94 protein-coding genes and 2 pseudogenes (1 of these 96 only partly in view) are annotated in these 115,343 nt (G+C 61.9%); 32 read left to right on the plus strand and 64 right to left on the minus strand.

All coding sequences use genetic code 11. The features are described from left to right. From AO692_RS33575 to ettA, 4 genes and pseudogenes are all read right to left on the minus strand, one after another. A pseudogene (locus tag AO692_RS33575) lies at nucleotides 1-153 on the minus strand (molybdenum cofactor sulfurase); the annotation flags it as partial. Nucleotides 154-262: 109 nt separating this feature from the next. Further along, entirely contained in the window at nucleotides 263-1,384 is a 1,122-nt protein-coding gene (locus AO692_RS01660) for a beta-ketoacyl-ACP synthase III (RefSeq protein WP_054308446.1), read from the minus strand. Between the two features lie 214 nt (nucleotides 1,385-1,598). Continuing rightward, a complete protein-coding gene (tam, locus tag AO692_RS01665) occupies nucleotides 1,599-2,363 on the minus strand; it encodes a trans-aconitate 2-methyltransferase (RefSeq protein WP_054308280.1) in 765 nt (254 codons plus the stop codon). 159 nt (nucleotides 2,364-2,522) lie between these two features. Continuing rightward, nucleotides 2,523-4,172, minus strand: a complete 1,650-nt coding sequence (gene ettA, locus AO692_RS01670) for an energy-dependent translational throttle protein EttA (RefSeq protein ID WP_054308281.1) — start codon at nucleotides 4,170-4,172, stop codon at nucleotides 2,523-2,525. Nucleotides 4,173-4,453: 281 nt separating this feature from the next. Between ettA and AO692_RS01675 the strand changes: the two genes are divergently transcribed. The 4 genes from AO692_RS01675 (at nucleotide 4,454) to AO692_RS01690 (ending at nucleotide 8,974) form a co-directional block, all read left to right on the plus strand. Then, nucleotides 4,454-4,900, plus strand: coding sequence for a spore coat U domain-containing protein (locus AO692_RS01675; protein ID WP_244483228.1), 447 nt, complete (start codon nucleotides 4,454-4,456; stop codon nucleotides 4,898-4,900). Nucleotides 4,901-4,975: 75 nt separating this feature from the next. Further along, entirely contained in the window at nucleotides 4,976-5,641 is a 666-nt protein-coding gene (locus AO692_RS01680; protein WP_244483229.1) for a molecular chaperone, read from the plus strand. A 34-nt stretch (nucleotides 5,642-5,675) separates the two neighbouring features. Continuing rightward, the gene (locus AO692_RS01685) at nucleotides 5,676-8,024 is read left to right on the plus strand and encodes a fimbria/pilus outer membrane usher protein (RefSeq protein ID WP_244483222.1); all 2,349 of its coding nucleotides are present in this window, start codon (nucleotides 5,676-5,678) and stop codon (nucleotides 8,022-8,024) included. Next, on the plus strand, nucleotides 8,021-8,974 hold the full coding sequence (locus AO692_RS01690) for a spore coat protein U domain-containing protein (RefSeq protein ID WP_348271437.1): 954 nt from the start codon (nucleotides 8,021-8,023) through the stop codon (nucleotides 8,972-8,974). Before AO692_RS01685 ends, AO692_RS01690 begins: the two co-directional genes overlap by 4 nt. A 127-nt stretch (nucleotides 8,975-9,101) precedes the next feature. On the opposite strand, the gene AO692_RS01695 is transcribed toward AO692_RS01690, so the two are convergent. Continuing rightward, nucleotides 9,102-10,031 carry a DMT family transporter gene (locus AO692_RS01695; protein ID WP_054308286.1) on the minus strand — a complete coding sequence of 310 codons (930 nt, stop codon included), beginning with the start codon at nucleotides 10,029-10,031 and terminating at the stop codon, nucleotides 9,102-9,104. 302 nt (nucleotides 10,032-10,333) lie between these two features. Between AO692_RS01695 and AO692_RS01700 the strand changes: the two genes are divergently transcribed. After that, on the plus strand, nucleotides 10,334-11,929 hold the full coding sequence (locus AO692_RS01700; protein WP_054308287.1) for an ABC-F family ATP-binding cassette domain-containing protein: 1,596 nt from the start codon (nucleotides 10,334-10,336) through the stop codon (nucleotides 11,927-11,929). A gap of 31 nt (nucleotides 11,930-11,960) precedes the next feature. Here the strand turns inward: AO692_RS01700 and AO692_RS01705 are convergent, their stop codons facing one another. Then, on the minus strand, nucleotides 11,961-12,899 hold the full coding sequence (locus AO692_RS01705) for a GNAT family N-acetyltransferase (RefSeq protein WP_054308288.1): 939 nt from the start codon (nucleotides 12,897-12,899) through the stop codon (nucleotides 11,961-11,963). A 135-nt stretch (nucleotides 12,900-13,034) separates the two neighbouring features. Continuing rightward, nucleotides 13,035-14,015, minus strand: coding sequence for a transcriptional regulator FtrA (gene ftrA / locus AO692_RS01710; RefSeq protein ID WP_054308447.1), 981 nt, complete (start codon nucleotides 14,013-14,015; stop codon nucleotides 13,035-13,037). An 82-nt stretch (nucleotides 14,016-14,097) separates the two neighbouring features. Here ftrA and AO692_RS01715 point away from each other — a divergent pair, with 82 nt between their 5' ends. Beyond that, nucleotides 14,098-14,493 (plus strand): rhodanese-like domain-containing protein, encoded by a 396-nt coding sequence (locus AO692_RS01715; protein WP_054308289.1) that lies wholly within the window; start codon nucleotides 14,098-14,100, stop codon nucleotides 14,491-14,493. 22 nt (nucleotides 14,494-14,515) lie between these two features. Here AO692_RS01715 and AO692_RS01720 read toward each other — a convergent pair whose 3' ends face one another. From AO692_RS01720 to AO692_RS01745, 6 genes are all read right to left on the minus strand, one after another. Further along, complete coding sequence (locus AO692_RS01720) at nucleotides 14,516-15,166, minus strand: glutathione S-transferase family protein (protein WP_054308290.1); 651 nt, start codon at nucleotides 15,164-15,166, stop codon at nucleotides 14,516-14,518. Nucleotides 15,167-15,306: 140 nt separating this feature from the next. After that, nucleotides 15,307-15,990: an SDR family oxidoreductase gene (locus AO692_RS01725; protein ID WP_054308291.1), complete on the minus strand. Its 684-nt coding sequence runs from the start codon at nucleotides 15,988-15,990 to the stop codon at nucleotides 15,307-15,309. Further along, nucleotides 15,980-17,392 (minus strand): GH1 family beta-glucosidase, encoded by a 1,413-nt coding sequence (locus AO692_RS01730; protein ID WP_054308292.1) that lies wholly within the window; start codon nucleotides 17,390-17,392, stop codon nucleotides 15,980-15,982. Before AO692_RS01730 ends, AO692_RS01725 begins: the two co-directional genes overlap by 11 nt. After that, nucleotides 17,373-19,013, minus strand: a complete 1,641-nt coding sequence (locus AO692_RS01735; RefSeq protein WP_054308293.1) for an amino acid ABC transporter permease — start codon at nucleotides 19,011-19,013, stop codon at nucleotides 17,373-17,375. Before AO692_RS01735 ends, AO692_RS01730 begins: the two co-directional genes overlap by 20 nt. 69 nt (nucleotides 19,014-19,082) lie before the next feature. After that, nucleotides 19,083-19,829, minus strand: coding sequence for a transporter substrate-binding domain-containing protein (locus AO692_RS01740; protein ID WP_054308294.1), 747 nt, complete (start codon nucleotides 19,827-19,829; stop codon nucleotides 19,083-19,085). A gap of 36 nt (nucleotides 19,830-19,865) precedes the next feature. Further along, nucleotides 19,866-20,936 carry a LacI family DNA-binding transcriptional regulator gene (locus AO692_RS01745; protein WP_200911690.1) on the minus strand — a complete coding sequence of 357 codons (1,071 nt, stop codon included), beginning with the start codon at nucleotides 20,934-20,936 and terminating at the stop codon, nucleotides 19,866-19,868. 348 nt (nucleotides 20,937-21,284) lie between these two features. Between AO692_RS01745 and AO692_RS01750 the strand changes: the two genes are divergently transcribed. Next, nucleotides 21,285-21,920, plus strand: a complete 636-nt coding sequence (locus AO692_RS01750) for a TetR/AcrR family transcriptional regulator (protein WP_054308295.1) — start codon at nucleotides 21,285-21,287, stop codon at nucleotides 21,918-21,920. A gap of 59 nt (nucleotides 21,921-21,979) precedes the next feature. Here the strand turns inward: AO692_RS01750 and AO692_RS01755 are convergent, their stop codons facing one another. Continuing rightward, nucleotides 21,980-22,990, minus strand: a complete 1,011-nt coding sequence (locus AO692_RS01755; protein ID WP_054308296.1) for a ribonuclease — start codon at nucleotides 22,988-22,990, stop codon at nucleotides 21,980-21,982. Between the two features lie 185 nt (nucleotides 22,991-23,175). On the opposite strand from AO692_RS01755, the gene AO692_RS01760 reads away from it, so the two are divergent. The 3 genes from AO692_RS01760 to AO692_RS01770 all read left to right on the plus strand — a co-directional run bounded on the left by AO692_RS01760 (nucleotide 23,176) and on the right by AO692_RS01770 (nucleotide 27,026). Further along, on the plus strand, nucleotides 23,176-24,111 hold the full coding sequence (locus tag AO692_RS01760) for an alpha/beta hydrolase (protein WP_054308297.1): 936 nt from the start codon (nucleotides 23,176-23,178) through the stop codon (nucleotides 24,109-24,111). A gap of 96 nt (nucleotides 24,112-24,207) precedes the next feature. After that, nucleotides 24,208-25,368, plus strand: coding sequence for a CaiB/BaiF CoA-transferase family protein (locus AO692_RS01765; RefSeq protein ID WP_054308298.1), 1,161 nt, complete (start codon nucleotides 24,208-24,210; stop codon nucleotides 25,366-25,368). Between the two features lie 8 nt (nucleotides 25,369-25,376). After that, a complete protein-coding gene (locus AO692_RS01770; protein WP_054308299.1) occupies nucleotides 25,377-27,026 on the plus strand; it encodes a thiamine pyrophosphate-binding protein in 1,650 nt (549 codons plus the stop codon). 86 nt (nucleotides 27,027-27,112) lie between these two features. Here AO692_RS01770 and AO692_RS01775 read toward each other — a convergent pair whose 3' ends face one another. The 8 genes from AO692_RS01775 to AO692_RS01810 all read right to left on the minus strand — a co-directional run bounded on the left by AO692_RS01775 (nucleotide 27,113) and on the right by AO692_RS01810 (nucleotide 35,565). Continuing rightward, nucleotides 27,113-28,084: an ABC transporter substrate-binding protein gene (locus AO692_RS01775; protein ID WP_054308300.1), complete on the minus strand. Its 972-nt coding sequence runs from the start codon at nucleotides 28,082-28,084 to the stop codon at nucleotides 27,113-27,115. Between the two features lie 48 nt (nucleotides 28,085-28,132). Next, the gene (locus tag AO692_RS01780; RefSeq protein ID WP_054308301.1) at nucleotides 28,133-29,287 is read right to left on the minus strand and encodes an ABC transporter permease; all 1,155 of its coding nucleotides are present in this window, start codon (nucleotides 29,285-29,287) and stop codon (nucleotides 28,133-28,135) included. Continuing rightward, nucleotides 29,284-30,162: an ABC transporter permease gene (locus AO692_RS01785; protein ID WP_054308302.1), complete on the minus strand. Its 879-nt coding sequence runs from the start codon at nucleotides 30,160-30,162 to the stop codon at nucleotides 29,284-29,286. Before AO692_RS01785 ends, AO692_RS01780 begins: the two co-directional genes overlap by 4 nt. A 6-nt stretch (nucleotides 30,163-30,168) precedes the next feature. Next, entirely contained in the window at nucleotides 30,169-30,960 is a 792-nt protein-coding gene (locus AO692_RS01790; RefSeq protein ID WP_054308303.1) for an ABC transporter ATP-binding protein, read from the minus strand. Next, nucleotides 30,957-31,190, minus strand: a complete 234-nt coding sequence (locus tag AO692_RS33580) for a hypothetical protein (protein ID WP_244483223.1) — start codon at nucleotides 31,188-31,190, stop codon at nucleotides 30,957-30,959. The genes AO692_RS01790 and AO692_RS33580 overlap by 4 nt, the downstream gene beginning before the upstream one ends. A 143-nt stretch (nucleotides 31,191-31,333) precedes the next feature. Continuing rightward, on the minus strand, nucleotides 31,334-32,785 hold the full coding sequence (gene hydA, locus AO692_RS01800) for a dihydropyrimidinase (protein WP_054308304.1): 1,452 nt from the start codon (nucleotides 32,783-32,785) through the stop codon (nucleotides 31,334-31,336). Nucleotides 32,786-32,912: 127 nt separating this feature from the next. Continuing rightward, nucleotides 32,913-34,163, minus strand: coding sequence for a Zn-dependent hydrolase (locus AO692_RS01805; protein WP_152979666.1), 1,251 nt, complete (start codon nucleotides 34,161-34,163; stop codon nucleotides 32,913-32,915). Between the two features lie 73 nt (nucleotides 34,164-34,236). Then, the gene (locus AO692_RS01810; RefSeq protein WP_054308306.1) at nucleotides 34,237-35,565 is read right to left on the minus strand and encodes an aspartate aminotransferase family protein; all 1,329 of its coding nucleotides are present in this window, start codon (nucleotides 35,563-35,565) and stop codon (nucleotides 34,237-34,239) included. Between the two features lie 240 nt (nucleotides 35,566-35,805). Here AO692_RS01810 and AO692_RS01815 point away from each other — a divergent pair, with 240 nt between their 5' ends. From AO692_RS01815 to AO692_RS33585, 4 genes are all read left to right on the plus strand, one after another. After that, nucleotides 35,806-36,444, plus strand: a complete 639-nt coding sequence (locus AO692_RS01815) for a TetR family transcriptional regulator C-terminal domain-containing protein (RefSeq protein WP_054308307.1) — start codon at nucleotides 35,806-35,808, stop codon at nucleotides 36,442-36,444. Nucleotides 36,445-36,558: 114 nt separating this feature from the next. Continuing rightward, a complete protein-coding gene (locus tag AO692_RS01820; protein ID WP_054308308.1) occupies nucleotides 36,559-37,908 on the plus strand; it encodes a gluconate:H+ symporter in 1,350 nt (449 codons plus the stop codon). Further along, on the plus strand, nucleotides 37,905-38,417 hold the full coding sequence (locus AO692_RS01825) for a gluconokinase (protein ID WP_200911691.1): 513 nt from the start codon (nucleotides 37,905-37,907) through the stop codon (nucleotides 38,415-38,417). Before AO692_RS01820 ends, AO692_RS01825 begins: the two co-directional genes overlap by 4 nt. A gap of 71 nt (nucleotides 38,418-38,488) precedes the next feature. Continuing rightward, nucleotides 38,489-39,187 carry a DUF4087 domain-containing protein gene (locus AO692_RS33585; protein WP_244483224.1) on the plus strand — a complete coding sequence of 233 codons (699 nt, stop codon included), beginning with the start codon at nucleotides 38,489-38,491 and terminating at the stop codon, nucleotides 39,185-39,187. 3 nt (nucleotides 39,188-39,190) lie between these two features. Here the strand turns inward: AO692_RS33585 and AO692_RS01835 are convergent, their stop codons facing one another. The 7 genes from AO692_RS01835 to AO692_RS01865 form a co-directional block, all read right to left on the minus strand. Continuing rightward, a complete protein-coding gene (locus AO692_RS01835; protein WP_082407168.1) occupies nucleotides 39,191-39,553 on the minus strand; it encodes a DoxX family membrane protein in 363 nt (120 codons plus the stop codon). Nucleotides 39,554-39,628: 75 nt separating this feature from the next. Continuing rightward, nucleotides 39,629-40,015: a DoxX family protein gene (locus AO692_RS01840; protein WP_054308452.1), complete on the minus strand. Its 387-nt coding sequence runs from the start codon at nucleotides 40,013-40,015 to the stop codon at nucleotides 39,629-39,631. Between the two features lie 65 nt (nucleotides 40,016-40,080). Then, entirely contained in the window at nucleotides 40,081-40,539 is a 459-nt protein-coding gene (locus AO692_RS01845; RefSeq protein ID WP_054308310.1) for a carboxymuconolactone decarboxylase family protein, read from the minus strand. A gap of 27 nt (nucleotides 40,540-40,566) precedes the next feature. Then, the gene (locus AO692_RS01850; RefSeq protein WP_054308311.1) at nucleotides 40,567-41,079 is read right to left on the minus strand and encodes an Rrf2 family transcriptional regulator; all 513 of its coding nucleotides are present in this window, start codon (nucleotides 41,077-41,079) and stop codon (nucleotides 40,567-40,569) included. A 112-nt stretch (nucleotides 41,080-41,191) separates the two neighbouring features. Continuing rightward, a complete protein-coding gene (gene preA / locus AO692_RS01855) occupies nucleotides 41,192-42,505 on the minus strand; it encodes an NAD-dependent dihydropyrimidine dehydrogenase subunit PreA (protein WP_054308312.1) in 1,314 nt (437 codons plus the stop codon). Nucleotides 42,506-42,511: 6 nt separating this feature from the next. Next, nucleotides 42,512-42,751, minus strand: coding sequence for a hypothetical protein (locus AO692_RS01860; RefSeq protein WP_152979667.1), 240 nt, complete (start codon nucleotides 42,749-42,751; stop codon nucleotides 42,512-42,514). Nucleotides 42,752-42,819: 68 nt separating this feature from the next. Next, nucleotides 42,820-44,175, minus strand: coding sequence for an NAD(P)-dependent oxidoreductase (locus tag AO692_RS01865; RefSeq protein ID WP_054308314.1), 1,356 nt, complete (start codon nucleotides 44,173-44,175; stop codon nucleotides 42,820-42,822). A gap of 261 nt (nucleotides 44,176-44,436) precedes the next feature. Between AO692_RS01865 and AO692_RS01870 the strand changes: the two genes are divergently transcribed. Beyond that, nucleotides 44,437-45,213: a VOC family protein gene (locus AO692_RS01870; RefSeq protein WP_054308315.1), complete on the plus strand. Its 777-nt coding sequence runs from the start codon at nucleotides 44,437-44,439 to the stop codon at nucleotides 45,211-45,213. A 48-nt stretch (nucleotides 45,214-45,261) separates the two neighbouring features. Here the strand turns inward: AO692_RS01870 and AO692_RS01875 are convergent, their stop codons facing one another. Together AO692_RS01875 and AO692_RS01880 are read right to left on the minus strand one after the other, a co-directional pair. Continuing rightward, nucleotides 45,262-47,703 carry an FAD-dependent oxidoreductase gene (locus AO692_RS01875; protein ID WP_054308316.1) on the minus strand — a complete coding sequence of 814 codons (2,442 nt, stop codon included), beginning with the start codon at nucleotides 47,701-47,703 and terminating at the stop codon, nucleotides 45,262-45,264. A 90-nt stretch (nucleotides 47,704-47,793) separates the two neighbouring features. Continuing rightward, nucleotides 47,794-49,332: a trimethylamine methyltransferase family protein gene (locus AO692_RS01880; protein ID WP_054308317.1), complete on the minus strand. Its 1,539-nt coding sequence runs from the start codon at nucleotides 49,330-49,332 to the stop codon at nucleotides 47,794-47,796. 214 nt (nucleotides 49,333-49,546) lie between these two features. On the opposite strand from AO692_RS01880, the gene AO692_RS01885 reads away from it, so the two are divergent. Continuing rightward, a complete protein-coding gene (locus AO692_RS01885; RefSeq protein WP_054308318.1) occupies nucleotides 49,547-50,137 on the plus strand; it encodes a transglycosylase SLT domain-containing protein in 591 nt (196 codons plus the stop codon). A gap of 704 nt (nucleotides 50,138-50,841) precedes the next feature. Here AO692_RS01885 and AO692_RS01890 read toward each other — a convergent pair. The 6 genes and pseudogenes from AO692_RS01890 to AO692_RS01915 form a co-directional block, all read right to left on the minus strand. Beyond that, a pseudogene (locus AO692_RS01890) lies at nucleotides 50,842-52,977 on the minus strand (ABC transporter ATP-binding protein); the annotation flags it as partial. Nucleotides 52,978-52,991: 14 nt separating this feature from the next. Then, nucleotides 52,992-54,149: an ABC transporter permease gene (locus tag AO692_RS01895; protein ID WP_054308319.1), complete on the minus strand. Its 1,158-nt coding sequence runs from the start codon at nucleotides 54,147-54,149 to the stop codon at nucleotides 52,992-52,994. Nucleotides 54,150-54,161: 12 nt separating this feature from the next. Continuing rightward, nucleotides 54,162-55,196, minus strand: a complete 1,035-nt coding sequence (locus tag AO692_RS01900) for an ABC transporter permease (protein ID WP_054308320.1) — start codon at nucleotides 55,194-55,196, stop codon at nucleotides 54,162-54,164. Between the two features lie 151 nt (nucleotides 55,197-55,347). Continuing rightward, the gene (locus AO692_RS01905) at nucleotides 55,348-57,003 is read right to left on the minus strand and encodes an ABC transporter substrate-binding protein (protein ID WP_054308321.1); all 1,656 of its coding nucleotides are present in this window, start codon (nucleotides 57,001-57,003) and stop codon (nucleotides 55,348-55,350) included. Between the two features lie 290 nt (nucleotides 57,004-57,293). Beyond that, on the minus strand, nucleotides 57,294-61,478 hold the full coding sequence (locus tag AO692_RS01910) for a translocation/assembly module TamB domain-containing protein (protein ID WP_082407182.1): 4,185 nt from the start codon (nucleotides 61,476-61,478) through the stop codon (nucleotides 57,294-57,296). Between the two features lie 4 nt (nucleotides 61,479-61,482). Then, complete coding sequence (locus AO692_RS01915; protein ID WP_244483230.1) at nucleotides 61,483-63,315, minus strand: autotransporter assembly complex family protein; 1,833 nt, start codon at nucleotides 63,313-63,315, stop codon at nucleotides 61,483-61,485. Nucleotides 63,316-63,720: 405 nt separating this feature from the next. Here AO692_RS01915 and AO692_RS01920 point away from each other — a divergent pair, with 405 nt between their 5' ends. The 8 genes from AO692_RS01920 to AO692_RS01955 all read left to right on the plus strand — a co-directional run bounded on the left by AO692_RS01920 (nucleotide 63,721) and on the right by AO692_RS01955 (nucleotide 77,294). Next, the gene (locus AO692_RS01920; protein WP_054308324.1) at nucleotides 63,721-69,195 is read left to right on the plus strand and encodes an alpha-2-macroglobulin family protein; all 5,475 of its coding nucleotides are present in this window, start codon (nucleotides 63,721-63,723) and stop codon (nucleotides 69,193-69,195) included. 21 nt (nucleotides 69,196-69,216) lie between these two features. After that, entirely contained in the window at nucleotides 69,217-71,328 is a 2,112-nt protein-coding gene (gene pbpC, locus AO692_RS01925) for a penicillin-binding protein 1C (protein ID WP_054308325.1), read from the plus strand. Between the two features lie 205 nt (nucleotides 71,329-71,533). Continuing rightward, nucleotides 71,534-72,562: a sulfate ABC transporter substrate-binding protein gene (locus tag AO692_RS01930; RefSeq protein WP_054308454.1), complete on the plus strand. Its 1,029-nt coding sequence runs from the start codon at nucleotides 71,534-71,536 to the stop codon at nucleotides 72,560-72,562. Nucleotides 72,563-72,636: 74 nt separating this feature from the next. Further along, nucleotides 72,637-73,488 (plus strand): sulfate ABC transporter permease subunit CysT, encoded by an 852-nt coding sequence (cysT, locus tag AO692_RS01935; RefSeq protein ID WP_054308326.1) that lies wholly within the window; start codon nucleotides 72,637-72,639, stop codon nucleotides 73,486-73,488. Further along, complete coding sequence (gene cysW / locus AO692_RS01940) at nucleotides 73,481-74,365, plus strand: sulfate ABC transporter permease subunit CysW (protein ID WP_054308327.1); 885 nt, start codon at nucleotides 73,481-73,483, stop codon at nucleotides 74,363-74,365. The genes cysT and cysW overlap by 8 nt, the downstream gene beginning before the upstream one ends. A gap of 13 nt (nucleotides 74,366-74,378) precedes the next feature. After that, nucleotides 74,379-75,431, plus strand: coding sequence for a sulfate/molybdate ABC transporter ATP-binding protein (locus tag AO692_RS01945; protein ID WP_054308328.1), 1,053 nt, complete (start codon nucleotides 74,379-74,381; stop codon nucleotides 75,429-75,431). A 170-nt stretch (nucleotides 75,432-75,601) separates the two neighbouring features. After that, a complete protein-coding gene (locus AO692_RS01950; RefSeq protein ID WP_054308329.1) occupies nucleotides 75,602-76,588 on the plus strand; it encodes a sulfate ABC transporter substrate-binding protein in 987 nt (328 codons plus the stop codon). A 253-nt stretch (nucleotides 76,589-76,841) separates the two neighbouring features. Further along, entirely contained in the window at nucleotides 76,842-77,294 is a 453-nt protein-coding gene (locus AO692_RS01955) for an Rrf2 family transcriptional regulator (protein ID WP_054308330.1), read from the plus strand. A 26-nt stretch (nucleotides 77,295-77,320) separates the two neighbouring features. On the opposite strand, the gene AO692_RS01960 is transcribed toward AO692_RS01955, so the two are convergent. From AO692_RS01960 to AO692_RS01995, 8 genes are all read right to left on the minus strand, one after another. After that, nucleotides 77,321-78,562, minus strand: a complete 1,242-nt coding sequence (locus tag AO692_RS01960; RefSeq protein WP_054308331.1) for an MFS transporter — start codon at nucleotides 78,560-78,562, stop codon at nucleotides 77,321-77,323. 101 nt (nucleotides 78,563-78,663) lie between these two features. Then, a complete protein-coding gene (locus AO692_RS01965) occupies nucleotides 78,664-80,232 on the minus strand; it encodes an alkaline phosphatase family protein (RefSeq protein WP_244483225.1) in 1,569 nt (522 codons plus the stop codon). After that, nucleotides 80,229-80,984, minus strand: coding sequence for a FadR/GntR family transcriptional regulator (locus tag AO692_RS01970; protein ID WP_054308332.1), 756 nt, complete (start codon nucleotides 80,982-80,984; stop codon nucleotides 80,229-80,231). Before AO692_RS01970 ends, AO692_RS01965 begins: the two co-directional genes overlap by 4 nt. A 99-nt stretch (nucleotides 80,985-81,083) precedes the next feature. After that, a complete protein-coding gene (locus AO692_RS01975; RefSeq protein WP_054308333.1) occupies nucleotides 81,084-82,031 on the minus strand; it encodes a carbohydrate kinase family protein in 948 nt (315 codons plus the stop codon). After that, nucleotides 82,021-83,049 (minus strand): hypothetical protein, encoded by a 1,029-nt coding sequence (locus AO692_RS01980; protein ID WP_054308334.1) that lies wholly within the window; start codon nucleotides 83,047-83,049, stop codon nucleotides 82,021-82,023. The genes AO692_RS01975 and AO692_RS01980 overlap by 11 nt, the downstream gene beginning before the upstream one ends. A gap of 2 nt (nucleotides 83,050-83,051) precedes the next feature. Beyond that, nucleotides 83,052-83,894, minus strand: coding sequence for a carbohydrate ABC transporter permease (locus tag AO692_RS01985; protein ID WP_054308335.1), 843 nt, complete (start codon nucleotides 83,892-83,894; stop codon nucleotides 83,052-83,054). Continuing rightward, nucleotides 83,891-84,778: a sugar ABC transporter permease gene (locus AO692_RS01990; protein WP_054308336.1), complete on the minus strand. Its 888-nt coding sequence runs from the start codon at nucleotides 84,776-84,778 to the stop codon at nucleotides 83,891-83,893. Before AO692_RS01990 ends, AO692_RS01985 begins: the two co-directional genes overlap by 4 nt. 32 nt (nucleotides 84,779-84,810) lie before the next feature. Further along, nucleotides 84,811-86,058 (minus strand): extracellular solute-binding protein, encoded by a 1,248-nt coding sequence (locus tag AO692_RS01995; protein ID WP_054308337.1) that lies wholly within the window; start codon nucleotides 86,056-86,058, stop codon nucleotides 84,811-84,813. 139 nt (nucleotides 86,059-86,197) lie between these two features. Between AO692_RS01995 and AO692_RS02000 the strand changes: the two genes are divergently transcribed. Both AO692_RS02000 and AO692_RS02005 read left to right on the plus strand, forming a co-directional pair. Further along, nucleotides 86,198-87,403, plus strand: a complete 1,206-nt coding sequence (locus AO692_RS02000; RefSeq protein ID WP_054308338.1) for an ROK family transcriptional regulator — start codon at nucleotides 86,198-86,200, stop codon at nucleotides 87,401-87,403. A 140-nt stretch (nucleotides 87,404-87,543) separates the two neighbouring features. Next, complete coding sequence (locus AO692_RS02005; protein WP_244483231.1) at nucleotides 87,544-88,470, plus strand: cyclase family protein; 927 nt, start codon at nucleotides 87,544-87,546, stop codon at nucleotides 88,468-88,470. A gap of 61 nt (nucleotides 88,471-88,531) precedes the next feature. On the opposite strand, the gene AO692_RS02010 is transcribed toward AO692_RS02005, so the two are convergent. The 14 genes from AO692_RS02010 to AO692_RS02075 all read right to left on the minus strand — a co-directional run bounded on the left by AO692_RS02010 (nucleotide 88,532) and on the right by AO692_RS02075 (nucleotide 104,869). Continuing rightward, nucleotides 88,532-90,556, minus strand: coding sequence for a beta-N-acetylhexosaminidase (locus tag AO692_RS02010; RefSeq protein ID WP_054308340.1), 2,025 nt, complete (start codon nucleotides 90,554-90,556; stop codon nucleotides 88,532-88,534). 135 nt (nucleotides 90,557-90,691) lie between these two features. After that, complete coding sequence (locus AO692_RS02015) at nucleotides 90,692-91,177, minus strand: GNAT family N-acetyltransferase (RefSeq protein WP_054308341.1); 486 nt, start codon at nucleotides 91,175-91,177, stop codon at nucleotides 90,692-90,694. An 11-nt stretch (nucleotides 91,178-91,188) separates the two neighbouring features. Then, a complete protein-coding gene (locus tag AO692_RS02020) occupies nucleotides 91,189-92,127 on the minus strand; it encodes an ABC transporter ATP-binding protein (RefSeq protein WP_054308342.1) in 939 nt (312 codons plus the stop codon). Beyond that, nucleotides 92,124-92,927: an ABC transporter ATP-binding protein gene (locus AO692_RS02025; RefSeq protein WP_054308343.1), complete on the minus strand. Its 804-nt coding sequence runs from the start codon at nucleotides 92,925-92,927 to the stop codon at nucleotides 92,124-92,126. The genes AO692_RS02020 and AO692_RS02025 overlap by 4 nt, the downstream gene beginning before the upstream one ends. Beyond that, nucleotides 92,924-93,826: an ABC transporter permease gene (locus tag AO692_RS02030; protein WP_054308344.1), complete on the minus strand. Its 903-nt coding sequence runs from the start codon at nucleotides 93,824-93,826 to the stop codon at nucleotides 92,924-92,926. Before AO692_RS02030 ends, AO692_RS02025 begins: the two co-directional genes overlap by 4 nt. After that, nucleotides 93,823-94,806 carry an ABC transporter permease gene (locus AO692_RS02035; RefSeq protein WP_054308345.1) on the minus strand — a complete coding sequence of 328 codons (984 nt, stop codon included), beginning with the start codon at nucleotides 94,804-94,806 and terminating at the stop codon, nucleotides 93,823-93,825. Before AO692_RS02035 ends, AO692_RS02030 begins: the two co-directional genes overlap by 4 nt. Before the next feature lie 30 nt (nucleotides 94,807-94,836). Continuing rightward, on the minus strand, nucleotides 94,837-96,552 hold the full coding sequence (locus AO692_RS02040) for an ABC transporter substrate-binding protein (protein WP_082407169.1): 1,716 nt from the start codon (nucleotides 96,550-96,552) through the stop codon (nucleotides 94,837-94,839). 468 nt (nucleotides 96,553-97,020) lie between these two features. Next, nucleotides 97,021-97,803, minus strand: a complete 783-nt coding sequence (locus tag AO692_RS02045; RefSeq protein WP_152979668.1) for a SapC family protein — start codon at nucleotides 97,801-97,803, stop codon at nucleotides 97,021-97,023. Nucleotides 97,804-97,968: 165 nt separating this feature from the next. Further along, nucleotides 97,969-99,579 (minus strand): FGGY-family carbohydrate kinase, encoded by a 1,611-nt coding sequence (locus AO692_RS02050; protein ID WP_054308346.1) that lies wholly within the window; start codon nucleotides 99,577-99,579, stop codon nucleotides 97,969-97,971. 55 nt (nucleotides 99,580-99,634) lie between these two features. Next, nucleotides 99,635-100,363, minus strand: a complete 729-nt coding sequence (locus tag AO692_RS02055; RefSeq protein WP_054308347.1) for an SDR family oxidoreductase — start codon at nucleotides 100,361-100,363, stop codon at nucleotides 99,635-99,637. 132 nt (nucleotides 100,364-100,495) lie between these two features. Beyond that, nucleotides 100,496-101,755, minus strand: a complete 1,260-nt coding sequence (locus AO692_RS02060; RefSeq protein ID WP_054308348.1) for an ABC transporter permease — start codon at nucleotides 101,753-101,755, stop codon at nucleotides 100,496-100,498. After that, nucleotides 101,752-102,573: an ATP-binding cassette domain-containing protein gene (locus AO692_RS02065; RefSeq protein WP_054308349.1), complete on the minus strand. Its 822-nt coding sequence runs from the start codon at nucleotides 102,571-102,573 to the stop codon at nucleotides 101,752-101,754. The genes AO692_RS02060 and AO692_RS02065 overlap by 4 nt, the downstream gene beginning before the upstream one ends. An 86-nt stretch (nucleotides 102,574-102,659) precedes the next feature. After that, on the minus strand, nucleotides 102,660-103,721 hold the full coding sequence (locus AO692_RS02070) for a sugar ABC transporter substrate-binding protein (protein ID WP_054308350.1): 1,062 nt from the start codon (nucleotides 103,719-103,721) through the stop codon (nucleotides 102,660-102,662). A 263-nt stretch (nucleotides 103,722-103,984) separates the two neighbouring features. Further along, nucleotides 103,985-104,869, minus strand: a complete 885-nt coding sequence (locus tag AO692_RS02075; protein WP_054308351.1) for an AraC family transcriptional regulator — start codon at nucleotides 104,867-104,869, stop codon at nucleotides 103,985-103,987. A gap of 567 nt (nucleotides 104,870-105,436) precedes the next feature. Here AO692_RS02075 and pobA point away from each other — a divergent pair. Further along, nucleotides 105,437-106,606: a 4-hydroxybenzoate 3-monooxygenase gene (pobA, locus tag AO692_RS02080; RefSeq protein WP_054308352.1), complete on the plus strand. Its 1,170-nt coding sequence runs from the start codon at nucleotides 105,437-105,439 to the stop codon at nucleotides 106,604-106,606. 13 nt (nucleotides 106,607-106,619) lie between these two features. Here pobA and AO692_RS02085 read toward each other — a convergent pair whose 3' ends face one another. Together AO692_RS02085 and pcaQ are read right to left on the minus strand one after the other, a co-directional pair. Continuing rightward, nucleotides 106,620-107,366: a LysE family translocator gene (locus AO692_RS02085; protein ID WP_348271438.1), complete on the minus strand. Its 747-nt coding sequence runs from the start codon at nucleotides 107,364-107,366 to the stop codon at nucleotides 106,620-106,622. A gap of 11 nt (nucleotides 107,367-107,377) precedes the next feature. Then, nucleotides 107,378-108,298 carry a pca operon transcription factor PcaQ gene (gene pcaQ, locus AO692_RS02090; RefSeq protein WP_054308458.1) on the minus strand — a complete coding sequence of 307 codons (921 nt, stop codon included), beginning with the start codon at nucleotides 108,296-108,298 and terminating at the stop codon, nucleotides 107,378-107,380. A gap of 89 nt (nucleotides 108,299-108,387) precedes the next feature. On the opposite strand from pcaQ, the gene pcaD reads away from it, so the two are divergent. The 5 genes from pcaD to AO692_RS02115 are packed head-to-tail and all read left to right on the plus strand — an operon-like array spanning nucleotide 108,388 to nucleotide 112,077. Next, a complete protein-coding gene (gene pcaD / locus AO692_RS02095) occupies nucleotides 108,388-109,188 on the plus strand; it encodes a 3-oxoadipate enol-lactonase (protein WP_054308354.1) in 801 nt (266 codons plus the stop codon). Between the two features lies 1 nt (nucleotide 109,189). Continuing rightward, nucleotides 109,190-109,600 (plus strand): 4-carboxymuconolactone decarboxylase, encoded by a 411-nt coding sequence (gene pcaC, locus AO692_RS02100; protein ID WP_054308355.1) that lies wholly within the window; start codon nucleotides 109,190-109,192, stop codon nucleotides 109,598-109,600. Beyond that, nucleotides 109,597-110,337 (plus strand): protocatechuate 3,4-dioxygenase subunit beta, encoded by a 741-nt coding sequence (gene pcaH, locus AO692_RS02105; RefSeq protein ID WP_054308356.1) that lies wholly within the window; start codon nucleotides 109,597-109,599, stop codon nucleotides 110,335-110,337. Before pcaC ends, pcaH begins: the two co-directional genes overlap by 4 nt. A 58-nt stretch (nucleotides 110,338-110,395) precedes the next feature. Further along, on the plus strand, nucleotides 110,396-111,013 hold the full coding sequence (gene pcaG, locus AO692_RS02110) for a protocatechuate 3,4-dioxygenase subunit alpha (protein ID WP_054308357.1): 618 nt from the start codon (nucleotides 110,396-110,398) through the stop codon (nucleotides 111,011-111,013). A 5-nt stretch (nucleotides 111,014-111,018) separates the two neighbouring features. Next, nucleotides 111,019-112,077 carry a 3-carboxy-cis,cis-muconate cycloisomerase gene (locus AO692_RS02115; protein WP_054308358.1) on the plus strand — a complete coding sequence of 353 codons (1,059 nt, stop codon included), beginning with the start codon at nucleotides 111,019-111,021 and terminating at the stop codon, nucleotides 112,075-112,077. Nucleotides 112,078-112,121: 44 nt separating this feature from the next. On the opposite strand, the gene AO692_RS02120 is transcribed toward AO692_RS02115, so the two are convergent. The 3 genes in view from AO692_RS02120 to AO692_RS02130 are tightly spaced (each overlapping or abutting the next) and all read right to left on the minus strand, a layout consistent with a single transcriptional unit that may run on beyond the window. Continuing rightward, entirely contained in the window at nucleotides 112,122-112,811 is a 690-nt protein-coding gene (locus tag AO692_RS02120; RefSeq protein ID WP_054308359.1) for an ATP-binding cassette domain-containing protein, read from the minus strand. After that, a complete protein-coding gene (locus AO692_RS02125) occupies nucleotides 112,808-114,535 on the minus strand; it encodes an ATP-binding cassette domain-containing protein (protein ID WP_054308360.1) in 1,728 nt (575 codons plus the stop codon). The genes AO692_RS02120 and AO692_RS02125 overlap by 4 nt, the downstream gene beginning before the upstream one ends. After that, nucleotides 114,528-115,343, minus strand: partial view of a branched-chain amino acid ABC transporter permease gene (locus tag AO692_RS02130; RefSeq protein WP_054308361.1) — the 3' portion only. It continues 39 nt past the right edge of the window; only the last 816 of its 855 coding nucleotides appear in the window; the start codon falls outside the window, past its right edge; it ends in the stop codon at nucleotides 114,528-114,530. Before AO692_RS02130 ends, AO692_RS02125 begins: the two co-directional genes overlap by 8 nt.

The raw sequence follows: 115,343 nt of genomic DNA on the forward strand, positions 1-115,343 counted from the left end.
CCCGCCATGGAAATCGCCGGGAATTCCGTCGAACCCAAGCTCCAGCCGCTCCACTGCCCGCGTCTGGAAATCGTCGGACGGCGCGGCATAGAGGCCGGCGACTTTCGCGCTGAGCTTCTTTGCCGGCACGATTTCAGGCTGTGTGTCGAGCATGGCTTACCTGTCCGCAGTCCACATTGTCGGGCGCAACCTACTGTAACGCCGTGGCCGGTCCAGTCGAAAGCGTTGATGCATCGATGAAGGATGTTGATGCGCGGCGAGCCTATTGCATCTTCAAAAGCGCGCCGCCGATGGAATAACCCGCACCGAACGCGCACAGCAGACCGAAATCGCCCGGCTTCATATCGGCATGGTTTTCGCTGAGCGCGATGATGGAGCCGGCACCGGCCGTGTTGCCCAGACGCTCCAGCACCATTGGCGCACGATCGTGCCCCACCTCATGGCCGAAGGCGAGCTTCAGGATCATGGCGTTCATGCGCGCATTGGCCTGGTGCAGCCAGAACCGGCGGATGCCGTGCGGAGTCAGCCCATGCTCGGCCAGGAATTCGACGATGAACTTGTGGCCGGCAACGGTGACTTCCTTGAACACCTTGTTGCCGACCTGCTTGATCATATTGCCTTCAAGGTCGATCATATAGGGATCGTCCTGCGCGGTGCGGGTGAGGTAGCCGAGATTGGTGCGGATGTTCGACGACATCTGCGTCCACAGCCTGGTATCGAGCACCTCGAAACGACCAGACCGCGTCTCCCCTTCCCCGGCCGCTTCCACCACCATCGAGACCGAAGCGTCGCCGAAGATGAAATGCGTCTGGCGGTCACGGAAATTGAGATGACCGGTGATGATTTCCGGTGTCGTCACCAGCACTTTCTTCTGCGCGCCTGAACGTACCAGATTGACCGCCACATGCAGCGCCGCTGCGGCGGAAGAACAGCCAAGCCCCATGTCGAAGCCGGCGCCTCTGGTGCCGAGCGCCTCCTGCATTTCGATGGCGATCGCCGGATAGGGTCGCTGCAGATGCGAGGACGAGACGATCACCAGATCGATCTCACCCGGTTCCGTTCCGGCATGCGCCAGCGCCTTGCGCGCCGAGGCGATGCCGAACTCGGCCTGCAGGGAGAGTGCATCGTCCGGCCGAGCCGGCAGGCGCGGCGCCATGCGCGCCGGGTCGAGGATGCCCGCGCGTTCGACGACATGGCGCTTCTTGATACCGGAGGCATGCACGATGAAATCGGCATCGGATTTCTGCAGCGGCTCCGCATCCGTTCCCGCGCGCTTGGCGTTCTCGGCGTCGACCCAGGCGTTGAAGCTTTCGACCAATTCTTCGTTGGTGATCGACGCTTCCGGGATTTCGACGCCGATGCCGCTGATGATGACGCGATGCATGTCCAACTCGTTTTCCTGGCGGCGGGGAGCCGCGCTGCCAACGGCATCCTGGGAGATGATGCAGCCGGCTTTTCTATGCGGTTTACGCTACCTTCCGTTGCGAAGCGAGCCTTTCCTCGTCCGGCGCAATGCATAGCTGTTGACGTTGCGTCCGCCCCACAAACGGCGAAACAATGACGATTGCGGCGAAGATATCAACCGCCCGACTACAATGTCAGCGCGTGGCGACGATGAACAGCCTCGGGAAGCGCAGCAGCACCTTGCCGTCCACAGTCGGCGGATAGGCTTGCGCGATCTTCGCCGTATAGTGCGCGAGAAACTGGCTCTTTTCCACCTCATCCAGCGGATCGAGGAAGGGTTTCAGGCCCGTCGACTTCACCCATTCGACGATGGCGGCCGCATCGGCCAGCGGATGGTTGTAGATCGTGTGCCAGATGTCCAGCCTGGCCGCATGGGGCTTCAGCCTGTCGTAGTAGAACGATACCGACGGCAGCGGCGCGCGCGCCGCCTTCGAGAGCTTCGCGGCGAAGGGCATCGCCGCCGCCGTCTCTCGCATCAGCCGGTGTGACGGTTCATCCATGTTGTCGGGCATCTGGATGGCAAGCGCGCCGCCAGGCACGAGCAGGCCCAGCAGCCTTTGCAGCACGGCCGGATGCTCCGGCAGCCACTGAAAGACCGCATTGGCGAAGATGACGTCGACCGGATCAGCCGGCGCCCAGCTAGCTGCATCGGCGAGTTCGAAGGAAAGCTTCGGCAATCGCGCCCTCGCCTTCTCGATCATATCGGGCGATGTGTCGAAGCCGGTCACTTGCGCGTCCGGCCAGCGTGCGGCCAGGAGTTCGGTCGAATTGCCCGGCCCGCAGCCGATATCGACGACACGGCGTGGGCTCGCGACCGGTACCTGTGCGAGCAGATCCCGCGCCGGCCGCGTCCGCTCGTCCTCGAATTTCAGATAGAGCGAAGCGGACCAGTCTTTCATCGTGCGAACTCCAATCAGGAGCAATTCCAGCAAAAATGTGTAGCGGTTTTGCGTCCGGAATTGCGGAAAACAAGGAAGCGAGCATTGGAGGCAATCCTGTTTTGCCGGAAATGCTCTGAGAAATGAAAACGCCCCGCTTTGGGCGGGGCGTCGGTATTCTTAGCGCGTCAATCTCTTGTACGTCATCCGGTGCGGGTTGACCGCCTCCGGGCCGAGACGACGGATCTTGTCCTTCTCGTAGTCCTCGAAGTTGCCCTCGAACCATTCGACATGGCTGTCGCCTTCGAAGGCCAGAATGTGCGTGGCGAGACGATCGAGGAACATGCGATCGTGGCTGATGATGACCGCGCAGCCGGCATAGCTTTCCAGCGCGTCTTCAAGCGCGGCAAGCGTTTCGGTGTCGAGGTCGTTGGTCGGTTCGTCGAGCAGCAGCACGTTGCCACCCGTGCGCAGCATCTTGGCCAGGTGGACGCGATTGCGCTGACCACCGGACAGGTTGCCGACCTTCTGCTGCTGGTCGCCACCGCGGAAATTGAACGACGAACAATAGGCGCGGGTGTTGGCTTCGAACTTGCCGAGCTTGACCACTTCGGCACCGCCGGAAATCTCTTCCCAGACGGTCTTGTTCGGGTCGAGCGCGTCACGGCTCTGGTCGACATAACCAAGCTTGACCGTTTCGCCGACGCGGATCGTGCCCGCGTCAGGCTTTTCCTGGCCGGTGATCATCTTGAACAGCGTGGTCTTGCCGGCGCCATTCGGACCGATGATGCCGACGATGCCGCCGGGCGGCAGCTTGAAGGTCAGGTTCTCGATCAGCAGTTGCTCGCCGAACCCCTTGTCGAGATCGGCGACTTCGATGACCACGTTGCCGAGGCGCTCGCCATGCGGGATGACGATCTGCGTGTCGGTCGGACGACGGTTGTTGGCCTGTTCGAGCAGATTTTCGAACGCCTGGATACGCGCCTTGGACTTGGTCTGGCGCGCCTTGGGCGAAGACTGGATCCACTCGCGCTCGCGGCCGATGGCGCGCTGGCGGGCATCGTCCTCGCGACCTTCCTGCTTGAGGCGTTTGGCCTTGGCTTCCAGATAGGCGGTGTAGTTGCCCTCATAAGGAATGCTGCGGCCGCGATCCAGCTCGAGGATCCAGCCGGTGACGTTGTCGAGGAAGTAACGGTCGTGGGTAATGAGCAGCACCGCACCCTTGTAGGCGCGCAGGTGCTTTTCGAGCCAGGCCGTGGTCTCGGCGTCGAGATGGTTGGTCGGTTCGTCGAGCAGCAAAAGGTCGGGCTCGGAGAGCAGCAACTTGCACAGCGCCACGCGGCGGCGCTCGCCGCCCGAAAGCTTGGTCACATCGGCGTCCTTGGGCGCGCAGGCCAGCGCTTCCATCGCCATCTCGACCTGCTGCTCGAGATCCCACAGGTTGAGCCGGTCCATGTCATCCTGGAGCTTGGCCGATTCATCGGCCGTCTCGTCGGAATAGTTCATCATCAGCTCGTTGTAGCGCTCGATGATGGCCGTCTTCTTGGAGACGCCTTCCATGATGTTCTCGAACACCGTCTTGTTCGGGTCGAGCTGCGGCTCCTGCGCTAGGTAGCCGACGGTCGCACCCTCGGCCAGCCAGGCCTCGCCGGTGAACTCCTTGTCGAGCCCGGCCATGATCTTGAGGATGGTCGACTTACCGGCGCCGTTGGGGCCGAGAATGCCGATCTTGGCATCGGGATAGAAGGAGAGATGAACGTTCTCCAGCACCTTCTTGGTGCCGTAGGCCTTCGAAAGGCCGGACATGTGATAAATGAATTGGCGTGCCACGCGCGCTTTCCTTGGATCGAACGGATTGGAAGCCGAATTGAACGGAGGTTGCGCGCTATGTAGGCGATGGCGACCGAAACGGCAATCGTTAAGGGCACGAAATCGCCGACCATCAAATGCATTGCGGGCTTCTATTGATCCACGCCCGATGCAATGGCATACAACCTACAGGCAGGGGTGCTTCGCCAGTGTTTCCGTTTGCAGCGGGAACCTAAACAGGGAGCATCTTTATGAGGTTGCTGAACTGCTCAATTGCCGTTGTTTGCGCGGCATCGTCAGTAATGCCTACTTGTGCTTTCGCCGCTACGGCAACCGGCAATCTTAATGTTCGAATCAACATTCAGGGCGAGTGCAAGGTCGTCAGCGCCGCTGATCTGGACTTCGGCAGCAAGGGTGTCATCGACGCCAATCTAGATCAGACGACAACACTCTCGGTCCAGTGCACGAACACCACGCCCTATACGGTAGGGCTGAATGCCGGCAATGGTGCAGGTGCAACCGTTGCCGTACGCAAGATGACCGGACCTGCTTCGGCCACCATCAACTACACGATCTATCGGGATGCTGCCCGTACCCAGCTCTGGGGCAATACAGCCGGAACCGACACCGTTGCAGGGACAGGTAACGGCGCTGCCCAGAGCATCACCGCCTACGGCCGTGTGCCAGCTCAGAACACACCTGCTCCAGGCATCTACTCCGATGTTGTTGCAATTACCGTGACGTACTGATCGGCGAGGGAGGGAAACAACATGCATCCTTTGCTGAAGGGACTTGGCGGGGCTGTCGCGTTTATTTTGTCGGGCATGCCCTTGGCGCATGCCGCTTCACTTCGCGTGGCACCGACAACGGTGGAACTTATTGGGCCCGACAGCGCGGCCACTCTTAATTTGCGGAACGAAGCGCGGGGGCCGCTCAACGTGCAGGTGCGTGTTTTCCGGTGGACTCAGCAAGGCGGTTCGGAGCAACTCGAGCCCACATCCGAAGTCGTGGCCAGCCCACCATCCATGAAGCTCAAACCCAATGAAGACTACACGATCCGCGTCGTGCGCGTCGACAAAACACCGGTCGGCAGCGAGGAGAGCTACCGTGTGGTGGTCGATGAACTTCCCGACCCTTCGCGCAAGAAAGCTGGCACCGTCAATCTGGTGGTTCGCCACATGGTCCCGGTGTTCTTTCGAAACGCGGACGCCGGCGGCCCGGAAGTGACGTGGAAGCTCACCCGTTCGGGCCGCGGCTTGACGCTGATCGGCGAGAACAAAGGCGGCAGCAGGCTGCGCCTGGCCGATCTTACCTTGACGCAGGGCGGAAAAGCGATCGCCAGCCGCAAAGGTCTTGTCGGCTACGTGCTCGGGGGTTCTGTCATGCAATGGCCGCTGGGGGCAGCGGGGCGGCTTGGCGCAGGGGCGGTGAAACTCTCGGCGCAAAGCGGTGCCGGTCCCATAACGGCAAGTGTCGCGACCAGCCGCTAGGCTGTCATTCTGTGTGCTGGCTTCGGTTTTCGTCTTGTCCTCCGCATCGTCGGAACCTCAGGCAACCGACATAACGAATCCGCAGCCGGCAACGACGGCGACACGGGACCTCTATCTGGAGGTCTTCATCAACGATGCATCGACCAATCTGATTGGCAATTTCAAACAATTGCCGGACGGCCAGCTTGCCGTGGCCTCACAGGAACTGTCCGAAGTGGGTCTGAAGCCGGTCGACAGTGCAAAGGCGGATGATGGACTCATCATCCTCGATCGGCTGCCGTCGGTTTCCTTCCGTGTCGATGAAGCCGCTCAGCGGATATTCATCGCTACCACCAACGATGCACGGCAAGCGAAAGTGGTTGATATCGACACGCAGGACAAGCGCGACCGCCTTGAACCGCGCTCCAGTTACGGCGGCGTTCTCAACTACTCGCTCTTTGCCAGCTCGAACACGCTGTTCGAGAAGGATGCCGACCTCTTCCAGGGGATTTCAGGAAGTTTCGACGCGCGCCTGTTCAGCCCCTATGGAACGCTGAGCCAGTCGTTTATCGCGGGCTATTCGGACAACGAGTTCGACAAGTTTCGCAGGCTCAAGACGACATGGTCTTATTCCGATCCGAAAAGGATGGTGACCTATCGGGCCGGAGACTTCATCTCTGGTGGCCTCGCCTGGACACGACCGGTCTATCTCGGCGGCATGCAGATCGAGCGCAATTTTGCCTTGCGTCCGGATCTGGTGACTTTGCCGCTGCCTTCCTTCTCCGGCACCGCCGCTGTGCCCTCCACGCTGGAAATCTATACCCAGAACACAAGGAGCTATGCCGGAGAGGTTGCCGCCGGTCCTTTCGAGGTCGTCAATATCCCCGCCTTCACCGGACAAGGCCAGGCACGGGTTGTGATCAGGGACAGTCTCGGTCGGGAAACCGCGACGACGCTGCCTTACTATTCCTCGAGCATGCTTTTGCGCCGTGGCCTGCTCGATTTTTCAGCCGATCTTGGTTTCCCTCGTCGCAATTTCGGTATCGAGTCGAACAACTATGACCAAAGGCTCATGGGCTCGATCAGCGCCCGCTACGGGCTCACCGACTGGCTGACGCTGGAAGGCCATGCCGAAGGCGGCGCGGACCTCGTCAATGGCGGCGCGGGCATCGCCTTTCCCCTCGCGGGTTACGGCGCGGCGTCAATGGCGGTTGCCGGCAGCTATCACGACGGTCGTTCCGGCTCGCTGGTGAATGCCACGGTGGAGCTCGGCTACGAGGGATGGACTTTCTACGGACGCGTCCAGCGCGTCTTCGGGGACTACCAGGACATCGCGGCGGTTACCGCAGAACCTGCCTTTGGGCGGGATGGCCTGCCGCTCTTCAGCGCTGGAGTGCCGCGCGCCATCGACCAGGCGACGCTGAGCATCCCGATGCCGCTCGACCTCTCCAGCCTGACCCTTTCCTTCACCAATTTCGAAGATGCCGACGGAGAACGAAGCCGGATCGTCGGCCTCTCCTACAGCCAGCAGATTTTCGAGCGCGGCACCATCTATGCCACCGCCTTCAAGGACATCGAAAATGAGGACAGCTTTGGCATATTCGCCGGCCTCTCCGTTCCCTTCAACGACGACATCACCGCCTCCACCGGTGTCGAAAACGGCCCGGATGGGACGCGTGGCTTTGCCGACCTCACCAAATCGGAACAGTTCGAGAATGGAAGCGTCGGCTGGCGGCTGAGAACATCGGAAGGAAAAACGCCGCATCGGTCGGCAGCGGTCAGTTATCGCTCTTCCGTCGGACGGGCGGAAGCCGCCATCGAACAATTCGATAAGGATATCCGCGCCACGGCGCAGTTGGAGGGCGCGGTTGCCGTCGCAGGCGGCGGCATCTTCGCGACAAACCGCATCGACGATGCCTTCGCCGTCGTCGACGCCGGTGCGCCTGACGTCGAAGTGCAATACCAGAACCGGCCGGTGGGCAAAACGGACAGCCGCGGCAAGATCATCGTTCCCGACCTGCGCTCCTACGAAGACAACACGGTTTCGATCGACCCCGGCAATCTTCCCGTCGATGCCGACATTCCCACAACGAAGGAGATCGTCGTGCCTGCCGACCGTAGCGGCGTCGTCGTCGATTTCGGCGTCACCGATAAGCCCGCGGCGGCGCTGGTTTCCTTCGTCGATGCCAGCGGCACCCCCCTGCCCGTCAGTTCAACGGGCACATTTCCGGGCAATCCGGAACCCTTCGTCATCGGCTATGACGGCGAAGCCTACATACGCGCGCTCAAGGCCGACAACAGCGTCGTCATCGAGCTTGGTGACGGCAATTCCTGCGAGGCTCGGTTTCCGTACCGCGTAACACCCGGCAAGCAGGTCGTGATCAGAAAGGTGGTGTGCCAGTGAGGCTGTTTTTGGGAACAATTGCCGGCTTCTTCGTAGCTATGGCACTTCCCTCGGCGACATGGGCGCAAAGCTGCACCTTCGGCATCTCGGCCATGAATTTCGGCCAGGTCGACACGCTGTCGGGCGCACAGACAAACACCAGCGCCAATATGAGCGTGAGTTGTACAGGCGTGCTGTTGTCCAGAATTCTGATCTGTCCCAATCTGGGCGATGGCTCCGGCGGTGCTACTGCATCCAGCAGGCAGATGCTGAGCGGCACCAATGCACTGAATTTCCAGATCTATTCGGATGCGAGCCGGAGCACCGTCTGGGGTTCCTATCTTTGGCCCTATCCGAGCCGGCCTCCGGTCTATTCCGTGACACTCAGCGCTTTGGGTTCGGCGACGGGAAGCAGCGTGCTCTACGGCGCGGTGCCCGGCGGACAGGGCACCATCCCGCCGGGCAGTTACATTTCCACCTTTTCAGGTGGTCATGTGGAGTTCCGCTACCGTTACGCCCCCGTCAGCAACGATTGCACCGTCACCACCGGCGTCGTCGTTGCCCGACCATCCTTCAACGTGTCCGCAACAGTGGCCGCGAACTGCCTCATTTCCACGCAAACCGTCGACTTCGGCACGACTGGCGTGTTGACCGGCAATGTCGACGCAACCGGGCAGGTCTCCGTCAGTTGCACACCTGGAACGACCTATTCGATTGGCCTTGGCAACGGGCAGACAGGTACGGGTCCGACCAGTCGGCGCATGGCATTGGGCTCCCAGGGTGTAACCTATGGGCTCTACAGGGATACGGCTCGCAGCCTGCCTTGGGGAAATAGCATCGGGACGAATACGGTCGCCGGCACAGGCACGGGCACTGCGCAGGGCATTCCCGTCTATGGACGCGTGCCCCCGCAGACCACGCCGGCGCCAGGCACCTATACGGATACGGTTGTGGTCACGGTGACATATTGAGGAGCTGTCAGAGCCGCCAGCCTCTTCCAAGATCGGTCCGATCCACGATTCCGATTTCAAGCCGGAAAAATGACCGCCCACAACCATGGGACGAAGGTCGTCCACGCTCAAATCGGAGCGAACAATTTCATCCGCGCCCTTTGCGGCTCGGTAAGAAGCCCGACGCAGCCAATGCTCCCGCTACGACCAGCACGGCACCAGCGACAACACCGACCGACACTGTCCCGATACCCAGGAGCGCAAGCAGGACCAGAGAAGCCAGCGGCGTCAGATAGGCGATGCCTGAGATCATCGCCATGTAGCCTGTCCTGACGGCGCGATCCCACAAGGCGTTGGAAAGAGTGAGTGGCGCAACGCCGATGCCAGCGATGGCAAGCCATTGGGTCGATGTCAGGCTTGCAGATGGTTCGAAGATCGCATGGAAGCCCAGTGCTAGCATGGCAAGCAGTCCCATCGAAGGACCTATCACGTCACGCATCTCACGTCCGTATGAACGGATGGCCGCGTAGACGGCAAAGGACAGTCCACTGAAAAAGGCGAGCAGGATACCGCCCCCATCGAAGCCGCGGTCGAATGCAGGCCCGATCGCGAAAACCGCCCCGACGAAGGCTGTAGCAATTCCGAGCATACGGATCTGTCCGAGCCGTTCCTTTCGAAGCCTCGCCATGATCGCGACCAGCAGGACCGGCCAGAGATAGGAAATCACATTGGCCTCGGCCGGCCCGATCCTGCGCATGGCGAGCAGGTAGAGGATGTTGTTGGTCAGCAGGCCGATCGTCACGACGGCAAGAGTTCGAGGCGGCGTGGAGAGGAAGCTCGCCGACTGGCCCTGGATCGCCGAAAGACCGAGCGAGACGACGAAGCCGACCGCCGACGCCAGGCCGAAGATCAGAAATGGCGGAGCCGGGCTCGCGACAGTGGCAAGGGCCGGCCACGTCGCCCAGAGCAGCACCGCGCCGAGTGCGAGACAGGCGGCTCTTGTCTGCGGGCCAAGTGGCGGCAGTCGCTCAGTCAGCGCGCTGAAGCCAAGGAACAGAGGGGGCGACGCGATCTTCATTGCCAAATCCCAACATGGCATTGCGGCCTCGATGTCACGGCCGGGTTGCATTCTCGAACGCCAACGCTGTGGTCGATGTTCCCGGATGGTAGGCGCGGCAATGACCTCGACTTTGGCGGTTTGGGTCGCTTCGTCAAGACAGTCGGCAGACGACCTCGCTCCATTTCCTCGCAGCGAAGACCTTGTTCTTTTCGCGACCTTCCCTAAATTGCCACCGGACAACGCGAATTGGAGTTTCCCGGACATGTGACTGATCCTCGCTGCCTTCACCGCTTCGGTTACGCAACGAGTAGTCCTGTCTCATGTCTTCATCCATTACGCTTGCCTGTCTCGGCTGGTCCACGCCTGACGGTACCCCTCTTTTCACCAACCTGAACCTGAGCTTCGGGCCCGAGCGCTCGGGCCTTGTCGGACGCAACGGCACCGGCAAGACCACTTTGCTGCGCTTGATCACGGCAGCGCTTCCCTTGCAGACGGGAACGATCCAGGTTCGCGGCACCTTGGGCTGGATGCGGCAGGAGCTGCAGCTTCTTCCCGGGCAGACCATCGGTGATCTGTTCGGTGTTTCGCCCGCGCTGGCGATCCTCGATCGCGCGGAAGCTGGAGAGGCCAGCACCGAGGAATTGGCCGATGCCGACTGGACCTTGCAAACCAGGATCGAAACAGCGCTTTTGCGCTGCGGCCTGGATGTCGGCCCGAAGACCCCCCTTTCCGCATTGTCGGGCGGGCAGCGCACCCGTGCGGGCCTTGCCGCGCTGATCTTCCAGGAACCGGATTTCCTGTTGCTCGATGAACCCACGAACAATCTCGACCGTGCTGGACGCCAGGCCGTGATAGATCTTCTCAAAGACTGGCGGGCCGGCGCAATCGTGGTCAGCCATGACCGCGAGTTGCTTGAGCAGATGGATGCCATTGTGGAGCTCACCACCCTCGGAGCCAGCCGGTACGGCGGAAATTACAGTGCCTATCAGGCACGCAAGGCCGAGGAACTTCAGGCTGCCGATCGCAGACTGACGGATGCCGAAAGGCAACTCGCCGAGACAAAGCGAAGCGCCCAGCAAGCGCAGGAACGCAAGGCACGCAAGGACAGCGCTGGACTGAAGTCTCGCACACGCGGGGATCAGCCGAAAATCATGCTCGACGCCGCAAAAGGACGATCGGAAGCTTCGGGCGGAGCGAATACACGCTTGCGCGACACGCGGCGCGACAAAGCCCAGGACGCCGTGTCGTCTGCCAGAGCACAGATCGAGATCCTGCAGCCGATCCGGATGGACATCCCTTTGACAGGCCTTCCCGCAAACAGGCAGGTTCTCACGCTAGAAGCGGTGACGGGCGGACATGACCCGGCGCACCCGGTAATCCGCGACCTGTCACTCTCCATCACGGGGCCCGAGCGTATAGCCATCACCGGCCCAAACGGCGGCGGGAAGACAACCCTTCTTTCGCTGATCGCCGGCAAGTTGAAGCCGCAAAGCGGCAGGATCGATCTCAACGTGCCTCATGCTTTTCTGGATCAGGCCGTCGATTTGCTCGATCCTGACCGATCGCTGCGGGACAACTTCCTTCGCCTCAATCCCGATGCCAACGAGAACGAATGCCGGGCCGCCTTGGCACGCTTCAGGTTTCGCGCCGACGACGCTCTTCAAAAAGTTCGTGCGCTCAGCGGCGGCCAGAAATTATGTGCCGGTCTCGGCTGTGTGTTGGGCAGGGCCGCGCCGCCGCAACTGCTGCTTCTCGATGAACCGACCAACCATCTCGATCTGGATGCGACAGAGGCTTTGGAGGCGGCGTTGACTGCCTATGACGGAGCAATACTGGTGGTCAGTCACGACGAGGTGTTTCTCGACAAACTCGCTTTGGATCGACGATTGGACCTCGGCTCTATGCCGAAGGGCTGAATGGCCGCCTGCAACTTGCAGCAGATGATCGTTACCGCACAGTCTTGATTTGCGGCAGGTCGCGGGTCAAAGCGCGAAAGCCTACGCCGTAATACATGTTGCGGGCAGCAGTGTGCGCCGGAGCGCCAAGACAGGCGACCAGCATGTGCTTCGCACCAGCGGCCTTCGCCAGATGCATGCCATGCAGTTGCAGTGCGGTGCCCAGCCCCCGCCGACGGAAATCCCAATGTGTGCCGACGGGTTCGAATTCAGCGGTCCGCGTTGCCTCATCCAGCCAGATGATCGCGGTTGCCGCCAGCGTGCCATCAGGCGCTTCGACAAGCACATGCAGGTCACCCCGGTATGGCCAGGTCTGCTGGACGCGCTCGAAGGCCGTCTCGCTGAAACTGGACGATTGCCAGGCATCTCGATGCGCCTTGACGGCGTCAGCCCCTGACACTTCCCTCGCCGTTAGAAACCGGAAACCGCTGGGCAGTATGGGATCCGGCAGGTTGCTGAGCTCGCGCCTGTTGAACTGCACCCAAGACCCATCGTCCGCACCGGCTTCAGCATCGAAGACGTAGCCGTGTTTGGTGACAATCGCCTGCGCGTGCTCGTCCGCAGACTGTATCGTCAGCAGCCGATCGACGCTGCCGGCAACTTCGTCATACCAATCCAGGATTTCGTGCAGCAACTGCGGTTGATCCGGGTGCGTCTGCCAGATCAGGTTGGCGGTCGCGGCCTCGCGGAATGTGCCATCTTCGCGTGGAATTCGATGGGGTAGATGAACCCATCCCCACGCGACCAACCGACCGTCGACCAACCACAGCCGATGCCGCCAGAACGGGCTGAGAGTGTCGAAATCCTTACCCCAGACCCAGGCCAGTTCCCCTGTGGTCGCATCGGCATTGAGCAATTCCGGCCGCAAGGCGGTCACCTGCTGGGCCAGTCCTTGCATCAGCTGCAGTTCTTTTGCGCTGAGATTCTCCATGCCGGGCAACCTGACAGGGCCGGACCATCGTGTCGAGGCGGCCTGGTGAACGTTGCCGAGACTGGCGGTTGCGTATTGTCGATCCTCGGCCAAAGAAGCGCCTTCGTCTCGATGACGCGCCTGGCAAGCTTGCCTTCACGCCGGCTCGGCGATGAAGCGCGCACGATATTCGGTCGGGCTGATGCCCATCTGCCTGCGAAAGTGATGCCGCAACGTATGGGCACTGCCGAAGCCGACAGTTTCCGCGATGTCATCCATGTTCAGGCGGTGCTGACACAGAAGCTGCTTGGCCCACGCAACGCGTTCCTCCGTCAGCCATTCGCCAGGCGATGTTCCCGTCGCCTCGGTGAAGCGGCGCAGGAACGTTCTCAGGCTCATCGAGCACTCTGTCGCCATCTCCTCGACCGTCCAGCGCGTTTGCAGGCTGGCGCGTAGCCTGTCGAGCAGCGGCGCGATCTCCGAACTTTTGCGCTGTGGCACGGGGCGCTCCAGAAACTGCGCCTGTCCGCCCGCGCGGTGCGCCGGCATCACCAGCCTTCGCGCAACCGAATTCGCCGCGGCAGCGCCGAAGTCCCTCCGCACGATCTCGATCATGAGGTCGATGCCGGCGGCACTACCGGCTGAGGTGAAAATGCGATCATGATCGCGATAAAGCGATGTGTCATCGACATCGATTTTCGGGTAGCGGCGGCGAAGCTCGCTCGCATAACGCCAATGGGTGGTCGCTGAGCCACCGTCCAGAAGTCCGTTCGCCGCCAGCACAAAGGCTCCCGAACAGATTGACGCCAGGCGCGCACCGCGCGCGTGCGCCTGGCGAAGCCTTTGGCAAAGCTGTTCTGGAACGGGGGTGCCAGCCCCTTTCCAGCCCGGCACTACGATGATGTCGGCCCGCTCGATCAGATCCGGAGTGCCATCTGCTACCAGGGTGAAACCGCCATGCGCCCGCAACGGACCATCATCGACCGGGCAACTGGCAAACCGGTACCAGTCTGGTCCCATCTCCGGCCGTGCAAGACCGAAAATCTCGGCAATGATTCCGAACTCGAACGTGCACAGGCCATTGTAAAGCAGCGCAACGACAAGAGGACCTGAGGTAGCGGATGAGGGATTTGGCATGATCTTTACGTATATTGGCATTCACGCCAATTGCAAGACAGTCTCCTGGCGCAGGATAAGGGCACCACAACAGGAGACCACCATGCCAACCGCAGTGACAGCAACCAGGCCTGCCGCCAGCACCCGCGCCAGGGAACACTTCGCCGCCGAATTCGAGTTCGAGACCGACTGCTGGGATGTTCACGAGGCGCTGTCTCAAGGCGCGGATTTCGTGCTGCTCGACGTGCGCAGCCCCGCCCTCTACGCAAAGGGGCATGTGCCCGGCGCGATCAACCTACCGCATCGCAAGATCATCGGCTCGAAGATGCGGCAATGGAGCGAGGACACCATCTTCGTCACTTATTGCTCGGGGCCGCACTGCAACGGCGCCGCCCGCGGCGCGCTGCGCCTCGCCGACCTCGACAGGCCGGTCAAGATCATGAGCGGCGGGCTCGCCGGATGGGTGCATGAAGGTTTCGAACTGGCGACAGGCGAGTAGTCGCGACGATGCTTAACGCTCTTCAACCGGCCGATGCGGCGACGAAAACCGCCAGTTGGTCATCGAAGGCACGCTTGTAGGCCGGCCGCGCCTTGGCTCGGGCAACATAGGCGGAAAGGTTTGGGAATTCCTCCACCAAACCTGATCCGTCCAACCTGTGCAACACCGTCACCATCACCAGGTCGCCGGCACTGAATTCACCGTCGAGCCAGTCGGCATCGCCAAGCCGCCTTGAGAGTTCGTTCAGCCGGACCCTGACGCGATCTTCAAGTATGGGCAGGAATTCCTTGAACCATGGCTTGTCGCCCACCACAAAAGGAGCCACGTCGAACTCGACGATCGGCAGTTCCATCGTGTTGAGCGCGGCAAACATCCATGTGATCGCGCGCGCCCGCGCATTCGCATCGTTCGGCAACAGGCCGGGATGATGCTGCGCGATATGGAGCACGATCGCCCCAGTCTCGAATAAAGAGAGGTCGCCCTCTTCATAGGTCGGGATCTGCCCGAACGGTTGAATTGCAAGATGCTCCGGCTGCTTCATCTCTTTGAATGAAACAAGACGAACGTCATAAGGCTGGCCTACCTCTTCAAGTGCCCAGCGAACGCGCATGTCGCGCGCCAGCCCTTGGCCTTGATCGGGTGACAACGCAAAAGCTGTGATGGTGGGGATCATAGGGGCTCCTTTCAGATCCTGGCGGCTGCTGCCCAAGGACGAACAACCCACGCTGCTGCCGACAGATCGTCGCGTTTTTTGTTGGTGATGATTTCCATGAGCCGAACCCTGCGTCCCGGATCACCCCCAAAGCAGAGGAGCTACCATCTTACCTCACAGCCGTCGAAAGCGAGGAAAGTCCCGGTCTGCTCCAGCTTTGCCGCCACGATGATCGTTCGCAGGGCCCTTGCACTTTCCTCAACCGACAACACGGCTTCTTCGCCGCCCATGTCGGTCTTCACCCAACCGGGGTGCAACGACAGCACTGTAATGCCGTCCGGCTGGAGATCCCGTGCGAGCTGGACGGTCACCATGTTGAGTGCGGCCTTGGAACAGCGGTAGGCATAGTCGTCGTCATCGTCATCGAGCAGGCCTTCCGCCATCGATCCCGCACGCGAAGCGATGTTGGCGACGACCGGGTCGCCACCGAGGCGCAGGTTTGCCCGCAATGCCCGCGTCAGCAAGATTGGACCCAGCGTATTGATGCGCAGCACGTCGTGGAATTCGTCGGGCCGCAGGCGATCCAGGCCAGGGACCGGGCTGCGCACCCCCGCATTGTTGACGAGCACATCTAACGGCCGGCCGGCGAGCCGTGTCGCCAGCGCGGAAACCGACGCCGGATCGGCAACGTCGAGCGGCTGGAACTCGACGGCGGACTCGAAACCACCTGCTGGAAAGCCGCGACCGCAGGCGATCACCTGCCAGCCGCCCCTCGCATACTGCCGCGCCAGTTCGTGTCCCAGGCCGCGCCCGGCACCGGTCACAAGGACGGTCTTACCCGCCAATTGCCGTGCTCCGTGGCTTGATGGCGGCCTCCTGGCGCGCGATCGCGGCATAGATTTCGCCGGAATATTTCACCGTGCGTTTCTGGGTTCCATAGTCGACATGGGTGATGCCGAACGGGGTGGTGTAGCCATAGGCCCATTCGAAATTATCCATCAGCGTCCAGGCGAAATAGCCGCACACAGGCACGCCTTCGTTCGCTGCCTTCGCAACCTGTTCGAGATGCTCGACATAATAGGCGGCGCGCAATTCGTCCCAGACATGGCCGTCCGTGCCGACCGTCTCCGGCCGCGTGGCAACGCCGTTCTCGGAAATATAGATCTCCTTCGGGGCGTAGTTCTCGTTCACATAACGCAGCACATCATACATGCAGCGGGGCCAGATCTCGTAGCCGACGGCCGAGTAGAGGCCCTCCGGCTGGACGCGCCGATAATTCAGCGGCGCCAGTTCCGTACCCTCGGCGATGACCGAGCGGCGATAGATGTTGACGCCGAGATAGTCGACGGGCGCCGCGATAATGGCATTGTCGTCGGCATGGATCGCGGGAAGCAGATCGCCATAGAGCTCCAGCATGTCCTGAGGATAGCTGCCCTTGAAGACGGCATCGAGGAACCAGCGGTTCTGCGCGCCGTCGAAGCGCCGTGCGGCGGCGATATCGCGCGGGTCGGCACTGGCGGGTTCCGCCACATTGAGGTCGAAGACGATGCCGACGGAGGCGTCCGGCACCTCCGCGCGGATGATCGGAACCGCCTTGCCGTGACCGAGCAAAGCGTGATGGCTCGCCGTCACGCCGCCTTTGGTGCCGTCGCGCAAGCCCGGCGCATCTTCGCCCGAGGCGTGGCCGGACCAGCAGAAGGTCCATGGCTCGTTGAGCGTCGTCCATTTCTTGACGCGATCGCCGAAGCTGCGTGCGGCCAACGCCGCATAGTCGGCCAATGCGTCAGCGGTGGCGCGATTGTACCAGCCGCCTTCGTCCTGCAATGCCTGCGGCAGATCCCAGTGGTAGAGCGTCGCGTAAGGTTCGATGCCGGCCGCCAGAAGATCGTCGATCAACCGATCGTAAAAAGCCACGCCCTTGGCGTTGACGGCGCCGCGTCCTTCAGGAAGCAGTCGCGCCCAAGCGAAAGAAAAGCGATAGGCGCCAAGCCCCAGCGCTTTCAGGACGGCGATATCGTCTTTCCAGCGATGGTAACTGTCGCAGGCGACGTCACCGCTGGAGCCATCGATGATGACGCTGGGCGTCTTGCAGAAGCGGTCCCAGATGCTCTCGCCCTTGCCGTCGGCGGCCGGCGCGCCTTCGATCTGGTAGGCGGCCGTGGCGGCACCGAAGACGAAACCTTGCGGTAGAACCAGCGAGGCTGCGCGCGCGTTCAGGATGCGCCTGTTATCGATGCTTGATGTCATATTTTCTCTCGACTGTGCTGACCAGGCTGGCCGCCGCCAGCGTCAGCAGGATGTAGAAGATGGCGGCGGAGTTGTAGGGCGCGAACGGCAGGAAACTTGCCGACTGGAATTCCCGCATGCGCTGGGTGATGTCGCGTATGGACAGGATCGACAGGAGCGAGGTGTCCTTGAGGATGGCGATCAGTTCGTTGCCGAGCGGCGGGATGATGATGCGGAAGGCCTGCGGCAGGATGACGAGGCGCGCCGTCTGCCAGCTGTTGAGGCCTAGGCTGCGCGCCGCTTCGATCTGACCGCGCGGGATGGCGTTGATGCCTGAGCGGAAGATCTCGGCCAGATAGGCGGAATAGGCGAGCGCCATGGCGGCGATGCCGCGCGCGAGATTGGGCGGATCGAACACGCCCTGGGTGGCATCCTTCAGCGCGCCTGCCAGCGGCAGGCCGACATAGAGCACGATGACCAGCATGGGGATGCCGCGGATCGTGTCGACGATGAACTCCGAACCGACCGAAAGTGGGTGACGGCGATGGATGTGGCCGCCGAAGGTGAGCAGGCCAGTGATGATGGCGAGCACAGCAAGGGTGATGCCGGAGGCTTTGTCAGAGTCCCTTAGGGCGCTGGTGCGCCACAGCGCCGGCAGATCGGCTGGTGCGGTGGCGAGCGGCAGCAGCGCAGCACTGACATCGGCCTTCTTTTCAAGCGCGGTTATGGCCTCCGCAGGTCCCTTGAAAGTGCGTAGCGCCACTTCGTCTTCCGGTGCACCGGGGAACTGGCCATAGCGGACGGCGCCGATCGTGCCTGATGGTGTGCCGGACACGATGGCGACCTTGCCGTCCAGCTTACCGACCAGCGCGTAGTCCTGGCGCGGCTGCAGCAGGAACCATGCGGCTGCACACGCCAGCAGCGCGGTCAGTGCAACGAAGATGAAATTTGCGCGGCGGCTGTAGTCGAGCTTGAGCAGGCCGACCCAGACGAGGCCGAGCAAGGCCGCCAGTATGTAGGCTGCGACCGCGGCGCGAATGGTGGTGGCGACGCCGGCTGCGAATGCCATGGGTGCGAGGAAAAAGATGACGACAAGGCCGATACCATTGACCGCGAACAGGGTCGTCCGCCCGGCTTTCGTCGCACGGGTTGCGTGGTCGCCGAAAAAGAAAAGCGCAAGCGCGGCGACGGTGATCGCCAGATAGGCCCAGAAAAGCACCGACGCGTAACCTTGCACCATCGCATCGGCGGCATCGGTCAGCTGGCGCGGCGTCACGCCCTGCATCACCAGTTTCGAGGTGAAGGGATCGACCGCGTTGGCAACGACGGAAGCTACATAAGGACGGACGGTTCCAGTGCTGGCGATCGCCATGGCCGCCAGCAGATTCAGGACAGCGCACGCCCTGGCAAGATGCGGTCTCGACGCCGATGCGCGCGAAAACAGGACGCTTCCGACACCCGCTGCAAAAGCCACCGCCAGGAGCAGGAAGCCGGGAACGAACGCCGAGGAGCCATGCTCGACACCGACGATGGCGCGCAGCGAGCGCTGGTAGTCCGCCGAACTCGCGAACAGGTAAACGATGAACGGCAGGGCGGCTGCGATGATCAGATTGCTGGGCCGCAGGCGCATAAGGTAGCGCATCTCTATCCGCCCTCCTTCGGAAAAACGGCTCCGGCGCGGCGTCACGCCGGAGCCTGCGTAGCGAAGCCGCTACTTGGCGCCCCAATACTTGGCGATCAGCGCATCCAGGGTGCCGTCCGCCTTGATCGCGGCGATACCCTCGTTGAAGGCGGCGATGTTCTCGTCGCCCTTGCGGAAGACGAGGCCAAGCGGATCGGACTGCAGGTTGCGGATGGGTACCACCAGTTCGCCGGCAAACTCCTTTTCGTAAGCGGCAGCGTTGGCGCCGTTGATGACCACGCCGTCGACATCCTTGTTCTTGAGCGCGATGAGAGAGGCGGCGAAGCTGTCATAGGCCGTGACATTCTCCTTGCCGGCGATACCCTCGGCCACCTGGGCGTCGGTGGTGTTTGCCTGCGCGGAGAGTTTCTTGCCCTTGGTCTTGAAGTCGTCTGCGGTCAGCCCTTCGTCCTCGACGCGCATCAGGATTGCCTGGCTGTTGACGATGTAAGGCTCGGAGAAATCCATCGCCTTCTTGCGCTCGTCGGTGATGGAGACACCGGAAGCGACGAGATCGAAATTGCCCTGGTCGAGTGCGGCGAAGATGCCGTCCCAGCCGGTGGTGACGAACTCCGCCTTGCAGTTGATCTTGGCGCAGATGGCGTTGACGACATCGACATCGAAGCCGACGATCTGGCCGGTCGCCGCGTCGACGCTTTCCATCGGCGGAGAGGTGGTATCGGATCCCACCTTCAGCAATTTACCGCCGAGATCGGCCGCGTGTGCCGCGCCGGACGCCAGCAGCGCCAGGACAAGGCCAGTCAAAACTTTCTTCATGCTCTTTCCTCCCGTTTTTTGAGCTTGATGATTGGATCAGGTGCGGCCGATGCGGCCGCCCAGATTGTCGGGCTGCCGGCCAATCAGTTCGGGCCGGAAGACCTCGGCGAGTTTCGCCGCACCTTCGTCGACCATGCGCAGCAGCAGGAATTCGCCGAGCCGACGACCGAGCAGCTCGATCGGCTGGTAGAGGGTGGTGATGGGTGGGCTGAAGTAGGCGCTGACGTTGATATCGTCATAGGCGATGACGTCGACATTCTCTCCGACACGAAGGCCCAGGCTGTTCAGAGCAGAAAGCACGCCCAAGGTGGTGGCTTCGTTCACGCACACCAACGCTGTTGGCGTTGACGGCTGCTTGAAGAGCTTCCGTGTCGTGTCGCGGCCGAAACGCGCAGTGAGATCCCCGCCATTCACGAGATCCAGCGAGGGCTCGTGCCCGGCTTCCTTGAAGGCTCGACTGAAACCGTCGATCCTGTCCAGCGCGTAGGACAGGCGCGGCTCGGCGTTTATGAGCGCAATGCGCCGATGACCACCGGCGATCAGCCGCGCGGTTGCGGCATAGGCCGCCCATTCATTGTCGACGTCGACATGGGCATAGACGAGCGACTGCCGGCAGCGGCCAAGCGACACGAAGGGAAAACCGGCCTCGACCAGCATGGCGATGCGTGGATCGCTCGCCAGCACGCCGGAGAAGATCATTCCATCGGCGAGCCGCTGGTCGGCAATGCGGCGCGCGACGGCGCAGGCATCGTCGAAGTTGCGGTAGCCGTAGACGGAAAGCTGGTAGTCGCTACCGTCCAGCGCCTGCGAGATGCCACTGAGGATCTGCGTGTATTCGACGCCATCCCACTCGTAACCGGCGGCCGAAGTGATCGGCATCAGCACTGCGGCCTGGTAGGTCTTGCCCGTGCGCAGCGCCATGCCGCGGGCATTCGCCTGATAGCCCAGTTCGCGGGCGGCGGCGAGGACCGCCTCGCGAGTTGCTTCGGTAACGACCGGCGAGCCGCGCAAGGCCTTCGAGATGGTGCCGATCGAATAGCCGGTATGTGCAGCCAGCGTCTTGATTGTCGGCAAAGTGCGGCCGGATTCAGATTTGGCCTTGGCCACGATCGCGCTCCCCTTTTTCAAAAGGCTATCAAGCGATAAAAACGATTTCAAGGAAAATAAAAACGTTTTTATTACAGATTTCGATGAACATTGGTTTTCGTAGGAAATGAAAATTCGACACTGTCAACGCACGGATTGCAGGCAGGCACCCGTCAACGCGCTGGCAGCGGGAATTCCCCAGCGCGTGCACACAGCTGTGGAAATCCCCATTGTCGGCAGCGTCCTCTACCGCCCCGGTCGACGGAGATTCTGGATGCCTGTTCAGGAAAGGCTATTGACGTAGAGGCAAACTTATTTCAGCGATGCCTGCTGGTATTTTTTCGGCGCTCGAAGCTAAGAAGGCCGCTGATGGCTGACCAGGTAATGGAAAAGGCGCGCGTCCCGCGAGGCGCCGAAAGATTGCGTATCGACAAGTTCACGGCCAGGCGGCTGGAGCTGGCCGAAGCAGCACTCGAGACACTGGCCGAGCTCGGCTATGCACGCACCAGCCTGCGCGAGATCGCGCAGAAATCCGACTTCACACATGGCGTGCTGCATTATTACTTCACCGACAAGGTCGACCTGATCACCTGCTGTGTGCGCCACTACAAGGCGAAATGCGTCACCCGCTACGATCAGGTGACTGCAACGGCCCCGACACGCGACGCGCTGCTGGAAGGCTTTCTGCTAAAACTCGCCGAAACCCTGCGCGAAGAAGCCGGCATGCACCGGCTGTGGTACGATCTGCGCGCACAGGCCCTGTTCGAAGATGTCTTCCGCGAGGACGTCACCGAAATAGACAAGAGCCTCGAGGACATGGTCTGGCGTGTCGCCTCACGCTATGCCGAACTCGGAGGCAAGGAGCCGGCCGTTTCACGCGCTGCGCTCTATGCCGTCTTCGACGGCTTGTTCCAGAAACACCTGCTGAGACATCTGTCGAACGACGAGCGCGCCATTCCTGAACTCCTGGATGAAGTCCGCAGGCTGCTGCCAATGGTGGCTTGAAGCGGCGACATGCCACGACGTGCGGACCTTCGCCCGGCGAAGAGCGGAATACACTAAATCTACTGCAATCCTACTCGGTCCACTTCGCCTCCCGGACAGCCGGCATTGTCGGTCGGCGCCGAAGCCAGCATCAGGTCCTTCAATGAACTGCCCGACCCGATCGGACCGGCAAGGCCCAGAGTCACTTCGCCGATCATGCGCCGGCCGCGATCATTGAAACAGGAGACGCGCACTCGATCTCCGGTCCCCTTGCCGAACGCGCTGTCGAAGGCCTCGCGGATCTGTTGGGATGTCAGTTCCTTGCCGATATTGCTCTCGAACAGCTCCCTGACCGGCGAGCTGTTTACCTGCCGCATGAGTGCCAACGCATCGGCGAAATAGGCCTGCTGGTCCTTGCCGTAGCAGGTGCCGTGCTTGATCCACTCGTGCCGTTCGAGCTGCGAGGCCGTGCCCGGCATCACCTCGTCGAGTTCCGAGCGCGTGGCGCCGTCGAGATTGACAGGCGGCAGCTTCTGCCAATTGCCCTTGTCGTTGGCGCGATCCGCAGCACTCACCGCGCAATAGAAATTGCCATTCGGCTGAGGCCACAGGCCGTGCAGCGTGAAATTGGTTGCAGCAAAACTCGCCCCGGTCATGGCCCGGCATTCGGTTTTCCGCGACTTGGTTTCGCAGAAGGCCGGCTGCCAGGAAAGCGCGAAGACATACTCCGGCTTGCCACCAGCCGCCTTCTTCTGCGGCGCATCCGGTTCCACGGGAGCGGCAGGAGCAGCCGGCGCAGCGGCTGCACCTGCGACGTGGCCGCAGCTCACCTTGACCCAACGCCGCTCCGGATCGGCACCCGGTACGCGGATCATGTAGTGCGTCGGCTCGTCCCTGTTGCCGGCTAGTAGATCGTAGTTCTGGCCTGTCTCAGTATTCACATTGCCAGGGTTCTTTCCGCTCTTGATTGTCTGCGTTGCCGGACACGTCGCATCGGCCACGAACGTACCGCTGAGTTTCGTTTCCGCCCGCGCAACGCCAACTGTCACAACACCGGCAAGCACCGCTCCAAGAACAAGCCAAGTACGCATGCACGAATCCCTCTCGTTGAGTTCTGCGCATCTGCCCGACCGAGATGTCAGAATTGCGATGCCAAAGCTGCAGCCCTTTCCGCTGCGGCATCATTAAGGCCGATTGACGCTAAACAGCCACGGGCGCAAACAAGGCTGATAGCTTTGAGGGAGCGCGGGTTCAACCGCGTCAGGGGAGGAAGACAATGCCGTTCAGCGACCAGCGTGCCCTCGCCTCACCGACCGGCGCATCCGTCAACTTCTACATGCGCAAGGCCGACGGCAAGGCGCGCGGCGTCGTCCAGATCAGCCACGGCCTTGCAGAACATGCCGCCCGCTATGCCCACTTCGCCGATTTCCTCGCCACTCGCGGCTACCACACCTATGCGCATGACCATCGCGGCCACGGCCACACCACTGCCCCCGACGCCCCACTCGGCAAGTTCGGTGATCCGAGCGGCGGCGACAAGGTGATCGCCGATGTGCTCGCGGTGCACGATCTCATTGCAACGGAACAGGCCGGTCTGCCTGTCATCGCCTTCGGCCATTCGATGGGCGGGTTGATCGCGCTCAACTTCGTGCAGAAGCACTCACCGCGCATTCAAGGCGCTGCCGTCTGGAACGCCAATTTCACCGCCGGCATCGCCGGTCGTGCCGCCCTCGCCATCCTGGCCTGGGAACGATTCCGTCTGGGTTCGGACGTGCCCTCGCGTATGTTGCCCCGCCTCACCTTCCAGGCTTGGGGCAAGGCTGTGCCCGGACACCGCACCCTTTTCGACTGGCTGTCGCGCGATCCCGCTGAAGTCGACAAATACATCGCCGACCCGCTCTGCGGCTGGGACGCTTCTGTGTCGCTGTGGCGCGACCTGTTCGGCTTCATCTTCAACGGTGCCGACGACAGCCACTTCACCGGTATAGCCAAGAACCTGCCCATCAATCTCGCCGGCGGCGAGAAGGATCCAGCCACCAGTGGCGGCAAGGCGGTGGAACACCTCACGGGGCGCATGCGTCGCATGGGCTTTTCGAATCTCGTTTCAAAGGTTTACGCCGAAACCCGCCACGAAAGCCTGAACGAGGTGAATCGAAACATCATCATGGAAGAATTCGCCGGCTGGGCGGACAAGGTCACAGCCTCGCGCTGAGTTCTGTCGATTGCTGCGCTGGTCCATCGCAAGAACCGTGACAGGACCCGTTTGGGTTGCTAGAGCCTGCGCGACCAAACAAACCTGCGGTGTTTCATGGCCAATCCTCCCTTGAAAGGCGTACGCGTCATCGAACTTGCCCGCATCCTTGCCGGCCCATGGGCAGGACAGATGCTGGCCGATCTCGGCGCCGACGTCATCAAAGTGGAGAGCCCGGATGGCGACGACACCCGCAAATGGGGACCGCCCTTCGTCAAAGGCAAGGACGGCGAGAACCTGTCTGCCGCCTACTACCACGCCTGCAACCGCGGCAAGCGTTCCATCGCCGTCGACTTCTCGACGCCGCAAGGTGCGGAGACCGTGCGCAAGCTGGTCGTCAAGGCCGACGTTCTGATTGAGAACTTCAAACTGGGCGGCCTGAAGAAATACGGCCTCGATTATGAGAGCCTGAAGGCGATCAACCCCAAGCTGGTCTATTGCTCGATCACCGGCTTCGGCCAGACTGGCCCTTATGCGCCACGTGCCGGCTACGACTTCATCGTTCAGGGCATGTCCGGCCTGATGTCGATCACCGGTGCTCCTGATGGCGAGCCACAGAAAGTCGGCGTTGCCGTCACCGACATCTTCACCGGGCTCTATTCGGTCATCGCCATCCAGGCTGCATTGCGCCATGCAGAGGCCACTGGCGAGGGCCAGCATGTCGACATGGCGCTGTTCGATTCCCAGATTTCCGTACTCGCCAACCAGAACCTCAATTTCCTGGTTTCCGGCACAGCACCGCAGCGCATGGGCAATGCCCACCCCAACATCGCGCCTTATGAAGTGCTGCCGGTTTCCGACGGCCATTTCATCCTGGCGGTGGGCAACGACAGCCAGTTCGCCAAATTCTGCGCCGTGGTGGGGCTCGACATGCTCCCTCCCGATCCGGATTTCGCCACCAATGCCGCGCGTGTCGCCAACCGCGTCAAATTGCGCGAACACATGCTGGCCGCACTTGCCGGATTCACCCGCGACGATCTTTTGACCAAGCTGGAAGCCACTGGCGTACCGGCAAGCCCCATCAATGACATCGGCCAGATGTTCGAAGATCCGCAGGCGATCGCCCGCGGCATGCGGCTTGATCTCGACGACGGGCACGGCAACACGTTGCCATCGGTGCGTGCGCCGATGGTGATGCCAGCCACGCCGCTTGTTTATGATCGCCCTTCGCCACGCCTTGGCGAACATACCGCTGAAATCCTTGCCGAACTGGAGTGACGGGACCTATGAAGACCGGTGGTAAGCTGATCGTCGAAGCGCTTGAAGCAAACGGCGTCGATCGCATTTTCTGCGTACCGGGCGAGAGCTACCTTGCCGTGCTCGACGCGCTCCACGATTCCTCGATCCAGACTGTCGTCTGCCGTCAGGAGGGCGGCGCCGCGATGATGGCCGACTGCCAGGGAAGACTGACCGGCAAGCCCGGCATCTGCTTTGTCACACGCGGTCCCGGCGCCACCAATGCTTCGGCCGGCGTGCACATCGCCATGCAGGATTCCATTCCGATGATCCTGTTCATCGGTCAGATCGCCGGCCACGCGCGCGAGCGCGAGGCCTTCCAGGAGGTGAACTACAAGCGCTTCTTCGGCGACATCGCAAAATGGGTGGTCGAGATCGATCGGGCCGAACGCATCCCGGAATTGCTGACCCGGGCCTTCGCGGTGGCCACCTCAGGCCGCCCAGGACCAGTGGTCGTCTCGCTGCCGGAAGACATGCTGGTAAGTGAAGTCGAAGCGCCAGCGGCCCTGCCCTTTACGCCAGTCCAAACCTACCCAGGCGCAGCGGAGCTGGACGCGCTGGAGATGTTGCTCGGCACCGCCAAGCGGCCCTTTGTCATTCTCGGCGGCACGCGCTGGAATCCAGACGCTGTTGCCCAGATGCAGACCATTGCCGAAAACTGGGCGCTGCCGGTCGGTTGTTCCTTCCGCCGCCAGATGCTGTTCGATCATCTGCACCCCAATTACGCAGGCGATGTCGGCATCGGCATCAATCCCAAGCTCGGCAACGCGATCAAGGAAGCTGACGTCGTGCTCCTGATCGGCGGCCGCATGGGCGAAATGCCCTCCTCCGACTACACCATCCTGAAGAGCCCGTACCCTGACCAGGCGCTGGTGCATGTGCATGCCGATGCCAACGAGCTCGGCCGCGTCTATCGCCCGACGCTGGCGATCAATGCCTCTCCAGCCGCTTTCGTCGAAGCGTTCGCCAAGCGCCGGCCCAAGTCTGCATCTGCCTGGGCAGCGGAAACCGCGAAGCTGCATGACACCTATCTCGCCTGGTCGACAACGCCGAAGTCTGGCCCGGGCGCCGTGCATATGGGTCCGATCATGGACTATCTCGAAAGCGTGCTGCCCGAGGACGCCATCCTCACCAACGGCGCCGGCAACTACGCCACTTGGGTGCACCGTTTCCATCGCTTCCGCCGTTATGGCACGCAAGCAGCCCCCACCTCCGGTTCCATGGGCTACGGCCTGCCGGCGGCGGTCTCGGCCAAGAGCGTGTTTCCCGAACGCGAAGTCGTCTGCTTCGCCGGCGATGGCTGCTTCATGATGCATGGGCAGGAATTCGCCACCGCCGTGCAGTACGACCTGCCGATCATCACCGTGGTGGTGAACAACGGCATCTACGGCACCATTCGCATGCACCAGGAGCGCGAATATCCCGGCCGGGTCGAAGGCACCGATCTCAGGAATCCCGATTTCGCAGCGCTCGCCCGCGCCTATGGCGGTCATGGCGAGACCGTCGTGAAAACGGAAGAGTTCGCCCCGGCTTTCGAGCGCGCACGGGCCAGCGGCAAGCCCTCCATCATCGAAGTGCAACTCGATCCCGAGGCCATTACCCCGGCCAGGACGCTTACCGACATCCGCGAACAGCGATAAACCCCTGGAGTCGTTGACGCTTTGCGCCGGCGGAAAACAAAAAGGGGCGGTTTCCCGCCCCTTTGATCTCTGCAGATGCCCAACCGCTACTTGATTGCCTTGTCGGTGATCGCGGTGGTGTAGGCACCTTCCGGCTGCTTGGTGATGATCTTCTGGTCGAGCAGCGCCTTGGCGGTGCGCTCATAAGCTTCCGGGATCAGCTTGCCGTCGGCATTGTCGATCAGCTTCGCCACTTCCTTCATCATGAACTTCTGGTGGTTTTCATCCTGACCGCCATTCTCCACGACGATATCAGCTGCTTCGTCGGTGTTCTCGGTGGCGTATTTCCACCCCTTCATCGAAGCCCGCACGAAGCGCACCATCTTGTCTTCGAAGGCCGCGTCCTTCAGCTTGTCCTCGAGCGTGTAGAGCCCGTCTTCGAGCAGGTCGTTGCCCATCGCCGTATAGTTGAAGACGATGAGATCTTCCGGCTTATAGCCCGCATCGAGCACTTGCCCGTATTCATTGTAGGTCATCACCGAGATGCAATCGGCCTGCTTCTGGATCAGCGGCTGCACGTCGAAGCTCTGCTTGAGCACCGTGACGCCGTCCGGCCCACCTTCCGTCTTGAGGCCGATCTTGTTCATCCAGGCGTAGAACGGATACTCGTTGCCGAAGAACCAGACGCCGAGCGTATGCCCTTTGAAGTCGGCTTCGGTCTTGATGGGCCCGTTTTTCGGGCAAACCAGTTCCATGCCGGCCTTCTTGAAGGGCTGCGCGATATTGACCAGCCCGACGCCTTTTTCGCGAGCAGCCAAGGCGCCGCCCATCCAGTCGACGATGACATCGGCGCCGCCGCCGGCGATCACCTGCTCCGGCGCAATGTCCGGGCCGCCCGGCTTGATTTCGACGTCGAGCCCTTCTTCCTTGTAGAAGCCCTTGTCCTTGGCGACATAGTAGCCGGCGAACTGCGCCTGCGTGACCCATTTGAGCTGCAGCGTCACCTTGTCTTCGGCCATCGCCTGGAAAGCGATCAGCGACATGCCGGCCGCCAGCATCGAAACAATCGTTCTTTTCATGTTCTTACCCTCTGAAGTTGAACCCAAACCCTGCTTGTCTCCCTCCGCCTAACCTCCCCGGACAGACGGATGCCAGAACGTGGCAGCCCGTTCGATGAGCGCGACCACGCCATAGAAAACCGAACCCGCGAGCGCTGCAACCGCGATTTCGGCCCAGACCATGTCGACATTCATTCTGCCGACCTCGGTCGATATTCTGAAACCTATGCCGACCACCGGCGTACCGAAGAATTCGGCGACGATGGCGCCGATCAACGCCAGTGTAGAGTTGATCTTCAACGCATTGAAAATGAAGGGAGCCGCTGCCGGCAGCCTGAGCTTGGCCAGTGTCTGCCAGTAGTTCGAGGCATAGGTCCGCATCAGGTCGCGTTCCATGTGCCCCGAGGCTGCAAGCCCGGCCACAGTGTTCACCAGCATCGGGAAGAAAGTCATGATGACGACGACGGCCGCCTTCGAGTGCCAATCAAAACCGAACCACATGACCATGATCGGTGCCACGCCGATGATCGGCAGCGCCGAGACCATGTTGCCGATCGGGATCAGTCCACGCCGCAAGAAAACGAAACGATCGGCCAGAATTGCCGTAATGAAACCGCTGGCGCAGCCCAGTAGATAGCCAATCAGCACCGAGTGGAAGATGGTCTGGTTCACATCAGCCCACAGCACCGGCAACGAATTGACGATACGCACGCCGACAGAACTTGGCGGCGGCAACAGGATGAACGGAATACCGGCACCACGCGTGATCGCTTCCCACAGAACCAGTATCCAGACGCCGAACAGTGCCGGAACGGCCAGCTTCAACGTGGTCGACATCCAACGGTTGGACGGCTTCATCGATGACAGCACGGCCACGCAACGCCAGCCAAGCAGCCAGGTTGCAGTCAGCAGCAGATAGTATGGCGCCCGTGCCGTGCCCTCGAAGCCGGTGATGCCGTGCAGCAGCAGAAGTGCGGCGGCGGTCGAGCCGGCGAACAGGACCAGCGCTTCCAGCGCCGGCGCAAGTGCGAACATGGAGAGCACCGCTGCAACGATGGCGATGCCGTACATCAGGCCTTTGGTGCCCATGTATGGATAGTCGATCGTGGCGGTGGGCTGCGCCCAGGCGGCCACTTCAGGCACGCTCATCGCGCCCCATATCGCCGCCACGAGGCACAGCACGATCGCAAGCACAGCCTGCCAGGATGGTTTCAAGGCCTTCATGCAGGCCTCCCACCCATGGCGCGGTCAACAAGACGACCTGCAAGGCCCACCAGTGCGACCAGAAGTGCCGCCACCACCGAGCCCGCCACCAGCGCAGACCAGATGTCGATCGTCTGGCTGTAATAGGCGCCGGCGAGCAGCTTGGCGCCGATGCCGGCGACCGCGCCGGTCGGCAACTCGCCGACGATGGCGCCGACAAGACTTGCCGCCACCGCCACCTTCATCGAGGCGAACAGGAACGGCACCGATGCCGGCACGCGCAGCTTCCAGAAAGTCTGCGAGCGGCTGGCATTGTAGGTGTGCATGAGGTCGAGATGCATGAGTTCCGGCGAACGCAAGCCCTTCACCATGCCGACCGCAACCGGGAAGAACGAAAGATAGGTCGAAATCAGCGCCTTGGGGATCAGTCCGGTGATACCGACAGCGGCCAGAACCACGATCACCATCGGCGCGATGGCCAAGATCGGAATGGTCTGCGAGGCAATGATCCACGGCATCAGGCTACGGTCGAGCGTCGTCACATGCACGATACCGACAGCAATCAGGATTCCGAGCGCCGTACCGAAGGCAAAACCGAGCAGCGTCGAGGAGAGCGTCACCCAGGCATGATAGACGAGGCTGCGGTTGCTGGTGACCTTCCGTGTGAAGGTATTCTCGAAGAAGTTCCGCGCCACCTGGTGCGGTGCCGGCAACGTCGGCTTGGGCTGCGACAGCGTCTTGCCGATGAACTCCATCGTACTCGGCGTGGCATTGTTGCGGCTGTCCATGTCGCGCTGGAACGGAGCGTTCATTGCCACCGCGCCGACATACCAGATGGCGACGATAACCGCGAGGATGGTGGTGACCGGGATGATCTTTGAACGAAGAGAGTCCATGCCCGATCAATCCTCGTAGGAATGACCGGCCCGCAAGCCATCCCGGACCCGTGCCGCTATGGCCAGGAATTCCGGCGTCTCACGGATATCCAGTGGGCGCTCACGGGGCAGTGTCGACTCGATCACGTCGGTGACACGGCCAGGTCGAGGCGACATCACCACGATGCGGGTCGAGAGATAAACGGCTTCCGGGATGGAGTGGGTGACGAAACAGATCGTCTTGTCGGTAGCCGCCCACAACCGCAGCAGTTGTTCATTGAGATGATCGCGCACGATCTCGTCCAGCGCGCCGAACGGTTCGTCCATCAGGAGAAGGTCGGCCTCAAAGGCAAGCGCGCGGGCGATCGAGGCGCGCTGCTGCATGCCGCCCGAGAGTTGCCACGGATACTTCTTTTCGAAGCCGGCCAGATTGACCAGTTCCATCGTGCGTTTGATGCGCTTGGCCTGCTCGGCCTTGGGCAGGCCGATGATTTCCAGCGGCAGCGCCACATTGCGTTCGATGGTTCGCCATGGGAACAGCGCTGCTGCCTGGAACACATAACCATAGGCCCGCTTCTCGCGGGCCTGTTCAGGGGTCATGCCGTTGACGGTGATCGAGCCCGAGGTGGGTTTTTCCAGATCGGCGATGACGCGCAGGAACGTCGTCTTGCCACAGCCCGATGGCCCGATGAAGGAGACGAACTCACCCTTGCCAATGGTGAGGTCGACATCGGAAAGCGCCTGAACCGGCCCATCATTGGTCTGGAAGGTAAGGCCGAGTTTGCTTGCCGCGACGACGGCTGGCTTTACGGCGGTCATTTGCACTGCGACACTTCTCCCATGACGAAGCCGCTGTCGTCGGTCACGATGAGCCTCTTTTTGTTTTTCGGACTGGGCTTCAGGGTGAAATCCGCCGGCGCCTTGCCCTCTTCGCCTTCGGCCTCGCATTCAGTCTTCAGGAGCAGTGAGCCATCGCTGTTCGCCTTGCTCTCCTTGATAGTGCAGGCGCTGGCCGCCGTCACCAGATCGGTCTTGGTAACGAGCAGCATATCCTCAGCATAGACCTGCTGCCCATTCCTGTTGATGCAGCCCGATTTGTTGCCATAGGGCTTGGTAAGATCGATTCCGGCTGCAAGAGCTGGCACAGCCGTGACAACCGCGGCGACTGCGACGAGGAAAAGCCGCCGCAAATTCACACCCCCGTAGCCGGAATGCCGGTGCGTTCCACCTTGCGCGGCGATGTGATCTCCTTCCAGGTCGACAGCGCGCGGTTGACGGCCCCGTTGGGTTCGCGCGCTACGAATTCGCCATGCCCGGGCTTGGTTTTCACCTCGGTCTCCTGAATGGTGAGCTCGCCCCGCGAAAAGACAAAGCGCGGCAGGCCGGTCACCTCGTAGCCCTCGAAGACATTGTAGTCGATTACCGACTGCTGAGCCTTGGAGGAGATCGTCTTCTTGCGCTTCGGATCCCACACCACGATGTCGGCATCCGCACCTTCGACGATCGCTCCCTTCTTCGGATACATATTGAGGATCTTGGCGATGTTGGTGGACGTTACCGCCACGAATTCGTTCATGGTCAACCGGCCGCTGTTGACGCCTGCCGACCACAGCACGGGCATGCGGTCTTCCAGGCCACCGGTACCGTTCGGAATCTTGGTGAAATCACCCACGCCGAAACGCTTCTGCTTGCTGGTGAAGGCGCAATGGTCTGTCGCCACCACCTGCAGCGAGCCAGCCTGAAGACCAGCCCATAGGGAGTCCTGGTGCAGCTTGTTGCGGAAGGGTGGGCTCATCACACGCCGCGCGGCATGGTCCCAATCCTTGTTGAAATATTCGGTCTCGTCGAGCACGAGGTGCTGGATCAGCGGCTCGCCATAGACGCGCATGCCCTTCTGGCGCGCGCGCCGGATCGCCTCGTGCGCCTGCTCGCAGGACGTGTGCACGACATAAAGCGGCACACCGGCCATGTCGGCGATCATGATGGCGCGGTTGGTGGCTTCGCCCTCCACCTCCGGCGGGCGTGAATAGGCATGTGCCTCCGGTCCGTTATTGCCGGCGGCCAGCAGCTTCTGCGAAAGTGCCGCAACCACATCGCCGTTCTCGGCATGCACCAGCGGCAGCGCTCCCAATTCAGCGCAGCGCTGGAACGACGCATACATCTCGTCGTCATCCACCATCAGCGCGCCCTTGTAGGCCATGAAGTGTTTGAACGAGGTGATGCCCTTGTCGACGACGGTCTTCATCTCGTTGAAAACCTGTTCGCCCCACCAGGTCACAGCCATGTGAAAGGAGAAGTCGCAGGCGGCCTTCGAGGTCTTGTTGTCCCACATCTGCAGTGCCTCGAGCAGCGACTGCTGCGGCGCCGGCAGGCAGAAATCGACCACCATGGTCGTGCCGCCGGACAATGCAGCTCGCGTGCCGCTTTCGAAGTCGTCTGCCGAATAGGTGCCCATGAAAGGCATTTCGAGATGGGTGTGAGGATCGATACCGCCCGGCATGACATAGCAGCCGGAAGCATCGAACTCATGGTCGCCATGCAGGTTCTGGCCGATCGCGACGATCTTGCCGTGCTGGATCAGCACGTCGGCTTTCCAAGTGCGATCGGCCGTAACGACGGTGCCGTTCCTGATCACTCTGGTCATATTGCAGTTCCCTTGTTTCGTTCGCGCTTCTGGTGAGCTGCGTTCGGTATGTGACTCAGATCAGGCGACTTTAGAGAGTAAGTGTATCGATTTCTGGCGCGAGATCGATGAGTTGTCCAAAGTCGCCTTATTCGACGATCTCCGCAGTTTCCGCCACAGCATGGAAGAGCACGTCGCAACCCGCAGCGGCCCATTCCTTGGAGATGTCCTCGGCTTCGTTGTGTGAAAGTCCGTCGACACAGGGACACATGACCATCGTGGAAGGCGCGACCCTTGCCGTCCAGCAGGCATCGTGGCCAGCGCCGGATATGATGTTCATATGCGAATAGCCAAGCTTCTCCGCTGCCGCGCGCACACGGCCAACCAGCGTCGGATCGAATGTGACGGGATCGAAATGGCCAACCGCCTCGACGGAACAACCGACGCCCAGTTCCTTGGCGATCTTGGCCGCTTCAGTCTCGATCGCAGCCCGCATCCGGTCGAGCTTTGCCTGCTCCGGCGAACGGATGTCGACGGTGAAGACGACGGTGCCCGGAAGCACGTTGCGCGAATTGGGCGAGAACTTCACCTGCCCCACGCCTCCCACGGCGCCCGGCTGGTTTTCCATCGCCACCTTCTGCACCATTTCGAAGATGCGGGCCATGGCGAGCCCGGCGTTGACGCGCATAGTCATCGGCGTCGAACCGGTATGTGCTTCCTTGCCGGTCAGCGTGAACTCGAGCCACCACAAGCCCTGACCGTGTGTGACGACACCGATCTGCTTGTTCTCGGCCTCGAGGATCGGCCCTTGCTCGATGTGGTACTCGAAATAGGCGTGCATCTTGCGCGCGCCGACCTCTTCGTCGCCCAACCAGCCGATACGTTTAAGCTCGTCGCCGAATATCTTGCCGTCGGGATCCTTGCGCGAATAGGCATAGTCCAGCGTGTGCACACCGGCGAAGACGCCGGACGCCAGCATGGCCGGGGCGAAACGCGCGCCCTCCTCGTTCGTCCAGTTGGTGACGACGATCGGATGCCTTGTCTTGATGCCGAGGTCGTTCAGTGTGCGGACGACTTCCAGCCCGCCGAGAACACCGAGCACGCCATCATATTTGCCACCGGTCGGTTGCGTATCGAGATGGGAGCCGACATAGACCGGCAATGCGTCCGGGTCGGCGCCTTCGCGACGGGCGAACATCGTACCCATCTTGTCGATGCCGGTTTCAAGACCCGCCGCATCGCACCAGCGCTTGAAAAGATGCCGCCCTTCTCCATCCGCATCGGTCAAGGTCTGGCGATTGTTGCCGCCGGCGATGCCCGGGCCGATCTTGGCCATCTCCATCAGGGAATCCCATAGACGATCGGGATTGATGCGCAGGTTCTCGCCGGGTGCGGCCATTATGGTCCTCTCATTGTCTGTCGACGTTGCGGCTGGCGGTTCCCGACGCCGGCCGCAACGTTTGGCTTGCGCCTTAATCGATCGCTCTCAAAACCTCGCGCACGTGGTCGATCAGCTCGTTGATCTGGCCCTTGGTGATGATGAGCGGCGGCGACAGTGCGATGATGTCGCCGGTGGTACGGATGAGCGCACCGCGCTCGAAGGCCTTCACGAAAGCCGAGAAGGCACGCTTGGTCGGCTGGCCGGCAATCGGCGCAAGTTCGATCGCGCCGATCAGGCCGATGTTGCGAATGTCGATGACATTCGGCTCGCCCTTCAGCGAATGCAGCGCGTCTTCCCAATAGGGTGCAAGTTCTTCGCCGCGGGTCAGCAGGCCCTCTTCCTTGTAGGTGTCCAGCGTGCCGAGCGCGGCAGCGCAGGCGATCGGATTGCCCGAATAGGTATAACCGTGGAAGAACTCGATCATGTGGTCGGGGCCGTTCATGAACGTGTCGTGGATTTCCTTGGTCACGAACACCGCGCCCATCGGGACGACGCCGTTGGATACGCCCTTCGCGGTGGTGATGATGTCGGGCGTGACGCCGAAATAGTCAGCGGCGAACGGTGCGCCAAGACGACCGAAACCGGTGATGACCTCATCGAAGATCAGCAGGATGCCGTGCTTGGTGCAGATCTCGCGCAGGCGCTGCAGGTAGCCCTTCGGCGGCAGGATGACACCGGTGGAGCCGGCGACCGGCTCGACGATGACGGCGGCGATGGTCGAGGCATCATGCAGCGTGACGATACGCTCCAGCTCATCGGCGAGCTCCGCGCCATGTTCCGGCACACCCTTGGTGAAGGCGTTCTTTTCCGGCAGATGGGTATGCGGCATATGATCGACGCCGGTCAGCAGCGTGCCGAACATCTTGCGGTTGCTGACGATGCCGCCAACCGAAATGCCGCCGAAATTGACGCCGTGATAGCCGCGCTCGCGGCCGATCAGGCGGAAGCGCGAGCCGTTGCCCTTGGCGCGGTGATAGGCGATCGCCATCTTGAGCGCGGTGTCGACCGATTCCGAACCGGAATTGGTGAAGAAGACGTGGTCCATGCCCTTCGGGGCGATGTCGACCAGGCGGTTGGCCAGTTCGAACACGATCGGATGGCCCATCTGAAAGGCCGGGGCGTAGTCGAGTTCCGCCGCCTGCTGCTGGATCGCCTCGGTGATCTTCGGGCGGCAGTGGCCGGCATTCACGCACCACAGGCCGGCGGTGCCATCGAGGATCTTACGGCCGTCGGAGGCCGTGTAGTGCATGTCCTTGGCGCTGACCAACATACGGGGCGCCTGCTTGAACTGCCGGTTCGCCGTAAACGGCATCCAGAATGCACTGAGATCGTTCGGCGTTACCTTGAGCCGATTGGACATGACCAAGCTTTCCTTTCACTGCTTCGTTTCGGTGCGGCCAACGCTTGGTCTTCGGCGCGTTTTCATGCTACGCAAATTTTTGACCGGATGGACAAACGTTAGCACCGCCATGGTGACGGTCAAGGGATTACTAGCGGAAATGCCGCATTCGAAGCGCGCTCCACAGCTCAGCAAAAACTGGTCCAGACAATTGGTCCAGAATGCCTTGAATGCCTTGTCTTGCAAAGGTCTTCCCACGACATGAACGCCCCTGCCCCGCGCCGTACCCGTATACAGCAGGAAAAGCGCGAGCTGATCCTGGAGGCGGCACTCGAAGTCTTCTCCATGCATGGCTTCCGCGGCTCGACGATCGACCAGATCGCAGAGGCAGCGGGCATGTCGAAGCCGAACCTGCTCTATTATTTCCGCCGCAAGGAGGAAATCCACGAGACGCTGATCCAGCGCCTGCTCGACACCTGGCTGGCACCGCTGCGCGAACTCGACGATGTCGGCGATCCGCTGACGGAACTGCGCAGCTACATCCGTCGCAAGCTGGAGATGGCGCGGGACTATCCCCGCGAGAGCCGGCTGTTTGCCAACGAGATCCTGCAAGGCGCACCTCGCATCATGCCCCTGCTGGAAGGCGAGTTGAAAAGTCTCGTCGAGGAGAAGGTCGCCATCATCAAGGACTGGATGCGCGCCGGCAAGATCGTTCGCACCGACCCCTGGCATCTGATCTTCTCGATCTGGGCTACGACGCAGCACTACGCCGATTTCGACGTACAGGTGCGCGCCGTACTCGGCCCCGACCTTGGTGGCGAAGGCCGCTTCGAAGATGCCGCCCGCTTCCTGGAGCAGCTTTTCCTGGACGGGTTGAAGCCAAAAGCCAGCCCGAACTGACAGCAATCGTCGGCTTTGGTGCTCGCCTTCTCGTGAAGTGGAAATCGCCCCCCCACCGTTGATTTTGTCGGCAATCGTGCGAACTAATGCATGCGGGGGCATGGAGGACACTGCATGGAACAAGCAGCCACCGCTGGTGATGCCCAACTGATCATTGCCGCACTGGCCGGCATCGCCGCGATCGTCCTCCTGATAAGTTGGCTGAAGCTCCATCCTTTCCTGTCCCTGTCGATCGGCGCGCTCGGCGTAGGTCTCGCTGCCAACCTTGGTGCTGCCGCCTCCGTCGCTTCGTTCACCAAGGGGTTCGGTACGACCATGGCCGGAGTCGGCCTCCTGATGGGACTGGGGGCGATGTTCGGCAAGCTGCTGGCCGATTCCGGCGGCGCCGACCGTATCGTCGACACCCTGGTGGGGCGATCCAAGCCCGAAATGTTACCTTGGACCATGGGGCTGGTCGGCGCCATCATCGGCCTGCCGATGTTCTTCGAAATAGGCCTCGTACTGTTGATGCCGGTGATCCTCCTGGTGAGCCAGCGATCAGGCCAATCGATCGTCAAGATCGCGATTCCGACGCTCGCCGGCCTTTCCGCCATGCATGGCCTGGTACCTCCGCATCCCGGGCCGCTCGTCGCCGTCAGCACGCTTGGCGCAAATCTCGGCCTGACCCTTGGCCTTGGTGTGCTTATCGCCATCCCGACTGTGATCATCAGCGGCCCCATCTTCGCCACCATCGCCGATCGCTGGGTCAATGTGCCGACGCCTGAATTGTTCGGACAGGCAGGCGAAAGCCCTCACAATGCAGCCGCGCATCCGAGTTTTGCCACGGCGGTCACCGCGATTCTGCTTCCGGTCGTGCTGATGCTCGCCCGCGCGATATCGGAAGTCGTTGCACCCGACTCGAGCGCCCTGCTTCCATCCACCCTGCATGTTCTGGGTGAGCCGTTGATCGCGCTCGGTATTGCCGTGATTGCCGGCGCCCTGATGTTCAGGATGCCCAAGGCAGCCGTGGCTCACAGTCTCGAAAGCTCACTCGGCCCGATTGCAGGCATCCTGCTCGTGGTTGGCGCCGGCGGTGGCTTCAAGCAGGTTCTGGTCGATACCGGCATCGGCGCAGTGATTGCCAACGGCATTACCGACAGCGGCTTGCCGGTGATGTTCCTGGCCTGGTTCGTCGCCGTGCTTGTGCGCGTTGCCACCGGCTCGGCGACGGTTGCAACGGTGACCGCGGCCGGCATTCTGGCCCCGGTCGCGGCCGGCCTGCCTCCCGCGCAGGGCGCGCTGATGGTTCTGGCCATCGGCTCAGGCTCGCTCTTCCTCTCGCACCTCAACGACGCCGGCTTCTGGCTGGTCAAAGGCTACCTCAACATGGACATCGGCCAGACGCTGAAGACCTGGACGATGATGGAGTGCATCATTTCAGTCTGCGGCCTCATCGGCGTCCTGATCCTCGGAGCTTTCCTGTGAAGCCACTCGTCGTCATTGTCATGGGCGTATCGGGCTGCGGCAAGTCAACGATCGCCGGCCTTGTCGCGGAACGACTGCATTGGGACCTGCTAGAGGGCGATGAGCTGCACCCGAAGGCCAATGTCGAGAAGATGAGCCACGGCATCCCGCTCGACGACAACGACCGAAGACCGTGGCTGGAAGCCATATCGCGTTGGATCGACGGGCGCATCCAGTCCGGGCGTCCTGCGCTCGTCACCTGCTCGTCGCTCAAGCGCTCGTACCGAAATATCCTGCGCGGCGAGAGTGAGAAAGGTGTCGTTGCCTTTGCCCATCTTTCCGGTTCGCGTGAACTGCTCATGGAACGCATGAAGGCCCGCAAGGGCCATTTCATGCCACCGAGCCTGCTCGATTCACAGCTCGCGACGCTGGAGCCTCTGCAGCCGGACGAGACAGGCATCGTCATCGACATCGGCGAGATCCCCACCGAAGAAGCGGATCAGGTCATCGACCGTTTCCACCTTGCCTGAGAAAGCGCGCCTCGTGCCTTGAACCCAATCAGATCGCGTGCAGAATTAGTGATCACGCATAGGGGGAAACGATGCGCTTAAGACTGCTTTTTGCCGGCCTGACCGTTGTCTCTTCCTTGTCTGCGCCGGCTTTCGCCGCCGGCACAAAGGTTCCGGCTTCTGCTCAAGGTGTGTGGGCTGAAGCCGGCAAATGCAGCGGCACCACCGTCACCTTCACCGCAGGCACGCTTCAATACAAAGGGCAGAAAGCCCAGGCTGTCTTTTTCGCGCCGAAGGAAAGCCCGCGTGGTTACGGCGCGATCCACTACAAGCAGGAAGGCAATGTCGATAACTTCGAATATGCCGACGACAAGGATCAGATGCTCTACAACCCGGAAGGGTTCGGCATGGGCAAGTCGGTGCTCTACAAGCGTTGTGCCGGTGCAGCGGCGTCCAGCGGAAGCGCCACAGCCGGACAGGCTGAGAACCGGTGCGGCTGGCTGGCCAATCCGACACCCGGCAACTGGTGGCTAGTCGACAAGGACAAAACCTGGGTGCTCGCCTCGCAAGGCGACGCCGAAGGAGCCGGATCCGCCGGCATGGACAAACTGCCGGAATTCGATCCCAAGCAATATGTCAATTCCAACGGCAATTACGGCTATGGCTGCGCCTGCCTGAAGCTGGTCACCGACCCGGCGACCAAGACGGTGAAGAGCATAGCGGGCGGCAAGATCCTGCCGCTGGCCACCTGCAAGAAGGACAAGAGCCTGCCGCCAGAAAGCAAGCTGTAGGCGTCAACCCGCGTCGGCAATGACCAGCAGGAGACCGCCGGCAAGCGTGATATTGACCAGGGTGAGGTAAAGGTGCGGGTCCCGTTCCTTCCCCTGGAACAGAAACAGATTGTGGTAGAGCGCGGTCGCCAGCACCAGAAAGACGATCAGCGCCAGCGCCGCCGGAACGACCCAGAAACCCAGGATGAGTAGCAGGCCACCGATCAGCTGAACCGCGAAACCGGCAGCCATTACGGGCGCCGGCAGCAGCCACCCGTAATTGGTGGCACCGGATCTGCGTTCGTTGAAATGGGCAAAATTGCGGATGCCCGCGATCAGGAAGAACCCGCCGAAAATACAGCGTCCGATCAGCATCAAGATTTCCATGCCATCAATCCCCCCGGCATTCGAAGCGGCATTGTGTGTAGCGCCTGAACCTTGAAGCGGTCTCTCGGCAAACGGTCAAGCCTGCAGCGAATTCGCAATCAGCGTCAGGATGGCGCCGGCCAGCGCGACATTGCCGACGAAGCCGTTGATCTTCGCAACGCGGTCCGGGCCCTGCTGGTAATCCCAGAAATTGTGGAACATCGGCGTCGCCACGATCAGGAACAGAAGCAGCAGCGCCGCTGAAGCTGCGGTGCAGACACCCGCGATCAGCAGCACCCCGGCAATGGCCTGTACGACGATGCCGGCCCAAAGCACTAGCGCCGCTTGCGGCACGCCGCGCCCGCTCATCAGCTGCGCCGCAAATGTCCGGTTCTGGATATTGCGCAGCCCTGCGAAAATGAAGGCACCGCCCAGCAAAAGTCGACCGACAAACAGAATCTCTTTATGAAAATCGACAAGCATCATCTTGATCCCCAAAAGAAAACAGGGCGCGACCAACGCACCCTGCTCAATCTACGATTTTGATATTATGCGGCCTTGGCGGTCGGCATTGGATGAACGGCGTGGAACGTCACGCACAACCGGTTCCAGGTGTTGATCATGGCAACCGCGACGGTCAGCTTCACCAACTCCTCCTTCGAGAAATGCTGGAGTCCTTCCTGGTAGAGCTCATCCGGCACGCCGGCAGCGGCGATCCTGGTCACCGTCTCCACCCATTTGAACGCCATGCGCTCGCGTTCGGTGAACAGCGGCGATTCCTTCCAGGCGGCAACAAGGTAGAGACGCTGTTCACTCTCGCCATCCTCGCGAGCCTCGCGGCTGTGCATTTCCACGCAATACGAGCAGCCGTTGATCTGCGAAGCACGCAGCTTGATGAGGTGCAGAAGCCCTTTGTCGAGCCCGCTTTCCTCCACCGCCCTGTTCAAGCTGACGACGTACTTCATCAACTGCGGCGACTCGGCGAAGAAATCTAACCTGGGTTGCATGGTCGGTCCTTTCCTGGATTTACCGTTTTACTGTTTGGAAGCGGATTTCTGTGGCCGCGCGTGGTGCGCGGCAAACGCGCAACTGGCCTGAACGACGCGCGGGTCGGCGTCAGCCATGAATTCAGTAATGATGTCGGACAGCTTCTCGGCAGCGAGTGCCGTGCGGTAGGCACGCTCGGCACGCAGCATGGCGGCATTGATGCCACAAGGCTGCACATAGGCTGAGGCGTCGATCCTGGCAGGACCGTTGCGGCGGATCTCGCCGCAACGAAACGCTGGACGCGGGCCTTCGACAGCCAGCACGATGTCGAGCAGCGAGATCTTCTCCGGCACACGTGCCAACCGATATCCGCCGGTCGGACCGGGTACGGACTCAAGGATACGGGCGGCCGTCAACGCCTGCAGATGCTTCAACAGATAGCTGGAGGACAGGCCAAACGCTTCTGCCAGCGCCGAGGCAGGCATGGTCGCGTCACCCTCCAGCGCAGCGAGCATGGCTGCGGAATGGATTGCCGCTTCGACGCCTTCGCTCAGCTTCATGGTTGCCTTCCCTTAATAATGGATATTTTTTATCGTGGATATTTATTATCGTCAATAAGAAGGCAAAAAAAGCGATGCGCCACTGCACCGCTTTTTTCGTTGTCCGTCAGAACTATTCGGCAGCAACCTTGGCCATCGGATTGTTGGGGTGCGTCGTCCAGTTCGCGTAAACCGGCTCAACCGTCTTGCCGGTGCGCTGGTCGAGCGTGCCGGCGGCCAGCGGCACCATGGTGATGCAACCATCAACCGGGCAGACATTGACGCACAGGTTGCAGCCGACGCACTCGTCTTCCATCACCTCGAAATGGCGAACGCCTTCGACCATCGAAGTGATCGCCTGATGCGAAGTGTCTTCGCAGGCGATGTGGCAGCGGCCGCATTTGATGCAGGCATCCTGGTCGATATGTGCCTTGGCGATGTAGTTGAGGTTGAGATACTGCCAGTCGCTCACATTGGGTGTCGCGCGCCCGATGACGTCGTCGAGCGAACGGTGGCCCTTCTCGTCCATCCAGTTTTCCAGGCCGGCGATCATTTCCTGCACGATTTTGAAGCCGTAAGTCATAGCCGCCGTGCACACCTGCACGTTGCCAGCGCCCAAGGCCAGGAATTCGGCGGCGTCGCGCCAGGTGGTGATGCCGCCGATGCCGGAGATTGGCAGGCCGTGCGTTTCCGGATCACGGGCGATCTCGGCCACCATGTTGAGCGCGATCGGCTTCACCGCCGGGCCGCAATAGCCGCCATGGCTACCCTTGCCGTCGATCGAAGGCTCCGGTGAAAAACTATCGAGGTTGACCGAGGTGATCGAATTGATGGTGTTGATCAGCGACACCGCATCGGTGCCACCGGATTTGGCAGCACGCGCCGGCTTGCGGATGTCGGTGATATTGGGCGTCAGCTTGGTAATCACCGGCATGCGCGTGTACTGCTTGCACCAGCGCACCACCATCTCGATGTATTCCGGCACCTGGCCGACAGCCGCCCCCATGCCGCGCTCGCTCATACCGTGCGGGCAGCCGAAATTGAGCTCGATGCCGTCCGCGCCGGTTTCTTCCACCAGCGGAAGGATCGCCTTCCAGCTCTGTTCCTCACATGGAACCATGATCGAGGCGATCAGCGCGCGATCCGGCCAGTTCTTCTTCACCTGCTTCATCTCGCGCAGGTTGGTCTGCAGGTCGCGGTCGGTGATCAGCTCGATATTGTTCAGGCCAAGCAGCCGGCGGTCAGCACCCCAGATCGCGCCGTAACGCGGCCCGTTGACATTGACCACCGGCGGGCCTTCCTCGCCCAATGTCTTCCACACCACACCGCCCCAGCCTGCCTTGAAGGCTCGCTCGACATTGTAGGCCTTGTCGGTCGGTGGCGCGGACGCCAGCCAGAACGGATTGGGTGACTTGATGCCGATAAAATTGTTGCGGATGTCCGCCATGGCTTCTTACTCCGCGTTTCGGGAAAAGAATGTTGTGTTGCGATCGACCACGCGGCGCGGATCGGCGCCGGCATCGTGGGCATGCTTGACGAGTCCGGCCCAAAGCGCATCGTCCGTAGTCGTCTTGGCGCTTTGTTCGCCGATCTTCGATTTCACCAGATCAAACAGCTGTCCCATTGTAACGAGCTGCTCCGCCTCCGCTTTCTCGAAGCTGATCGCATAGGCCCTTTCGATGGCCTCGATCATCTCGACCTCATCGCCGTCTCCCCATAGATCCAAGGAATTCGCCTTGCGGGAGAACAGCCGGTTCATCGTCAGCCCATCAGCGTCCGATGGATGCTTTCGGCAGCGTCGCGCCCCGCGGCTACGGCCGAGACGGTAAGGTCCTCGCGACTGTCGACAACACAGTCGCCACCCGCCCAGACCTTGGCCAGCGAGGTTCGGCCCTCGCCATCGACCTTGATACGGCCGTTCTCCAGCGCGATCGCCTGACCGCTGCCATTCAGCGCAGCGGGCACGAAGGACTGGCCGATCGCCTTGAACACCTGATCGGCTGCGAGCCTCAGCGTTTCGCCGGTGCCGACAAGCTTGTCGCCCTTCATCGCGGTGTATTCGAGCTCGATGGCGATCGCCTTGCCACCATCGGCGATGACCTTTTTCGGCTGCAGCCAATGGCGGATGGTGACGCCGTTGGCGGCCGCAAGGTCCTGCTCGAACTCTGAGGCGTTCATGTGCTCCTTGCCGCGGCGATAGCAGATCGTCACCTCTTCCGCGCCGAGCAGCTTCGACTGCACCGCGGCGTCCACCGCCGTCATGCCGCCGCCGATGACCACGACGCGGCGGCCGACCGGCAGGCTGCCGAGGTCGCTCGCCTGCCGCAATTCGGCGATGAAGTCGACCGCGTTGGCAACGCCGTCCTGATCCTCGCCTTCGGCTCGCAGCGCATTGACGCCACCCAATCCCATGCCGAGGAACACGGCATCGTATTTCTTGGTCAGCTCGGAAAGCTGATAGTCACGGCCCAGAGCCTTGCCATTCTCGATGGCGATACCGCCGATCGCCGTCACGTAGTCGACTTCGGCCTGGGCGAAATTGTCGACGCTTTTATATGCGGCGATGCCGTATTCATTGAGACCACCCGATTTTGGCCTGGCCTCGAGCACGGTCACGTCATGGCCATGACGAGCGAGCCGATGCGCTGCCGCAAGCCCGGCAGGCCCGGCTCCAACGACGGCGACTTTCTTGCCTGTCGACTTGGCGCGGCTGTAGAACTGCTTGCCCTCGCCCATCGCCACATCCGTGGCGTAACGTTGCAAACGACCGATCTGCACCGGTTTGCCCTCGGCGGTTTCGCGTACGCAGACTTCCTCGCATAGTGTCTCGGTCGGGCAGACGCGGGCACACATGCCGCCAAGGATATTCTGGTCGAAGATGGTCTTGGCCGAACCAAGCGCATTGCCGGTTGCGATCTGCCGGATGAACATCGGAATGTCGATGGACGTCGGGCAGGCCTGCATGCAGGGCGCGTCGTAGCAAAAATAGCAGCGATCGGATTCGACCAGTGCCTCGTGATGGTCGAGTGGCGGATGCAAATCAGAAAAATTGTCTGCATAGGCTTCGGACGACAGCCGGCCGCCGGCTATGCCTTCCTTGAAATGACCTGTCGTCATTCCTGTTCCCCATTATTGTGGTTTTGAGGAAGGCTAGCACGTTTTGTTTTTTTATCAATTGGTCAATTTTCGAGTTAAGCGCCTGAAAAACCTCGAAAATAACATGACTTTTATTGTCATGATTTAGCCGAGACCTTTGCTGCACTGCAGAAATTTACCGGCCGCTGTCGAAATAACGCCCGTGTCATCGTCTTATAATTGCCGGCAGCAAATCATGGTCCAATCACCGGCGTGAATAGCCGCGAAACAAGGGAGAGTGACATGCCTAGTCCTGCGAAATCCTTCTTCTGGTATGAGCTGATGACGACCGACCTTGATGCTGCGGAGGCTTTCTATACCGCTGTGGTCGGCTGGCGCGCGGAACCGTTCGACAAGGCGCCCGGATCGCCACGCTACGTTGTCGTCAACGCAGGCGATCGCGGCGTCGGTGGTTTGATGACGCTACCGGAAGAGGCCGCCAAGATGGGCGTTCCGACGGCGTGGATGGGCTATTTCCCAACCAAGGATATCGATGCTTCGGTGGATGCATTGCAGAAGGCCGGCGGCACCGTGCATCGGCCAGTCGACGATATTCCGGGCGTTGGCCGTTTCGCCGTGGTCGCCGACCCGCAAGGTGCGGCTTTCATGTTCCTTGAGCCGAACGGTCCCGACCAGCCACCGGTCCCGCTGAACACCCCGGGTCATGTCGGCTGGCATGAACTTTACACGACCGACTGGCAGCAAGCCTTCGACTTTTATTCCGGTCAGTTCGGCTGGGTGAAGGACGAGCCCTTCGACATGGGCCCTATGGGCATCTACCAGCCCTTTGTCATCGACGGCGTGGTCAACGGCGGCATGATGAACAAACCGGAACAGATTCCGGTTCCCGTCTGGCTGTTCTACTTCAACGTCACCAACATCGACGCCGCCGCCAAGCGCGTGACCGACAACGGCGGCAAGGTCGTCATGGGACCGATGGAAGTGCCCAACGGCCAATGGATCGTGCAATGCACCGACCCGCAGAGCGCCTATTTCGCGCTCCTGGCGCCGACGCGCTGAGCGGTAACCACAGGAAGAGGCGTCGCGCCTCTTCCTGGCAGACAGCATCTACCCGCGCAATCTCTCCTGATTGCCATCGAACAGCGGCACGGGCTGCATGCGGGCAGCATGGCGACGGCCGAGATACTCGATCTCGAAGCCGTCGCTTTCGTCCGCAATCTCTTTCGGCACGTAGCCCATCGCCACCGACACACCGGAATAGTGGGCGTAGCCGCCGGAAGTCACCCATCCACGCACGGCACCACCATGCCATATCGGCTCGTCGCCGATCACGTCGGCATCTACGGCATCGACAACAAAACTGCGCAGCCTCAACTTGCCGCCGGACGCGCGCTCGGCGACAGCCGCTTTCTTGCCGATGAAATCAGCGGGTTTCGAATAGGCGACGAAGCGATCAAGTCCAGCTTCCAGCGGCCCATAGATCGGCCGGTATTCGCGCGCCCACGAGCCGTAATTCTTTTCCAGCCGCAGCGCATTGAGGGCTCGCGAACCGAACAGGCCGATCCCGAACGCCTCGCCGGCCGCCATCAGGGTTTCGAAGACATGCCGCTGATATTCCGGCGCCATCCAGATCTCGTAGCCGAGATCGCCGGTGTAACTGACGCGACCGACAAGACACGGCGCCATGCCGATATCAAGCGGCCTGATGTCCATGAATTTGAGGGCTGTAGCCGACACATCGGCATGGGTGACCTTGGCCAGGACCTCCCGCGCGTGAGGCCCGGCAATCGACAGCCCGACACGGCTCAGCCCAAGAGGCTCTATCTTCACCGAACCGTCGGCGGGCAGATGACGCTCGAACCAGCGCATATGATATTGCTCGGCCACGCCCGAACCGGCAATGAACCATTCCGCGTCACCGTCCCGGCCCAGGCCGAGATTGGCGAGCGAAAAATCGCCGATCAGCTTACCATCTTCCTTCAGCATCGGAGCAAGGGTCATGCGACCTGCCGCAGGCAATTTGCACGCGAGCAGCCCATCGAGCCATGACTCGGCTCCAACGCCGGCTACCCGGTATTTGGCAAAGGAGGAAATCTCTGACACACCGACGCGTTGGCGTGCCGTCTTCACTTCCGCCGCGACATGCTCGAAGTCCGTCGAACGCCGCCACGAGAATTCGTCGCGCACGCCCTCCGGCGCATACCAGAGCGGCACTTCCAGCCCATAGGCGGAACCAAACTGGGCGCCACGCGCCGCGAGCTGATCGTAGATCGGTGTCGTCTTCAGCCGGCGCCCTGCCGGCAGTTCCTCATTGGGAAAGCGAATGGAGAAACGGCGCGAATAGTTCTCGCGCACTTTGGCATTGGTATAGGCCATCGAAGCCCAGTCGCCGTAGCGCGCGACATCCATGGCAAAGATGTCGGCGCCGGGATCGCCATGCATCATCCAGTTCGACAGTGCCAGGCCGACGCCGCCGCCCTGGCTGAACCCTGCCATGACGCCACAGGCGACCCAGAAGCCCGGCAGCCCACGCACCGGACCGACGAGCGGATTGCCGTCCGGCGCGAAGGTGAAGGGGCCGTTGATGATCTGCTTGATGCCCGTGTGTTGGAAGGCCGGGAAATGCCTGAAGCCGACCTCCAGCGACGGCGCGATACGGTCTATGTCCGGCTCCAGCAGTTCATGGCCGAAATCCCACGGCGTTGCCCGTTCCGACCACGGTTTGCCGGCCTTCTCGTAGGTGCCCATCAACATGCCGCCGCGCTCCTGGCGCAGGTAGAGTTCACCGTCGAAGTCGACCGCATGCATGATCTCGGTGCCGGTTCTCTTGTTCCAGGCTGCGACTTCGGGCATGTCCTCGGTGATGAGATACATGTGCTCCATGGCGAGCACGGGCAGTTCCAGCCCGACCATCCGGCCGACTTCACGCGCCCACAGGCCACCGGCATTGACGACATGCTCGGCCACCACCTCGCCCTTGTTGGTGATGATGCGCCACATGCCGTCCGGCTGACGCACGATGTCCTCGACCTTGGTGAAACGTTCGATCTCCGCCCCGAGCTTGCGCGCCGCTTTGGCATAAGCATGGGTGACGCCGGAAGGATCCAGGTGACCATCCTCCTTGTTATGGATGGCGCCGACGAACTGACCGGGATCAATCAGCGGCATCAATTCAGCCGCTTCCCGAGGCGAGATTTCCTCAAGCTCGATGCCGAGATAACGCCCCTTCGCCACCATGTTGCGCAGCCAATCCATGCGTGCCTCGGTGGCAGCGAGGAAAACGCCGCCGGTCAGATGCACGCCGGTCGCCTGCCCGGACAGCTCCTCGATCTCCTTGTAGAGACTGATCGTGTATTTCTGCAGCTTGGCAACGTTCGGATCGCCATTGATCGTGTGCATGCCGCCAGCCGCATGCCAGGTAGAGCCGGATGTGAGCTCGTCGCGTTCAAGAAGCACGACATCGGTCCAACCGGCGCGCGCGAGATGAAACAGCACCGAGCAGCCAACCACGCCGCCCCCGATGACCACGACCCTTGCATGCGACTTCATTGTTCTTCCTGATAATTCAATAGGTTGGACGAGCTTTGAGATTCTCGGCAAGAGGCCGTTGATTCAATTTCACAAGCCGGCACTGGACCATCACGGCTCCCCGGCTCCGATCCCTTCCTTGCGCTTCGCCACATAGGCTTCCAGCGCTTCGCGTCGGGCTGCGTCCATCGGAGGCTGTACATATTCCGTCAGCGCCTTCTTCCACAGCCTGGTTGCGCGTTGCGTTGCATCGAGAGCGCCGGCTTCGGTCCAGGCCTCGTAGTTTTGCCAATTGGACAGCGGCGGCTGGTAGAAGGCAGTGGCATAGCGTTTCAGCGTGTGCGGTTCGCCGAAGAAATGCCCACCGGTTGGCACGCCTGCCAGCGCGTCCAGCGCCAGTTCGCCGTCATCGACAGCGATAGGACGCAGGAATTCCATCATGTGTTGGATCATCTCGACGTCGATGATGAACTTCTCGTATGAGGCGGTCAGCCCGCCCTCCTGCCAGCCCGCCGCATGGTAGACGAGGTTGCCGTGGCCAAGCACGGCACCCCACAGTGCCATCAGCGTCTCATAGGCCCCTTGTGCATCCGCTGCATTGGAGGCCGAGCCCGGCGTGGTGCGATAGGGCAGATTGTATCGCCGCGCCAACTGCCCCGAAGCGATGTTGGCCTTGGTGTTTTCCGGTGTGCCGAAGGCCGGCGCGCCAGAGCGCATGTCGACATTGGAGGTGAATGCGCCGTACACGACCGGACAGCCCGGCCGCACCAGTTGCGCGAGCGTTATCCCAAACAAGGCCTCGGCGTTCTGCTGTGCAAGAGCTCCGGCCAACGTCACAGGGCTCATCGCGCCCATCAGGGTGAAGGGGGTTACGCAGACGGATTGGCCGAACTCGGCCATCGTCATCAATCCTTCCGCCATCATCTCGTCGAAGCGCCGCGGTGAATTGACCGAGATGACGGTGCCCACGCCGGGGTCGGCGGTGATCTCATCCAGTGAAAGCCCGCGTGCGATCGCCGCCATCGTGATGCCGTCCCGCGCCCTGCCCCCACCAATAGCCGAAACATGGAAAGGTTTGTCGGTCAGCGTGAGATTGGCCAAATAGGTATCGAGATGGCGCGTGTTGGCCGGCAATTCGATCGGCGCGCAGACCTGGTTGCCCAGCATGTGAATGCAGTTGAAGTGCTGCGCGAGGCTGACCAGCTCACGATAATCATTGAGATTTCCGGCGCGCCGACCGCGTTCGAAATCGTGCACATTGGGAGGCCCGGCGACCAGCGTGAAGTTGATGATGTTGCCGCCGAACGTCAGCTGCCGGGCTGGGTTGCGCGACGCCAGCGTATAGGACGAAGGTGCCGTCTTGAGCGCTTCGGCGACCAGCCCCCGATCAAAGCGCACCGTCATGGTATCGTGATCGACATCCGCGCCAGCGCTTTCCAACAACACGAGCGCACGGCGATTCATCAGCTCGATGCCAAGGTTTTCCAGGATATGCAGCGATGCCTGATGGATCGCTTCGACCTGATCGGCGGAAAGCAGCGCCATCGGTGGATAGGGATTTTCCACCCGACGCGGCGGCAGTTGCGGGATCGGTGCCCCGGCTTTGGAATGGACGCGTCCGGCGCTGCGTCTGGCGCGAAGTGCGGTCATGACGGCATCAGAGCGCCGTTCGACTCATCTCACTATCAGGAATACGTCATTTCCGGACGAGATTTTATCTTCAGCGTCACCAATGCATTTTAAATAAAATAAAAACGACACGTCTAGTCGAAAAAATAACAGTCCACGCTTTACCTTGCGTCCGCCAAACAGGTTAAGAAGTACCGCAAGACTCCTTTTATGATTTACGACTAATGCTCTCGCCATGCGTGCGTACAGTTTTAGTCGAGTTTTAGCGATCGGTGTCGTGCTGGTGCTAGGGGCCTGCGCGACGGCGCCAAACCGCATCAACGATGTGTGCGCCGTCTTCGACCAGCGCGATGGCTGGTTCAATGACTGGCGCTCCGCGGCTGAGCGCACCCAACGGAAATACGGCATTCCGATGCATGTGCTGATGGCGACGGTGCGCAAGGAATCCGGCTTCAAGAGCAACGCCCGCCCGCCGCGCACCAAGCTGCTAGGCTTCATTCCGTGGACTCGGGTCTCGAGCGCCTACGGCTATTCCCAGGCCCTCGACGGCACCTGGAGCCAGTACCGGCGCGAAAGCGGCAACTTCACCGCGAGCCGGACCAGTTTTGCCGATGCCGTCGATTTCGTCGGCTGGTATCACGCCAAGACAGTCGATACCTACGGCGTGGCGCGCGACGACACCTACAATCTTTACCTCGCCTATTATCTCGGCTGGGGCGGCTACAAGCGCGGCGACTGGCGCGGCAACAGCGGCATTCAGCGCTATGCGCGCGACACCGCGGCCATGGCAGACCGCTACCGCGGCCAACTGCAAAGCTGTCGCTAAGCCAGGTGGTCCGCAAGAGCAATTCCAGGAGAAGCGTGTAACGGCTCCTAGAATTGCGTAAAAACAAAGAGTCAGAGCGTTTCCGCAAAACGGAAACGCTCTAATGCAAGCAATTATCTGGGCTTTCTGCCGAACACCCGCACATATTCTTCTTCGCCGCCGTCGGCCAAGGCCTGGGCCTGCTTCACCCAATCATCGCGTTCGGAACGTCCCAGTAGCATTAGGCGCTTGTCGATCCACTCACGCTCGGTATCGGACCAGCCGGCGATCTGAGCGAAGCGATAGACACCGAAGTCATTGAGAGCGATCTCGATCTGCGGTCCAATGCCGACGATCAGCTTGAGATCGTCCGGCTCGGCAGGTCGCGCTATGCCGGCTGGCCGACCGACATCGGCGGGATCGATCGGCTTCGGCGGTTCGACGGGCACCGAAGCAACATTCTTGCTTCTTGGGGTTTTCGCCGCTTTGACGGCCGCGGTCTTCGCCTTGGCGCTCTTTGCTGAACCGGCTTTTTTCGATGCTTCAGCCGCAGCCTTGGAGGAGGCTTTCCCGGTCACCGTTTTTTTTGCAGCAACCGCTTCCACTGGGGGTTCAACCGCTTGGGTCTTCTTCGCCGTCTTGACGGGCTTGCTGGCAGCGGCGGTCTTGCGCACTCGCTTGCCCGCACCAGTTGCGGAGGCCTGATCTGCGTCGATCACCGCTGCCGCATCGTCTGGAACGCCTTCGAGCGCCGCATGCTCCTTGTCGAAGCGGATCACCGGTTCCATGGTTGCCAGAACCTCATCGGAGAGCCAGCACAGCGACCTGTGGCCATCGCCAAGGTCCTTCAGCGGCGGCACTTCCTTCTCGCAGCGGCCATCGGGAACAAGATGCTTGTAGCGGCAGCGTGTCTGGAACGGGCATCCCGTCGGCGGGTTCATGGCCGAGGGAATGTCGCCTTCCAGCACGATGTGCTTCTTCACCACCGAGGTGTCGGCGATCGGGATCGCCGACAACAGCGCTTCCGTATAGGGGTGATAGGGCGGCGAGAATATCTGGTCGGTGGTGCCCTGCTCCACGATATGGCCGAGATACATGACGACGACGCGGTCGGCGATATAGCGCACCACCGACAGATCGTGGCTGATGAACAGCATCGTCGTCTTGTTCTTGCGCTGGATATCCATCAGCAGCTCGGTGACGGCCGCCTGCACCGAAACGTCGAGCGCTGAAACAGGTTCGTCCGCCACGACCACCTTGGCCGAACCGGCAAAGGCTCGCGCCACGCCGATGCGCTGTTTCTGTCCGCCGGAGAGCTGCCGCGGCTTGCGCTCGGCAAAGGCCCTCGGCAGCTTCACGAGGTCGAGCAGTTCCAGCATGCGCTGCTTGCGATCGGCAACCGTCTTGCCGACCTTGAACTTCTCCAGTGTCCGGATGATCTGGGAGCCAACCGTGTGGCTGGGATTCAGCGTGTCGAACGGATTCTGGAACACCATCTGGATGGCGGAAACCGTGTCGACATTACGCTTCTCGATGCCGGTGGACTGGATTTCGCTGTTGCCGAGCGTCACCTTGCCAGAGCTTGCGGTCTCCAATCCGAGCAAGACCTTGGCCAGCGTCGACTTTCCGCAGCCGCTTTCGCCGACGATGGCGACGGTCTCGCTTTCGCGCGCTTCGAAGCTGATCGTCTCGTTGGCCTTGACCGTGCGGCCCTCGCCGCCGCCGAACACACCGCCGGCGCCGACATGATAGTATTTCTTCAAATCGTCGATCTTGAGCACGGGTGCGCCGGGCTTGACCGGTTCCGCGGCTTTCTTGGCGCCTGGTGGCAGTGCAGTCCAGTCGATCTCGTTGAAGCGCACGCAACGCGAGAAATGCCCTTCGTGGCCTTCGACATCGATCATCGGGATTTCCGCGGCGTTGCACACGCCTTCGACGAAGTGGTGGCAGCGCGGTCCGAAATTGCAGCCCTTCGGACGCTCGTGCGGCAGCGGCAATTGGCCGGGAATGGCGATGAGGGGCCGTTCATTCTTGTCGGCACCGGGCAACGGGATCGAACGGAACAACCCTTGTGTATAGGGATGCCGCATGCGGTCGAACACGTCCTCGATCTTGCCTGTTTCAACCGCCTCGCCCGAATACATCACCGTGATCTTGTCGCAGGTTTCCAGGATCAATCCGAGATTGTGCGACACGAAGATCATTGACGTGCCGAACCGCTGGCCGAGTCCCTTCACCAGTTCGACGATGCCGGCTTCCACCGTCACGTCGAGCGCGGTGGTCGGTTCGTCGAGCAAAAGCAGCGCCGGCTTCGACAAAAGCGCCATGGCAATGACGATGCGCTGCTGCTGGCCGCCGGAAAGCTGATGCGGATAGGAGCGCATCATGCGCTCCGGATCTGGCAGCTTGACTGCGCGCACCATCTCAAGCGAACGCTGGTAGGCCTCGTCCTTCGACACCTTGTCGTGGATGAGAGGCACTTCCATCAATTGCTGGCCGATCTTCATGGCCGGGTTCAGCGAGGCCATCGGCTCCTGATAGATCATGGCGATCTTGTTGCCGCGGATGGAGCGAAGCTCCTCCTCGGTCATCTCGCCCATGTCCTTGCCCTGGAACTTGATCCGCCCGCCGACGATCCTGCCGACATTGGACAGGTCGCGCATGATGCCGAGCGACACGGTCGACTTGCCGCAACCGCTCTCGCCGACGATGCCCATGGCTTCGCCCGGCATCACCGTGCAGGAAAAATCCATGACCGCCGGTATCTCCCCCTTGCGGGTGAAGAACGAAATCGAGAGATTCTCGATCTCGATGATCGGCTGGGCATTGGCTGTGTTCGTGGCTTTTACGGCTTCGTTCATGGCGTCGCCCTCCACTAGTCTTTCATTGATTGTTCACGCAGCGAGTCGGCGAGCAGGTTCAATCCCAGCACGAACGACATCAGCGCGATCGTCGGCGGCAATGCGGGGTGGATGAAGGAGCGCAGCAGGCGGCTGGCGTCCTTGATCGCGGTTCCCCAGTCCGGGCTTTCCGGCGCGAGACCGAGACCGAAGTAACCCAACGTACCGAGCAGGATGGTGGTGTAGCCGATACGCAGGCATGCATCGACGATCAGCGGTCCGCGCGCGTTGGGCAGGATTTCCCACAGCATGATGTACCAGGGCGTCTCGCCACGCGTCTGGGCTGCCGCCACGTAGTCGCGCGTCTTGATGTCCATGGTGAGGCCACGAACGATACGGAACACACCGGGCGAAGACGCGAACACCACCGCCACGAAGATATTGAGCTGGTTAGGGTCGATGTGCACGATCCTGAGTGGATCGGCATCGAATACCAGGCCGATATAGATCCAGCCGCCGAGCACCAGCGTCAGCCCAAGCAGCAGGTAGAGCCGATCAGGTCGGTTCTTGTAACGTGTCCAGAACAGCGTGCAGAAGAAGATGATCGGGAACAGGAAGAACAGTCCCGCCATCCCATAGGGGATCGGCGTGTCCATGATGCCCGGCGTGACGAGCAGGTAGAACAGCAGGATCACCGGGAAGGCCAAAACCAGGTTGGCCAGGAACGACAGCACGGTATCGATCTTGCCGCCGTAGTAACCAGCCGGCAGGCCAAGGGTGATGCCGACCATCAGCGCGAAACCGGTAGCAGCAGGTGCAATGATCAGCACGATCTGGCTGCCATAGACCATGCGCGAGAAGATATCGCGCGCGAGCTTGTCGCCACCGAACAGGAACACGCCCTTGGAGGCAGGCTCGATGGCTCCGGGCAGCGCGTCCTTCATCACCGGAATCTGGGCGAGTGGATCGAAAGGAGCGACGGTCGAGGCGAAGATCGCCGTGAACAGCCAGAACAGGCAGATAACGACACCAGCTATGCCGACACTGCTGTCGAAGAGTTGGCCATAGAGGCCAAGCCGTTTCTTGTAGGCGAAGCTGGCGCCCAGCACGATGGCCTGCGCCAGCCATACCGGCCAGAACTGCACAAGCACGCCGACGATGATGTTGAAGGCACCGATATATTCGATCTGCATCGCTCGCCCTCCCTACTGCACACGGATGCGCGGATTGAGATATGCATAGCCGACATCCGAGATCAGCTGGGTGATCAGCACGATGAACACCGAGACCAGCGAGCAGCCAAGCAGAAGGTCGATGTCATTGTTGCCGGCAGCCTCCACCAGCGTGTAGCCGAAGCCCTGATAGCGGAACATCGTCTCGACGATGACGACGCCGGTCAGCAGCCACGGAAACTGCAGCATGATGACGGTGAATGGCGCGATCAGTGCGTTGCGCAGTGCGTGCTTCATGACCACGCTGGAGAAGGACAGGCCTTTCAGGCGCGCGGTGCGGATGTACTGCTGCGTCATCACCTCGACCATCGACGCCCGCGTCATGCGTGCGATGTAGCCGATGCCGTAGATCGCAAGTGTGATCACCGGCAGCGTGAAATTGTAGAAAGTGATGCCTTGCGCCGCTGACGCTGCGGAACCGTTCAGCCAGCCGAGCCAGGACGCGAAGATCACGGTAAAGATGACGCCCGAGACATATTCAGGTGTGGCTGTTGTCGCGATGGACGCCACTGACAATATTCGGTCCGTGCGCGAGCCCTCTCGCATGCCGGCCAGGATGCCTATGAGCAGCGACACCGGTACCATCACCACCAGCACCCAGAACATCAGGATGCCTGTTGCGCGCAGCGCTGGAAACAGTTTGGCGGCAACCGTGGTCTTGAATTTGGTCGAGCAGCCGAAATTGCCTTGCAGCACGCCGGAGTAAGCCGGCTCGACCGGATCGTTGCAGAACGAGAAACGCTGGGAAGGCTTGCCGGTCGCAGGATCGACCATTGGCTCCATCTTGAGGACGCCCAGCCAATGTCCATAACGAACAAAGAAATTCTGCCGGTAGCCATGGTTGACCAACCAGCTTTCCAACTGTTCTGGCGGCGTGTGCATCTCGGTCTGGCTGATCGCCAGCTTCTTCAGATTCGGTTCGAGATTCACCAGAAAGAAAACGACCAGCGTCAGGCACAGCATGGTCAAAAGAATCGTGCCGATGCGTCTGGCTATAAATGAGAGCATTGCGTCCCCCTGCCGGCCGGGTTGGGGTCAGAAGCGATCAACCCTGTGTCAAAAATCTTTTGTGATTTAAGGCCGCCGCGACAAGGGGCGCCGCGCCGGCGATGCCACGGGCACGGGAGAAAAACGTCTCCCGTGCCCGTCGAATGTATAATCAAGCCTGCTCGAGCCAGACCTTGCCGAAGTCGTGCTCGTAGGTGGGGTGCATCGAGTGGTTCTTCACCTCGGGCTTGATGTTGATGTAGAGCTTGCGCCAGTAAGGCTGGATAATGATTCCAGAATCCTGCAGCGTCTGCTCGATATCCTTCATCACGCCCTTGCGCTTCTCGGCATCGGCGATCGAAAGCGCCTCATTCACCTTCTTGTCGAAATCCGGGTTGGCATAGGCCGTTTCGTTCCAGGCTTCGCCGGTGCGATAGGCAATGGCGATCACCTGGATACCCAGCGGGCGCATGTTCCAGTTGGTTTCCGAGAATGGATATTTCGTCCAGTCGTTCCAGAAGGTCGAGCTCGGCAGGACCGTGCGCTTCACCTTGATGCCAGCCTCGCGCAACTGCGCTGCAATCGCGTCGGTGGTGTTCTTGTGATAGTCCTCGTCGTTGCTGATCAGTTCATGCTCGAAGTCGAGAGCGCCGGCGTCCTGCAGCATCTGCTTGGCCTTGGCAATGTCGCGCTTGATCTTGGGCAGTTCCACATATTCCGGATGGATCGGCGCAACGTGGTGGTTCTCGGCAACCGTGCCGGCATTGCCGTAGCCGAGCTGCAAAACGATCGCATTGTCGACGGCCAGGCACATCGCCTGACGCACCTTCTGGTCGTCATAGGGCTTCGCCTTGACGTTGAAGCGGGAACATACGGTGGCGGCCGTCACCACTTCCGAGGCTGGCGCGCCGACATCGGCGATGATCTTGATGTAGTCGGCAGTCGTCTCGTGGTTGGTGTGCACCTCGCCCGATTCGAAAGCGGCAACGGTGGCAGCCGGGTCGGTGCCGTAGTCGATGAATTCGACGCCATCGAGCAGTGCCTCGCCACCCCACCATTTGCCGGTTTCGCGGCGCTTGTAGACGACCTTCTGGCCGACGTCGTAGGAGACGAGCTCGAACGGGCCGGTGCCGATCGGGCAATTCTTGAAGTTGGCGCCCTTTTCGTCGAACGTCTTGTGCACGACGAGTGCAGGATAGTCGGTCATGTTGGCGATGATGGCGATGTCCGGGGTGGTCAGCTTCAGCTTGACCGTCATGTCGTCGACTTTCTCGACCGAGCCTTCGCGCAGTTTCTTGGTCTTCTCGTCGACCAGACTGCCGAGACGGCCCGGCATCGAGTTACCTTCCGCGGCCTTGTCGGCCCAGCGGGTCAAATTGTAGATTACGTCGTCAGCCGTGAACTTGTCGCCATTGTTCCATTCGACGCCCGGACGCACATGGAGCGTATACTCCGTGGCATCGTCGTTGATTTCCCACTTCTCAAGCAGATACGGCTCGAACGTGTATTCCTTGGTGTATTTCACCAGCGGCTCCAGCGCCTGGCGTTCGGCATTGGAGATTTCTGACCAGTCTGCGGTGCGCGGATCCTTGGGATCCTTGATGTTCATCGCCACCTTCAGGACACCGCCCTTCTTCGGCGTCTCCTGAGCCTGGGCGGGCGTCGGCGCGGCTATGCCCAGCAGGCCGTACGCCATGGCTGTTGAAGCACCGAAGATGCTGGCCATCGCCAGGAACTCGCGACGGTCGATGCCACCGGCTTTGGCCTCTTCGGCCATCGCCAGGATATGATCCGGAACGCGATCGCCATTGCTTTCATAAATTGTCATGACTAGCTCCCATTATTGGCTTTTCGCCTTTTAACATTCCGCACCTGACCGCCGTTGTCAAAGAACGATCAGTGTGAGAACTCGCAGCGAGAGTGCAACTTTGAAATGGGAGCAACTGGCGCAATAGCGACAATCTTGGCGGAAATTTGCTATCGAGGGCAAAAAACAAACGCCCACCGGTTCTTAGCAAACCGCGTGCATTTCTGTAATGATACAATTGGCAATGCTGTGGCAGCGCCAGTTCCACCGCATCGTCGGTCCACCCGGCCCGTCACGCCAAGAGCGGCGGCCTAGTATTCCTTTTCGTAGAAGATACCGCCCTTGGCCTCGCCATCATCCGAGGCTTCGCCGCGCAGCTTGACGCCCTTGCCGACATTGAAGTCGATGCGCGCCTTGCCTGAACCCGGCTTCTCACCCTTCTGGATATTCAGATAGGTGCGATCGTTGAGGTATTTGCCGGCCGACACAGCCGTTCCGCCCTGATCGTCGGTGGTGACGTCGAGATCGTCGACACCCAGCTTGCCGCGCAGCTTCTCCAGAAGTGAAGTGGAGCCGCCGACGCCGCTGAGCTGCGCTGCCGCTTCCGCAAGCTGAGCGATCTGCAGCGGCGACAGATTGGACATCGATCGGCCGAAGATCAGCCGTGCCAGCACCTCGTCCTCCGGCAGCGCCGGCACCGAGGAGAACGAGAACTTCGGATTGGTCGCCTCCCCCGAGACAGTGATCGTCACTGTAGCATCGCCGGCGCTCGATTCGGCCACCATGTTGAGATACGGCACCAGAGAACCGGAGAAGGTCAGTGTACCTTCCGTGAAGGTCAGGCGCTTGCCAAGAATGGACAGCCGCCCGCGCTGCAGCGTGAACTTGCCGACCGCTTGCGGCGCGGAGGCGGGCCCGGCGAGGCGCAGATTGCCACCGAGTTCGGCATCGAGCCCGCGCCCCATCACGAAGATCTGGTTGGGCGCATTGACGGTGACGTCGAGTGTAAGGCCTCCGCTTCCGCTGCTACCGCCACTGCTGCCACCGGAAGGACGGAGCGCCTTGTCCTGCGCCCTGACCGCCGCCGGCGCGTCCTTGCGCTTGATGTTCAGGGTCGACAGCGAGGTCGGCAACCGCTCCGGTACGGTGACGACGACCTTGCCGAGATTGATCGTTCCCGCGACCACCGGCGCCGTCGCCAGTGGCCCCTTGATGGTGAGGTCGCCACCGAGATTCGCCGTCACGATGCGGCCGTCGGTGTAGCGGCCGTCGACCAGCTTGATCGACAGATCAGCAGGAAAGCCCTTCGCGGCATCGATGCCAACCGTGCCGCCCGCGGACAGCGTACCGCGAGTCGAGAGGGTGCCGGTAAGCCGGTTGATCGTCGCGATCCCGTTGGCCATGCCGATGTCGAGCGTAATGTCCTTGATGCCAAGTCCGGTGTTGGCATCAAGGATGCGTGCCCCGGACGAGCGAACCGAACCGGCGATCACCGGCTTGGTGGCTGGACCACGCACCTGTACCGAGACATTTGCACCACCCGTCAGGGAAAGTCCCTGTTCCGCAAGCTTGCGCGCCAGCAGTTCGAAGGGCACGTTGCCGGCAATATCCACCGATAGATTGGGCGTACCGGCGGTGGTCACGGAACCACCACCCTTCAGCGCCAACCCGGCCCCACCACCGATATCGGCATTGAAGGTAAGTTTGTTGGCCGCAAAGGTGCCGCCGGATGCAATGTTGATTGCGCCGATGCCGGCATCGCGCGTTGCCGCAACTCCCAGCCCACTGGCCTTGATGTTGTAAGTGACCGAAGGCGCAGAAGCAGCGCCGGTGACCTTGGCCGTACCGGACACGGTGCCGGCGGCGCCAAGCCCCGGTGAGAACGAATTGGCGGCGGCCACCGGTAGATTGGCCAAGGCTACATCGATGTCGAGAGCCTTGCCTGCAGTGCCCGTGATCGTTGCGCGGCCGCTGTCGACACCGACCACCAGCTTCCGGATCGTCGTCGTGCCATTGGCGACGGTAATGGTCGAAAGCTCGGGGATCACCGCCTTGAGGCCGCGGATCACCGCCTGGCCGGAGGTCAGTTCGAGCGTGGTCACGCCGCCGGTCGATTTCACGCGCCCAGCTGCCTTGGCAGGGATATCCTTGACGGTAGCTCCGCCGGAAAAGCCGGTCCATTCGCCATCACGCTTCAGGTCGATGGCGATGCCGGTGACAGTCGTCGTGCCGGAAGTGACCGCATCCGCGCGGACGGTGCCGGAGACCGCGGGTGCTGCCGCGTAGTTGGCCACCAGCGCATCGATTGCCACGTTCCTGGCGACCAGATCACCACGCTTGATACCGGCCTTGGCCTGCAGCGCCACTTCAGGCACGCCGTCGCGCTTGGCGAAACGGACGGTGCCACGCACATCGCCTTCCGCCTTTTCCAGCGCCAACGCCGCCAGCGGCCCGATGTCGGGCAAGTCGATCGTCACCGTTCCTTCCGGCAGGAAAGCTTCGTCGAGGACGAGATCGCCGGCAATGCCGTTGTTGCCCAATGCAAGCTTCAGCCCGTCGATGCGGCGCTGGCCATTGTCCGTCTTGAGCACCGCCTTGCCCTGGAGTGGTTGCCCGGCAACCGTGGCAGACAGCGTGACGTCGGCAGCAGGGTTGGCAACATCCGCCCTGCCGGTCGCGGCAAGATTCAATCCGCTGATCTCACGCCCCGCGACCTCGAGCTTGTCTCCGCTTAGCGACACCGAAACATCGGGGGCGACCATGACACCTTTCGCTGTGACCGAAAGGCCGATCGAGCCCTTGGCCTCCTTGGAAAGCAGCGACAGATCGGCCAGCGCTCCCTTGAGTTCGGCAACGATCTGGCCTTCGTGCAGGCTGGCGCTGCCGCTAGCGGACACGGCCCCGGACTCCAGTGCAATGGAATCGGCCGTCACAGTGCCTTTGGCATCACGCCGGATCGCCGCCGACAGCACGGCACGTTCGCCAAGCACCGGCCGCGCCGCGGCGGGCAATGCCGACGAAGCGGCATCCGCCTTGACGTTCAGTTCAATCGAACCGTCCACCAGGGCCATCTTGCCGTTGAAATCGCCGACCAGCGTATCCGAGCGGATGGAGCCCTTGTCGACATTGATGGTTTCCTTGGCCAGGCTGCCGGCGACATCGGCCCTGATCTTGCCGGCAATCAGCGGAGCAATGGTCGGATTGTCCAGCCCGATCTTGTCGACGGTCAGCGAACCGGTCATCGGCCCGACCCGGTTGGCAACGTCGAAATTGTCGGAATGGATCGTCAGGTCGATATTCTCGAACTTGGTGACGGTCGTCGTGACCTTGGCCAGCGAGGCACCGATGTCGAGCATCGGCGCACTGCCCTCGCCGAAAGCACGCAGCGACGCGGATTTCATCTCGATGTCGATCGGGCTTTCCTTGCTGCCGAGCGCCAACGGCAGCGTCGGCCCAACCGAGTTGAACTGGAGCGAAAAGTCTGTGGCACCCTTGGGATCGATGTGGCCGGCGGCCGTGCCACGCACGGCATTGCTGTTGATCTCTGCCCGCTCGATCTCCACGCCACCCGTGTTGGTGGCAGTACCGGTGAAGGCAAAATCCGTCTGGCCGGCGAGCAGCGGCTTGAATCGTTCAGGCAGGAAGCGGGCAAAATCGCCGTCGCCTTTCGCCTCGATGCGATTGCCCTTTTCAGTCTGCTGATTGCGGCCGGTCAGTTGCGTGACCACCTGGCCGTCGACGCTGAAGCTGCCGGCACCATTCCAGTCCGCCAGCGAACCTTTTCCGGCAAGTGTGATGTCGACCGCCGGATCACCTGGCAACTGCAGCAGGTTGGCGAGGATCCCGCCTGCAGGTTCCGATGCCTTCACGTCGAGATCGAGTTTGTTGTCGGCCGGTGCGAAATCGACGGTCGCATCGACAGTACCTTGCTTGCCATCGTTGCGCGCGACATTGAGCTTGGCCGCTACCGCAAGTGGCGAAGCATCGGCCTTGAGGGACCCTTTGGCGGCCAATTGCGCGACACCTGCACCGGCCAGCGCTTCGCCGAGCGCGATATCGGGCAGTTCGATCGCCTTGATATCGACCGACACCGGCAGGCCACCACCACCTTCGGTATCGCGCTTCGGCTCGCCTTCGGACACCGGAAGCCGCGCCGCTTCGATGCGTCCGACCGCGACGCGGTCCGCGCTGAATGTCTTTGTCAGCAGCGCAAGCGGCGACCAGTCCACCGCCACCTGACGCAGCACCAGCCATGGGCCTTTGCTGTCCTCCAGCACGACGTGATCGATCCTCAGCGCGCCCGACCAGATGCCGTCTATGCCGACGACCGTCACCTTGCTCTCCGGCGACGAGGCCATCGACGAGATCAGACCGGCGAGATTGTCACGGCCGCGCTCGGTCGTGGTGAACACGATCAAGGCGCCTAGCGCCGCCGCAACGACTACCGCCGCCACGTAGAGCAAGATCCGCAATACCCGTTTGAACAATTTCGCCATGCCGTCAGAACGCCTGGCCGATGCCGGCATAGATGCCGAAGCGAGGATCGCCCGGCTCCCGGTTCAACGGCACTGCGCCGTCGATGCGCAGCGGCCCGAACGGCGTGATGTAACGCAGACCGACACCAGCGCCGACCTTCACATTGGAGAAGTCGGGGAATTGTTCGGTGGAAACCGTACCGGCATCGACAAACGGTACGATGCCGATCGTATCTGTGATGCCGATGCGCATTTCCGCTGAGGTCTCGAAATAGGACAGCCCGCCGATCGGCTGGCCGTTGATGTCCTTCGGGCCGATGCCCTGATAGGCATAACCACGCACCGAGCCGCCGCCGCCCGCGTAGAAACGCCGGTCGGCCGGAACGTCCTGAAGGCTTGCACCGACAATCGAACCGATGGCAGCGCGACCGGCGAGCACGAAGCGGCCCCCGCTGTCGACTGCTTGATAGGCGCTGCCCTCACCGCGCAATTTCACGAAGGTGGCGCCGTTCAGGAGATCGTAGCTCGGCTCGGCATAGGCCAGAAACCTGAAGCCGCTCTTCGGGTTCAGCTTGTTGTCGCGATTGTCAAAGACATATTGCAGCGGCACGCTGGCGATCAGGTAGTCGTGCTTGCCGAAACTGTCGGTGATCTTCGAATAATCGAGCGAAACCTCAGCCGACACGGTCTGCCGCTTGTCGAGCTCATAGGACAGTCCCACGCCGCCCTTGGTCGAGAAGCGGTCATAGGCGTCGGGATGTTCGTAGACAGTTTTCAGATTGGCGAAGAACTTCGAGGCTGGCCCGACCACGCCCGGTTTCTCGAACATGATGCCGGCATTGTAATTCAACTCGCCGAGTGCGTTGGCGCCGATGCCGCTGATCGCCCCTTCGATGCGCAGCTTCTCGGCGCGGCCGAACAGGTTGCGATGGCCCCAATAACCTTCCAGGCCAAGTCCTTCGGTATTGGAGAAGGTACCACCGACACCCAGATAGCGCGGCTTGCGTTCGCTCACCTCAACGTCGATCGGGATATTGCCGTCGGCATCGAGCTTGTCGCCTTCCTTCAGCGAGACGCTGTTGAAGACCTCCAGCCCAAGCAGACGATCGCGAGCGTCCTCGATCTGCTTCGGCGAATAGCGCTCGCCGCGCTTCAAGCCAGTCATGTATTCCGTGAATTCGGGATCCACCGCCTCGGTGCCTTCGACGGTCGTCTGGCCGATACCCGCGACCGGACCGGCTTCGACGGTCAGCGTCACGTCGAGCCGCCCCCCATCATGATCGGCCACGACTTCGCGATCGGTGACCTTGGCCAGCGGTCTGCCCTCGTCCTTCAACGCCTTGACCAGCCGCGCTTCGGCTTTCAACACTGCACCGGAACTCGCGTCGCCGCCTGAGATCAGGCCGAAATCAGCACTCGCCATGCCGGCGGCATCGCCCTTCAAACGGATGTCGCCGAGCGTGAATTTCTGGCCTGGCCTTACGGTGATCGTCACCGGGACGGGCTGTTGCCCCTTGAATTCAGCGTCGGGCGGCAAGTCGTCCAGCGACTTGCCGGCAATGGCGATGTCGACGACACCTTCGTAGCGGGCATCTTCATAGAGCGCAGCAACCAGTTGCTCGCGATCCCCGCGCGCCTTGGTCATCAGACCGAGCGAACCGGATACCGGGCGTTCTTCGTCGTTCTTCAGGCTGGAGACATTCTCCAGTTTTTCCTTCAGGTCGTCGTCAGCGTCCGGAGCTTCGATGGTCACGGTGTAGCGCAAGGGATCGGTGATCGCCTCGTCTGTTTCCTCTTCGGAACCCCAGAGCTTGATTCCGAACAATTCGAAAGCCGAGGCGCTTCGCCCCTCGATCATGATGGCGGAGACGCCGAGCGTGGCCAAAAGCAGGGCGCGCGAAAGCGCACGCCAGGACGTGCACTCCAACAAACAACGCCTCACCACAACAGGCATCTACTCAACCTGCCCTCGAATCCAGACTCTGTCCTCCCAATGCACCCAAATGCTAAAATTGGAATGAACGTGTGAAGTCCTCGTAAACTCACAATGCGGCCACAGTTCAATTGTCCGAATTGTACCGGGCTTGGAATACACACCTTTTGTGCAGTCGCAAAATTGTGTGATCTGTGCCCTAGATAAGATGTCCCGGCGACAGGCCGGCAAAAGATGTCTGCAACCAGCGGTTTGCACGCCGCCGGGAGCGTTGACAAGCCTTGCCGAAGCTTGAACATGCCGGGGACTATCAGGTGCCAGGAGGGTGTGATGGCATTGCGCGCGGCTCGTTTTCTGCCGATTCTGTTCTTTTTCCTGTTTGCTTCGTTCGGCGCCGTCCAGGCGGCGGACACAAAGCGCATCGTGACAACGGATAATTCCGATTATTTCGGCTTCGACCTGCGCTCCGAGCAGAACCTCACCCTCGATCAGTGCAAGACGACATGCCTCGGCGATTCGGCCTGCCGCGCCTTCACCTACAACACCAAGGCGAAATGGTGCTTCCTCAAATCCGACTTCAACACGCTGAAGCCCTTTGCCGGCGCCGTCGGCGGCAAGGTCGTCACCATCGACACCGCTCCGGACATCGGCGCCCCTGCGGAACTCAGCTATTTTCCGGCCTGGATGGCCGATCAGGCGCAGCAATACCGCAATTTCCTGACCGGCCCGGGCTACACCAAGCCCACCGATGGCTTGACCACTTTGGAGCAGGAAGCCGAGCAGTCGGCGCTCTCCGGTGATCATCGCACCGCCATGCAGAAATACGAAGCCGCGGCTTCAGTCATGCCGGACGATGCAGCGCTTTGGCCCAAACTGGCACGCGAGATCCTGGCCACACTGGAAGCCTCCAGCGACAATCAATCGACGCTGCAATCCAACGCCACCTCGGCCGCCTATCTCGGCTACAAGCTGTCGCGGACAGCAGGTGCCCGCGCCGAAGCTTTGGCGCTGCTCGCTGGCGGTCTCGATCGCCGCGATCAATATCGTCCGGCCTTGCAGGCCTATGAGGCCAGCCTCGCGCTCGAGAATTCAGCGGCCGTCCGTTCCGAATATGAGGATTTGAAGGCGCGCAAGGGTTTCCGTGTCGTCGAACATACCGTCGATGCCGACACCTCCAGTCCACGCATCTGCGCGCAGTTCTCCGAGGAACTGGTCAAGACCGGCGTCGATTATGCGCAGTTCGTCACCATCGGCGGCGCGGCGCCCAAGGCGGTCGAGGCGAAGGATAAGCAGATCTGCGTCGAAGGGCTCGAACACGGCCAGCATTATGATGTCGTCTTCCGCGCCGGCATTCCCGCCGCCATCGGCGAGGTGACCGCAGCTCCCGTAACGCTGTCGATCTATGTGCAGGACCGTGCCCCGTCCGCCCGCTTCACCGGCGACAGCTTCGTGCTGCCGTCCGGCGTACGCCGCGGCATTCCGGTCGTCACCGTCAACATGAACGCCGCCGACATGAAGCTCTTCCGCATCGGCGACCGCTCGCTGGCGCAGCTTCTCTCCGGCTACCAGTTCCTGCGCCAGCTCGACGGCTACGACCTTTCCAACATCAAGGAGCAGATGGGGCAGCCGATCTGGGAAGGCCGCATGGAGATCGCCGGCGACCTCAACAAGGAAGTGACGACGTCCTTCCCGGTCGACGAGGCGCTGCCGCAGCGCAAGCCCGGCGTCTATATCCTCACGGCGCAGCCGGTGGACGACAAGAGCGACGAGTACAATTCGCGCGCCACGCAATGGTTCGTGGTTTCCGACATCGGCCTTTCAACCTACACCGGCCAGGACGGCCTCAACGTCTTCGCCCGCTCGCTGGGCAGTGCCAAGCCCATCCAGGGCGCGGAACTTACTTTGCTTGCCCGCAACAACGAGATCCTCGGCACCGCCACGACGGATGGCGAAGGCCGCGCCGTCTTCAATCCGGGCCTCACCCGTGGCGAAGGCGGCATGGTGCCGGCGGTGCTGATGGCCAAGCAAGGCGACCAGGACTTCGTCTTCCTCGACATGGCCAAGGCCGGTTTCGATCTTTCGGACCGCGGCGTGGCCGGCCGCGCCGCACCCGGCGCGCTTGACGTCTATGCATGGACCGAGCGCGGCATCTACCGCGTCGGTGAAGACGTGCACGTGCAGGCGCTCGCCCGCGACGATGCCTCGAAGGCGGTTGAGAACCTGCCGTTGACCTTCATCTTCACGCGCCCCGACGGGGTCGAAGCGCGGCGCATCGTCAGCGACGGTATTTCGGCCGGCGGCCATGCTGTCGATCTGGCGCTGGAACCCAATGCCATGCGCGGCACCTGGACGGTGTCGATCCATACCGATCCGAAACAGGCAGCGGTGGCGACGCATATGTTCCTGGTCGAGGATTTCGTGCCAGATCGCATCGAGTTCGACCTCAGTGCAGACAAGAAAGAGATCGCCCAGGGAGAGACCGCCAACATCACCGTCGATGGCCGCTTCCTCTACGGCGCGCCGGCGGCCGGGCTTGCGCTGGAAGGCGAGACGACGCTGTCGGTGACGCGCGACTGGGACCGCTTCAAGGGCTTTGCCTTCGGCCTCGCCGACGAGCAGGCGGCCCAGTCGACAGTGACGCCGCTGGCCGATCTGCCGGTGGTGGGCGACGATGGAAAGGCAACCTTCCCCGTCGCGATCAACCAATTGCCGGCCACCACCAAACTGGTGAGCGCCAAGGTGACGGTGCGCATGCGTGAAACCGGCGGTCGCGCCGTCGAGCGTTCGCTCGACCTCGCCGTGCGCCCGCAAGGCGATCTGATCGGCATCCGACCAGACTTCGACAATGACGAGGTGCCGCAGGGCGGCACCGCCAAGTTCAGCCTGATCGCGGTGGATCGTGACGGCAATCGCAAGGCCCTTGCCGGCGCGCAATGGTCGCTGGTCAGGGTCGAGCGCAACTATCAATGGTATCGTAATGGCGGCTCCTGGGCTTATGAAGCGGTGAACCTCACCAAGGCCGTTGCCAATGGCAAGGTCGATATCGCGGCCGACGGCGAAGCGACGGTCTCGCTACCGGTCGATTGGGGACGCTACCGGCTGGAGGTCGAAACGGCCGATCCCGAGGGCCCGGCCTCGTCCTACGAGTTCGATGGCGGCTGGTATGTCAGCGCCACCTCGACCGAAACCCCGGACGGGCTGGAGATCGCCCTCGACAAAGACGATTATGCCGTCGGCGACACCGCCAAGCTGAAAGTATCGCCGCATTATGCCGGCGAGCTCTTGGTAACGGTCGGGGCCGACCGTCTCCTGAAAACCTTCAATGTAAGCATTCCCAAGGATGGCGGCACCGTGGATATCCCGGTCACCGACGATTGGGGCGCCGGAGCCTATGTCACGGCCACCCTGTTCAGGCCGGGCGACGCGGAGCAGAGCCGCATGCCGGCCCGCGCCATAGGCGTGAAATGGCTGAAGATCGATCCCGGCGCCAGGAAGCTCGGCGTCGCGCTTGCGCCCCCGGCCAAGATGGAGCCCCGGCAGACGCTGTCGGTCCCTGTTTCGGTGACCGGAGTAGCGCCCGGGAGCGATGCCTATGTCATGGTTGCCGCCGTCGATGTCGGCATTCTCAACCTCACCAGCTACAAGGCGCCGGACCCGGAGAACTGGTTCTTCGGCCAGCGCATGATGGGTCTGGAACTGCGCGACCTTTACGGCCGCCTCATCGACGGCTCGCTCGGCACCACCGGCAAGCTGCGCACCGGCGGCGACGGCAACGCCATGCAGAGCCAGGGCAGCCCGCCGACCGAAAAGCTGGTCGCCTTCTTCTCGGGCATCGTCAAGCTGGATGCCGAAGGCAAGGCCACCGTCGATTTCGATCTGCCGCAGTTCAACGGCACCGCGCGTGTCATGGCCGTTGCATGGACCAAGGAAGCCGTCGGCCATGCGGTGAGCGACGTGATCGTGCGCGATCCGATTGTCATCACCGCCGGCCTGCCGCGCTTCCTGGCACCCGGCGATGCCGCGACCATGCGGCTTGACTTCGCCAACACGGATGCGCCGGCCGGCGACTATGCGCTCGCCATTGAAACAACCGGCGACATCACCATCGGCAATGAAGCTGTACCGGCCAAGCTCACCTTGGCTGAAGGCAAGCGTCAGACGTTGAGTGTGCCGCTGATCGGCGTCTCACCGAGCGATGCCACCATCACGGTGAAGCTTGCCAAGGACGGCGGGCCTTCCGCCGAACAGACATTGTTCCTTCCCGTTCGTCCCGCCCAGCTTCCCGTCCCGGTCCGTCTTGTGGTGGACCTGAAGAACGGCGCTTCATTGCGCGTGGACAGCGAACTCCTGGCGGCAAGCACGTTGCAAGGTTCCTCGGTCAGCGTCGGCGTATCGCAGTCGGCGGCGCTCGACGTGCCGTCATTGATCCTGTCGCTCGACCGCTATCCTTATGGTTGTGCCGAGCAGACCACCAGCCGCGCGCTGCCCCTGCTTTACATGAGCGAAATGTCGAAGGGGTATGGCATCCCGGACGATCCAGGCCTGCACGATCGGGTGCAGGAAGCGATCTCCAGGGTGCTGAGCTACCAGGCTTCCGGCGGCAGCTTCGGCCTGTGGGGCCCGGGTTCGGGCGACCTGTGGCTGGATTCCTACGTCACCGATTTCCTGACCAGGGCACGCGAGGCCAAATACGACGTACCCGCCCAAGCGATCTCGCAAGCGCTGGCAAACCTGCAGAACTCGCTCGGCTACGATCAGGACGTCCAGGATCGCGGCTCGCAGATCGCCTACGCGCTCTACGTGCTAGCCCGCAACAAGAAGGCGTCTGTCGGCGACCTGCGCTATTATGCCGACACCAAGCTGGAGGCCTTCTCCAGTCCGATGGCGGTGGCGCAACTGGCCGCCGCCCTGGCGCTCTACGGAGACGCGCAGCGTTCGGAGGCTACGTTCCAGGCGGCGCTTACGCTGGCCAAGAACACCAGCAACTATGACTGGTACCGTTCCGACTACGGCTCGGGGCTGCGGGACGGCGCGGCGATGCTGGCGCTTGCCGCTGAATCCAAACCTGTGCCGTCGGTGGTGCCGGAACTGGTCAAGCTGGTCGAAAGGCAGCGTGCCGTGCAGCATTGGACGAGCACCCAGGACAATGCCTGGATGCTGCTGGCTGCCCGCGCACTGAAGAACGGCAACGACACCATCAAGCTCGCCATCAACGGTCAGCCGCACAGCGGTGCCTATTCGACCGAAATGACGGGAGAGACGCTGCTCGACAGCCCGTTGACCGTAGCCAATGCCGGCAAGAACGGCCTGCAGGCTGTCGTCACCACCATTGCCGCGCCGGCACAGCCTCTACCGGCGGGCGGCGACGGCTTCACCATCGAGCGCACCTACTACACGCTCGACGGCAATGAGGCGAATGTCAGCGAGGCCAAGCAGAACGAGCGTTATGTCGTCGTCCTCAAGGTATCGGAACTGAACGACTGGCCGCAGCGTGTGCTCATCACCGATCTGCTGCCGGCCGGCTTCGAGATCGACAATCCTGGTCTCGTTTCTTCGGCTCAGCTTTCCAACTTCTCCTGGCTGGCGCAAACCAATGCCGCGCATCTCGAATTCCGCAACGACCGTTTCGTCGCGGCCTTCGATCCGGCCGCGGAGGACGGCGACCGCACCAAGACCCTGGCCTATGTGGTTCGGGCGGTGACGCCAGGCGTCTACGCGCATCCGGCGGCCAGCGTGGAGGACATGTACCGGCCGCAATATTCGGCCCGCACCGCCACCGGCATGATGGAGGTGAAGGCGCCGTAAGGCCGGCGCCGCGAGGCGGTCATGACAGACGCTGTCTCCCCTCACCCCGCGCGAAAACGACTGCGGCGCTTCGCGACCCTCGCCGGCGCTGCGGTTGGCTTTGCCGCAATTGCTGCCGGTGGACTGTGGGGGCTCGACCGTGCCTTTCCGCCGCCATTGCCGAAGACACTGCCGGTATCGGCCGAAGTCCTCGACCGCGACGGCGCGTTGCTGCGTGCCTTCGCCACCAAGGACGGATACTGGCGTTTGCCGGCGAGCCTCGATCAGGTCGACAAGAACTTCATCGACATGCTGGTCGCCTATGAGGACAAGCGCTTCTGGGACCACGAAGGTATCGACCCTCTCGCACTGGGACGTGCGGCGATGCAACTCGCCGGCAACCGCCGCATCGTCTCGGGCGGCTCGACACTGTCCATGCAGCTGGCTCGCCTGATCGAGCCGCGCGAAAGCCGTTCCGTCGGCTCCAAGCTGAAGCAAATGCTGCGCGCGCTGCAGATCGAGCGGCGGCTGTCAAAACGCCAGATCCTGGAACACTATCTGACCCTGGCACCCTATGGCGGCAATCTCGAAGGTGTCCGCGCCGCCTCGCTTGCCTATTTCGGCAAGGAACCGCGCCGTCTCACGGTTTCGGAAGCAGCCCTTCTGGTTGCGCTGCCGCAATTGCCGGAGCGCCGCCGTCCTGACAAGAACCCTACGATTGCTCAGGCCGCACGGGATCGGGTGCTGAACCGCGTGGTCTCGGCCGGACTGATCGGTGAGCGTGAGGCGCGCCGCGCGGCACTCGACGACGTCTCGGGCTTGCGACGGCCCTTGCCTGCCTTCGCGGCGCACACCGCCAACACCTTGCTGCGCAGGGCGGAAGCCGGCGCACCGCTTAAACTCACCCTTCGCAAGAGCGTCCAGGAAGGGTTGGAAGCCGTGGCGCATGAAGCGGCCGGCCGGCTCGAGCCGAAACTGTCAGTCGCCATGGTGCTGGCCGATTCTCGCACGGGCGACATTTTGGGCAGCGTCGGCTCTGCATCATTCTTCGATTCCAGCCGTGCCGGCTGGATCGACATGACCCGTATCGTCCGCTCACCGGGTTCGACGCTGAAGCCTTTCATCTATGGACTGGCCTTTGAACAAGGCATGGTCGCGCAGGAAACGATGATCGAGGACAGTCCGGCCGACTTCTCCGGCTACAGGCCGAAAAACTTCGACATGGGCTATCAGGGCGACGTCTCGATCCGGCAGGCCCTGCAGCTTTCGTTGAACGTACCCGCGATCCGCATCCTGGACGCGGTTGGGCCGGCGCGGTTGACCGCCCGCTTCCGTCAGGCTGGCGTGTCCCCGGTTCTGCCGCTTAATCAGCCACCGGGTCTCGCCATCGGGCTCGGTGGCGTCGGCGCCAGCCTGCGCGATCTGGTCCAGCTCTATACGGGCCTTGCCAATGGCGGGAAGGTGCATCCACTGCGCGACGGCACAGAGGCCGTGCCTGTAACCGGCAACGCCACCACCATCCTGGACGAGCAGGCCAACTGGCAGATCACCGATATCCTGGCCGGCGTGAGGCCACCCGAAGGTGCACCGCGGCGCGGCATCGCCTACAAGACCGGCACGTCCTATGGCTACCGCGACGCATGGGCGATCGGTTTCGACGGCCGTTATGTCTTGGGCGTCTGGGTCGGCCGCGCCGATGCCAGTGCCGTACCCGGCCTCTCCGGCTATGTGTCGGCCGCACCCATCCTGTTCGAGGGGTTTGTCCGATCAGGCCTTGCCGCTGTCGCCTTGCCCAGCCAACCTGCCGGTGTGCTGCGACCGAGACGCGAGGACCTGCCGGTCACCCTCGTCCGTTTCGGAACAGGTGCCGATACTCCGGTCGGCATTGCAGCCACCGAACCGGCGCCGCGTATCGTCTTCCCGCCCGACGGCGCCCGCGTCGATCTCGGTGTCTCGGGGTCCGAAGCCACACCACTGGTGTTGAAGCTTCAGGGTGGCCGAGCGCCATTCCGCTGGCTCGCCAACGGCAAACCACTGGCCGGGATCGACCGTCGCCGCACCGCGACCTGGCTACCGGACGGCAGCGGCTATTCGACTTTGACCGTGATCGACGCCGCCGGCCGTGCCACCAGCGTCAAGGTGTTCATCGAATAGGCTTGAGCCACGACGGCCTGCGGCATTCAGTTTCCGATCCGTGACTCCATTTGTGATCGGCCTCGTCGGCTCGGGTGAGGTAGAATTTTCTTGTCCGGCCACCAAATCGCTGGAACTTTTCTTCGCAGCCCCGAAAAAGGCAACTTTCGCCGCACCCAAATTCTACAATTTCGATAGAGTAGAATACGGTTCAACGGAGGCGGAAATGACCAAACCTCATTTCAAGAAACTGCTCGGCATCCTCATCGCCGGTTCTGTCCAGTTCGGCGCGCTCGGTTTCGCGTTCGCTGATACGACCATTCTCAACGTGTCTTATGATCCGACCCGCGAGCTCTACAAGCAGTTCGACGAGGCTTTCGCTGCCTATTGGAAAAAGGAGAGCGGCGAGACAGTGACTGTCCAGCAATCCCATGGCGGTTCCGGCAAGCAGGCACGCGCCGTCATCGACGGCCTGGAAGCCGATGTCGTCACACTGGCACTCGAGAGCGACATCAACGCCATCGTCGAGAAGTCGAAGAAGATCAATCCCGACTGGCGCACCAAGTTCGAGCACAATTCCGCCCCTTACACATCGACCATCATCTTCCTGGTCCGCAAGGGCAACCCCAAGGGTATCAAGGACTGGAACGATCTGGTGAAGGACGGCGTCCAGGTCATCACCCCGAACCCGAAGACCTCCGGTGGCGCACGCTGGAACTATCTCGCGGCCTGGGCCTACGCCAACGCTCAGAACGGCGGCGACGAAACCAAGACCAAGGAATTCATCTCCAACCTCTTTTCGCACGTTCCGGTGCTCGACACCGGTGCTCGCGGTTCGACCGTGACCTTCGCCCAGAAGGATCTCGGCGACGTGCTGCTGGCGTGGGAAAACGAGGCCTATCTGGCGCTTGATGAATTCGGCGCCGACAAATTCGATGTCGTCTACCCGCCTACGTCCATCCTCGCCGAGCCGCCTGTCGCCGTCGTGGATGGCAATGTCGACACCAAAGGCACGCGCAAAGTGGCGGAAGCTTATCTGAAATACCTCTATTCGAAAGAGGGTCAGACGATCATCGCCAAGAACCATTACCGTCCTGCCAAGCCAGAGCTCGTCCCGGCCGAGGACCTTGCCAAGCTGCCCGAGATCAAGCTTGTGACGATCGATGATCCGCAATTCGGCGGCTGGAAGAAGGCACAGCCTTATCATTTCGCCGACGGTGGTATATTCGACCAAGTCTACAAGCCGGCGCAGTGAGGGTTGCGGCGACGCCACGACGTTGTCGAGGCGCCCACCGGTAAGGGAACAGGAAGGGACGGACTAACAACAACATGACCACGACACCCGCGCAGGCGGGGTGGCGGTTCAAGCAGCCGAGTGTCATTCCGGGTTTCGGACTGACGCTCGGCTTCTCGCTTGTCTACCTCACCCTTATCATTCTCATCCCCCTGGCCGGGCTGGTCTGGCGTTCCGCATCGCTCGGATGGGTCGATTTCTGGCGCATCGTCACCGCCGATCGCACCTTGAAAGCGCTGGAAATCAGCTTCGGCACCGCGTTGATCGCAGCCGCCATCAATGTCGTTTTCGGCACGATCGTTGCCTGGGTGCTGGTGCGCTACAAGTTTCCCGGTCGGCGTGTGGTCGACGCCATGGTCGACCTCCCTTTCGCGCTGCCGACCGCCGTAGCCGGTATCGCGCTCACCACGCTCTATGCGCCGAACGGCTGGCTGGGCAGCCTGTTGATGCCGCTCGGCATCAAGGTGGCCTATACGCCGCTCGGCATCATCGTCGCGCTCGTCTTCGTCAGCCTGCCCTTCGTGGTGCGCACCGTCGAGCCGATCATCGAAGAGATCGACAAGGAGGTCGAGGAAGCAGCCGCCACGCTCGGCGCCAGCCGCTTCCAGACCATCACCCGTGTGCTTTTCCCAGGGCTCGCGCCGGCCATCATCACAGGTTTTGCGCTCGCCTTCGCACGCGGCGTCGGCGAATACGGCTCGGTTATCTTCATCGCCGGCAACCTGCCCAAGGTGACGGAGATCGCCCCGCTGCTCATCGTCATCCGGCTGGAGGAGTTCAACTACGCCGCCGCGACCGCCATTGCCGCTGTGATGCTGGCCATATCCTTCGCCATGCTGCTCGTCATCAACCTCCTTCAGGCATGGAGCCGCAAGCGCTATGGCTGACCCGGAAATCAAATCCTACGAGCCGATGCACGACAACCCGTCCGCAGCGGTCACCGAGAGCCGCTCGGCGCGCACTGTGCTGATGACGGTAGCCTTTGTCTTCCTCGGCATCTTCCTGCTCTTGCCGCTCATAATCGTCTTCAAGGAAGCTTTCGCCAAAGGCGTCGGCGCCTATTTCGCATCGCTGAACGACCATGACACGCTGTCGGCCATCCACCTTACGCTGCTTGTTGCGGTGATCGCCGTACCGCTCAACGTCGTCTTCGGCATCGCCGCCGCCTGGGCGATCGCCAAATTCGAATTCAAGGGCAAGGCCTTCCTCACCACCTTGATCGACCTGCCCTTTTCGGTCTCGCCGGTCATTTCCGGTCTGGTCTATGTGCTGCTGTTCGGCGCCCAGGCCATGCTCGGCCCATGGCTGAAGTCGCATGGCATCGAAATCCTTTTCGCCGTGCCGGGCATCGTGCTTGCCACCGTCTTCGTCACCTTTCCTTTCGTCGCGCGCGAGCTGATCCCACTGATGCAGGAACAGGGAACCGGCGATGAAGAAGCCGCGCTTTCGCTCGGCGCCAATGGCTGGCAGGTCTTCCGGTACGTCACTTTGCCCAACATCAAATGGGGCCTGCTCTACGGCGTTCTGCTCTGCAACGCCCGCGCCATGGGTGAATTCGGCGCGGTGTCGGTGGTCTCCGGCCACATCCGCGGCATGACCAACACCATGCCGTTGCATGTCGAAATCCTCTACAACGAATACAACGCCGTCGGCGCTTTCGCCGTGGCCTCGCTGCTGGCTGGCCTTGCGCTCGTCACTCTGATCTTGAAAACCGTTCTCGAGATGCGCTACGGCGCCGAACTCGCCGCGACACGCGGACATTGACAGGGACATTTGAATGGAAGTTCGCGTTGCCAATGTACGCAAGGAATTCGACCGGTTTCCGGCGCTTCGGGATGTCTCTCTCGACATCCGCTCTGGCGAGCTGATCGCGCTACTTGGACCATCCGGCTCCGGCAAGACCACCTTGCTCCGATTGATCGCAGGATTGGAAAGGCCGACCACCGGCAAGATCTTCTTCGGTGACGAGGATGCATCGAGCAAGACCATCCAGGAGCGCAATGTCGGTTTCGTCTTTCAGCACTACGCGCTGTTCCGGCATATGACGGTGGCCGACAATATCGGCTTCGGCCTCAAGGTACGTCACGGCGCCACGCGCCCGTCGAACGAGGAAATCCGCCGTCGCGCCTCGGAACTGCTCGATCTGGTCCAGCTTTCCGGCCTCGAGAAACGCTATCCTGCGCAACTCTCCGGCGGCCAGCGCCAGCGTGTCGCGCTTGCCCGCGCCATGGCGATCGAGCCGAAAGTGTTGCTGCTGGACGAGCCTTTCGGCGCGCTTGACGCGCAGGTGCGGCGCGAACTGCGTCGCTGGCTGCGCGACATCCACGACACCACCGGCCACACGACCGTCTTCGTCACCCACGATCAGGAGGAGGCGCTGGAACTGGCCGACCGCGTCGTGGTGATGAGCCAGGGCCAGATCGAACAGATCGGTAGCGCCGACGAGGTCTACGACACGCCGAATTCCCCCTTCGTCTTCGGCTTCATCGGTGAATCGAGCTCGCTGCCGGTCAGGATCACCGACGGCCAGGTCTGGATCGCCGACCGGCCGATCGGCCTTTCGGCGCCGAACCATCCTGCCGGCGATGCCCTGCTCTATTTCCGTCCGCACGATATCGAGCTGCTCGACGGCTGCAGCGGCTGCATTGCCGGCACGGTCGCCGCCAGCCGCCGTGTCGCCGGCACCCGCCGTGTCGAGCTGGAAATTGGCGGCGAACGCCAGCGCGTCGAGATCGAACTGCCTGTCGACCATATCGCGACCCAGAAGAGCCGCATCGCTTTCCGGCCGAGCCGCTGGAAGCTGTTTCCAGTAAAGAGCACGGGAAACTAGCATCTCGCGGCCGCCAGACTGACAAAGCAGAAAAACCATTCCGGAAATGCCAATATCCAGGATGGTTTTTCTACTTCCAACCAAGGCTACAGACCGGCATTCCTCGCCTTTGTGGTATCAGGTTCTAATGTACGGACTTCCGCAGCATATTTTTCCAACGGAGTCCTTTCATGAAACGCCTTTTGCTCGCTGGTGTCGCGCTGGCCGGCTTGGTCCTCGCAGCAGTGCCCGCCTCTGCCGCAGAGAAGCTGCTCAACGCGTCCTATGACGTCGGTCGCGAGCTGTTCGCACAGGTCAACAAGGCTTTCATCGAAAAGCATCCTGGCATCACCATCGACCAGTCGCATGCCGGGACTTCGAAATTGGCGCGCTCGATCGTCGAAGGACTTGGCGCGGATGTCGTGACCTTCAATCAGGTTCCGGATGTCGACTTCCTGGTCAAGCAAGGTTTTGTCTCGGCGGACTGGCAGAAGGATTTCGCCAACAACGCCTCGCCCTTCTATTCCCTGCCCTCCTTCCTGGTGAGAGCCGGCAACCCCAAGAACATCAAGGACTGGGATGATCTCGCCCGGGAAGGCGTCCAGGTGATCTTCCCCAACCCTAAGACCTCCGGCAATGCGCGCTACACCTATCTGGCCGCGACCGCCTACGCCAAGGAGAAGTTCAAAGGCGACGAAGCCCAGGTCAAAGAATTCGTCTCCAAGATCTTCGCCAACGTGCCGGTATTCGATACCGGTGGCCGTGCTGCCACCACCACCTTTGCTGAACGTGGCATCGGCGACGTGCTGATCACCTTCGAGTCGGAAACGCAGGGCATCGCCCGCGAATACGGCACCGACAAATACCAGCAGGTCGTTCCGTCCGTGAGCCTGCTGGCCGAATTCCCGGTCGCCATCGTCGACAAGGTTGCCGACGAGCATGGCACCCGCGAACTCGCCAAGACCTATCTCGATTTCCTCTACACGCCGGAAGGCCAGAAGATCGAGGGGGAGAACGGCCTGCGCGTGCGTGACGAAAAGATCGCCGCCGAATTCAAGGACAAGTTCCCCGAGGTGCGGCTCGTGACAGTCGAGGACGCATTCGGCGGTTGGGAGAAAGTCCAGAAGGACCATTTCGCCGAAGACGCGTTGCTGGACGAGATCTACGGCAACCGCTGATCTTGGGCGACATTTAATTATGGATAAGCCGGCGCAAGCCGGCTTTTTCATTTCTATCGGACAGTAGTGTCACTTTTGCAGCATAAACCCGTCGCGTTTGGAAAACGGACGGAAAATCAACACTCTTTTCATTGTATATCGACAAACTGGACTCTATTCTCTCCTTGTGCGTCCTGGCTGATCGTTTCGCCATGATTTACGCACAAACAGCCGGCAAACGGCTGATGGGATTGCGGCTCAGGCAGTGACAGGCATGCTCACCAAAAAAGGCAAGTACGGGCTGAAGGCCCTCGTGCATCTGTCGCGGATGCCGGTCGGGCAACTGGCCTTCGTCAACGACATCGCGGTCGCCAACAACATCCCGAAGAAGTTCCTCGACGCCATCCTCGGTGAATTGCGCAATGCCGGCTTCGTGCAGAGCCGCAAGGGCAAGGATGGCGGCTATCGCCTCGCTCGCCCCGCCGCCGAGATCAAGATCGGCCATGTCGTGCGCGTGCTCGATGGTCCGCTGGCGCCCATCCCCTGCGCCAGCCGCACACAGTACCAGCGTTGCGAGGACTGCAACGAAGAGACCTGCGAAGTCCGCCATATGATGCTGGAAGTGCGGCAGGCAATCGCGGACGTGCTGGACAATCGCAGCCTGGCCGCGATGCGCGACGCCGACAATGACGATTATCCGCTGGAACTGTCCTCGCAATCGAACTGAGGTTCCCGGAGATCGTTGTTCGGCGGCTATGAAACCGCCGGCTGCGGCCGCCCTACCCGCCACAGAACCAGCAGCATCACCGCCAGGTTCACCCCGTTCCACGCAATACCGTTGAGGAACGCGGCGGCATAAGAACTGGTGAGATCGTAGATCCAGCCTGACATCCAGCCGCCCACAGCCATGCCGATGATGGTGGCCATGATCACCAGGCCGACGCGCTGTCCGGCTTCGGCCGCCGGCATGTATTCGCGCACGATGATCGCGTAGCAGGGCACGATGCCGCCTTGCGACAGGCCGAAGACCAGCGACACGATGTAGAGCGAAGCCAGCCCGTCGAAGGGAATGTAGAAGAACAGTGCCAGGCATTGCAGCGCCGAGCCGATCAACAGCGTCTTGATGCCGCCGATACGGTCGGCAACGAAGCCGGATGCCAATCGGCTGACCACGCCGGCGGCAAGCATGACCGACAGCATTTCGGCACCACGCGCCACGCCATAACCGAGGTCCATGCAATAGGCGACGATGTGCACCTGCGGCATGGCCATCGCCATGCAGCAGCCGAAACCGGCAACAATCAGCAATCCCTGTAAAGCCGCCGGGGATAGCGCGATCGGCTGCACACGGCGAGCGGTCGAAGAATGCGAACCGGAGAACGCTTCACGCGGCGCGGGCTGCCGCATCATCAGCACCAGCGGGATCATGGTGACGAGGCAGAAAATGCCGATGACCAGATAGGTGAAACGCCATCCCTCGGCCGCGATCAGCGGCGGCATCACCACCGGCCACAACGCACCGGCCAGGTAGTTGCCGCAAGCGGCTGCAGCGACGGCAACCCCACGCCGCCGGTCGAACCAATGCGAGATGTCGGCGACCAGCGGTCCGAAGATCGCAGCCGTGCCGAAGCCGACGAGAATCCCTTGCGCCAGCGTGAACTGCAGGATCGAGCCGGCAAAGGATGCCAGAATCATGCCGGCCGCAAGCGTCACAGAAGACAGCAGCGCAGGCATCCAATAGCCCATGCGATCGACCGCGCGCCCGACCAGCACATTGCCGGCGGCGAACCCGATCATTGTCGCCGTATAAGGCAGGGATGCATCGGCGCGGTCGACACCGAATTCGGCCTGCACCGCGGGCAGAACGACGACGACCGCCCACATGCCGACGGCACCGATCGTGCCCAAGACGATCGAAACCGCAAGCCTCAGCCAGGCCTCACGGCCATCGATGACGGACACTGTGTCCGCCGGCCGGATTGGATGCTGGTTCATGCTGGGACGCGGGCTCCGTTTCGGCAAGCCCACTCTTATCCTTCACCGTACGCAGGGCCGGCAGCACCACCTGGACCAAAAACTAATACCAAGAATACGGCTCAAGGCAGCGACACCACCCCACTTGGCGTGATCATCATGTTGGTCAGCGTGCGCTCGGCATGGGTCAACCGCCAATCGAGCATCTTCTGCGCATAGTGTAGCACCGTCGATGCCATTTCCGGCCGGTCAGCCAGATTGGTCGTCTCGCACGGATCCTCGTCGAGATCGAACAGCAGCGGCGGCAGGGCAGCGAAATGCACGTATTTGTAGCGGTTGTCGCGTATGACGGCGTAGCTGCACTGATCGGATGTGATGCCAAGCGTGGTTTCTGCCTTCTGCGTCGCCACGGTACGGAAGTCGTGTTCGAAGAAGACCGCTTCTCGCCAATCGGCCGGCTTCTCGCCATGCAGCAGCGGCAACAGCGAGTGGCCATCGCAGGCACGCGGCTTTTCGAGCCCGAGCCAGTCGAGAACGGTCGGCATGATGTCGACAGCTTCCGTGAATGTATCCACCACCGAGCCGCGCGCAACATCGGCATCGCCGCGGGGATCGCGGATCACCAGCGGCAGATGGAAGGCCCCGTCGAAATAAACCTCCTTGCCCCAGGCGTAGTGCTCGCCCAGCATTTCGGCATGGTCGCTGGTCACGATGATCAGCGTGCGGTCATACTCGCCGGTTCGTTTCAGATGCTCGATGATGCGGCCGAGATGGTGATCGACTTCGGCGATCAACCCGTAATAGGTTGCGCGCATCTGCCGGATTTCCAGCTCATTGGCAGAAACCGGATCGAACGGGCTGTGCTCGTCATAGCCGCCGGGAACGCTCACCCGGTCCAGTTCATAGGCAAGCATCGGATGCTGCCGCTTTTCCTCGGCTAGGCTCGCCGCCCGCGCCGGCAAGGTCACGTCTGCGGGATCAACCACGGCGTTGTATGGCTCGGGCGCGATCAGCGGCGGGTGCGGCCGCAGGAAAACGAAATGCGCGAACCACGGGCTGTCACGCCGCACTGAAAGCCATTTCAGGAAGGCGTCGGTGAGGAATGCAGCTTCGCTATGCTCGGCCGGATAGATCGTCGGAATATAGCGGAAACCCCGGTCGTCCGGCTTGTCGAAGCCGGCTTTCGGCCGGAAGACGTCGGCTCGACCGCCCGGCAGATCGTAGCCTTTGGCGAGAAGATCGGCGATCCATTCTTCCATTTCGTCGGGCAGATGCAGCGCCGCCTCGAACCCCGGCATCACACTTTCATAGGTTTTGAGCGACGGATCGTTGGCGTCGAGATCGCGTGGATCAGCGCTGGTATCGGTATAGCCGAACAGGGCTGGCCGGTAGCCAGCCTTGCGCGCTTCCAGAGCGATGTTGGTGTGGCGTGCATCGAGCGGCGTGCCGTTGCGGCCAGAGCGATGGTTCATCAGATAGAGGCCCGTCAGCAGGCTGGCGCGCGAAGGACCGCACGGTGTGCACTGGCCGAAATGCTTCCGAAACAGCACCCCATCCGCGGCGAGCGCATCCAGGTTCGGCGTGTGCGCATTGGGATGGCCAAGCGCTGACAGGCAATCGCCACGCCACTGGTCGGCGCAGATCAGAAGCACGTTCGGGCGCTGTGTCGTCGTCATTTCGATCTGACTCATTCAGGTTCGCGCCCCACCACCTTGTCGGTGTTGGCGAGCAGTTTTCGGACCGCGGCACGCGCTGCATCCGGGCGCTGCAGACGGATGTTCTTCTCGATCAATTCGTGCAGCTTCTGGGCTGCATCGAGATCGTCGCCTTCGCGCGTCACATGCACGAACAAGTGGTCGAAAGCCTGTTCGATCAAGACGCCGAGCGGCACCAGCAGATCATTGCCGGCGGCATGCAGGATGGCGAGGTGAAAACGCGTGTCGGCGCGCGTGCGCTCTTCCAGCGTCACGGCGTTCTTCATGTCGCGGCAAGCCCGCGAAATCTCCTCCATCTGCGTTTCGGTGCGCCGCACGGCGGCGAAGGCCGTAGCTTCCGGCTCGATCAGGTGACGGAATTCCTGCACCGTGCGCAGAAAGGCGCCACGATCAGGCGATGTCGCGTACCAGCCCAGCACATCCCTGTCGAGAAGGTTCCAGCGCTCGCGTGGCTCGACCCGGCTACCGACCTTCGGCCGGGAAGCGAGCAGGCTCTTGGCCATCAGCATCTTGATCGCTTCGCGCACCGCCGAACGGCTGACGTTGAAGGTTTCCGCCCACTTCGTCTCATTCGGCAGGATGGTTCCGGGCGGGTAGTCGCCGCGCACGATGGCGAGACCGATCTCGTTGGCGACATGCGCGTGCACGCTGGAGCCAGCTCGGCGCCCAGCGGCCTTCGCCTTTTCGGCATCCTTGTCGCTCTTCGCCTTCCCCTTGGCCGCGCGCATGCTTTTCCTTGTTGGCACCAGGCCAACAAGCGGCCCGCATCACCCGCCCAAGAAGTCTGGGCTTGGCCGGCATGTCAAGGCATCAGCGGCGGGAAGAATTCAGCTCAGCGCCACGTCGAGCGAAACGTAGCGCCGCGGCGAGGAAGCGATTGCCGCGGAAGCCACCGCCACGCCGGCACGCAGCGCATCGCTCAGCGAAGCGCCGTCCAGCAAGGCGCCGAGATAACCCGCGTTGAAGGTATCCCCTGCACCAGTGGTGTCGATCACCGCGACCGCAGGCGCCGGAACATGCGCGACTTTGCCGCCGTGCCAGGCGGAAGCGCCTTCACCACCGCGTTTGATGACTACGATAGCATCGGGTTTGGCATGTTTCGCAAGCCAGCCGGCAGCAGCCTCCACGGTCTTCTCGCCCGACAAGGAAAGGCTTTCGATCTCATTCAGCAGCACGTGGTCGCAATGCGCGAGACAGGCCGTGGTGTGCGCCCGGATTTCGTCCGTCCAGCCATGCGAGGGCCAGCCTGTATCCAATGCCACGGCAAACCCCCGCGCCGAGACAGCTGCCAGCATCGCCTCGAAGGCGTCGATCAGATCGAGATAGAGGAAGGAGCCGGTCAACAGCGCAATGTCGCCGGCAGTTGCCTTCTGCGGCAGCATTGCCAGCATGCTCTCAGGGGTCTGCACGGCAAGATTTCCGGCCGTGGTGAGAAATGAACGCTCCCCACCCGGATGCTCGATACCGACCGACAGAGCCGTCGGTTCCACCACCTTTGGCCAGTTGCGAGCAGCCTCGCCGAAGGTCTCGACCAACCAGGCGCCGAACATGTCGCTGCCGACATTGCAGACGATGTGATGCGGCACGCCCAGCGCCTTGAGCGCCAGCCCGGTGTTGCCAGCCGGCCCACCGGCACGCAACTCTGAATGGTCGACGAAGGTCTCCGTTCCGGGACGCGGCCAAGGTGTTACCGGCCCCATGATCAGATCGACCATGACGCCGCCAATGACATGGATGGATGGCCCATCGGGCCGGTGCGAGCGTTCATGCTTCATGGTCAATTCCGGTTATTTTCGTCGAGCGCACCGGTTCGCCGACACGCGCAACCTTGCGACTGGAAACGGCAATGATGAGCTTTTGCAGGGAAGGCAGCATCGCGGCGACTGCGGAGAGCCGCTCGTTGCGGGAAAATGCGACGGTCACCGCGCCTTCGATCGGCGCTTCACCGCTGCAGTCGAAAATCACCGGTGTTGTCCCGGCGCCAAGCGCGGCGTTGGCGAGCGTCGCCGTGCCTGCCCCAAGTGCCCCGGGGCCGCGCAGCAGGAGCACGCCAAGATCAGGCGCCAGCGCCTCCAGCGGACCGTGGCGGAACTGGCCGAATTCGAAGCCGAACGCCGGAATGCGGGCGAGCTCCATCAGCATCAGCCCATTGGCTTCCGCAAGGCCCCGCAATTCGCCGCGCCCGGCAATGATGACCGAATTTTTCAGTGCCAACGCCTCGAGGGCTTCATCCAATGGGGGTTGAGGCGAGACGGCAAGGACATCCGCAAAATTGCTGGCTTCGCCACCAGCTGCCGCCAGGACTGCCGCATGCAGGGCAAGCGTAACGGTGAGGCTACGTGTTGCCGCGAAGGCAACCTCCTGCCCACCAGCGCCGATAAGACACGGCAAGCTGCGCCCGAGCGTGCTCTGCGGGGCCAGCGTCATGCCAAACAGATCGGCGCTATCTGGCAGAAGATCCAGCAACTGCAGGATCTCCCCGGATTCACCGGATTGCGAAACCAGCACGAGTGTATGCGGCCGTACCGGCAGGCCCTGAAGCAACACGTCGCCGGCCGTTTCAGCCCGGCAGTCGACCTTTAGGCGCCGCCAGGCCGTCTCGGCCATACGGTTGGCGTAATGCGACGCCCCCATGCCGGCCAGGACCAATCGGCCCGTACGCGCGATGCTGGCGGCCAGTTCAACCGCAATCGCTTCATTCGATGTCAGCGAGGCGATCGCGTCGGCGCCCTGCCGTGCCATCTCGGCTTCCAGCAATGCGAGCCCGTTGCCGCTTGTTTGCCCCGTCATCATGGTCAGCCCTTCACACTGCCAGCGGATAGGCCTGAAAGCAGCGACTTTTGCAGGAAAAAGCCGATCAGCACCGGCGGCAGCGCCGCCAGCAACCCGACCGCCGAGATCAGTCCGTAGTCGGTAGCGCGGCCGGCTGCGAAGTCGGCGATCGCCACCGGCAAGGTCTTGGCGCGCGTATCGCTGGTGTAGAGCAGCGCGTAGAAGAACTCGTCCCACGCCAGCAGCAGCGCAAACAGCGCGGCGGCACCTGTCGAGGCTGCCGCCACCGGCAGTGTTATGCGGCTCAGGATCTGGAACAGGTTCGCGCCGTCGATTGAAGCGGCCTGTTCGATCTCCACCGGCACGCTGTCGAAACCGGATTTCATCAGCCACGTCACGAAGGGCAGAAGAATGGTGCAGTAGACGATGATCAGCGAGGTCACGTTGTTGAGCAGCCCAAGCGCGGAAAACACCTTGTAGAGCGGCAGGATCAGCGCCACGGGCGGCATCATGTAGGTGACGATCACCGCATAGAGCAGAGGCATTCGGCCGGGAAAGCGCGAGAACGAGTAAGCTGCGGGAATGCCGGCGGCGAGTGCGATCGCGGTTGCACTGAGCGCCACGACCACCGAATTGCGCAGCGCCGACAGGAAGGCCAGTCCGGCCGATCCTTCCTCCAGCGAGAACAGCCGCGCATAACGCGAAAAATCCGGCTGCTCGGGTATCCAGCGCAGCGGAATGGTGGTGAGGTCGTTGGCGTCCGAAATGCTCATGATGAACAGCCAGGCGACCGGCGCCAGGATGGAAGCCACGAACACGGCCACAGCGACATAGACCAGGATGGTGGCGGTCAGGCTGCGTCTCACGAGCGTTTCTCCCGCCGCACCAGCATGACGACATAGATCGCGATCATCAGCGCGCTCATCGCGGTTACGGTCAGCGCATAGGCAGCACCGCTGCCGGCGCGTAGGTAGGTGAAGGATTCCTGGTAGACGAAGAAGGACACCGTCTTGGTGGAGTCCGCCGGCCCGCCACGCGTCATGACATAGAAGATGTCGAAGACCTTGAAGGCTTCGATGGCGCGCAGCACCATCGCGACGCTGAGCGAGCCCATGATGCCCGGCAGTGTGATCTTCCAGAACCGCGTCCAGGCATTCGCCCCGTCCATGATCGCGGCCTCATAGAGATCTTTCGGCACCGTCTGCAGGCCGGCCAGTGCGATCAGTGCGATCAGCGGATAGTTCTTCCAGATGTCTGCTAGGATGACCATGTTCATCGCGGTTGCAGGATCGCCCAGCCAGGAGCGATACGCGTCGAGCAGGCCAATCTGCGTGAGCAGAGCGTTAAGGCTGCCATATTCGGGATTGTAGATGAGGCGCCACATCACTGCGTTGACGATTGTGGGCAGCGCCCAGGGCAGGATGAGCAGCGCCCGTACAAGCGTTCGGCCCTTGAATTCCTGGTTGAGCAGCAGCGCCACCAGCACGCCGAGCACCACTTCAATCGAAACCGACAGCACGGTGAAATAGGCGGTGTGGCCAACGGCGGCGCGAAAGTCGCTGTCATCGAGGATGTAGGCGAAATTCTCCAACCCGACCCATTGCCAGACATAGCCCTGGCCGGTGAGGCTGGCGTCGGTGAACGCCAGCCACAATGTGTTGAGGAGAGGAAAGGCCGTGACCAGCACCATGATGGCGATCATGGGCGTCAGCAGCAGCCAAGCCGTACGGTCCTGTTGGGCTGGGGCCATGACGGCTTTGCTCTCCCTCGAACGCCGCTGGCTTAACGCAGCCGACCGGCGGCCTTGGTCGCCGCCTTCATGGCGTCGTCCGTCGAAGCCTGACCGAGCAGCACCTGCTGGATGTCCTTCTGCAGGATCGACGACAGTTCCGGATAGGATGGCGTCATCGGACGCGCGAACATCACGCCGAGCGAAACCTTGGCGGCGTCAATCAGCTTTTCCTGCCCCTTCGTCACCGCAGGATCCTCATAGGAGGATTTCCAGATCGGCAGGCTGAGCTTGGCGTATTTGTTCTGCGTTTCCTGGGAAGTCATGAAGGTGATGAACTTCCATGCTTCCTCGGGATGCTTGGAGCCGGCCGAGATGCCCAGTCCCATCGATCCGTTGATCGCGGAGGCTTCGGCCTTGCCTTTGAAGCCAGGGGCCGGAACGATGCCGACCTTGCCGGCGACCTTGCTCTCCTTCGGGTCGTTGGCCATGTTGAACATATAGGTCCAGTTCATCGCGAAGGCGGCTTCGCCGGCCGAGAACACCTTGCGCACGTCCTCTTCCAGATATTCGCGCGAGTTCGGGTTGGTGACGCCATCGTCCAGCGTCTTCTTCATGTAATTGACGGCTTCGACCGAACCACCCGTATCGAATGACAGTTTGCCGTCCTGCATAAAGGAACCCTTGGCGCCGCCGACCATCGACGTGTAGTCGCAGATCAGCGCCTCAGCCTGGCTCCAGCTCCACACGATCGGATATTTGGCGATGCCCTTGTCCTTGATGATCTTGGCCTGCTCGGCCAGTTCCTCGAAGGTCTTGGGCGGTGCGGAAATACCTGCCTGCTTCAGCATGTCTTCGTTGTAGAACAGGTATTTGGTGTCGAGGATCCAAGGCATGCCCCAGATCTTTCCGTCATAGTCCACAGTGGTCCATGCACCGTCGAAGACCTTGTCCCTGTCGGCCTTCGGAACGCGAGCGGTGACATCCTGCAGAAAGCCCTTGGTGGCGAATTCCGGCGGCCAGATCACATCGAACAACACGACATCATATCCGGAAGAGCCGGCGCCCTGAGCCGCCACGATCTTGTCGTGCAGTGCCTCGTAGGGCACGAATTCCAGATTGACCTTGAGGCCCGGATTGGCATCCTCGAACGCCTTGGCCATCGCCTTGGTGTCGTCCTCGCTATAGGCGGCCTGCTTCATGAAAATGGCGTTCAGCGTCACGTCCTCGGCGAACGCCGGAAGCGACTGGTGGACCAGCAGCGCAAGCCCGCAGGCCGCGCTCTTGAAGAAGCTGTTCATTGATTCCTCCCGATTGGTTGGCCATCCAGCCCATGCGGCTCCGACAGCCACGCAGACTAGACCATGTGAAATTAATTAAATCAAGTTGATTGGCTTATATTTTCCTTCATAATCAACGGAACTCGCGTAGAGAGTTTACATGCCCCTCAAGAGACCCGTCGCCGGCACCAATCTCGAACAGGCCAAGTCGCACAATCGCCGCGTTGTCATCGAGGCGGTCAGGACGAATGGCGCGCTCTCGCGCGCCCAGATCGCGCGGCTTACAGCCTTGAGTTCACAAACCATTTCCAACATCGTCGATGAGTTGGAACGCACTGGGCTGTTGCGTGCGGAGGCGACGCAAAAAGGTGCGCGCGGACAGCCTGCCGTCCCTTATTCGATCGATCCCAACGGGGGCTATTCGATCGGCCTGCAGCTCGACCATCAGACCGCTGTCGGCGTCGTCACCGACCTGTCCGGCACGCTGCGCTCACGCATCGAACGCAAGGTTGACAGGCCGACGCCGGCAGAGGCGATGCCGCTGCTGGCCGCCATGACCGACGAGCTCGCACGTTCCTTCCCCTTTGATCGAAGCCGACTGCTCGGCGTCGGCATGGCGATGCCTGGCCCCTTCGATGTCGAAGGCATGACCTCAGTCGGCCCGACCGCCCTACCCGGCTGGCAGGATTTTCCGGTAGCGGGAGAACTGGAGCGCTTGACCGGCCTGCCGGTAACCTTCGAAAACGACGCCACTGCCGCTGCCATCGGCGAACGGCTCTACGGCGTCGCCAAGAACCTCACGACCTTCGTCTATCTCTTCATCGGCACGGGCCTGGGCGCCGGCCTGTTCCTCGACGGACACCTCTACAAGGGCAGCCGTCACAATGCCGGCGAGATCGGCCACATGATCGTCAAGCCCGACGGGCTCGCCTGCTTCTGTGGCAAGCATGGTTGCCTGGAACGCTACGTCTCGTTGCGCGCGGCCTATGATTGCCTCGAAATGCCGGATCCCGACCACGCTTCATCGGACAGGCTGGACGAATTGCTGGCTGCCGGCGACGAGCGCCTGCTGGCCTGGGCCGACCAGGCGGCAGCGCCGCTGAGGCAAGCCATCGACGTTCTGGAACTCGCTTTCGATCCGGAAACGGTGGTGCTGGGCGGCTTCATGCCGCTCGCCGTCATAGAGCTGCTGGCCAGCCGGCTGGAACCATTGCATCTGTCGGTCTCGTCGACGCGTGCGCGCACCGTGCCTCGCGTCGTGATCGGTGCGGCAGGCAAGGACACCTCTGTCCTCGGTGCCGCTGCGTTGCCCATCTTCTCCGAGACCAACCCACAGTTCGACGTGCTGCAAAAACCGCTCGACTGAGCCAACTGCACACGACTGTGACAACGCCAGCAATTTTGCGCAACGGGCGGCGAAGGCGCAATTGCGGTGCTTGCCGTCCTGGCAGGATTGCATGATCGTTGCCTCGTCGTTCAAGTCGACAGGAGAGGATCATGAAGGCAATGAGCTTTGTGCGGCTCGCCGCGTTCGGTATCGTGCTCGCAGCAAGCGGCGCCGCATCGGCAGAGGAACCTGCATTCTGGAAGTTTTACGAACAGTCTCTGAAGACAGCCAAATACATCGATCTCACCCATGCCTTGGCGCCGGTGCAACCGGTTTGGCCCGGTTTCGGCCCGGCCAAATTCAAGCCGGCCGTGGCCGGCGCCGACATCGAAGGCTACGTGAAGAAGGGGGAGGAATTCACTTATGAGAAGCACGGCTTCGTCGCCAGCGCTTATGACCTGACCACCGACCAGTACGGCACTCAGCTGGACCCACCCTCACACTGGAATCCGAAAGGCGCCACCATCAGCGACCTGCCGCCGACATTCGCAGTAAGGCCGCTTGTGGTGATCGACATCAGCGACAAGGTGAAGACCGACGAAGGTTATCACCTCAAGGTCGCCGACATCGAGGAATGGGAAAAGAAACATGGCCGCATCCCGGAGGGTTCGGTCGTGTTCGTGCGCTCCGACTGGTACAAGAAATGGGGCGAGCCGGAACGCTTCGCCAAGGCGCCGTTTCCCGGAGTAAGCCTCGACGCGCTGAAGTTCCTGCACCTGGAACGCAAGATCTTGTTTCACGGCCACGAACCGCTTGACACCGACACCACACCGAACCTCGAGGGCGAATATTGGCTGATGCACAACAATTTCGTGCAGGCCGAAGGCGTGGCCAATCTCGACAAGGTACCGGAGGCAGGTGCGCTGGTGACGATTGGCTTCGCCAAACCCCAGGGCGGTTCGGGCGGCTATGCGCGCTACATCGCGATTGCGCCGGCCGATTGGCCGGAAGGTGTTTCAGTCAATGATGCGCCCGGCGCCCCGCTGCCGGAACAGAACGCCCCGCTGAAACGCGACAAGGATGGCGTGTTCCGCCCGGCACCCTAACGACCGCGCCGTGCAGGCAAGCTTCCATCTTCCCGACGAGGAAGATGGAAGCTTGGATCATTCACGCGGCTGCGGTGATGCCGTAGAGGATCGGCATCAAACCGGCGAGCGCCTTGAAACGCTCCCATGACTTGCGTTCAGGCTTCGTCCAGCCGGTCTCGGCCAGCGCGGAGATGCGCGGGAACACCAGCCGGTCGAACACGCCGCGATCGGTCATCGGTTCCGACCAGATGCAGCATTGCACGCCGAGGAAGTGCTTCTTCTGTTCGTTCGTCCAGCCCTTGACTGGATCGAATTCGTAAAGCGTCTCCGGCTCCGACCAGCCGGCCCATGCCGCGCCCGGCTCGGACCAGGCCGGGCTGTTGGCCATGTCGAGATAGTAGACCTGGCCGGGACAGACGACGATGTCGTAACCGCGCCCGGCGAGCGCCGCCGATATTTCCACGGAACGCCAGCCGTTGAGGAAACACTTGTCCTTGTCGATGACGTCGCCGTGCGCTGCCTCTTCCCAGCCACCGGTGATGCAGCCACGCGAGGCAAGGAAAACCTGCACGCGTCGCAGAAACTCAGCCTGCAGCACGGCGGCACCCGAGCCGTCGATCTCATCTGCATTGTGCCGATTGGTGATGACGTTGACGCGCTTGGCATGCGCGGCAGCAACCTCCGCGCCGGTCATCTCAGCAAGCCTCTTCAGCGCTTCGGGCGAACCCGACCAAGCGCCGATCGGCACTTCGTCGGCGCCGACATGGATGCGCTTGTACGGAAACAGCGCGATCACCTCGTCGAGGATGGTTTCGAGTACGGTGTAGGTTTCCTCCCGCGCCGGGTTGAGGCAATTGTTGGGGAAACCCTGTACCGAATAGTACATGCCGTGCTCGGCCGGATCGCGCAGTTCCGGGATCGCCTGTAGCATCGCGTAGCAGTGACCGGGAACGTCGATCTCCGGGATCACCTCGATGCCGAGACGGCCGGCCAGCGCAACGATTTCGCGCACTGAAGCCTTGCTGTAATAGCCGCCGGTTCGCTCCGGCCCAGAACCCAGCAGTGGCGGCAACGGCAGGCCATGGCCGCGCCAGGCGCCGATGCGGGTCAGTTCCGGATACGCGTCGATCTCGAGGCGCCAGGCTTCGTCGTCGGAAAGGTGCCAGTGGAAGCGGTTGAGCTTGTTCCAGGCCATGATCTTGAGGAAGCGGCTGACCTCCGCCGTACCGTAGAATTGCCGCGCCACGTCGAGATGCGTGCCACGCCAGCCAAGCGACGGTTCGTCCCTGATCTCGCCCTCCAGTGGAAAAAGGAAAGTCTCGGGATGATGGCGCGCGCCGCGCAGGATCTGTCCCAAGGTGATCAGGCCGTAGAGCAGGCCGGTCCGCGTCGCGGCGGAGATCATCACGCGGTCGCCAGCGAACCGGATGGCATAGGCTTCCGAGGCGAAATCGTCGGCGAGGACAAGGGAAACCGGCAAGCCCCCCTCGCCTTCCGGTCGCACGATGCCTTCCACCGGAAACAAGCCTTCGACCAGCTCAGCGAAGGCGGCTGCGGCAGCCTTGGCCTCGTTGCCCTTGGCCTCGATCGCGAGGCCTTGTGGCACCGCAATGCGGCCCGAGACGGAAACACTGTTCGGCCAGGGCACGATGGCGACAGGCACCGGCGCCACATGCGGCACGGGATAGATCTCGGCACCCCGCTTCAGCGGCGCATTGTCACCCTTGGCCTGGGTCGGGGCGACTGACACTGGCACGGTGGTGCCGTCGGCAAAGGCGACATAGGCGGTGTTGGCGCCATCTGTCCAATGGCGAAGCGGATAGGAAAGCCCGCGCGCGGTCACCGTCCATGAAGCTCCGGGCTCCAGCACGAAGCCTTCGGGCGGCGACAATTCGGAATGGTTGGAGAGCCGCGCGGTCAGGCTGCCGCCTTCGACGACAGCTTCAGGATCGATGCGGCCGGGACCGTTTACGCAAAGCTTGAAGCCGGTGACAGGTTTCGCCGAAAGATTTGTCAGCGTCAGCGAATAGGCAAGGCTTTCGTCGTCAATGGCGGGGGTCCAGTGGGTTTGCAGGCGGAGGGCTGATTTCGGCTGGATGGTCATGTCGAACTTTCAGTCTGGCAAACGTTGCGTTGGAGGTTCTTCTTCGCGCTTCCGTCCCCTGGCCGGACCTTTCCTTGCGGGAAAGGGGAAGCTTCCGGCGCCATGCCCTGCCCGCCACATCGGCAAGCCGGCGCATTATTCATGAGACGGTGGCGACTTCAACAGTCCGGCGTAGATGCCCGGTTCGGAGTTGGGGATCATCGTGGCGCCCACCGTGCGCTCGTAGAATTCCGAAGGGCCGACATCGCCGATGATGGCGTAGCCATAGCCCATCGTTTTGAGATCAAGCAGCGAGGCAAGCAGCAACGCATGTCCGATGCCGCCCCCTCTCGCCGCCTTGTCGACACCGGTCGGGCCGAAAAACCCGCGCGCGATCGATTCATGACATGAAAAGCCGATCAGCTTTTCATCACGTGTCGCGAGAAAGCAGGTTGGCGGCTGGCGCATGATGGCAACGGCCGTCTCACTCGACCAGCCGACGCCGAAGGTCTTGCGTACCCATGTGGTGACCAGTTCAAGCTCCGGCGCCAAGGCCCGGCGGATGGTGACCCTTGCCTTGTGCATGCGCTCATCCAGCGCCGGGTCCGGTTTCAAGAGGGAAAGATTGACCAGATAGTCCATACTGTTCTGCCTCACGCGCCGAGTGCGCGAATGAAATGGGTGGGACCGACCTGCTCGATGGTATCGGAAGCCGGCCGGCTGATACGGCGGACTTCTTCCGCATGTCTGAGAAAACGCGCGCTGTCGCCCGGCACGAAAGGCCTGTCCGGATCCGGTACTGCTGAGAGCAGCAACTTGGTATAAGGATGCCTGGCGTTCCGGATCACTGTCCTGGTATCGCCCCACTCCACCATCTGGCCGGCGAACATGACGATCACTTCCTCCGCGACATGTGCCGCTGTCGCAATGTCATGGGTGATGTAGAGCAGCGCAAGTTGTCTTTCGCGCTTGATGCGCGACAGCAGTTCCAGGATGCCCAACCGGATCGACACGTCGAGCATCGAGGTCGGTTCGTCTGCCACCAGCACGTCCGGCCGCACCGCGAGAGCGCGCGCAATGTTGACGCGTTGGCGTTGGCCGCCGGAAAGCTCATGCGGAAACTTGGCGGCCGTCACTGCCGGATCGAGCCCCACCGAGGTAAGCAGATCGGCTACGCCTTGCACTTCCTCCGCCTTGTTCCTGGCATGCCCGTGCAATTTCAGCGGTCGCGCCAGGTGGTGCTGGATCGAAAAGACAGGATTGAGCGAAGCGAACGGGTCCTGGAACACCATCTGCATAGCGCGCCTGTAGGCCGCCTCTGCCGCCTTCTCGCCGGGATGCGTGATGTCACGGCCGCGGAAATACATCTTGCCGGCCGTCGGTTCGTCCATGCGGGCAATGATGCGCGCGCATGTGGTCTTGCCGCAACCGGACTCGCCGACCAGCGCAAGCGCCCGGCCGGGCTTCAGCGCCAGTGAAATGCCGCGCAATGCCCGAACAGCACCAAAACTGCGCTGGATGCGGTCGAGCCGCACCACGGATTCGCCCAGTGCCTCGGCACCATCGACGGTAAGGCTCGGCTGCGCGTTCATGCCGCCGCTCCGTGACCTGGCAACTGCGGGATCGACCCCCAAAGCCTGCGTGTATATTCGTGTGCCGGTGCACGGCTGACCTGCCGAACATCGCCGACCTCGACCAGTTCGCCCTTCAGCATGACGCCGACGCGATGGCAAAGCTGCGCCATCAAATGCAGGTCGTGGGTGATGAACAGAACCGAGAAACCGTGACTGCGCTGCAGGTCGATGACCTGCTCCAGGATCTCGCGCTGCACCACCACGTCGAGCGCCGTCGTCGGCTCGTCCATGATGATCAGCTCCGGCTGCAGGGCAAGGCAGATGGCAATCACGATACGCTGCCGCATGCCGCCGGAGAATTGATAGGGATAGTCGTCCAGCCTTGATGTCGGAATGCCGACCAGCTTGAACATCTCCTCGGCGCGAGCGCGCGACTGCGCCTTGGTCGCCCCGGTATGGCGGGCCAGCACGTCGTGGAACTGCGCCACCACCCGCATCAGTGGATTGAGCGAATTCATCGCGCTCTGGAAGACCATGCCGATACGCCGCCAGCGCACCTTCTGCAGCGCGGCTTCCGGCAGTTTCAACAGATCCTGATCGTCGAGCAGTATCTGGCCGCCCGCCACCCAAGCCGGCGGCTTTGACAGGCGCGTGATTGCATAGGCGATGGTGCTCTTGCCGCAGCCGGATTCACCGGCGAGCCCGAACAGTTCGCCGCGACCGATGTCGAAGGACACGTTCTTCACGGCGCGGAACGCGCCACCGTCCGTCAGGTAGTCAACGTCAAGGTTGCGGATCTGGAGCAGTGGCACGTTCATGGTGCAGCCCTCAGTTCACGGGCGCGAAGTCGGTTGAGCCGCAGCCAGCGGCTGAGCGCGGGGCCGGAGCGGAGCTGCGGATTGGCGATCTCGTCAAAGGTGAAATTCAACAAGGCCAGTCCCAGCCCGACGATCGCAATGCCGATGGCAGGCGCACCGATATCCCACCACGCACCGACGATGATCGCCGAGGAGTTCTGCGCATTGTAGAGCATGGTGCCCCACGTCACGTTCAACGGATCACCGAAACCGAGATATTCCAATGTCGTCTGCGCCACGATCGCATAGATGATCGAGCCGACCAGGTTGATGCCGATCAGCGGCACAAGATTGGGCAGGATTTCGACGAAGACAATACGCCACCAGGGTTCGCCGACCATGCGCGCGGCGACGACGAACTCGCGACTTTTCAGCGACAGGGTTTGCGCCCGCGTCATCCGTGCGCCCCACGGCCAGGACGTGAGCGCGATGATGGCCATGATCGCCATTGGCCCGACGGTGCCGGCGAATGACGCGAGCAGGATAAGCAGCGGAATGTTTGGAATGACCAGCACCGCATTGGTGGTCAGATCCAGCACCGCGTCGGTGCGGCCGCCGAAATAGCCGGCAATCAAACCGATCGCGGTCCCCAGCGCAGTGATTGCCAGCCCAGTGGCGAAGCCGACCGCCAGTGACGGCCGCGCGCCCCAGACGAACTGTGAATAGACGTCACGTCCCATCTTGGTCGTGCCGAACACATGTTCGGCGGTAGGCGGTTGATGCGAACGGCCGACGCGCTGCGCGGGATCGCCAGGCGCCAGAACCGGTGCCAGCAAAGCCGTCAGGCAGAGCGCTGCGATGATGATGAAGCCGGCCACAGCCTTCTTCTGACGCAGGAACAGCCTGAGACCCGAGCTCATGTCCGCCCCTCCTGCACCCTGGGGTCGACCACGCCATAGAGGATGTCAACCAGCAGATTGGCGCCCAGCGTGGCCATCGTCATCAGCAGCAGCTGGCCCTGGATCACCGGATAATCGCGCGCCACGCTCGCCGTGAACAGGGTCAGGCCCAGGCCCGGATAGTTGAAGACGATCTCGGTGACGATCGAACCGCCGAACACTGCGCCCAACATGAGCGCCAGATTGGTCATGACCGGCAACATGGCGTTGCGCGCCGCATAGCTGAACATCACCGCACGGTCACCGAGACCCTTGGCGCGCCCCATGGTGACGTAGTCCTCCCCCAGAACGGAGATCATCGAGGAGCGCATCGTCGTCTGGAATTCGCCGATCATATAAGGCGAAAGCGTCAGCACAGGCATGATGGCGTGCCAGAACACGGATCCGAAGAAGGTGAAGTTGATGCCTGGGTCAAGGCTGGGGTCATAAGCGTAGCCCACCGGGAACCACCGTAGCGTCACGCCGAAGGCGAACAGCGTGGCGAGCGCGATGATAACCGGCGGGACCGCGATCAGCACGACCGAAAAGGGCGAGACGAACGCATCGAAGCGTCCGCCTCGCCGCCAGGCTGCCACTGCGCCAAGGGAGACGCCGACGCAGAGGGAGAAAATGACAGCCGTAACCACCAGGAAAGCAGTCCAGCCGGCTGAACGGGCCAGTACTTCGGTGACGGTCTGCGGATAGTATTTGACCGACACACCGAGATCGAAGGTGGCCAAGCCCTTCAGATAGTCGATGAACTGCAGCCATATTGGCTGCTCGACAGCGCCGAAGCGCGCTTTGATCGCTTCGATCGCTGCTGGCGTTGCCCGTGGCCCGAGCTGGGCGATCATGCTGTCGACCGGGCTCCCCGGCATCAGCCGGGGAAGCGTGAAGTTGACCACGATGGCAAACAGGAAAGCGGCCAGATAGACCCCAAGCCGTCGAAGAGGTATCCGCATCGCCGCTATCCCGTCGCCGATCCCTCCCGGTTATTGCACTGGCTTCAGCCGCAGCAGATGCACAAGCCGCAGGCGGTTGTTGTCGTGGTCTTCCGGGTTCATCACCGGTTCGTCCTTGGTCACCCAGCCGGTGAAGCGCTTGGTCGAGTACTGGAACCAGGTCGGCCCGTTGAACACCGGCACTACGGGGAACTCCTTGGCGACGATCGACTGTACCTCGTCGAACAGCTTGTGGCGCTCTTCCTCCGTCGTCGCCTTGCGGTAGGCGTCGAAGACCTTGTCCAGTTCAGGATTGGAATAACGCGACGGTGCTGATGTGATGCGGCCTGCGAATGGCGTCGACAATGACTGATAGTAGCCGCGGAAGGGCGTCGGACCATCGGCGCGGGAATTCATGACCGCATCCAGCGTGCCGTCCAGGATCTGCTTTTGCCATTGCTCATATTCCGGCGTCGCCACCGAGGCGTTCACACCGATCTTGCGCAGTCCCTCAACGCCGATCTGCACGGCATCGATCCAGTCCGTCCAGCCATTCGGCACAGCGATGGAGAAGGCAATCGGCTGCCCTTTCGGCGTGGTGCGGAAGCCATCGGCACCTTTCTTGTAGCCGGCATCGTCGAGCACCTTGTTGGCCTTGTCGATGTCGTAGGCCATCCACACGTCATGATTGCCTTCAGCCGCCTTGTTGCGCCAGGATTCGAAACGTGGCGGCAGGCCGGACGCATGCAGGTTCACCACCGGATAACCGAAGCCGGCAATGTCGACCATCGCGGTACGGTCCATCGCCAGCGAGAAGGCATGGCGGAAGTTGATGTCAGCGAAGGCCTCGGCATTGCCCGCGTTCTTCGTCTTGAAATTCATCTGGAAGGCGACCGTCTCGGCGGGCGGCTGCCAGTAGCCGTTGTTCTTCGGGTCAAGTGCGACGTAGGTCTTGTCGATCTGCGGAATGAACGATCCGATCCAGTCCATCGATCCTTCAGGCAGCAGCGCCAGCATCTGGTCGTTACCGGAAATCTGCGGCAGCTTCAGGCAGTCCACCTTGAGGTTGGCGGCGTCCCAGTAGTTCGGGTTGCGGCACTGCTCATAGACTTGCGGCGTGAAGCGGCGGACCTCGGTCATCGGCCCCGAACCGACCGGCTTCTCGTTCTTGAAGGCAAGCGGATCCTTCACGTCCTTCCAGATGTGCTCGGGCACCATCGGGAAATCGGCCAATGTTTCCGGGAAATGCGTGTCGACGGCCTTGAGATTGATCTTGACCTCCGTCGGCGACGGCGTCTCGACGGAAGCGACGGTTTCGCCGACGCCGACGGTGTCGACCGCTGGATTCTTCAACATCATTTCCAGCGTGAACTTCATGTCCGCCGAGGTCAGCGGCTTGCCGTCGGACCATTTGACGCCGTCGCGCAGCGTGTAGGTGATCGATTTCAGATCATCGGAAAACTTGTAGGCCGTGGCGAGACGCCAGATCGGCTTGCCGCCGTCATAGTCATTGAAGATGACCAGCGGCTCGTAGATGAAATCCATCGTGCTCTGGCGGCGGCCGCCGAGATCGAAGGGATTGAAATTCTGCACCCAGCTGGTCTGCTCCTCGATATGCATGGAGAGCACGGCTTCGGCCGAGGCGGAGGTTGTTTGAACGGTCAGCCCGGCTGCCGTGGAGAGTGCTGCGAAAGCGGCGCCGGCGAACAGACGCCGGAACGATACAGCTCGGCGCAAAGAAGACGGATTCGTACTTTTGGCACGCATGGTTTCAGTTCCCCTGGTTGGAATTGACCCTTCCGCTCTTGCTGGCGGATAAGATAAATCAATTTGATTTATGGTTATGAGTGAAGCCACTCCTCGTCAACCGTGAAAACGTCCCATCTGCGAAAAAATCGTTTTAACATAAGGGTTTGCGGGAAATGTGGGCGCGCCCAATGCCGCCCGGAATTAAGGCAGTCAGACCGAAAATCCCAACATGCAGAATGGCTTAAATTGGGCGGTTTGAGGATTGCCTCACAATCATGCGGCAGGTGGAGAATCTTCCTCAGCCAGTATCAAGCCCGATCGCGCCCGCCACTCAGGCGCGAATTATTCCACACGCATAGATTGCGGATTGCACGAAGCACGTGGATTTTGCCCGCCCGCTTTTGCCTAGGACCGGCCCGGGCCGCTTTTTTCGAAAGAGCGCTTAGAGCGTTCCCGCAGAGGATCGAACAGTCGCCTCCGTAAACCTCAACCGAGCTTGTGCAACGCAGCCTGGTGGATCACCGAACTCCAGCTGTTGGTCGAGGCGAGATGACAATAGACCAGCGTCAACGCACCGGATTTCCTCAAATCGAGGAAGGCCTCGTCGCCCAGCTTGTTGAAGGCATCCTCATCGACGATCTTGAAGTCGGTCAGGTTCAGAACCTCGCCATTCTCCAGCGTCACCGTGCTGCGACGCTCGACGAACAGCCCGTGCGCGGCGATCTTGTCGACCATTGTGCGAGTGGCAGCAAAGTCCATCTGGTATTGGTTGCAGAAGGCGAGCGCCTGCCTGGTCACCTCCGTCGCTTCGGTGCCGGCGAAGAAAGGCGCAACCTTGTCGCCGCGCGCCGCCGCCTGCTCGACCACCCGGTCGCTGGCTCGGTCCACGCACAGCGCCAGCCGTCCGCTGCCCTGCCCGCCATCGTCGGCGAGGATGAAGGGATAGCGTCGCGCATAAGCGGGAATGTAATGCGGCTTTGCCCACTGGCCGTCCTTGTCGACGAACAGATTCTCACCTTGCCTGAGGCCGGTGATGACGACTGGCTGGTTAGCCGGCCCGACAAAGACGATCGGATAGGAGCGCATGGCGGCCGGCATCTCCCCCGTCACCACGGGCAGTGCATGCGCGGCGCGCGTAAACGAAAAATCAGCCCGCGCAGCGAGGCCGAGCGAACCGTGGCGGTCCGGGTTCATCGCCTCCGGCTTCGAATAGAAAAGCGGCAGCGCATCCGCGGCTGGAGCTGTTGCCACACCATTCTCAGCAATCATGCCATATCCCCTCAAGCCGGCGCAGATCGATGGCTGTCCAGCCTTCACGACGCGTTCCAATCCGGCAGCGTCTTACGCCATCGGCCGGGAAAAAGTCCATCCGCCGCATGATGGCTGGACAGGAACAGACCCAAGAATGGTCAGAGCGCAGACCCTCGGCGCAGACTATTCTCGCACCGCCCTGCCCGCCTTCTGCAGCAGTTCGAACGCCTGGAACCGTTTCGCGTGCCAGCCGGTATGGGCAGCATTTGGCTGGCAGGTTTCACCGAGCTCCGACATCGCGGACATGGCGGCCGCCATGTCCTGGAAATGATCCGCTGCGACGGCGCCCAGGATGGCGGAACCGAGCAGAACCGGTTCCGGCGAAGTCGAGGCGGCAACGGCCAGCCCCGTCGTATCTGCCAGAAGCTGGCGTACCAATGGGCTCTGGCCAGCACCGCCACTCACCACGATGGTGTCGGTCACAACACCCTTCTCGGCCAGAACGCCGACGATCTGGCGCGCCCCGTAACCGAGACCGCAGATGCCAGCGAGATAAAGGCCAACCAGTCCATCGAGGCTGGTGTCCATGCCGATGCCGGCGATCACCCCGAGTGCCTCGGGATCGGCGAACGGCGCGCGGTTGCCTAGGAATTCCGGCACGACATGCAGCTTGCCGATGAGTTCAGGCGCACTGGAGGCTCCGCCGCGCTTGCCGGCCTCCGCCGCCAGCCATTGGCTGAGGCTCATCCCAGCCGTATTGGCTTGCGCTTCCGCCTCGGCTGAAGCCGGGTGCATGCGCACCAGATGATCGATTGCGGCTCCCGCGGCAGACTGGCCGCCTTCATTCAGCCACTGCCCGGGCACCATGGCCGAGAAATACGGTCCCCACACACCATCGACGAATGCCGGGTCGACGGTGGTCGACATGGTGCAGGCCGAGGTACCGAATACATAGGCCATGCGCGACAGTACGCTGCCGGCGACGCCCCGTGCGCCCACAGTGCCGATGCCACCGGCATGAGCGTCGATCAGACCAGCTGCCACCGGCGTGCCTTCCACGAGCCCCATGTCATGCGCGGCCTCGGCTGTGAGGCCCCTGCCCAGCGCCGTGCCGGCCGGCACGACTTCCGTACCGATGCGGCGGAACTGCTCGTCGGCCAGCGCGCCAAGTCCGACCGCCCGGAAATAGCGCTCGTCCCAGCGCTGCTCATGCGCCAGATAGGTCCACTTGCAAGTGACGGTGCAGACCGAGCGGGCAAGGCTGCCGGTCGACTTCCAGGTCAGGAAATCGGTCAGGTCCATGAACTGCCAGGCATTCGCAAAGGTCTCGGGCTTGTGCTCGGCGAGCCACAACAGTTTCGGCGTTTCCATCTCGGGCGAAATCGCACCGCCGACATAATTGAGCACCATCTCGCCAGTGCGATTGATGCGCGCGGCCTGCTCGGTGGCGCGGTGATCCATCCATACGATGATGTTGCGCTCGACCTCGCCGGTTGGCCCGACGCCAAGCGGTTGACCACCCTCGCCCAGAACCACCAGCGAACAGGTGGCGTCGTAGCCGATACCGGCAATCGACGGCGCCGGCACGCCTGATTTGGCGATGGCTTCGCGCACACTCGCCGCAACCGCCTGCCAGATGTCGTTGCTCGATTGCTCGACGATGTCGCCTGCTTCGCGAAACAGCGCAATGTCGCGCTTGGCTGACGCGAGCATCGCTCCGCTCGCGTCGAACACGCCGGCACGCGCGCTGCCGGTGCCGACATCGATGCCGATAAAATGTTTTGCCGAAGTCATGCGAGCACCCGCGATAACGAGAGAAAGGAAAGAACGCCGCCGATGGCGTTCGGGATCAGAGGTCGTTGCTCTGCGGCAGGATCACCAGGTCGCGGATAGTGATGTTGCGCGGCCTGGTCAGCATGAACATCACCGCTTCGGCCACCTCTACGGGCTGCATCAGTCCGCCGGCCGCCAGTTCATCCTCCAGCTTCTGCTTCGGCCAGTCGCTGATAAGCGCCGTAACCACCGGGCCGGGCGCCACCGCCCCGACGCGCAGGCCATGCTTGGCCACCTGGCGGCGCAATGTGTGGACAAAGGCCTGGATGGCATGCTTGGAGGCGGTGTAGATCGGCTCCCACACCACAGGTACCAGGCCAGCGATCGAGCTGGTCACGACGATGTCCCCGGTCTTGCGCTCGACCATATGCGGCAGCACCGCGTGGATGGACCGGAACGCCGCGTTGATGTTGAGGTTCAGCATGCGGTCCCAGGCGTCGGGATCCCCGTCAACCACCTCGCCGCCGACATAAGAACCGGCATTGGCATGGAAGATGTCGAGCTGGCCGGCCTTCTCCAGGATCTGCGGCATCATGCCCGCCACGCTCTTCGGGTTCATGAGGTCGACCACCACGGGGAACGCCTGGGCCCCAAGTTCCTCGCTGACTTGCCTCAGCGCATCCTCGGCGCGGTCGACGAGCGCGACCCGCACGCCGGCCGCCACCAGATGCCTGGCGCATTCCAGGCCGATGCCCGATGCGGCGCCGGTGATCGCCGCGACTTTTCCGGTAAGGTCCTGAGCCATTTCAGCCTCTTGTTCTGTTAGGTTTGCTTGGGAGCTAAAGCAATTCCAGGAAAGGTGCGTAGCGGTTTTCCGCCCGGAATTGCGTAAAAACAAAACTAGAGCGTTTCCGTGAAAAACGGAAACGCTCTAGGATCAGGCGCGGCCGTGCGACACACGCGATCTGCGCGCCAGCGAGTCGACGATCACGGCGATCGCCAGAACGGCGCCGGTGATCATGTAGCGAAGCGACGACGACAGATCGAGCAGCGTCAGCCCGCTGGCGATCGACTGGATGACGATGATGCCCAGCAGCGCCGAATAGGCGCTGCCGCGCCCGCCGAACAGGCTGGTGCCACCGATTACCGCCGCAGCGATGGCGTTGAGGTTGACGTCACCTGTGCCGGCCTGCTGGCTGGACGACGCAAGGCGCGCCGCGGCCAGGATGCCGCCGGTGGCTGCCAGCGTCGAGCACAGCATGAAGGCGGTGGTGTAGATATAGCGCACATTGATACCGGCGCGCCGGGCGGCCTCGCGGTTACCACCAACGGCATGCATCGAACGGCCCCATTTGGTGCGTTTGAGCGCGTAGTTCATCGCCACGACCAGGCCGACGAACAGGCCGAACATCCATGGGATGCCGCGTGAGCTGTTGAGGTAGAAGACGATGGCTTCCAGCACGACGACGATGGCGACGGCGCGCGCCACCAGGCTTGCCGTCGACTGCGCCGAAAGGCCCGCTGCACGCCGCCGCACAGCCTCGCGATAACCTGTCCAGAAGACGCCGATCCCGGCAATCGCTGCCAGCCCGTAGGAGACCCAGTCGGGCATAACCATCAGCTGCCCGAAATTCACCAATGCCGACTCGTATGGCAGGTTGATCGAACCGGTCGAACCCAGCAGGTAGAGCTGCAGGCCAAGCACGGCGAGCAGGCCGGCCAGCGTCGAGACGAAGCTCGGCATGCCGAACCGGTTGAGCAGCAACGCATAGATCAAGCCGATGACTGCGCCCGCCGCCATGGCGGTGACGATGGCGAAACCGACCGGCCAGCCCTGGTTGACCCACAGCACGCCGACCAGTGCCGAAGCGAAGCCGCTGACGGAACCGACGGACAGGTCGATCTCACCCAGCATCAGGATACAGACGATGCCGAGCGCGATGACGCCGACCGTCGAGCAATCGAACAGCAGGTTGACCAGATTATTCGCCGAGAGGAACACTGGGTTGAGGCTCTGGAAAACCGTCCAGATAATGGCGAGCCCGACAATGACGGGCAGTGAGCCGAGATCGCCCGACCGCACGCGGTCGAAAAAAGCGCCGACGGCACCACTTAAGCCTTCAGCATGTTTCACACGCACATCGGCGCGGTCGATAAGCTGCGCCTGCGGCGCGCTTTGCGTGGCTTTGTCGGTCATGGCTGGCTCTCCTGAGCATGCGCGCTTTGTGCCTGACGGCGGCTTGCGCGGCGGGAAACCGAGTTGTTCTCCGCGCCGGTGATTGCGCTGACCAGTTCCTGGTTGGATGCATCGGGAAGGAAGATGCCGTTGTTCTTGCCGAGCCTCAGCACGACGATGCGGTCGGCAACGGCGCGGACGTCTTCCATGTTGTGGCTGATCATGATCACGCCGAGGCCGCGATCGCGGACGCGTTCGATCAGGTCAAGCACCTCCGCCGTCTGAGCAACGCCGAGGGCGGCCGTCGGCTCGTCGAGCATGATCAGCTTCGGGTCGAGCAGCAGCGAGCGTGAGATCGCAACCGTCTGGCGCTGACCGCCGGACAGCGAGGCGATCGGTTCGCGCACACTCGGAATGCGCGCCGAGAGTTCGTTGAGCAGCTTCCAGGCCTTGATCTCCATCGACACTTCGTCCAGCCGCAGCGGGCTGAGTTCCTTGCCGAGAAAGATGTTGGCGACCACGTCGAGGTTCTCGCACAATGCGAGATCCTGAAAGACGGTGGCGATGCCGAGATTGAGCGCTGTCGCCGGATCGGACAGAACGACGGGCTCGCCCTTGAAGGTAATGGTTCCCGATGTCGGCTGATGCACGCCGGCAAGGACCTTGACCAGCGTCGATTTGCCCGCGCCGTTATCACCGACAAGGGCGACGACTTCGCCGGCATGGACGTCGAGGTCGATGTCGGTCAGCGCCGAGACTGCGCCGAATTGCTTGGAGATGCCGCGCAGGCTGAGCACAAGCTCACGTGCCGAGGCCGGCTCCTGTGATGTTCCCGTCATGATGCAAGCCTTTCCAAGAGTTTCCACACCCGAGATGGGGTAGTGCCGCTCCGCCTGAAACGGCGGAGCGGCACACCACGACTTGGTTACTGGGTGATGCCGAGCTTCTTGCAGCCTTCGGCATAACGGCCGGTGCAGAGCTGTTCGGGTGTTGCGATCTTCTTGTCGATGATCTCCGCCTTCAGGTTCTCCTGGGTGACGACCACAGGCACGAAGAGCTGTGACGGCGTGTCGAACAGCGTGGTTTCAGCCTTTGGCGTCTCACCCTTGAGGAATTGGACCGTGACATTGGCCGCGGCCGCCGCGACGATCTCGCTCGGTTTGTTGATCGTGTTGTACTGGTCGCCTGCAATGATCAGTTGCAACCCGGCCAGCGTGGCATCGTTGCCGGTGATCGGCGGAACCGGGTCGAAGCCGCCAGCTTTGAAGGCTGCGATCGCGCCGCCAGCGGTACCGTCATTGGCAGCGACCACGCCGAGGATATTCTTGTCGAAGCGCGTGATCTGGCCCGCAGCCCACTGCTGCGCCTTCGGCGGTGCCCATTCCGGCGTGTCGTATTCTGCCAGGATCGGATAGCCGCTATTGTCGAGGCCGGCATGAATGCCTTTTTTGATCAACCCGGCAGCCGCATCCGTCGGCGAGCCGTTGATCTGCAGCACGCCGGTGCCTTCGCCGGCCTTCACGCCCTTGTCTTTCAGATGCTTGACCAGCGAGTCGGCGATCGACTTGCCGATGGCCTCATTGTCGAAGGATACATAAAAGTCGGCCTTGGCTTCGGGGATCGGCCGGTCATAGGCGATAACCTTCACGCCCTGTGCCTGCGCCTGTTTGACCAGCGAGGTGGCGGCGATGGAATCGACCGGATCGATGACGATGACCTTGGCGCCCTGCGAGATCATCGAGTTGAACTGCTGTTGCTGGCGTGCGGCATCGGCATCGGCGTTCTGATAGAGCACCTTGCAGGAGGCACAGAGCTTTTCCATCTCGGCCTTGAAGCCCGGATAGTCATGCTCTTCATAGCGGGTCGAGGCCTGGTCCGGCATCAGGAAGGCCACGGTGGCGCCATCGGCGCTCTGGGCAAGTGCCGAGCCGCCGGCGAGAGAGAGGGCCAGCATCGCGAGGCCCGCCGTTTTCCATGAATGTTTCATTGCATCTTCTCCCTTGGACGATATGACAATGGGTGATCTGAAGAGCTGCCCTCCCAGGCAGTGCGAATCCGTCGGCTATCCGGCCGGCTTGCGTAGTGGCTTCATGCCATTCCGCAGCGCCGGAGGCGGCCTCGGGACAAAGCTTTCCCATCGCGAGCGGCATGCGACCGCTCACGTTGTTGATTCTTCTGACGGTGTTCCTCCCTGGTCCTCCATGCTGGGCGGCCTCAGCCGCGTTGACAGGCGGCTATTGCCGCGTTGATTCAGGCGGCTTTCGCCGCGTTGATATGGTCGATCGTCAACCGTCGGAAGCGCGACGGCGTCATGCCCTTTTCGGCCAGGAACTGGCGGTTGAAATTCGACAGGTTGTTGAAGCCGACCTCGAAGCAGATGTCGGTGATCGGCGCCTCTTCGTCGCTGGTCAGTATCTGGCAGGCGAGATTGATGCGTAGCCGCTTCACATACTGCACCAGCGTCATGCCTGTATGGCGGCGGAAGGCGCGCGAAAAAGCGGAGGTCGACTGCCCGGCAATGCCCGCCAGATCGGCTTCCGTGAACGGATTGGTCAGGTTCTCGCGCAGATAGTTGAGCGCCTTGTTGATGCCGGCCGACATATAGCCGGACGGATCCGGTAAGTAGTTTGGGCTGGCCAGCATGCGTGCACCGTGACCGCGGCTGAGCAGGCCGGCGACCGCCATGAACAGTTCGATGCGGCGCACACCCTGCGCCTTCATCAATTCCTCCATCACCGGAGCGATCTGCCGGCTGGTCTCGGCTGAAAACAGCACACCACGCCGCGCATGCTCCAGCACCGGCGCAAGCGCTGCGAGTTCCGGCAACACACGCATGGTGTCGCCGATGAAGCTTTCATTGAACTGCAGGATGCGGCAGCGCAGCGGAATGGTCGATCCCTCGGGGATATCGCTCACCCAGTTGTGAGGCAGATTGGGACCGGTCAGCACCAGATTGCCGGGTTCGAACTCGCCGATGAAATCGCCGACGAAATAACGACCGGCCGTGGCGACCACGAGATGGAGCTCATATTCGGGATGGAAATGCCAGCGCACCGTGTGGAACGGATAGCCGTGCGACCAGGCCTTGAATGACTCGCCTTGTCGAATCTGGACGACTTCCAGGTCCGGACCCATGTTTGTTTCCTCCGGGCGCAAGACGATCTAGCCGCCGCGACCCTTTCCCAATCGGCTGGATGTGCTCCAGCTCTGACCTTCGAAACAAACGCTAATCCCCACGCCGTAACGACGCCACCACGTTTGGACAGTTGCAATGATACTTTTTTGACCTTGATCGGTAAAGATATGCAGGTGTCGCTAAAATATGCACCCGACGCCGCCAGTTCGCACTGGTTTTGCCACCATTGGTTAAGCATTGATTTACCAATGCAGGCGGCAGCTGTGATTGGCGAAACGAAACGTTTCGCCTCGAAACGTCGAGTCGCATAGCCCCGAAATCGGTCGGGCTCATCGCAAAGGCGGCCCATGGCGGACTCGGGCAACACGGTTGCTCTGGGCCGTGATGGGTCCGATCACCCTTTGGGGACGGCTTACGCCCCAGCATCAGCCCCATTCATAACGATCCATATATGCGATCGGCCTCAGATATCATTTTACCGAACCGTGCGGTTGGGCGATGGTGCCCCTTCTGGTCAGGATCAGGGTCTGGACACCACCCTGCCCCACCACCAACCTGGACACCGAATGCGAACACAGGTCGTCATTGTCGGTTCCGGCCCTTCGGGCCTGCTGCTTGGCCAGCTCCTGACCGGAGCCGGCATCGACAACGTCATCCTCGACCGTGTCGGCAAGGACTACATCCTCGGCCGCGTCCGCGCCGGCGTGCTGGAACAGGGCACGGTTGATCTCATGGGTAAAGCCGGTGCGGACGCCCGCCTGGCGAATGAAGGCCTGGTGCATGACGGCTTTTCCATCGCTTTCGATGGACGCGACCATCGCATCGATCTTGCCGGTCTCACCGGCAAACATGTCACCGTCTATGGTCAGACCGAAATGACACGCGACCTGATGGCCGTACGCGAAGCCGCAGGCACGTCGACCCTCTACGAGGTTGAAGATGTCACCTTGCAGGGTTTTGATACCGACAACCCTTTCGTGACCTATAGAAAGCACGGCGTTACCGGACGGATCGATTGCGACATCATCGCCGGCTGCGACGGCTTCCACGGTGTCAGCCGTCGTTGTGTTCCGGCCGGCGCGATACGAACCTTCGAACGTGCCTATCCCTTCGGCTGGCTGGGCGTTCTGGCCGAAGTACCGCCTGTCAGCGACGAGCTGGTCTATGCCAGGCATGAACGCGGTTTCGCGCTCTGCTCGATGCGCTCGATGACACGCTCGCGCTACTACGTGCAGGTGCCCGCCGAAGAACAGGCGGAAGCCTGGAGCGACGATCGCTTCTGGGATGAGCTGCGCAACCGGTTGCCCCGCCATCATGCCGAGGCGGTGACCACGGGACCCTCGTTCGAGAAATCGATCGCGCCGCTGCGGTCCTTCGTAGCGGAACCGCTACGCTTCGGCCGCCTCTTCCTCGTCGGCGACGCCGCTCATATCGTGCCGCCAACAGGCGCCAAGGGGTTGAACCTTGCCGCCAGCGACGTGCATTATCTGTTCGAGGGCCTGCGCGACTTCTTCCTCGAAAAATCGTCGGCCGGCATCGACGCCTATTCCGAACGTGCGTTGGCCAGGGTGTGGAAGGCGGTACGCTTTTCATGGTGGATGACCACCCTGCTCCACCGCTTCCCCGACAGCAGCGATTTCGAGCGCAGGATCCAGGACGCGGAGCTCGACTATCTGACACATTCGCAAGCGGCAGCGACGGCGCTTGCCGAGAACTATGTCGGATTGGCTTTTTGAGCGGCGGCCGCGTTCAGCGCGCGGTTGACCAGGCGAACCAGAGTGCAACCGCCGCCAGCAGCAGAGACAAGATCTTCCTGACGGGCTTTTCCTTGCTCGGATCATTCAGAGCTGGTTCAAGCGTACCAGCCAACCCGACAATCACCAGATGGACCAGCGTCGCAACGACCACATACATCACCGTCAACATCAGCGCCTGCCATACGGGATCGAGCGCCGGGTCGATAAAGGTTGGCAGAACGGAAACGTAAAATACGCCCGCTTTGGGATTGAGCAGATTGGTGATCAGGCCCCGTTTGAAATAACGGCCTCGATCGACCGCCACGTTTGAAACGATGTCCGTGCCCTTGGTCCATCCTTCCCATGCCAGGTAGAGCATGAAAATGACGCCCGACCACCGCAGCACCTCGTAGAGCACCTTTGACGCGTGGATGAGTTCGGCCACTCCCAGGGCCGCCACCAAGCCGATGATCGCCAAACCAAGCGCGATACCCGACAGAATCGCTATGCCGGCCTTCCTTCCATCCGCGGCCGACACCAGGGCAAGATAGGTCATGTTGGGCCCTGGGGTCAGTTCAACCAGCAACGCCATGACCAGGAATGGCGCCGTCATCGGTGGTAAGATCTGAGACAGTTCCACTACGAAATCACACACCGCAAAGGGTTCGAGCACGCAAATTCGTACACCAAGGGCATTGGAATGCACCAGATTGCTTGAGGAAAAATAGACTTGGACGCCTGTCGTTTGAACGACCGGCACCGTGCTTGCTTCTATCGCGGCAACTCCGCGGCCACCTCGCGCAGCGTCTGCATCAGCAGGCCCAGCCCCAGCGTCGGTTGCTGATCGGCTCGGATGGTGAGACCGACCGGTCCCATGGTTTCGCTGGTGTCGATCGGTAGCGCGGCCAGCACGCCATCCTCGATGTCGGCAGCCACCACGCCTTCGGAGATCACCCAGACAGCGTCGTTCGAACGCACGAACGCGCGGCCGAAGGCATGCGATACAGTTTCGATCTGGGTCGGCCAGTTCGGCACGCCATGAGCGATCAGCAGCCGCTCGACAAAGGGCCGGATGATCGACGTGCGTGTCGGCATCAGCGCGACGTAACGGGTGAGATCGGCGAAATCGAAGGCACCGCGGGCCAGGAGCGGATGGCCGGCGCGCACCACGAAACGCACCTCTTCCGAGTAGAGATGTTCGAACGAAAGACCGGTCATCTGCTCAGGCGCCGCCAACCGTCCGACGACGATATCGAGATCGCCGATGCGCAACTGGCCGAGCAGCACAGCGTTCTCGCCGGTGACGATCTTGACGCGGCTGCTTGTGTTCTCACTGAGGAACAGCGCCATGGCGCGCGGCATGATGCGCGTGGAGACCGTCGGCAACGCTCCGATCCGGACCGGCTCACCATGCCCCAACCGATCCGCGGCGATGGAATCCACGCCCTGCCGCAGCGCGGAGATCGCGGCACCTGCGTGGCGCAGGAACACTTCCCCGAGCCGCGTGACGCGGATGCCGCGACCGTCGCGCTCCAGCACGCGCACGCCGAGCGCGTCCTCCAGTTCGCGAATGGTCTTGGTCACCGCCGGCTGACTGACATGCAGCATTTCGGCCGCTTTCATCACGCTTTTCTGGCGCGAGACCTCGACGAATGTCTGCAGATGTCGGAATTTGATGCGCTGATCGATCATGTCGCCCATAACCTGCGAGTTAACAGACTGGCGCAATTTATTATTTTACTTAACCAAACGAAAGGGCAACAACAGAAGAGGAGGCGTGCATGCGACTGACACGGATCAACGATATCGTCCTGCACCACCGCCTGACGGGCGCACCGTCCGACGGCCCCGTCGTCGTTTTCATCAATTCGCTCGGCACCGATTTCCGCATCTGGGACGAGACGGTGGCTCGTCTGGCAGGCGAGTGCGCCACGCTGGTCTACGACAAGCGCGGTCACGGCCTTTCGGATCTCGGCGATGCCCGGCAAGGCATCGCCACCTATGCCGCGGACCTTGCTACCCTGCTCGAGCATCTCGCCATCAAGCGTGCCGTCATCTGCGGGCTTTCGATCGGCGGCCTCATCGCGCTTCAGCTCTACGCCACCCGCCCGGATCTCGTGCAGGCCATGATCTTGAGCGACACCGCCCACAAGATCGGCACCGCGCAATCGTGGAAAGAGCGCATCGAGATTGCTGAAACCAAAGGCATCGCCGCTTTTGCCGACGGTGTGATGGAAAAGTGGTTCACGCCGGCCTTTCATACCGGACGCGCCGACGAACTCGCCGGCTATCGCAACATGCTGATCCGCCAGCCGGTCGCCGGTTATGTCGCGGCCTGCAACGCTCTTGCCAGTGCCGATTTGACGGAAACCGCTCAGGGAGTGTCAGTACCTGCCCTCTGCATCGTTGGCGATCGGGACGGCTCGACGCCGCCGGCACTCGTTCGATCCCTCGCCGATCTCGTGCCCGGCGCGCGTTATGAAGTCATCGAAGGTGCGGGCCACATCCCTTGCGTCGAGCAGCCCGAAATCTTCACCGCGCTGGTCAGTGCCTTCATCCGCTCGCAATCTTTGGGAAGCTGACATGGCCAATGGCGAAACGATGTCGGGGCGCTATCGGCAGGGGATAAAAACCCGTCGCGCGGTGCTGGGTGATGCCCATGTCGACAAGGCGGAACTTGCCACCACCGATTTCGACCGGCCCTTCCAGGAACTGATCACCGAAGCGGCCTGGGGCACGGTGTGGGCGCGCCCCGCCTGGACGACGCGCGAGCGCTCCATCGTCACCATCGCGCTGCTCGCGGCCCTCGGGCATGACGAGGAAGTGGCCATGCATGTGCGCGCCACCGCCAACACCGGGGCAACGCGCGAGGACATCACCGAGGCCATGCTGCATGTCGCGATCTATGCCGGCGTACCGGCGGCCAACCGCGCGATCCGCATCGCGAAGCAGGTGTACGATGCGCTCGACGGCGAAAGGGAGGCCTCACCATGACGGACCGCAAGCCCGACACCGGCGCCTTCTTCACGCGCGACCGCACCTGGCACCCGCCGGCCTACACGCCGGACTACAAGACCTCGGTACTGCGCTCGCCGCGACGGGCGCTTCTGGCGCTGGACGGCACGCTGTCCGAAATCACCGGCCCGGTCTTCGGCCACGCGATCCTCGGTGAACTGGACAACGACCTCATCCACAATTTCGCCCGCCCCGGCGAATCGGCGATCGGCGAGCGCATCATCGTGCACGGCCGTGTCCTGGACGAAAGCGGGCGCGCTGTGCCGGGGGCGCTGATCGAAGTGTGGCAGGCCAATGCCGGTGGTCGCTATCGCCACAAGAAGGAAGGCTATCTCGCGGCGCTCGATTCCAATTTCGGCGGCTGCGGCCGTTGCATCACCGACGAGAACGGCAGCTACCGTTTCCGCACGGTGAAGCCCGGCCCCTACCCCTGGCCGAATGGCCCCAACGACTGGCGCCCCGCGCATATCCATTTTTCGGTATTCGGCCATGGCTTCAGCCAGCGGCTGATCACACAGATGTATTTCGAGGGTGATCCACTGATCTGGCGTTGCCCGATCGTGCGCACCATTCCCGACCGGCGCGCCGTGGAATTGCTGATCGCGCCGCTCGATATGGCCAATACCATTCCCATGGACGCGCGCGCATACAAGTTCGACATCGTCCTGCGCGGCAGACGCTCGACGCTGTTTGAAAACCGCCTGGACGGCAACTAGGTCGTAAACCCATGAAGATCGAAATGGCACCTGAAACGGCAAAGAGCTCGCGACTGCAATGACGCAGGATCTCACCTATCTGAAGGAGACCGCTTCGCAGACCGCAGGCCCGTATGTGCATATCGGGCTGACGCCGAATGCCTCAGGCATCACGGGTGTCTATCCGGCCGACCTCGGCTCGGCGATGGTGAACGACCGCACCAGGGGCACGCGGATCACCATCCGTGGCCGCGTTGTCGATGGCGGTGGCGCATCGTTGCGCGACGGCCTGGTCGAGATTTGGCAAGCGGATGCAAACGGCCTCTACAACAGCCCAGGCGAACAGCGCGGGCGGGCCGATCCCGATTTTACCGGCTGGGGACGTTGCGCGTGCGATGGAGACGACGGCGAATTCGTCTTCCACACCATCAAGCCTGGCCGCGTACCATTCAAGGACGGGCGGTTGATGGCGCCACACATCACCTTCTGGATCGTGGCGCGCGGCATCAATCTTGGCCTGCACACGCGCATGTATTTCCCCGAGGAAGCGCAAGCGAATACCGAAGATCCTCTGCTTCTGCGTATCGAGCATCGCGACCGGGTGGCAACGCTGATCGCGCAGGCCGATGGCAACGACAGCTACCGGTTTGACATTCATCTGCAGGGCGAGCGGGAAACCGTCTTCCTGGATATCTGAGCCCGATGAGCGTTTGCCCCTTCGATCATCCTGTCCTTGGCGGCCTTCTGGGCGACGAAGAGGTCGCCCGCTATTTTTCCGTCGAGGCGGAAATGAAGGCGATGCTTGCTTTCGAAGCCGCGCTGGCATCCGCCCAGGCAAAGGCCGCGTTGATACCCAAAGAGGCAGCGGCTGCCATCACTAACGCCATCTCCGCCTTCGGGCCCGACATCGAGCGTCTGCGCATCGCGGTCTCGGTGGACGGCGTTGCTGTGCCGGAGCTGGTACGGCAGTTGCGCGAAGCAGTTGGCGGCAAAACAGCGTCTCATGTCCATTTCGGCGCAACCAGCCAGGATGTCATCGATAGCGGCCTGATGCTGCGTCTGAAACCGGTGCTTGCCATCGTCGAGCAGCGGCTCGCCGTCTTCCTGCGCGCGCTCGGCAACCTTGAAAAACGCGACGGTGAGCGTGCCCTGATGGCCGCAACGCGCATGCAACCTGCAATCCCGATCAAGGCAAGCGACCGCATCGAGGGCTGGCATGGACCGTCTCAACGCAATCTGGAGCGGCTGCGCACATGGATGGTGGACGGGCTGACGCTGCAGTTTGGCGGTGCGGCAGGAACACTCGACAAGCTTGGCGGCAAGGCGAACGAGGTGCGCACTGCGCTCGCTAGCGAACTCGGACTGGCCGATCAGCCACAATGGCACAGCCAGCGCGACCGCATCGCCGACCTGGCTTCCGTCCTGTCGTTGATCTCGGGAGGCCTCGGCAAATTCGGGCAGGACATCGCCCTGATGGCGCTGGCGGGCGACGCGATCGAACTCACTGGTGGCGGCGGCTCTTCGGCGATGCCGCACAAGCAGAACCCGGTTGCGGCCGAAGTGCTGGTCACGCTGGCCCGCTTCAACGCCGCGCAGTTGGCCGGCATGCATGGCGCGCTGGTGCACGAACAGGAGCGGTCCGGAGCCGCATGGACGCTGGAATGGATGATCCTGCCGCAGATGATCATCGCCACAGCGACCGCCACAAGGCTTGCCGTCGAGCTCGTTGCCAACATTCGACGGCTCGGCAACAAGGATTAACTAGACAAGCCCTCCCAATACGGCCGAATTCGTTTTGACAGCGTTCAGACCGTGAGGTGCTTCACGATGTCGGCGCGTCCGATCCCGGTATGCGGACCGGTGAGCACGCACCGGCCATGATCCATGATCAGGTAGTGGTCAGCGATCAGTTCGGCGAAGGATAGGTTCTGCTCGACCACGATGAAGGCCGTGCCGCCCGCTTTCCTGTCATTGATGATGTCGGCCATGCGCTGGATATTTTCCCACTGCACGCCTTCGGTCGGCTCGTCGAGCACAACGGCGGGCTGGTCTTCCGCCAGCCCGCGCGTGAAGGACAACAGCTTCTTCTCGCCACCTGACAGCGTTCCAGCCCGTTGCGCCAGCCGCCTCTCCAGAACCGGGAAAAGATCGAAGAAGTGCCGATAGCCAGCCAACCGGCCATCCTGAACCATCACAGCCAGATTGTCCGCGACGCTGAGATCGTCGAACACTGGTCGTTCCTGCGGACAGTAGCTGACCCCAAGCCCTCTGCGTGTTTCCGGCGCCATCGAGCCCGCCTTGCGGCCGCAGATCGTCACCACCCCTGACCGGCACGGCAGATAGCCGAGCAAGAGTTTGAGCAGTGTCGACTTGCCGACGCCATTGCGGCCAACGATGCACAGGACCTGGCCGGCGGCGACCTCGCCGCTAAGCTCCTGCACGACATTCAAGGAACCGTAGCCGCCCGAGACGTTGCTGAAGCTGATCGGGATCATTTCTGACCTCCGACGTAGACGGCCTGCACGGCCGGATTGGCTTGGATGTCGGCGACACTCCCCTCGGCCAGCAACGCGCCATTGTGGAGCACCATCACGCGATCAGCGATCCTGCGCACCAGCGCCATGTCATGCTCGATGATGATGACTGCGTTGCCGAGCCGCTCCGCCGCCCAGCGGATGACATCGACAGCACGAGAGGTCTCGTCGGCCGAAAGGCCGGCGCAGGGCTCATCCAGCAAAAGGATACGCGGCTGCACGGCAAGCGCCATTGCAAGCTCGAGGATCTGGCGCTCCCCATGCGAAAGGTCACTAGCCGGCGACTCTTCCTTGCCAAGGAAGGCATAGCGCATGGCAAGCTCGGCTATGATCGGGCTCGACCAGCGCCTTAGCGAGAGCCTTAAAAGATCGAGTGGCCGCGCCCCGTTGCTCCACAGCGCGATGGCAAGATTGTCGCCGATCGACAACTCGGGAAACACGCTCGGCGCCTGCAACTTGCGGCCGAAACCCAGCCGCGCCACCTGGTAGGGTGCCTGATTGGTGATGTCGAGCGCGCCCACCTTCACACTGCCGGCGCTAGCCGGCAATTCGCCGGTGATCAGGTTGAAAGTGGAGGTCTTGCCCGCACCGTTGGGGCCGATGACACAGGCCACGCCCTTCGGCGGAAACGCGACAGTCAAATCGTTCAGGATGTTGATGCCGCTGGCGCTGACCCGTGCCGCTTCGATCGTCAAAGGCTCCTGTGCTGCAACCTCAGCCCGCGCTGGGGCCTCGATCCTCGCCCTTTGGCGTGCTCTGTCGAAGCTGCGGCGCAGGCGGTCCGTCACCGGCGTGAACAGCCCGATCACGCCTTGCGGGAAGACAAGCACGACCAGCATGAAGAAGCCGGCCATGATGACCTCCCAATAGGGAACGCCGTCCCGCATTTCCCCCGTCATCGACCCGACCAGCAAGGTGCCCAGCACAGGCCCGTAAAGCCGGCCACGCCCGCCGACCGCCGTCCAGACCAGGAGTTCAGCGGAGAAAGCGAAGCCGACGACCTGGGGCGAAACCAGGCCTTGCTGCGGCGCGTAAAGCGCGCCGGCAAGGCCTGCAAAAAAGCCGGATACAGCAAAGGCGATCGCCTTGTAGCGATGCGGATTGAAACCGAACAAAGCGACACGGCGCTCGTTCTGTGCGATCGCCCGCCACAGCACGCCGAGCGGCGCGCGATAAAGCCAGGTCGCAAGCGTCAACACGACGACGAGCGCCACCGCGGCGAGGTAATAATTGGCACGGAAATCGTCGATGCCCGGAAGGCTCGGAATACCGGCGAGACCGTTGAAGCCTCCCGTCACCGAATTCCAGTTGCTGGCAATCTGGAATGCCAGCATGGAAAGCGCCAGCGTGATCAACGAGAAGAATGGCCCGCTGCCGCCATCGCGACGAAACACCATCAGCCCGATCAGCAACGCCAGAACGCCACTTGCAAGAGCCGCGAGAGGCAGGAGCAGATAGATCAGGTAACTGCCCGGCATCGCCTTCAGCAGGATCGCTGAGAGATAGGCCGAAATGCCGAAGAACATGGCCTGTCCGAGCGGCAGGAAGCCTGCCTGTCCCCAGCACAGCCCCAGCCCGACGGCGACCATCGCGTAAAGGTAGTAGAGGCCGAGCTGATAGGTCCAGTAGTCGCCCACCGCGAACGGCAGGACAAGCAGGGCTACAAGCGTGCCGAGATTAGCCATGCGCGAACAACCCGCGCGGCTTCAGCCAGAGGAACAGGATCGCCACCACCAGAACGGTGAAATAGGCCTGCGTGCTGCCGAACAGCGCCGACATCACGCTGTCCAGGCCGCCGATGACGCCGGTGCCAGCAACCACGCCCAGCACGCTGCCCAGGCCGCCGACAACCAGCACGAAGAATGATTTGATGACGTAGTCCAGCCCGAGATAGGGATGCACCGGCACCAGCGGCGCCACCATGACGCCGGCCAGGCCGGCAAGGCAGGAGCCGACAACGAAGGTGGTGGTGGCAAGCCGCTTGACCGGCATGCCCAGTGCACGCGCAAGGTCCGGATTGCCGACCATAGCCTTGATCTTGAGTCCGGCCCGGCTGGTTCCATACCAGGCAAACAGAGCGGCGATGATCGCGATGCAGATGACGATCAGCACCAGCCGATAGGTGGGATAATCGGTACCGAACAGCGTCGTCGTACCGGCAAGCGGCACCGCGACGCTGTTAAAACCGAGTCCGAACCCGGCTTCCGCCAGCTTGCGCAGGAGCAGGCTCAACCCCCACGTCGCCACCAGCGTATCGAAAGGACGGCGATAGAGCGGGCGGATCAAAAGCAACTCGACCACCAGCCCCACGCCACCGCAGACGAGCAGAGCCAGCGGCACCGCCAGCAGGAAAGGCGCACCGGCTCGGTCCACCACAAGGGCGCAGAACGCGCCCATCATGACGAATTCGCCATGTGCCAGATTCAGCACGCCGAGCATGCCGAAGGTGATCGCCAGCCCCAGCGCGATCATCGCCAGCGTCGTCACGCCGAA

It is taken from the genome of Mesorhizobium sp. 1M-11 (assembly GCF_001303895.1).
Classification (GTDB): domain Bacteria; phylum Pseudomonadota; class Alphaproteobacteria; order Rhizobiales; family Rhizobiaceae; genus Mesorhizobium.

Coding starts and splice junctions, on each gene's coding strand:
- AO692_RS01660 (WP_054308446.1), bottom strand. CDS start 1,384: ATGCATCGCGTCATCATCAGCGGCATCGGCGTCGAAATCCCGGAAGCG.
- tam (WP_054308280.1), bottom strand. CDS start 2,363: ATGAAAGACTGGTCCGCTTCGCTCTATCTGAAATTCGAGGACGAGCGG.
- AO692_RS01675 (WP_244483228.1), top strand. CDS start 4,454: ATGCCTACTTGTGCTTTCGCCGCTACGGCAACCGGCAATCTTAATGTT.
- AO692_RS01680 (WP_244483229.1), top strand. CDS start 4,976: ATGCCCTTGGCGCATGCCGCTTCACTTCGCGTGGCACCGACAACGGTG.
- AO692_RS01695 (WP_054308286.1), bottom strand. CDS start 10,031: ATGAAGATCGCGTCGCCCCCTCTGTTCCTTGGCTTCAGCGCGCTGACT.
- AO692_RS01700 (WP_054308287.1), top strand. CDS start 10,334: ATGTCTTCATCCATTACGCTTGCCTGTCTCGGCTGGTCCACGCCTGAC.
- AO692_RS01705 (WP_054308288.1), bottom strand. CDS start 12,899: ATGGAGAATCTCAGCGCAAAAGAACTGCAGCTGATGCAAGGACTGGCC.
- ftrA (WP_054308447.1), bottom strand. CDS start 14,015: ATGCCAAATCCCTCATCCGCTACCTCAGGTCCTCTTGTCGTTGCGCTG.
- AO692_RS01715 (WP_054308289.1), top strand. CDS start 14,098: ATGCCAACCGCAGTGACAGCAACCAGGCCTGCCGCCAGCACCCGCGCC.
- AO692_RS01720 (WP_054308290.1), bottom strand. CDS start 15,166: ATGATCCCCACCATCACAGCTTTTGCGTTGTCACCCGATCAAGGCCAA.
- AO692_RS01730 (WP_054308292.1), bottom strand. CDS start 17,392: ATGACATCAAGCATCGATAACAGGCGCATCCTGAACGCGCGCGCAGCC.
- AO692_RS01735 (WP_054308293.1), bottom strand. CDS start 19,013: ATGCGCTACCTTATGCGCCTGCGGCCCAGCAATCTGATCATCGCAGCC.
- AO692_RS01740 (WP_054308294.1), bottom strand. CDS start 19,829: ATGAAGAAAGTTTTGACTGGCCTTGTCCTGGCGCTGCTGGCGTCCGGC.
- AO692_RS01750 (WP_054308295.1), top strand. CDS start 21,285: ATGGCTGACCAGGTAATGGAAAAGGCGCGCGTCCCGCGAGGCGCCGAA.
- AO692_RS01755 (WP_054308296.1), bottom strand. CDS start 22,990: ATGCGTACTTGGCTTGTTCTTGGAGCGGTGCTTGCCGGTGTTGTGACA.
- AO692_RS01760 (WP_054308297.1), top strand. CDS start 23,176: ATGCCGTTCAGCGACCAGCGTGCCCTCGCCTCACCGACCGGCGCATCC.
- AO692_RS01765 (WP_054308298.1), top strand. CDS start 24,208: ATGGCCAATCCTCCCTTGAAAGGCGTACGCGTCATCGAACTTGCCCGC.
- AO692_RS01770 (WP_054308299.1), top strand. CDS start 25,377: ATGAAGACCGGTGGTAAGCTGATCGTCGAAGCGCTTGAAGCAAACGGC.
- AO692_RS01775 (WP_054308300.1), bottom strand. CDS start 28,084: ATGAAAAGAACGATTGTTTCGATGCTGGCGGCCGGCATGTCGCTGATC.
- AO692_RS01780 (WP_054308301.1), bottom strand. CDS start 29,287: ATGAAGGCCTTGAAACCATCCTGGCAGGCTGTGCTTGCGATCGTGCTG.
- AO692_RS01785 (WP_054308302.1), bottom strand. CDS start 30,162: ATGGACTCTCTTCGTTCAAAGATCATCCCGGTCACCACCATCCTCGCG.
- AO692_RS01790 (WP_054308303.1), bottom strand. CDS start 30,960: ATGACCGCCGTAAAGCCAGCCGTCGTCGCGGCAAGCAAACTCGGCCTT.
- AO692_RS33580 (WP_244483223.1), bottom strand. CDS start 31,190: ATGCTGCTCGTTACCAAGACCGATCTGGTGACGGCGGCCAGCGCCTGC.
- hydA (WP_054308304.1), bottom strand. CDS start 32,785: ATGACCAGAGTGATCAGGAACGGCACCGTCGTTACGGCCGATCGCACT.
- AO692_RS01805 (WP_152979666.1), bottom strand. CDS start 34,163: ATGGCCGCACCCGGCGAGAACCTGCGCATCAATCCCGATCGTCTATGG.
- AO692_RS01810 (WP_054308306.1), bottom strand. CDS start 35,565: ATGTCCAATCGGCTCAAGGTAACGCCGAACGATCTCAGTGCATTCTGG.
- AO692_RS01815 (WP_054308307.1), top strand. CDS start 35,806: ATGAACGCCCCTGCCCCGCGCCGTACCCGTATACAGCAGGAAAAGCGC.
- AO692_RS01820 (WP_054308308.1), top strand. CDS start 36,559: ATGGAACAAGCAGCCACCGCTGGTGATGCCCAACTGATCATTGCCGCA.
- AO692_RS33585 (WP_244483224.1), top strand. CDS start 38,489: ATGCGCTTAAGACTGCTTTTTGCCGGCCTGACCGTTGTCTCTTCCTTG.
- AO692_RS01835 (WP_082407168.1), bottom strand. CDS start 39,553: ATGGAAATCTTGATGCTGATCGGACGCTGTATTTTCGGCGGGTTCTTC.
- AO692_RS01840 (WP_054308452.1), bottom strand. CDS start 40,015: ATGCTTGTCGATTTTCATAAAGAGATTCTGTTTGTCGGTCGACTTTTG.
- AO692_RS01845 (WP_054308310.1), bottom strand. CDS start 40,539: ATGCAACCCAGGTTAGATTTCTTCGCCGAGTCGCCGCAGTTGATGAAG.
- AO692_RS01850 (WP_054308311.1), bottom strand. CDS start 41,079: ATGAAGCTGAGCGAAGGCGTCGAAGCGGCAATCCATTCCGCAGCCATG.
- preA (WP_054308312.1), bottom strand. CDS start 42,505: ATGGCGGACATCCGCAACAATTTTATCGGCATCAAGTCACCCAATCCG.
- AO692_RS01860 (WP_152979667.1), bottom strand. CDS start 42,751: ATGATCGAGGCCATCGAAAGGGCCTATGCGATCAGCTTCGAGAAAGCG.
- AO692_RS01865 (WP_054308314.1), bottom strand. CDS start 44,175: ATGACGACAGGTCATTTCAAGGAAGGCATAGCCGGCGGCCGGCTGTCG.
- AO692_RS01870 (WP_054308315.1), top strand. CDS start 44,437: ATGCCTAGTCCTGCGAAATCCTTCTTCTGGTATGAGCTGATGACGACC.
- AO692_RS01875 (WP_054308316.1), bottom strand. CDS start 47,703: ATGAAGTCGCATGCAAGGGTCGTGGTCATCGGGGGCGGCGTGGTTGGC.
- AO692_RS01880 (WP_054308317.1), bottom strand. CDS start 49,332: ATGACCGCACTTCGCGCCAGACGCAGCGCCGGACGCGTCCATTCCAAA.
- AO692_RS01885 (WP_054308318.1), top strand. CDS start 49,547: ATGCGTGCGTACAGTTTTAGTCGAGTTTTAGCGATCGGTGTCGTGCTG.
- AO692_RS01895 (WP_054308319.1), bottom strand. CDS start 54,149: ATGCAGATCGAATATATCGGTGCCTTCAACATCATCGTCGGCGTGCTT.
- AO692_RS01900 (WP_054308320.1), bottom strand. CDS start 55,196: ATGCTCTCATTTATAGCCAGACGCATCGGCACGATTCTTTTGACCATG.
- AO692_RS01905 (WP_054308321.1), bottom strand. CDS start 57,003: ATGACAATTTATGAAAGCAATGGCGATCGCGTTCCGGATCATATCCTG.
- AO692_RS01910 (WP_082407182.1), bottom strand. CDS start 61,478: ATGGCGAAATTGTTCAAACGGGTATTGCGGATCTTGCTCTACGTGGCG.
- AO692_RS01915 (WP_244483230.1), bottom strand. CDS start 63,315: ATGATCGAGGGGCGAAGCGCCTCGGCTTTCGAATTGTTCGGAATCAAG.
- AO692_RS01920 (WP_054308324.1), top strand. CDS start 63,721: ATGGCATTGCGCGCGGCTCGTTTTCTGCCGATTCTGTTCTTTTTCCTG.
- pbpC (WP_054308325.1), top strand. CDS start 69,217: ATGACAGACGCTGTCTCCCCTCACCCCGCGCGAAAACGACTGCGGCGC.
- AO692_RS01930 (WP_054308454.1), top strand. CDS start 71,534: ATGACCAAACCTCATTTCAAGAAACTGCTCGGCATCCTCATCGCCGGT.
- cysT (WP_054308326.1), top strand. CDS start 72,637: ATGACCACGACACCCGCGCAGGCGGGGTGGCGGTTCAAGCAGCCGAGT.
- cysW (WP_054308327.1), top strand. CDS start 73,481: ATGGCTGACCCGGAAATCAAATCCTACGAGCCGATGCACGACAACCCG.
- AO692_RS01945 (WP_054308328.1), top strand. CDS start 74,379: ATGGAAGTTCGCGTTGCCAATGTACGCAAGGAATTCGACCGGTTTCCG.
- AO692_RS01950 (WP_054308329.1), top strand. CDS start 75,602: ATGAAACGCCTTTTGCTCGCTGGTGTCGCGCTGGCCGGCTTGGTCCTC.
- AO692_RS01955 (WP_054308330.1), top strand. CDS start 76,842: ATGCTCACCAAAAAAGGCAAGTACGGGCTGAAGGCCCTCGTGCATCTG.
- AO692_RS01960 (WP_054308331.1), bottom strand. CDS start 78,562: ATGAACCAGCATCCAATCCGGCCGGCGGACACAGTGTCCGTCATCGAT.
- AO692_RS01965 (WP_244483225.1), bottom strand. CDS start 80,232: ATGAGTCAGATCGAAATGACGACGACACAGCGCCCGAACGTGCTTCTG.
- AO692_RS01970 (WP_054308332.1), bottom strand. CDS start 80,984: ATGCGCGCGGCCAAGGGGAAGGCGAAGAGCGACAAGGATGCCGAAAAG.
- AO692_RS01975 (WP_054308333.1), bottom strand. CDS start 82,031: ATGAAGCATGAACGCTCGCACCGGCCCGATGGGCCATCCATCCATGTC.
- AO692_RS01980 (WP_054308334.1), bottom strand. CDS start 83,049: ATGATGACGGGGCAAACAAGCGGCAACGGGCTCGCATTGCTGGAAGCC.
- AO692_RS01990 (WP_054308336.1), bottom strand. CDS start 84,778: ATGGCCCCAGCCCAACAGGACCGTACGGCTTGGCTGCTGCTGACGCCC.
- AO692_RS01995 (WP_054308337.1), bottom strand. CDS start 86,058: ATGAACAGCTTCTTCAAGAGCGCGGCCTGCGGGCTTGCGCTGCTGGTC.
- AO692_RS02000 (WP_054308338.1), top strand. CDS start 86,198: ATGCCCCTCAAGAGACCCGTCGCCGGCACCAATCTCGAACAGGCCAAG.
- AO692_RS02005 (WP_244483231.1), top strand. CDS start 87,544: ATGAGCTTTGTGCGGCTCGCCGCGTTCGGTATCGTGCTCGCAGCAAGC.
- AO692_RS02010 (WP_054308340.1), bottom strand. CDS start 90,556: ATGACCATCCAGCCGAAATCAGCCCTCCGCCTGCAAACCCACTGGACC.
- AO692_RS02015 (WP_054308341.1), bottom strand. CDS start 91,177: ATGGACTATCTGGTCAATCTTTCCCTCTTGAAACCGGACCCGGCGCTG.
- AO692_RS02020 (WP_054308342.1), bottom strand. CDS start 92,127: ATGAACGCGCAGCCGAGCCTTACCGTCGATGGTGCCGAGGCACTGGGC.
- AO692_RS02025 (WP_054308343.1), bottom strand. CDS start 92,927: ATGAACGTGCCACTGCTCCAGATCCGCAACCTTGACGTTGACTACCTG.
- AO692_RS02030 (WP_054308344.1), bottom strand. CDS start 93,826: ATGAGCTCGGGTCTCAGGCTGTTCCTGCGTCAGAAGAAGGCTGTGGCC.
- AO692_RS02035 (WP_054308345.1), bottom strand. CDS start 94,806: ATGCGGATACCTCTTCGACGGCTTGGGGTCTATCTGGCCGCTTTCCTG.
- AO692_RS02040 (WP_082407169.1), bottom strand. CDS start 96,552: ATGCGTGCCAAAAGTACGAATCCGTCTTCTTTGCGCCGAGCTGTATCG.
- AO692_RS02045 (WP_152979668.1), bottom strand. CDS start 97,803: ATGATTGCTGAGAATGGTGTGGCAACAGCTCCAGCCGCGGATGCGCTG.
- AO692_RS02050 (WP_054308346.1), bottom strand. CDS start 99,579: ATGACTTCGGCAAAACATTTTATCGGCATCGATGTCGGCACCGGCAGC.
- AO692_RS02055 (WP_054308347.1), bottom strand. CDS start 100,363: ATGGCTCAGGACCTTACCGGAAAAGTCGCGGCGATCACCGGCGCCGCA.
- AO692_RS02060 (WP_054308348.1), bottom strand. CDS start 101,755: ATGACCGACAAAGCCACGCAAAGCGCGCCGCAGGCGCAGCTTATCGAC.
- AO692_RS02065 (WP_054308349.1), bottom strand. CDS start 102,573: ATGACGGGAACATCACAGGAGCCGGCCTCGGCACGTGAGCTTGTGCTC.
- AO692_RS02070 (WP_054308350.1), bottom strand. CDS start 103,721: ATGAAACATTCATGGAAAACGGCGGGCCTCGCGATGCTGGCCCTCTCT.
- AO692_RS02075 (WP_054308351.1), bottom strand. CDS start 104,869: ATGGGTCCGGACCTGGAAGTCGTCCAGATTCGACAAGGCGAGTCATTC.
- pobA (WP_054308352.1), top strand. CDS start 105,437: ATGCGAACACAGGTCGTCATTGTCGGTTCCGGCCCTTCGGGCCTGCTG.
- pcaQ (WP_054308458.1), bottom strand. CDS start 108,298: ATGATCGATCAGCGCATCAAATTCCGACATCTGCAGACATTCGTCGAG.
- pcaD (WP_054308354.1), top strand. CDS start 108,388: ATGCGACTGACACGGATCAACGATATCGTCCTGCACCACCGCCTGACG.
- pcaC (WP_054308355.1), top strand. CDS start 109,190: ATGGCCAATGGCGAAACGATGTCGGGGCGCTATCGGCAGGGGATAAAA.
- pcaH (WP_054308356.1), top strand. CDS start 109,597: ATGACGGACCGCAAGCCCGACACCGGCGCCTTCTTCACGCGCGACCGC.
- pcaG (WP_054308357.1), top strand. CDS start 110,396: ATGACGCAGGATCTCACCTATCTGAAGGAGACCGCTTCGCAGACCGCA.
- AO692_RS02115 (WP_054308358.1), top strand. CDS start 111,019: ATGAGCGTTTGCCCCTTCGATCATCCTGTCCTTGGCGGCCTTCTGGGC.
- AO692_RS02120 (WP_054308359.1), bottom strand. CDS start 112,811: ATGATCCCGATCAGCTTCAGCAACGTCTCGGGCGGCTACGGTTCCTTG.
- AO692_RS02125 (WP_054308360.1), bottom strand. CDS start 114,535: ATGGCTAATCTCGGCACGCTTGTAGCCCTGCTTGTCCTGCCGTTCGCG.